We start from the raw sequence: 115,343 nt of genomic DNA on the forward strand, positions 1-115,343 counted from the left end.
TTAATCCTTGAACAAAGTCAGCAGACTGTATATCAATTAACGGGACAACCGTGCTGCCGTCTTCTGGTGAGCCAACCACCAGTTTTTCAATTTCTTCTTTTAAAATCGAAGCAAGCTCGTCCGCAACACTGTCATGAACTAATACACGTTTAATAGCTGTGCAACGTTGACCGGAATAAGAAAACGCACCGCTGATAATATGTTTCGCCGCCTCGTGTAAATCAGCGTCTTCACGCACAATACCAGGGTCTTTCCCGCCAAGCTCAAGTACAAGTGGAATCATTCCTGCTTTTTTCGCTAAACTAATGCCAGTATTTGTCCCGCCTGTAAAGGAGATCATATTAATACCTTTATGCTCAACTAAGTAATCACCAATGACAGAACCACGACCTGTCACGATATTGACAAGACCTTTTGGAAAGTTTGCTTTGTGAAGAGCCTCAATCATTTTAATACCACTAATAGCTCCTTGTGTAGCTGGTTTAAAGATAACTGCATTACCTGAAATGAGTGCCGGTGCTAATTTAGCAGCAGCTAAATTTACGGGATAGTTAAACGGAGGGATTGCTAGTATTACTCCTAGTGGAACACGTTCAACAATAGCAATCTTAGATTTAGATCCGCCTGGGAAGCTATCTCCCTTCATACTTTCACCATGCATATGCATTGCTTCTTCGACCGTATAACGAATGAAATCCGCAGTACGTACGACTTCATTCTTTGCATCTTTCAAACTTTTTCCTACTTCTTTCATAATGATTTCAGCAATTTCATCTTGCATGTTCACTAATTCATCTGCCCATTTATACAAAAACTTTGCTCGTTTTTGAAGGGAAGTTTCTGCCCAAATTTTTTGTGCCTCATGAGCAAAATTAATTGCCTTATCTATCTCTTCTATCGTAACCGCCTGTACTTTTCCAATAACTTCATAAAGATAAGGTGAAGTGATTTTAATAGTTTCACCAGACTTACTTTCTCTCCACTCCCCATTTATATAAAAATTGTAAGCTTTTAAAGATAATACGTTTATCGACATAATAAATCCTCCTTTAAGTTTTTAATATATTTTGAATAAATTGTAACATAATGGATTGGGACTTAATTTGTCCCGTGTAGACATAAAATGTCCCGATTGGTGTAAAAAAAATTCTTCTTGTTACTTTTTTATTCTTGCAAGATCAGTCATTCCTTCATTGGGACCACTTTAGATTATATTTTTTTAATATTTCAATTTTTCCATTTCCACAAAAGATTGGAAGTCTACAAAAAATATTATGGATCATATTAAGAAAAATTAAAATAGTTTCTACAAAAAATATCAAAACATTACAAAAATAGACAAAATTCAACCATTATAAATCCTAACTATTCATAGATCCTTAATTCATAAATATTCTTTCCCCTTTATCTCAGATAATTTATCTATGACGAGTTTTTGAATGAAAATTTCACGAATCTAGAACTTAGACCACCTATGTTTTATAGTTGAGATAACGCCTTTTAACGGAATAACATCTGGGCTTCTATCAGTTTAAATTTTTGATTATTAAAGGTAATTCCGCAAAATCATCTACTATTTGATTATCAATAAACTTCTTAACTGATTCGTCCCGATTTAACAAAGTTCCATCTAAATCAAATATCACAGCCTTAATCATTTTGCATCCTCTCCCAAGCAACATAATTCTTTTTTATTTCTTTATCATTAACCTAAATACCTTCTTCAAAAATCTGTCTCAAATACAAAAAAGGCGCTCATTCTAATGAATCGCCCCAATAGCTTAACAACTTATTGACTATTTATTTGTGAAGCCGCCTTCTGAGATTATTCGCTGTTCTGTAATCCAGCCTGCTTCGTCACTCACTAAGAAGGTAATCAGTCTTGCAGCATCCGCTGGCTGCCCTATTCTCACCATTGGGAACATTGGCAGCAAATGGGACTTAACAACATCGTCCATCCAACCACTGTCTGTTGGACCAGGATCAACAGCATTAACAGTTAAAAGTTTTGTCTGCATAATCAAGAATCTCATCAGCAACATTTGGGTCAGCTAAGTCAGCTTCCATGTGGGAAGTTTTTATACCTAATCCTACTAGTTCTTTGCTTAGTTTATTCTCCCAATCTCTATCCTCGTCATAACTTTGAGTTCTGTCGAAAGAACCCCAATGTGTAAAGAGAATATCAGCCCCTTCTAAGGCTAATGCTCTACAAATTGCTGTTCCTATACCACGTTCACGACTAGCACCAGTAACGATTGCAACACGTCCCTTAAGTTTTAAACCCATTAAAATATCAGCCTACTTATCCATCCCAAATATAAATGTTAACGATAAGCGCCCGTTAATTGAGCAGGCTTATTTAAATGAAAAGGACAACGTTGAACGTTGCCTCCTTCTTTACTACCCTTTTTTTATTTTTAACATCGAATTAGCATTTACCTGAAATTCATATGGCACTTTAACTTCTTCGACTCTACATCCATTGCCAACGAGATAGCTTATTAATTTATCTAAATGTTCATATCGTTTTCCTTCCAAATCAACTAAAGGGAAAATACGAATTTCCTCTTTAGTAACCCTCAAAAACTCATTTAGCGTTTTTATATGAAATTGGTAATCTAATCGGTCAGCATACATAAATAGAAAATGTGCAGAAAGAAGAATATCAAATTCTGCATCCTCAAACGGCAAAGAAGGTAAAGTGACGGGAACATATCTTTCACTCGATTCCCTCATATCTTTGGCACAATCTTTTAAGGCACTTAAACGATGTTTTTTAAGGCCTTCTATATCTTTAAAATAATCCCATATATAATTTCCTTGTGCTTTTTGCATATGCTCCATTGCGTGTTCAATATCCTGGAGACCTTTATTTTTAAGGTCTTCAATCGAATGATAATACGCAATATCACAAGCTGTAACATCTAAACCTGATTTATTACTAACAGCAGTAAACGAACAAGCTCCTGCTGGACAATCGAGTATTTTCTTTCCTTCTAGTTCTTCCTTTGAAAGTGAAAACAAATCCAAATACTCTTCAAAGGTTCTTCCAATAAATATAATTCGTTCTAAATCTAATTTTGTACTCTGCTCAACTCTACTCAACTAAACTCACCTCTTACAATAAAATTAGATATATATTATCACAGTCAATTGGTAATGTTAACCTTTTTTCCTTATTAACCTGCACCGTTAATTGATTAATTTAGAACTTCGATTCACTTTCTAATAATTCCTTCTCTTATTCAAGATAATGGCCCTAAAATGAAAATAAGCGCTGATCCTTGTTCAAGAAAAGCGCCCGATTGCTTAATATCACTTTTAAAATACAAAACCACATGTCAGTCCACAAAACCCCCAGCAACCAAAAATGTTGATTGCTAATTTAAACCTAAATAATAGGTAATTATCGTTCGGTATTATTCTTTCTACTTACATTATACCATTATTTACAAATTACTTGTAGACTACTCTTTCTAAAATTAACATACTATAGTTATATATAAATCTAAAAATATGAGGGGTGTATCAGTATGAATGACAAAAAAGATGTCTTAGATAATGGTCCTTTTTTTCATGGTACTAAAGCAGAACTAAAAATTGGGGATTTATTAGAACCACAATACTTATCAAATTACCAAGATAAAAAATCTAACTATATATATTTTACTGCAACATTGAATGCTGCTAAATGGGGTGCTGAATTAGCAAGATCTAAATCAAAAGAAAGAATTTATATTGTAGAACCATTAGGTGATTTTGAAAATGATCCGAACTTAACTGACAAAAGATTTCCTGGAAACCCAACACGTTCTTATAGGTCTAAATCTCCTTTGAAAATAATAGCCGAATTAAGTTCATGGGAAAGACATTCCGACGAAGAAATAAATCATATGCTTACATCTTTAAAAAAGTTAAGTGAACAAGGAAAAAATGTAATATACGATTAATCCTTAAAATCGGGCTTTGGTAAACGGTTTAAAATGCGGAATGGAATCAATCTCATGAACCAATTCAATGAGTAACATGGAACTTATAATCTAGTACATATCGTTAGATGGAGCGCGGAAGCAGGGAAACTTGCACGTTTCGTGTGGAGCTGGGGAAAAGCCGGAGATTACATCAAACGCTTACCTATTACTGACGATAGGCTTGCATGCCTGATGAAACAACGGCTTCAGCCTTTCAAGACCAATCATGCCCACTGAGGCTCCAAGTCAAGCTTTTAAACGCTTATCTACTGTTACATGTAAACAATGATAAAAGATGCACCATATCAATGTTTAGAAACGAATACTGAATATAATGGCCCAATAACAAAAAGACACGCATTCATACATGGGTGTCTTGTTATATATTGAAGTTAATTTATTTAGCCTAAAATATTTACTGTAAAAATCTTGTCTCAACTTTCCACTCAGTTGTGCATATATTTTGGTGGTTTCACTCTTCTCATGGCCAAGCAGGCTTTGGATCACTTCAAGTGGTGCACCGTTGTTCATCATATGTGTAGCATAGCTGTGGCGTAACTGATGTGGATGTATACTCTTTTTTATGCCGGCACGGTTCGATATTCGTTTGATAATATATCGTAAGTTATCAATACTCATCCGCCTTTTTGGCCTTCGTTCCGTAATAAATAAACAAGGCTCTTCATCATCTCGTTCATCTAAATACCTTTTTAACCAAATGGAGCAACGGGTATTAAAGTATACTTCTCTTTCTTTATCACCCTTTCCGTGTACAATGACTGTATTCGACCAAAAATTAATATCATCGCGATTTAATTTTACAACTTCTCCAATACGGCAACCAGTTGAATACATAAACTCAAATAGTGCATTCTCCATTGTTGTATGACATGCTTCTCTAAGATGTTCAATCTCCAGGTCTGAAAGGAATTTTGGAATTCTTTTACCCAATTTTGGCTCTTTTAATTTAACAGCAGGATTCTTTGGAATATATCCTTCTTCATGTGTCCATTTGAATATTGACTTAATGCAACGAACCCTATGCCCTAAACTAGATGGCTTCAAGTGATTTCCTTCCTGTACTAGATATTCTTTTAGTTTCTCAGTAGTCAATTCACTCATATCCATATCACCGAAGAACCGTAATAAAAGATTATATTGAAAACAATATGTTTTTAATGTAAGGGATGAATATCCTTCTATTCTTTTATCTTGTTGATATTTTTTCCACGCTTCGGATAATAACATAATTCTTTCACTCTCCTACTGTATAAATCCATTAATCTAGATTCTATTATGTTCAAGGAGCGTTGATTTTATACTCGAGATATTCAATAATCGCAAGCTTAGATATTTTTTTCAAACCTAAAGAAACTTTTTTATACAAGAAAAGGACCCTTTTCTTTACATAGGAAAAGCGCCCGTTTGTTGAATAAACTTAGTATTTGACATTAAAAACTCAAGTAGATATTATAGATATATTAAATCCACAATAGGAGTAACAATATGAAGTTAACAAAAGCTACGAACTATGCTCTTCACACAATGCTATTATTAGCAGTTAATCCACCCTATGAGCATATTGGTGTGGCAAAATTAGCTGAACGCCAAGAAGTTTCAACGACATATTTATCTAAAATACTAACAAAGTTAGTAAAGTCGGGTATGATTGAATCTGTCTCAGGTGCAAATGGTGGTTATAAATTAAAACCGGGTTGGGAAGAACTTTCATTACTCGATGTTATAAAAGCTATTGAAGGTTTGACGCCTATTTTTGAGTATTGTCTCAGCCATAATCCTGATTGCTTAATTCAGAAAGCGATCGAATCAGCCGAGGAAAAGCTTTTAAATGAATTGAATCAAACACGTATAGTTGACCTGGCTAACAAAATGAATGAGAAATCTATATAAATAATGATTTCTTTTATCTAAATTGTAGATATTAAAACTCTATAATGTATGTTATACAAGGAGGAAAATAATTTTATGAATAAATATGATTGTATTGTAATTGGTGCAGGACCTGCCGGATTAAGTGCAACCTTAACTTTAGGGAGAGCGCGTAGAAAGATTGCCATATTTGATAATGGAACAAATCGAAATCGTGTAACGCAAGAGTCACATGGGTTTTTAACAAGAGATGGAATTAAACCACAAGAATTTAAAAATATAGCCATTAAAGAATTAGAATCTTATCCTTCTGTTGCCATTTTGAATGAGACAGTTATTAAGGTATATAAAGATGTTCAAAAGGATTTATTTTTAGCCAATACATCGAACAATACATCTTATATAACAGAAAAAATACTTCTAGCTACCGGTATACAAGAAGAATTTCCCTTATCACAGATTAGACAATATTATGGTAAAAGTTTATTCAGCTGTCCATATTGTGATGGTTGGGAGCTGAGAGACAAGCCGTTAGCTATAATTGCAGAAAATAATGAACACATTATTCATATGACTAAATTGGTTTTTAATTGGTCGAAGGATTTAATCGTTTTTACTAATGGTCATCAACTATCCAATAAAGTGCGTAATGATTTTGAAAGTAAAAAGATTAAGGTTTATACAGAAGTTATTAAAAACTTACATGGAGATAATGGCAACTTAGAAAGTATTGAATTAGAATCAGGTGAAAAAATTCTAAGAAGTGGTGGCTTCGTAGTTCCAAGTTTTTATCGCCCAAATAAATTTGCTGAACAATTAAATTGTCAGGTTGATGAAAACGGAGGAATTATCACAGACGGTGCTGGGCGAACAACAGCAAATGGGATATATATTGCAGGCGAAACTGAAAAGGCAGGACCCTCTTCTTTGATGATTGCTGCAGCCGACGGCAATAAGGCTGCTTCAAGCATAAACATAGATATAACATTAGATAGATTTTAAAATGTAAGCTGATGAGTTATAAATGCAAACTCATCAGCTTTTTTATTATGAGGTCTAAAAACTTAAAAGACTTACTCCATTAAATGACCCGTTTGTGGAATAAAAAGTGCAATTGAACCTGGCTCCTTTTTGTTGAAAATGTATAGCTTAAAATTCCTCAATCCTAAAACCCTAACATCACCCCGATGAAGCATGGGATTTCATTCGAATTTCGTAGGTGCTGAAGACTTTTCCATATAAATAAGCAAAACTAAATTGTAAACCGGAAGCTATGTAAAAAGGCAGGGCCAGTGAACCCAATCCAAAAAGATAGCCGGTGAAATACGGTCCAATCGATATGGGTAGCCTTATTGAAAAGATATTGATGCTTGATGCGAAACCACGGCGCATGTCACGAGTCAAACTCACACTCAACGCTTGCTGTGCCCCTTGTGTACCTCTGTTTAAAGCCGTCCGAATGATATACAAGACAGAAACAAGTGCATAGGACGATAGTAAGGGCATCAAAATCAAAAGCAGGCTTGCAATGAAACGAACCAGCACAATGGACCATATTGTCCCGTGTTTGTGTGATAATCTTGCTTGTAAAACCGAGGTAACACCTGTCGCAAAAAACGTGGCAGCCAATGTGCCTCCAATCTGGATACTGCTTACCCCGAATTTAGCCGAAAACCAATAAGACATCATCGGTCCCGTAAGCCCAATGGCAATCCCGTTAAGGATGTTAATCGCAGCCAGCTTTAAGACCGCAGAATTTTCTTCGCGCAGGATTCTCTTTTCCTGATTCCCTGACTCCTCTTTTATATATCTTGGTTGTTTATCAATTTTTCCTTCCCGAATGGTTAAAATGATTGACGCGGTAAAAAGCGATAAAACGAAGATAAAGAAGAATATAGGACGATAGGAAGAGACTCCCGGAAGGTTATGATTCCATAAGGCCGTGATCCCTGCCAGCACGGCACCAACCGCCATTCCGAAAAAGCTAAGAGCATTATTCAGACTGTATACCTTTCCACGCTCTATTTTTGGGATAAAGGCCGCCAGCCAAGCCTGCTCCGCCGGGGCACACAGACTGGGAGAACCTGCGTCCGCTTTCCCAAAACCTGAAAGTGTGATTGCAATAAATAACAAAATAGTATCTGTAGATAATATCCCAGTCAACGCACATCCGGCTGTTAATAGTTCAGAAAAAAGGATAAAGGGTTTTCTCCCCAATCGATCGCTATAAATACCTATGAGTGGGGCTAGTCCTACACCGAGCAAACCTCCGGCAGCAAGCACACTTCCAATCGCCGCCGTGCTCCAACCCAGTGCAGCGAGGTATAGAGACAAATCAACAACCAGCATGCCTTGTCCAATACTTCGTATGGCATTGACCAGCATTAGTTTTCTAGCCGCCGGATGAATTTGTCCAGCTCCTATATCATCTTTCTTACCAAACACAAACTTCAACTTTATCACTTCTTTTCTATTTTTCTTACATGCAATTTTAATAAATATGGGGTGATATCGATAAACCGTGGGTTATTGTTACTCTACTTAAAAGAGTTCCAAATCATCCTGTCATTTATGCACAGCCATTACGGTTTACCTATAAAGGAAACATCACAATGTGTGTGCATAATGTCTTTAGAAAACACAAATAGCGGATACAGCATAAGATGTTTAAAATGGTGGTGTTGGAAGCAAAATAATGCGAAAGGAGATTGATTAAAAACGAGGATAGTTTATTAGAGAGGGAAGGAAACGACATGGTTAAGCAACCAAACAAATGGAAGGAATTATACAAAATCTAAAACAAAAAATCTATATCCTGTATCTGGCATACCGTCATCCGAAAACACCATGGTATGCTAAAGCATTTTCACTATTAATAGTTGCCTATGCATTAAACCCAATAGATTTTATCCCAGATGTGATTCCCGTATTAGGTTATTTGGACGAAGTAATTCTGCTTCCCTTGGGGATTTTAGGAGCATTCACTCTAATACCGAATCATATCATGTATTGCAAGAATGTCGGGTGACAGCAAGCCAAGCCCCTAAAAGGCTGCAAAAAAATTGGACTGCAGCGATTATCATCCTTCTCATTTGGATTAGTCTCGCGACATCGATTCTTTTCAAATGGGTTATTTGAAAAGAATCGATAAAAAAGGTGCCAAAGGTTATGTATGGGTCCCCCTATAGCACCAAATTTTCATTGCTTATTTTTTTTCCGCCTTTTTGATACAGGTTTTTCTGTAATATGCCTTCGATAGATCATTGGTGATGATTGTATCATGGGGTTGCTATTGGCCTCTTGTATAGCCTTTTCAATCAGATGATGTTTTGGCGCCCATTGGCAGACTGGATCCGTCGCATATGCATCCCCAGTTAATGCAAAAGCCTGACAACGGCAGCCACCACCGTCCTGGTGTCTTAGTTCACAGGAAAGACAAGGTTCGGGCATCCATGCATCACCGCGGAAACGGCTAAAGGACTCCGATTCATACCAAATATGCCTTAAAGACGCCTCTCGGACATTTTCAAAAAATAATCCTTCAATTATCCCAGCTGTGGGGCAAGGAAGGACAGCCCCGTTAGGTGCTACCGTAAGACCGATTGCGCCCCATCCCCCCATACAATGCTTAGGTGCCGATGCGTAATAATCAGGAATGACCCAAATGATTTCCATTTTTTTCTCAAGCCGAGTTTTAGCAGATTCATAGATTTCACGGGCACGCTCAATCTGATCCCTGCTTGGCAGCAGCCGCTCCTGATTAAGCAAAGCCCAATTATAATACTGCGTGTTCGCCAGCTCCAGACGTTCAGCTCCCATTTCCTCAGCGAGTTGAATGATCTCATTTAAATAATCAAGATTCATCCGGTGTAACACGACATTTAATGACAAATGCAATTCGGCCTTTTTTACCGCATTGGCAGCTTCCCGTTTCTTCTCAAAGGCTTTATACCCGCCGATGAGGTCGGAAAGCTTCGCTTCCCCGGCCTGGAAGCTCACCTGCACATTTTCTATACCAGCCTCTTTGATCCGGGCTGCCTTTTCGGTTGTTAATCCTATGCCACTTGTAATGAGATTGGTGTACATTTCTAATGAATTTGCGTGGCGAATCAGGGCCTCCAAGTCGTCGCGTATGAGTGGTTCCCCACCGGAAAAGTGAACTTCCACCACTCCCAAATCGGCAGCCTCCGACAAGACACGGTACCAGTCCTCGGTTGAAAGTTCCATTGCCTTCGAAGCCATTTCTATCGGATTTGAACAATATGGACAATGTAAAGGACAGCGATGAGTTAACTCTGCAAGCAGCGAGTATGGGGGTTCAACCCCATTATTGCTCATTGTTATCAACTGTGTCATGCTTATGGATCACCACCCATCCTTGATCCTCCATCTCCCGAAGAAACTCAGAAATGTCTGCCTCCATCATTTTCAAATCGGGCAACGAACCTGTACTCATTGCTTCTGTGCCTGCCTGCAGTGAAGTCCTTATCTTTTCGGTGATGGTGTGAACCGTTCGGCTCCCATCACATAGAGTAAGGATAGATGCGGCGGTTTCGTTTAAGACCAAAACCTTTTCCGGTAACAATAGGAGATGCTTCTCTCTTACCTTATCAAATTTTAGTCGCGCTTTTACTGCAAGGTTTGGAACGCTGCTAGCTAAAATTGGCTCCACCACCAATCATTTTATTCTCCTGGCTAAAGCCAAAACTATCAATCACTCTTTAGGGGGAAAAGCTTTTTCAATGGCATCAAGCTGCACCCATAACACATCACACTTGAATCGTAAAGCTTCGACAGCCCGCCGTTGGTCTTCCGGCGTTTGACAATAGGTCAAAACAAGCTTAAGGGCAGTATCCGAGTCACGCGGTGCTTGCGTCAAGCGATTTTGAAAATAGTCCATGCCTGCACTGTCTATCCACGGATACAGCCGCTCAAGTACCTTAATCCGCTTTGAAATTAGATCGGGTGAAAACAATTCGGTTAACGAGGAGGCAACAGCTTCAATCCACGGTTTTGTCCGCGCGAAGTGAACATAGGCATCTACGGAAAAACGAACGCCCGGCGCGACTCTGTCTTCCCGTACTATTTCTTCCCGGGACAAGCCCACAGCTTCTCCCAATTGCAGCCAGGCTTCAATCCCTCCATCTTCCCCCTGTGTACCGTCATGGTCAATGATTCGCCCAATCCATTCACGCCGAAGCTCCCTTGACGGAAGGTTCGACAAGATGGCTGCATCTTTAATCGGAACCGATTTCTGATAGTAGTATCGGTTGGCCACCCAGCCGCGGATTTGTTCTCGGCTTAATTTCCCCTGGTGCATCGCCGTATGAAAAGGATGTTTATCATGATAGAAAGAATGCCCGACTTCCTTTAATCGCTTTGTGAATTCTTCCTTCGTCCAAAGCCTTTCACCTTTTATATACAGTATCTTTTCTTGGCTTACTGCCCCACCTTGTTCCAGCATGATCACACCTCCACTTCCATACCGTCATAGGCAATCTCAAAACCAAGTCGTTCCAATGTATCCCTTTCTATAGAGCCCTTCCTTAGAATAGGGTTGCTGTTATTAATGTGGATCAGGATTTTTCGCTCAGCTGGGTATAATGCTAATTTTTCCGCGATCCCTGATTGGCCACTAATTGGTAAATGTCCCATACTTCTTGCGCTTCGTTCCGTTGCCCCCATTTCGACCAATTCATCTTCCGACCAAAATGTTCCGTCGACCATCAAAATATCAGCTTTCTTCAAGCAGGCTTCTATAGCTTGAGAAATACTTTCTAATGTAGGAAAGTAAGCTAGACATCTGCCGGAACTTTCATTATGAAGAACCAGCCCGACCTCCCAAAAATCCTCTGGGGAATCATCCTCCTTGTTCGCTTGTGTATAAAGCGGCGGTTTTCTTGAAACTGGGACCGTCTCTACGATTATTGCCTCTTCACCTAAATGTCCTACCCGCTGCCTGAAATCAGGGCTAAGAGGCTGCCATTCCCATGAGCAATAGTTTTTTAGCATCGGTAACACCGGAAAAGATGATTGCATACACTTTTTTACAATTTCGGTTCCATAGATAGTTAAACAAGAGCCCTCCCGCAGTGATAATAACCCAATCGTATGGTCGAGCTCGGCATCGGTTAAAATTACTCCGGCTAGAGGTGTTTCTCTTATTCCAGGACCCGGATGCAGCGAGGCAAATGATTCAATCTGTTTCGGAACATCCGGGCCCGCATTGATGAGGTACCAATCCTTTTCATTGGCACTTATCGCAAGAGAGGATTGTAACAATGGCCTTAGTGCCTTGTTTCCTTTCCGAACATCATGACAGTTTGGACAAGCGCAATTCCACTGTGGGAATCCCCCTCCTGCCGCTGTTCCTAAGACTCTAATTCGAATTTGGCTTCAGTCCTTTCACCGGAGATTTGAACATCGTTGTTACCATTATCCCGCCGTTTTCCAAAGAATTTTCCAACCTGCCACCCAATTGCAATATTGGTCAGAGCCATGAGGGGATAAAGCAGATAGTCTCCAATCGGTTCAGGGGTTAGGAGATCAACGACCAACCATCCTCCAGCAGCTGCACACCCAATAATCGCGCCTTTCAATGATTTTAAGTAACGGTTCATTCTCATTTGCACATCCTTCGTGGATTTGGTAAACCGTTTAAAGCATGCACAAGAGGCAAGTAGTGTCTGTGCTACTTACCGACGTAGGAATACATCGTCACCTCACAAGATGTATTGATCACTTTGTACTCAGGCTTCACCCACATGTTGTCTGCCCCCTTTCATGACACTAACAATTATGATCATCTTTCGTGGAGTGATTAATTATCCCTTTCAAATTTATCTTATGTCGGTGGAAACCTCAAAATAACTAGAACTTCGACTTGAAGTTGTCCTAAATTGTTACGAAGTTTTGCAATATATAGCAAATAGGGACAAGAATTATGGAGGCATACGCTAAGAAAAGCGCAAGCGCCTTGTTCAGCCCCGACAAGCGCTGGAGGACCTGACGGTGAAGTCGTTCTTTGACTTCAACGGCAGGTATGAAGCGACCTCGAGGGGCTAGGCGCTGGAGCTGGACAATTCTCAAAGTCGAAAACTTTATACTTTCTTTTTAAAAAAACCTGAGTCCAAATGTTGTTGGACTCAGGTTTTTTATATTTATATTACTTTCATTAAAAGGTTGTCTATTGGACTAGGAAATGTTACTTCTTTTGAGCCAGCCATTTTGCTAATGCTTTCGCTTTATCATTATTAACAAGACCACCAGGCATACGTCCGCCTCTGTTAATGAATTGATTTACTATATCCTGTTCAGACATGGATGAACCGACATGCTGGAGATTCGGACCGGCTCCCCCCCCTCAAGATTTTATATACGGGATGCTTTTAGGGTTTCAACACACATATTCTAGTAATCAGCATTATTAAGGATAAATCGAATGGTCCATTGGCCCTTTTGATTCAATATCCCATGAGTTTTAAATGTCATATGAGGATTTTCAGGTCTGTATTGATGTAGTTGTGCTTCTATCGTTCCTTTATATAAGTTGTTACCTACTTTTTTAAACGTATCGGAATTTTCACGAACTAACGTGTGTTCAATCCAAATATGCGGACTTGCCATAAGGCTTTTGGCATACGGATCTACTTGAATATTCGAATTGGAATGTATTGTATAATTCAGCCTAATGGTATGACCATGGTTTACGATGGAATAGCCATTGAGTGTTAGCTTGATTCCGTTATCTTCAGCTGAACCTAAGCCCTGATTTAGGGATTCGGCACTGGTCAAAGCAGGGGAGACAAAGCCAATGAGCAAGCAAATTAATAAGGCGACACCACTGAATCGCACGGTATATATCGATAGGTTCCTCATTTTACCACCATCCTTATTTTACGTTTATAGGTTTCGCCACTTTATATAGTTTAATTTTTTATAATGAAACAATCTGAGTCCGAATGAAGAGATCGGACTCGGACTGCTTCGAGAAAAAGGGCTTCTGTTGTGGAAAACTGCTTCCTCACAATACATATTATTTCTTTTTGGACAGCCATTCCGCTAGTGCTTCAGCTTCTGCACCTTTAGCTAAGCCTCCCGGCATGCGGTCGCCGCCGTTTAAGATTTGATTCAAGATGTCTTCTTTGGACATAGATTTACCTATGTGTTGAAGATTTGGAGCAGTTGCGCCCTGAAGATTATCTCCGTGACAAGAAACACAACTTTTTTTGTAAACCTTTTCCGGGTCGATAACGACGTCGGCTTGCCCTTGTAATTTAGCATTTTTATTAGGGGAAGCGATCTTTTCCTTACCGCCGAGTCCATAAACCACAACCCTCGTTCCACCAGTAATCACCCCAATATATTGTTTGCCGTCAACCATATAAATGGAAGGGGCCATTTTAATTTGTTTTCCTCCACTTTTCATGCTCCATAATACTTTTCCTTTTTTAATATCGAGAGCATTCACCGTTCCGTCCAATTCCCCGTAAAAGGCAAGACCGGAAGCAGTACTTGTGAATCCTCCATACATCGGGTCGTCGGTTTTGATTTGATAAACTTTTTTACCTGTATTCACGTCAATAGCTGTAATGTTACCAGTAGGATCAACATCTTCTGGTAAAGGAAGTATCTTCGTACCAGGGAAGGTATTGTTATCTTTTGCAATCTCTTTTCGATCTTTTGCTGCTAACATTAAATTCGGGTTATTAATACCTGGAATCAGCACATAGTTGGTATCGGGATCATACGTCTCTGGGGCATAGCTTTCTCCACCTGGCGTACCCGGCCATTGAAGTTTCACTTTACTCTGATCGCTTGGTGGTGTTGAATGTTGAATTTTGACAAATGGTACACCATCATAAATGGTTTTTCCGGTTTTGGCATCCCATGCATACCATTTCCCATTCTTTCCGCCTTCCACCACAATCTTCTGTTTTTTCCCGCCGACCTTGGTATTGAGAACCATCGGTGTCGCGGCAGCGTCATAATCCCATACATCGTGATCAACCTCGGAGGAGGCCCACTTAAATTTCCCCGTATTACTGTCCAAAGCAACGATGGAATCCGTATATGGATTTTTCCCTTTTCGATCTTCATCGTAAAAGTCAGGGGCTGGATTCCCTACTGCAAAATACATCATATCGGTATCTGGATCGAACGACATCGGTGTCCATACGGAGCCTCCGCCCGTATATTTACCCTTCACCCAGCCCTTTCCTCTTTCAGGAATGGTCCAAAACGGTTCTTTCCAGAGTGGTTCAAGGCTATCTGCTTTAAATGCCATAACGAAGCCCCGTGTGCCATTATCACCGCCGCTGCTTCCAACGTAAATGTTGCCATCATAATACATGGGAGCCGAAGATTCATAGTATCGGTTTTCTAATTTAATGGAGGGAACATGATCCCAAAAGTTGACCATTTTTTCCAGTTTTCCAGTTTTCGCATCAAGTTTGGCCAGCCGATTGTCTATCATCAAGACATATACCTTTCCATTGGCCACAGCGACACCCCTACTTGCCACATTGGATTGCCATGGCAAACTATCAAGATGGTCAAGTACCTTCTTTGGAGGTGTCCATGCCCAAAGTTTCTTTCCGCTTGCGGCATCGATTGCAAATACATGATTTTTTGCACTAGTCACATACATGACCCCGTTTTGCACGACAGGGAAATCCTCTTGTAAATTAGGAACATCCTGATTCCATTCTAAGATATCCTGCTGCCAGACAATCCCCAATTTTTTTACATTATCTTTTGTAATCTCTTTATAGGGCACATGTCGGGTATGTTGAAGGTCATAACCCCAATTTGGGAATCCTGTCTCCTTTACCTGATTTGCCTGTTTGGATTCCTTGGTTTCTTCCTTGTTATTTGCATTGTTCTGCTTATTATTCGTTTGACAGCCAACAATGACCATACTGGCCAACAAAACCGAACCTGTTGCCTTTAAAAAACGCCTCACGAAAATACCCTCCTTATACTGCGAAATATTAATATGTAGTGAATTCTGATGATGAACTGTTCCACTTTGTGCTTTATTCCCTCCTGAAGACAATCTTATTTTAATAAGAGCAATGGTATAATTACCTAAAACCTCTTAAATTATACAAATTGTGAACAATCCACCCTTCCCTTTTGTTTGAAATGTGAGAGAGACGTTTTTTTACATCGTCCAATCTGCCTCATGATCGATGACTAATACCCTTAAAGAGCAAACCGTTTCTAATTTCAAAAGTTTTATAGTGCTGTGATGCGTGGACAAAAGCATTTTTTAAGCATAAAAAAGCCCTCCAGCCAAAATGGAGGCCGCTGAAAAACTGCGTTTTTTCTTAGGAATTAGCCAGCCTCATAAAAAAAGACGACTCTCATTCAGATTTTTGAATGTGGAGTCGTCTTTTTTTCAATTTTACCTGGGAATATCCCCAGTTTGAATAGGCTCTTTCAAGTGGTTACTTATATAACCTAAATATAATTTTTGGGTGTATTTTCCGTTTAATTTAATCCAAATTCTTTTATTTTGTTATATAATGTCCCTCTTGAAATCCCTAAAAGGTTAGCCGCTGCACTTTTATTTCCAATAGACAACATGAAGCGAGTCCTTGAATAACGTGTTCTGTCAGTGTTTCTGTATTGCCATATGGACGGGTTCTCCCATATATAACTGCTATTGTCACCTCTTCTTGCTCCTTTTCTTATCCATTAAATTATGTTCAGCTAAAGTACTTATAGCTCTTTTTAATTATATCATCAACCATTATGTACGAATCTCCTTGATCCTTTACAATACTGTTCAAAAACCTATACGATATCCTTACATGAAAAAATCTTCTCAATGAGAAGGGCTTACTCTTTCTCCGTAATAAACCACCCTTCAGGTTTTTTTTCTATAGTAAAAATATCTTCATCGAATTTTTTTCGAAGTGCCTTATATTCCTCATTTTCAATTTTAATCTCTGAAACTCTGATTTGTTTTAGTGTAATTTCGGGCTTTTTGACTTCAAATATCAAATCTTTAAAAATAAAAAAGGTTCTTTGTCGTTTCATTCTCTCCACTTCCTTCCTTTAATATTTCTTACATATAGAATTAGGCAAAAATGAATGAAACCCAATAAAATTCTTAGTAAATTTATTGTAACAAAAGAATCCCTACTCATTCAATAATGGCATATAAAGCTGGACTAAGGAGGATTTCTCAATATTAAAAATTCATGGAGAAAGTAAAACCAATTATTAATTATTCCGTAATTTTTTGAGCAACTGGAAAATCTGACCTCTATGATGTGATTCATGTTCAATCAAATGATACACAACCCACTCAGGTGTGACGTCATATTGTTCAAGTACCCTGGGTTTACGCCACTCTGTTACGTCCATTGAACGAAAGTGGGAAAGAAATACTTCACGAACCTTATGAAGTCGGTGAAAATGTTCTTCTAAACTTTGTCCCTCCATGTGGGCTAAAGAGCCATCTTCGGACCTGTGTTCTAACGGGAACATCGAGAGTATTTCGGAATCCCATTCGGTAACAAGTACCTCTTCATATAACCAATCTGCCTCGATTAAGGCAATGTGATACAATAACGAGCCAATCGTTTGTCTTTCATCCATTTTGGTATCGAGTATCGATTGGCTGATACCAGTTAATTCTGTTAAAAGAGTACGTCGAACATCCTCTAAACACCATAGCCATCGGCCAATTTCTTCATTAAATCCTGGTAATGGAGATACCAGTAAAGTTCTTCTATACAATGAGATCATCCCCTTCTTAATTATAGTAGTTTCATTCTATTAAAAATGGTTGTTTCCTTCTTTTAAATCGCATGTTTTGGTAAATAATGTTGTAAAAACTTAAGGAGAATCATATTTTGTGTAAAATTTACTTTCTAATTTTTTGATATTTATGATTTATTTATCGACTTTTCCCTTCAATCGGCGAATTTGTGAGTTTTATGAGCGAATTTTGGGCTTAAATGAGCGAATTATTTGCTTAAATGGGAGAATTCAGTGTTTTAATGAGCGAACTTGAAAAACAACAATCTATTGACTCCTATCTTTGATAATTAACTCCATAAAAAAAGATGCTTTTCATGGCATCTTTCTTATAATTCCAATATGTCTTACTTGAAATTACTTTTCATATAGATAGTAATCCTGAGAATGGTAACTTCTAAATCCACATGATTCATACAGTCTTAAGGCATGGGCATTTTTGGCCTCTACCTCTAGAAAAATTGGCAGCCCTTTTTGATGCTCCATTCGTACCACTTTAGATAATGCTTTTCTCCCAATCCCTTTTCCCTGAAGTTCGGGAAAAACGGCAAAACCATAAATCCACGCTTCTCCATTCGATTCGGATACACGCATTTTCCCAGCTACTCCTCCATTGGATTCGATGATAAGATGGTGATCACTGCTGTTTTCCCTAATCAGTTGATTAAACTCCCGTGCTTCATTTTCTTCAAATCCAAATCCCAAGACCTCGAGTTGTATTTCTGCTTCCATATCTTCTTTTGAAACAGACTCCCTTAAGGTAACAGTAGAATCTTCGATCAATTCGGTTTCCTGCCATTTCATTTGATATTCAGCAACCTCAAAGGTACATGGAATATTCTTTAAAAACTGCTTGGCTGATTGGGATTCAGTAGGAGCATTTAACAAAATAGTAGAATATCGGTTTTGGACCTCTTCAAGTCCCATTTCCAGTAACTTAGAAAATATCCCTTTTCTACGGTAATCCGGGTGCACTATTCCACAAAGCTCCACTTTATTTCCAAACCCATAGCATCCAAGAAAACCGACCAGCCTGCCATCTTCATAATGGAAGAAGTCTTCCTTTTTATTCCCTAAGCGATTTTCAAGCATATCAAAATTCAACTTCAGATGAAAGCCTCCCTCATCCTCGCAAACCTTCTGAAGTGTTTTTATCTCTAACAATTGTTCTTTTGTTAACATCCAGTTCACCTCTATTCATCGTCACCTATTCCTATTCTTAACAGTGCGTTATCATTCCTTCTTTTCCAAAAACAAATTTTTCAAATAAGAAAAGCCGCCATGATGGCAGCTAATACGTTTAATTTGGTATGGGGATTTCTAATGTATTTATTTTTGAACCATCCTTTGCTGAGTAAACAAATAATTCCAATGTAAAAGGATTGGTTGTAACTGACGCTTTATCAAACATAATTTCAAAATCTCCCCAAGCAGGTACACCTGCTGTTTGGTAATTACTTTCTTTCACCACTTTGTCTCCATCATAAAGAGCATATTGAAACACCCCTTCAAAGACTTGGGCTTTCCCGGTTACAATGATGGTATCTGCGGTTTCCTTGACGACGACATCTTTAAATACTTCATTTTGATATACTTTTTCCTCAGGTTCAACGGGCACTGGCTCATCGGGTTTAGAGGGATGTTCTTCGATTGGTTTTGCTACAGGTGGTTTTTCTTTCACCACTTCTTGTTGCTGATTACAAGCGGCTAAACACATAGTAGCGACTAAGAGGGCCAACAAATAAGCAATTTTTTTCATCATTTGATCCCGACTATTTTTCGTTTCATTTATTATATTGTATTTCTTTTTTAATAAAACGTGTTTTGAAAAAGTAAATCCAAAAAAAATTTGATCGAGAAAGATACCCAATGATAAAGAAAGAACGGATCTTGTTCTTCCTCCAAGGAAGCGCAAGACCCGTCCTTATTTTTAGCTATGTTCAGCTTCGTTTAGGTTTAAAGGTTTTACAACAGGTTTCAGTGTTGAACAAGAAGGAGTTCGCCCGCAGAAGGAACATGTCCCTTAAAGCTCTAGAGTATTTCCGATTCTAATCGGAATCCTTCCACCACTACATCTTCATCAATCTCTAATAATAAGCATCGTTTACCTTGATACATAATATATTTTATGTTTTTTAGGTCTTTCGGGTCGATGACTAAATTTGCCACATTGGTATTGATTTTTATCGTTTTAGGAACTAAATTGCTTGCTTTGAATTCATGGGTTTCGTCTGCTATGACATCCTTTAAGGCATGTTCCACTTTGGCGGTATCGACATTTTCGACTCCGCTCACCTCTAGGATGCGTCCGATGTCCCGATAATCCAACATGGGGGGTTCACTTTCTTCGTTCTCTTCATTCTCATGCACGATTTTATCAATTTCCTCATAGACATTGGAAATAATCTTGGTATCCACTTCATCTCCGATTACTTTTTTTAAGATTAGATCGAAGATGCTCTTATCTTCCTCGGCCGTGATGATTTCTTCACAATGGAGAACATTTTCAATAAATGTAAAATCCGGTTGATTCACTTTACCAGCACAATAAAGAATATGGTTCACATCGGCAGCATTGTCATTAAAAGCCGGGAACAAAAATCCTGACAATGGAGAGGCTAAATTAATAATAGGATCAAAGACGGTGTTCGGTTTAAATTCCTTCTCGATATAATCAAACAGCAAAGCTTTTTTCGGCTGATCAATTTTATTGAGACTGCAAAGGATAAACTCATTAGAATAGACTTCGTCATTACCGCCTTTTTCGGATTCCGTATCTCGTTTCCGAGTCGGTTTTCGATATTCACCCCGGATAAACGTCACCATTGTATCAAATTCATAAACCGTATGAGCAAACATTTTTTCGACGATTTGCAACATATTCTCAGCCCAATCTTCGCTTAAATCTGCTTGTAAAGCATCGAAGAGGATGGTTTGTGTGCTGTCTTCGATATCACGTTGGAATTTCAGTTCAAACAGTTTGGCATCTAGTTGCCCAGTCAATACCTTTTTAAAATTTACTAAAAACAATTCTTGTGCTTCCTGTTCTAACATTTGAAACGGTTGATAAACTTCATGATAAATCTCACCTGATTCTTTCTTTACATAGACATTGTAAATTTCCCGAATGGTCATGAGATCATTATCTAATTTGAATTGCTTCCGAATATTACCGATATCGTTTTTATTCATCTCTCTCAACTCCCATCCCTGATTATACTGTTCAGATTTGAAAATAGGAATACTTTAGCATTTAATCATTAGTTAACACTGCTCATATTGAAAATAAGGAAAAGGCGATGCCTTCAAAAAGCATCGCCCCTTTTATGATATATTATCCCTTATTATGATACTTTAGGTTGGACACCTCTTGATTTTCGTTTGTTCCCTAAGATTCGCTTTTCCAAATAATAAACGGGAATGATGATGGCTGCCCAAATTGCAAAATAGTTAAGAACGACGAGAAATGGGTTGCTGCTTCCACCATGTCCATTTTTTCCATCTTTACCTTCAAATTTTCCTCCACGAAAATCTTCGCTAGGCGGTACTTGATTGGTATCAGTCGTAATGCTTGTGCTTCCATTATTAATTGACTGGCTACTCTGTTCTTGCTTGAAATCACCTATGATTGGAGATGCTGTGGAAGAAAACCATTGGATTCCACCTGCCAAAATGGCAAGGGACAGAACAACGGATGCGATGACACCCTTCATAAGTTTTCCTTCCTTTGATTTAAACGCTCTTTTACAGATATTCATAACCCATTGCCAATGTACCGCAATATGAAGACCAACTAACGCAAGCGTAGCATCAGCCGATAAACCATGGATACCACGAATCGAGTGCCCCCCTTGAATGGCGAGACTTGGAAGAACAACCCTCGAAATTAAGAAACCAGTAATAATGACCGTAGTCATCGAAATTAATAGCAAGATATTTAAAAGATAACTAAATCGTGTTTTTTTCGGAAGTTTGGGGTCAACAATCTTTTTGGTTGTATTTACTACCCAGCGATAGTTCAATCCGATGTGGACGAGAATAGCTACTCCTATGATTAGACCAGCAATTTCATGAAACGGTAAACCGTCTAATACTCTTGGATTCATTAACAACACAAAAATGATGGCCATCAGCAAATCGAGCACAATTTTTGTATAATTTTTTTTCATTTTCTTATCCTCCACATTCAACTATGAACATTAACTGTTTCTCATTTTATTGGGCGAACCTTAAGAAAACCTTAAGTTCTAAAAAATTCAAGTGAAGATGCTAATCAAAGACAAAAAGAAAAAGCCGTCTCAATGACAGCTTAACTCTTGACCCCTATGGTTTAATAAAATGAACGGAATAAAGTCATCCAGATTTAATATATTATCGAAAAACTATCTAGGCACACTCTATAAACGTACTGCTGGACGAAAAGGAAAGAAAAAAGCAGCTATCGTTGTTGCACATGCGATGTTGAGGATCGCATATTATATTCTCACTCGAAAACATTCAACAGTTCAGTACCCATTTCCATATTCATTAATCTTTTTGTATACATATCAATATATCGAACACTTTCAATATCAGCTATTCTGCCCCGTTATTAACCCAACTGAATAAATAATTAATAATGCTTTTATTACCTTAAATGGAAGTGCTCTTAATACTCGATTAATTATCTCAAATTTCAAATAAAGGAATAGTAAAGATTCAAAAAAAAACACACCAAAGTTGGTGTGTTTTCCGTTTAATTTAATCCAAATTCTTTTATTTTGTTATATAATGTCCCTCTTGAAATCCCTAAAAGGTTGGCCGCTGCACTTTTATTTCCATACGTTTTTCGTAATGCTTCCTCAATCTCTAACACTTCAGAATTTATTACAACATCTTCCTGTTGATCGCTTTCCACTATTGGGCTGTTAGTTTGTTTCGCAATCAACTTAGTCTTAATATTTTCAGGCAAATGTTCATCTGTAATAACTGATTTATCATTAAGGAGAACCAACCGTTCAATCGTATTTCTAAGCTCACGGATGTTTCCTGGCCAATCATAGTTCACTAACTGGTTCATCGTTTCAGAAGAGATCTCCGGGACAGGCTTTTTATACTTAGAACTGAATTCTTGAATATAATTCTGGGCATGGGCAACGATATCCTCTTTTCTGGTTCTTAATGGCGGGATATCGATGGTAATAACGGATAAATGAAAATAAAGCTGCTCGTTAAAATTTCCTTGTTTCACGAGAACCTCAATCGATTCTGAAGTGGAAGAAATAATTCGTGTTGGTGAGGTAATTTTCTCTACCCCACCCACCCGGTAAAAACTATGATCGACCATATAATTTAATAGTTTCCCTTGGACCGAAAGCGGCATTTTATCAATATCTTCTATGAATAACGTACCTTCTAAAGCTTGCTCGATCCTGCCAATTTGTAAAGTTTGCTGTTCCGCGGTAAAGGTTTCCTTTTGAAATCCGAAAAGTTCCATTTCCAACAGTGCAGGAGGGATGACCGAACAGTTTAAGGTGATAAAAGGACCTTCAGCTTTTGTGCCTCCATAATGAATCGCTTGTGCCAGCATTTCCTTTCCAGACCCAGGCTCTCCTGTTAAATGGATGGGAATATCCGCATGGGCGACCTTTTGCGCAATCTTTAAGACTTCCTGAAATTTAGGACTCCCGCTCACCAGAGTTGAAAAAGGATTGGACTTTTGAACAAGCAAGGTTGAGTTTGAATCCAATTCTTCGTTAAGCCGGATTATATTCGTGATATTATGTTCGGTCGCGACGCCGCCAATAATCTTATTTTCGATCATGATGGGTGAAGCGTTAATTAGAACATGTGTATCCTTATCAGGCCGATGATATTGTCCTCTTACCGGGCGTCCTTCATTTAAAATCCGGTGAAGGATTATCGATTCATCACGAAAGTGTTCCCCTATTTTTTTTCCGAGGATGTACTCTTTTTTAATCTTGTAGGTTTCTTCCGCTGTTGTATTCCAATAGACAACATTTCCAGCTTGATCGACCGCTGTAACCGAGTCATTAATCGTCTCTGCTAATGTCTGAAAATAAGCAGAAATTTGGCGGTTTTCATCTTCTAGCATTTCCATACGCTTTTCAACTGGAAGAACACCGATAATTCCTTTTTCGTTTTTAACAAGAACTGGTCTGCGCCAATCAACAGCGGAATCGACTCCATTGACATCAGAAATGACGGTTGATTTCAGCCAATTGAGCTGTTCGAGCCAATCAATAATCGGTATGGAATCGTCGCCTAAGGCCATCAGGCTGTTTTCATAATTAGTAATGATAAAGTATGTTCCACCTGACACAATAACAAAATGGTACTCGTTAAGTTTCTTTTTTATTTCTAGTAATGGTATATGATTATTTACAATTGTAAAGGAGTAATCCAGTATAAATGGTGCACTTTTGAACATACTAAAATCCTTTCTTGCTTTTTTATCACTGTAACATAAATTGAACGGCTATTCTAGCAAACCAGCCCTTTTAGGTGCGATATAGTAGGAATATTCCTGTAATAGGATTCTCCCTATAGGAATAAACATGAATGAAAAAAGCTGAACCCGTAAGTTTATACGAGTATCAGCTTTTTCACAAACATATTCTATAAACCTATCCCCATCTTTTTAATGTAGAGAATTCAACCACCTGTTTTTTAGGGTCACCGGGACTAACTGGTTAAGCCGAGTGTTTATACTGGTCAAATTCTCTTTGTAATTGCTCACTTGGTTCTGGAGTCATCAAGCTGACAATCCAGATGGCAGCCATGCCTACCAAGAATCCTGGGATGATTTCGTATAAGCTATTTTTCAATACAGGTATACTGGCCCAAATGATGACCGTTACGGCACCGCCAATCATTCCGGCAAGAGCGCCCCATCTGTTCATCCGTTTCCAGTAAAGGCTCATCAGAATGACTGGACCAAAAGCGGCTCCAAAGCCAGCCCAAGCGTATCCGACCAGCGATAAAATGGTTCCATTTTTATCAAAGGCAATCACAACGGAAATAATGGCAACGACTAACACCGATAGTCTGCTGATAAACAGTAGTTCTTTATCTGTTGCTGACCGGCGGAAGAACGTCTTATACACATCTTCGGTCAGCGAGCTTGCTGTCACAAGAAGCTGGGAAGAAATAGTACTCATCACCGCCGCTAATAAGGCTGCCAGTAAAAATCCAGTAATCAATGGATGAAATAAAATTCTACTTAGTTCAATAAAGACGGTCTCAGGATCCGATAGTGTGAGTCCCTGTTTAGAGTAAAAGGCCAAGCCGATGAAACCAGTAAACATCGCACCACAAACAGAAAATATCATCCAACCCATACCAATTTGCCTTGCTTTTTTAATTTCTTTAACCGACGAAATAGCCATAAAGCGGACAATGATATGCGGCTGGCCAAAGTAACCTAAGCCCCATGCCATTAAGGAAACAATTCCTAACACAGTGGTTCCTTTAAAAATATCAAATAACTTGGGATCGATACCCTTTATTTCATGAAATGCGGGACCAATTCCGCCTACTTCCATGATTGTCACAACTGGGACTAAAATAAGAGCAGATACCATAATTAAACCTTGTACAAAATCGGTCCAGCTCACCGCTAAAAATCCGCCAAATAAAGTATAGGCAATCACAACAGCAGCGATAATCCAAAGTCCTGCCTGGTAATGCAGATTAAAGGTGGTTTCAAAAAGAACCCCGCCTGAAACCATTCCCGACGATACATAGAAAGTAAAAAAGACAATAATAATGAGTCCAGAGGTCAAGCGCAGCATAGACGAACGATCACCAAAACGGTTCTCTAGGAAAGCAGGAATGGTCATCGAATTGTTGGCGTTTTCTGTATAAGTTCTTAACTGTGGTGCTACATAAAGCCAGTTTAAATAGGCCCCTATGGTTAATCCAATAGCAATCCATGATGCACTTATACCTTGAGAAAACATCGCCCCGGGAAGACCCATGAGCAGCCAGCCGCTCATATCAGATGCCCCAGCACTTAGTGCTGTGACAGCAGGCCCCAGCCCTCTTCCGCCTAACATATAATCTTCTAGATTAGACGTTCGCTTGTAAGCAAAATAACCAATGATCAGCATACCCACCATATAAATACCGATAGAAATAAGAATCTGTGTATTCAAAAGCCCATCCCCCATTCTATTTTTGACTCCAAAAATCACATGAAGCGCTTACAATTAAAGTTTAAACACGGTTGTTTTTTGGGGAATCCCCCCTGTAGAGGGGGTTCCCCGATTAGGATGTGATTAAAGTTTTCTAGATTTCAGTTTCGCTTGCGTAAACAACAGCAGGTAATCGTATCCGCCAGCTTTTGAATCGGTGCCTGACATATTGAATCCGCCAAATGGATGGGCACCCACTAATGCACCCGTACACTTTTTATTAATATAAAGATTTCCGCAAAACATGTTTTCAAGGGCATACTGAATGCGTTCTTCATCCTGGGAATGATAAGCGCCCGTCAATCCATAGTCCGTATCATTATAGATTTCAATCGCTTCCTGCCAGTCAGCTGCTTTCGCTAGGGCAAGGACAGGACCAAAGATTTCCTCCTGCATGATCCGGGCTTTTGGTTGAACATCCGCAATCACGGTTGGTTCAATGTAGAAGCCGTTCCCATCTGCTCTTGAGCCGCCTGTAAGCAATCGGCCTTCTGTTTTGCCAATTTCGATATAGCCGATGATTTTATCCACTGATTTTTGGTCGATTACCGGTCCAATCGCATAGTTCTCTTCAGGAAGACCCACGGTTAAATTTTTCGTTAACTCCGTTACTTTCTCAACCACTTCATCATAAACCGATTCCACAATAATCGCTCTCGAGCCCGCGGAACATTTTTGTCCTTGGAAGCCAAAAGCCGAAGCGACAATCGCCGCTGCTGCTGCATCTAAGTCGGCTGTTTCATCGACAACAACCCCGTCCTTGCCGCCCATCTCAGCAATGACACGCTTTAACCACAATTGGCCTGGCTGAACCTTTGATGCTCTTTCATAAATACGGCATCCTACCGCACGTGAGCCTGTAAAAGAGATAAACCGAGTGCTTGGATGCTCGACCAAATACTCACCCACATCGATTCCATCCCCTGGCATATAGTTGAGGACGCCTGAAGGAAGACCGACCTCTTCCATTAATTCCACAAATTTGGCTGCAACCACAGGAGTAGCATCCGCTGGTTTCAAAATAACCGTATTCCCTGAGACAATCGCTGCGACCGTTGTTCCAGCCATGATCGCTAGTGGGAAGTTAAACGGAGAAATGATAATCCCTACACCAAGAGGAATATAAGAAATTTGATTTTCTTCCCCTTCAATTTTTACAAGCGGCTGATGTATGCTTGTCTCACTAAGGCGAATCATTTCTCTCGCATAGAATTCCATAAAATCGATGGCTTCTGCTGTATCAGCGTCAGCTTCAGCCCAGTTTTTCCCTGATTCATAGACAAGGTAAGAAGAAAACTCGTGCTTGCGCTGTCTCATTAAATCTGCTGCTTTGAATAGATATTCCGCACGCTCAGCTGGAGCAACCTTTTTCCAGGTCTCAAAGGTTTTCAACGCTTCCTGCATCGCTTGTTCAGCGAATTCCTTGTTCCCTTTACTAACAGACCCAATGACTTCATCTACATTTCCAGGATTAATAGAAATGGTTTGTTCCTCGGTGAATAGCTTTTCATTGCCGATCACGAGCGGGTACTTCCTGCCTAGCTCCGTTTTCACTTTTGCAAGAGCCGCAGTCATCGATTGCTTATTTTCTTCCAGAGAAAAATTGGTAAAAGGCTCATTTTTGTAAGGTGCTTGTTGTGTTGTAGTTGTCATAATTTTCCGACTCCTTTTTATATAAAATTGCTATTTTAATAGATTTTTAAGAACAAACCATACATTGGCGGGTCTCTCAGCCAACCGTCTCATAAAATAACCAAACCAGTCTACCCCGTAAGGCACATACACACGGACATTAAACCCTTCTTTTACTAGTTTTGCTTGAATATCCTCACAAATTCCATAGAGCATTTGAAACTCAAATTGTTCTTTTGCTATTCGGTGTTCACTGACTATCGTTTTTGTATATTCAATCATCGCTTCATCATGAGTGGCTACCGCTGTATAGTTGCCGTTTAATAGATGCTGCTTAATAATCTTTTTAAAATTTTCATCGACATCTTTTTTCTCCGGAAAAGCAACGGTTGGAGACTCTTTGTATGCCCCTTTTACGAGACGCAGGTTTGCATTCAGTTGATTTAAGTCGGCAATATCCTGTTCTGTTCTAAAAAGGTAGGCTTGAATAACGAGTCCTACATTGTCATATTCCTTCCGAAGCTCTTTATAAATATCCAACGATACTTGACAGTGGTCATAATCTTCCATATCGATTCTGACAAAATTCTGATGGAGTTTAGCCCGGTTAAGAATCTTACGCATATTCTTCATACATAACTCTCTGCTAATATCTAGGCCAAGCGATGTCATTTTAAGAGAAAGATTGGAGTTGACCCCTGCTTCGGCAATAGCATCGAGGGTTTGAACGCACATGGCCGTTGATTCCTGTGCTTCTTCTTCTGTATAAACAAACTCCCCCAGGTGGTCTAAGGTGACCATTTTCCCATCACGATTCAACTTTTTCACGGAATCAATCGCTGTTTGGATGGATTCCCCCGCCACAAATCGCCCTGCGCCAAAACGCAAGCCGTATTTTTTTGCTAGTTTGTTAGCTGAGGTATTCTTCCCAAGCGATTGAAACATATTTCTCATTAATAATTCCATTGCCTTCAAACCTCCTTCATAGAATGAACATTATTGTTTATTATGTAATGCCTTTACCCAATCTTATAACAGATTATACATAAGTGTCTATATATTTTTAAAATTTAAACACATTTGTTAACTTGTTAATCTGAATATACTCCTTGTTCAGTGAATTTTGAACAATATTGTAAGGAAATCGTACATAGTTTTTTATTAATTGTTTAAACTTCAAAACACCTTAAAGACAAACTAAGGGTACAAAAAAAGGCCCTGCGAGAGGACCTTTACTTAAAGAAAATTATTTTCTTTCTTTACAAGTAAATAGTCTAATTCCTTCAACTAAACCCATGATCTATTTTAACCTCACCCTTTTTATTTCCAATCCTTTGTAAAACACCCATTATGTTTTTAACACCAAATATTTAGCTTAAGAGCACTGCTGAATTACAAAAAAGTGCTTATGGCACTTCAAAGTGCGTACTTCTCAAGTGTGGTTACTTGATGCAAAATAACAGTGAACGAAGCACAGTACAGAAGGAGCTGCACACTATGAATAATGAATCTAAAACAATACGCAAAGTCGCCTTGGTCGTAGGTGCAAATGGTGTCATCGGTCGCAACCTCATTGATCACCTCATTACCCTCCCTGATTGGGAGGTGATCGGCGTATCGCGTCGAGGCGGAGAGTCTGTCGGTCGCGTCCGGTATGTGGCTGTGGATCTGCTCAATATAGACGACACCCGCAAGAAGCTAAAGAGTTTAACTGAGGTAACACACATCTTCTATGCCGCCTATCAGGACCGTCCGACTTGGGCCGAACTTGTTCCGCCTAACCTTGCCATGCTAGTGAACACCGTAGAGGCGATCGAACCCATCGCATTGGGCTTAAAACATGTCAGTTTGATGCAGGGATACAAGGTATACGGCGCACATCTCGGCCCGTTCAAAACGCCTGCTCGTGAGACAGACGCGAACCATATGCCGCCCGAGTTCAATGTTGATCAGCAAGATTTCTTAGAACAAAGGCAAAAAGGTAAGGCTTGGACTTGGTCGGCGCTCCGCCCTTCTGTAGTCTGCGGCTTCTCACTTGGAAATCCGATGAACCTCGCCATGGTTATTGCGATCTACGCCTCAATTTCGAAGGAGCTTGGACTTCCGCTTCGGTTTCCGGGCAAGCCGGGTGCTTACGACAGCCTCTTGGAGATGACAGATGCCGGGCTTCTCGCGAAGGCAACAGTATGGGCGGCGACTGAAGAGCGTTGTGCCAATCAGGCATTCAACATCACGAACGGCGATCTGTTCCGCTGGAATGAATTATGGCCGAAGATCGCTCACTACTTCGGCTTGGAGACGGCTCCTCCGCTGCAGATGTCACTGGACGTTGTCATGGCGGACAAGGAGCAGCTTTGGAACAAAATGGTCGAGAATCATGGGCTTGCTCGGCATTCCTATAAAGACGTATCCTCCTGGCGATTCGGTGATTTCGTGTTCTCTTGGGATTACGATTTCTTCGCCGACGGAACTAAGGCCCGTCGCTTAGGTTTTCACGAATACATCGATACCGAAGCGATGTTTATGAACATCTTCGACGACTTTCGCAAACGCAAAGTTATCCCATAAACGAAAAGCCGACCTTGTATTAGGCCGGCTTCTTATTTATTATGTACTTCATCAAGCTGTGGGTTTGCTAGAACGGTAGCCCTTCCCCCGAACTTTTTCTCTATATGCGAATCCCCCCACCTACACATCAGATGCAGGATCTCCTTTAGACTCCAGCCGTAGTCTGTCAATTCATACTCCACCTTCGGTGGAACCTGGTTGTAAGAAATGCGTAAGATCACGCCTTCCTCTTCAAGCTCCCGAAGATGCTGTGTTAACATTTTTTGAGTAATTGCGGGTATCAAGCTTTTCAATTCATTGTTACGTTTCTTGCCAAAGGTTAGATGAAAAAGAATTACGGGTTTCCATTTCCCTCCAATTACTTCCAAAGTTGCCTCCACCGCTGTGTTGTAAATCTTATCAGGATCCTTCATTACATACCTCGCCTCCCTTTTTTTGAATATTCCGACACAGATACACTCTAAACAAACACAGGTTTTTGCAAAACGAATTTTCCTCTTTTTAACTGCTTCAAGACTCAAGTAGTAATAAACAACCTTTTTATATTAATTCCTGAAAAATTATCTATAATTGATATTGGTTTAATCTCACTTTGAGATATATAATAAAAACAAGAAAACGCTTACACAACGTATCCACTTCGCTACTTCTCATATATAAGGAGGATTTAAGATGAGCCAAATAGAAAAAGATTCCAAAGTAAAGCAATTACTAGAAAAACAAAAATTCAATGAGAAAGAAATTGCCAAGATGACAGATCCACAGATTGAATATTATCACTGGCTCTATTTTGAAGATTCTATTTATGATTATATGTAAGTTCAAAAATAAATGATAATAAATGAGCTTTTGTACCCCGTACAAAAGCTTTTTTGTCTGACAAGACAATCCTAAATTTCAAAAGATTTTTAGTTATTTTAATCGGGAAAAACTTAATTAAAAAGACCTCTACATACTCGTTGAAATCTTGATATTACTGTCAAGAAAAGCAAATGCCTTTGATAATGCATGTATAGAAAGCTTTTTCTCCTTTCTAAAAGCAGAACGTAAAGAGCTAAAAATAGTAAAGGTTATAGACGAAGCTAAGAGGATTATTCATGAGTATATAGTCTATTATAATCATCAACGAATTCAAGGTGTTTTAGATTACAAAACACCTAAACAATATGCAGCGGCCTGTTAGGAGACAGACCACAAGGCTAGTGTTTTTCCTTCGCATCTTACCTCGCCCACAGAGAAATGTGGATCAATTTGTGTGCCTTCATCAAAGCCATTTCCTAGATTAATGCTTTAGTTCGACGACAATAAACATTATTATATAAAATATTTCCTCTCCAACATTCGTTTCTAGAACCTTTTTTCTCTCTAGTTCTTTATCCACCAATCTTTTTACTGATAAAACATCTGTTCCATTTAGTAGAACATCTTCTTTTGAATTAAAATGTTTATGGGCGACAAGTTTCATACCATAGGAATTATATAGTAAAGTGTATCCAGTCATGTTAACTGATGTTGTTAGAGTATGTAGAATGAGAAGCGGATAAAAAACGGTCGTAATCGGAAAATTCGAATATATTAATCTTTAAATATTCATAGTTTTCGTATAAAATAACTTTTATGGCAAACACTCTGACAAAACCCTTGCCAAATTTAGTTTGAAAGCCTGAGGAAAAAGGTTATGAATCCTGAAAAAAGTTTGGAGAAAAGCTGGAGTAATCAACTAATTATAGGTTTAACAGCATATTTAAAGAAAATGAAGGGAGAAGCTACAAAAGAAGACAGAATTGATTATATTGATTCCCTTATTTCAGCTACAGGTGGACTCATTGCTATAATCATCATTGGTTTAGTAGCGGTTAATTTAGGATATCCCATGGCCTTAGGTCCTCTTGGTGCAAGTTGTCTGCTTGTATTTTGTGCTCATAAAGGTCAACTGTCTCAACCTCGCCACGTTTTTGGAGGACATTTATTTTCTACCACTTTAGCACTTATCACTTGGAGTATATTAGGTAAGAGTCTATTCACTATTGGCCTAGTATTAGCTATCGTACTAATTTTAATGATCCTTACCAAAACGCTTCACCCTCCCGCAGCTGCTAGTGCTTTTGTTGCTGTTAACTCCCAAGCAGGATGGGGATTCCTTATTACGGTTGTAATGGGTACTTTCCTATTAATTATAATATCAATCATCTATAATAACTTGTTTCAAACAAGACAATACCCACAGCGCTGGTTGTAAAACTAAGAAACTATAGAAGCTAACAAAACTAATCAAACGCCTTATATCGCTTATAAGGCGTTTTTATATATTCATAAATCCACCCCTTATCCTCGCGTGAAAATACTTAAATTATACCTGAGTCCAATTATAACAGATATAGTTTGAGACCGTTGATATTCTAAATACCGAAGTATTGATCGAATTCCGAATAAAAAACTGGATCGCAATTTAATCGATCCAGCACGTATTATTTTTATGAAGTTTTTCTTATAATTCTCCTTCATCCTTGATTTTCCACATGATTTAACGAACTATGTTAAGTATCTTACTACAAGGACCATCTACATCTGTCCCTAGTATCGGCCCCACCTACGCCAGATACGCTGACGGCCACGCATGCCATCCAACCCATTATTCATTATAATAGAAAACGCTTACATTTCCAAATTTTAATTGAATTTTCAGAAAAAATTCTTATAGTTATATATTGCTGTTTCTTTATGGAAATAAACCCTTAATCGATCTGGTAAAACCATTATTGGTCAAAAACTCAGTTCATTTTAAATAGGGTATATATGACGTTTACTTTCACGTCATGCACAATCAAAATTTTGGTAGAGAAGGAAAAAGTAATTCAAATTTATCAAGATTTATTTGGGGAAAAAAGCATTCCTTCTTTGGCGGAAATCACAATCCTGAAATCAAGTTTCTAAAGAATACACTCAGCCTTAGGGCTTCCTTGGCTGACAATAACAGAATAAGGATTAGAAGAATACCTAAAAACCAATATTTTATAACCACTAGTTTCAAAAACAAAACAGAAGAAAATTTTTTAAGTGTATCTTTATAATTTAATAACAGGGGAAATTCCTTCAATACAAAAAAATCCTTCTTATTTGGAGAACCGTTTTTTGCATGGTTAGGTTTTAACATATTGTTCCTGCCAACAGCAATAATGAAAACACCATCAATAAGTCATACTATGGGAAAGTTTGTAACACACAGGAGGTTTCATTTTCATGAGATCATTCATTATATTTGTTTTTCTTCTTATACTGAGTATAGGTTTTGCTGTTGCAATGGACTTGTTTTTAGGTCAGACAATTTCTCAATGTTGGCAGAACTTAAATAACCCGTTTTGGTTGATGGATTCAACGGAAATATCCTCCTCTTTAATTTTAATCTCAATATGGTTTTTAAAGCCTATGATTATGTTTGTGAAAAAGAAAATTCATTAAATATCTCGTAATCGTTGACTAAATTTTTTTCGAATCACAGCTATAAGAAGAAGGAATGCGGGTATGATTTCTCCAAAAAGAGGAAATATGGTTTTGAGTGAGAAATTTCCCTCCTCCAGATGTCCTGAAAAATCAAATGCGATCATACTAGAAGAATAGAGAATGATGATTCCGATAGGAGCTACCATTTTCCTATAATCTTGAAGGTTAAATAAAGCTGTTGCCCCCATAACAGCTGCATAATAAAAAACAGCAATCTTGAAAAAGTTGCAAATAATTAACGTTAAAATAACAATTAAATCTAGATGTTGTATAAATTCCCCAATGTTTATTTTACTAATCATTGTTAACAATGGAAATGATGAGCGACCTGCAATGTCAGAACCGAGTACAGCTGTATCAAGTGCGATTGTATAGCTTAATGTCAAACCACTAAAAACCACTGCCCAAAATCCCATTTTTACCCCTTGTTTGTCGCTTTGCAGCAATGGAAATAGCATCGCAAAGCAAATCATTTCTCCAAAGGGGAAAGATAATGTTTGACTATAAAATGTTGTGAAAACAGGCTTCCATCCGTCACGAAGTATGGGTAATAAGTTATTTATATCTATAACTCCAGAATATATGAGAAGAAGGTTGCTTATTAGCCCTAAACATATAACCAGTACCAAATAGAATTGAGCTGTTCTGACTAATACTTCAATTCCCTTATAAAGAACATACGCGATTGTTATAATGATCGAGAGGTTAATAATCAGCAATGGTGTTTGATCTAATATGGCGCTCGTGAGAATTTCCCCCCCATCTCTCACATCTCTAGCTGCACCATAGATAAAAAAAAGGATATACAGTAAACTTAACGGCCATCCTATATATTTCCCTAAAATAGTTTGAATATAGCTGATAAGCGGTTGCTGCGGATATATTCGAAAGAGAGAACGGTATATAAAAAAAAGGATGATCCCACCTGCTGCTCCAAAAAAAATGGCCAGCCAAGCATCCTTCTTAGCCTGTAGTCCTAAACTAACGACAAGAGCCGTACCAAAGTTAAACAAAACAATGAGAGAAAAAAACTCCCCGGCACTAATTTTTGCTTTTTCCATCGTTTACATTTCTCCATTCCGCTTTTATCTATTCCGTTTCACTGAAAAGATATGGGATTGATCTCATCCCAGGACGTCTGATTCTCGTTTCGACATGAACTTCTACTTTGGATTTTGCAAAGATGTTACTCCAGTTCTTTTCTATTTTTTTCCATTCTTGTTTATTTGTTCGTTCTAATGCTTCTCCAAAACCAAAAATATCCGTGTGATTTCTTTGTGCTTGGGATATTGCGTTCTCTACTTCTTTTTTCGTTTCTTTCGCCCATTTTTTTTCTAACTTTCTAATTTCTTTAGACTTTTTTAAGTCAATGGCACACAATATATGTCCAATACTGCCCTCTTGTTTAACAAATAGCTGAATGGTAGGAATACGATCTCGACTGCTGGCTTTAATTTTAGTTTTGGAACCTCGAACTTCAATACTAAGCCCCCTTTTTTTCTGTTTACAGCCGATACTGACAGCAGATCCTCTCAGCTTATTATTAATCACTGCAGCGCCTCGTGCTGTTTCACCATTCAACCATCCAACTAGCTTACCGTGTTTAAACATAGCTAGACCGCTAATTTTTATAATTGTGGCTGGTGTGGTTCTTTTTATATCGGATTCCTTTAATCCTGATTCGGCATGTTTAATCAGTTGAACTCCACTAATAGCAGGCCCGCCACCTTTTCTTAATGCTCCCCGTATCACCTCATCCACTTCAATATCGTAGCCTTTAGACAATTTTTTGACCATTGTGTCGAGCTTCCCTTTTATTGCAAATGCTGGGACTTTTTCTATAGGTGTAAGTGTTTTAAGGACTTCTTCCGCTTTAGCATCTTTAGCTATGAGTAAATTTGACGTTAAACGACCTTCATCATCTCTTTCAAAAAAATCTAATATACCGTGTATACCTTCTTTTGCTAAGTCTTCTCCGATTACAATAATGTTTATATGGGAAATCATTAGCTGTCGAGGTGTTTCTTCTGCCGCATTGCGAAGTGCTTCGAATACCGTAGAACCAGAACTACTGTAAACTGTAACAGGTGTAGTTCTTCCTGTCCCTGTTTTTCCCGAAATTTCTGTTGGATTCACAACTTCATACGAGACGCGATATTCCTCTTTTCCTTTTGTTTTATCTAACCCTATGGCCATTACAAGAGCTATTTTATTTAACTCACGCTCATCCCAACAACCCGTAAGGAATATTGTACATACAAATAATAAGCAAAAAAGACTGAAAACCCTACGCTTCATCTGCATTCCCCTTTGCTTTATTTCCTCGATTCACTAGCCGACGATTTGAGTTTATCAGTTTTTGTATTCACTGCATTTGTTTGATTAATCAAACGAGAGTGCGCTACGTAAGACTTGAAAGGAGCACGAATCACGGTATCCTTTTGACCTTTCCAAGAAAAAGGCGTGAAAGGGGCCAGATATGGAATACCAAACGAACGTAAACTATTCATATGAGCGACTAATAAAATCATCGTTAACGTCAGTCCGTAAAAACCAAGCAGCGCTGCTATGATCATTAAAGGAAAACGAATCATTCTCGCGGCAATGGTCAAATTGTATGCGGGTATCGCGAAACTCGAAATCCCTGTTATAGCTACGACGATTACCATTAGTCCTGTGACAATTCCTGCTTCCACAGCGGCTTGTCCTAATACAATCGCTCCTACAATCGAAACAGCTTGTCCGACTGCCCGAGGCATACGAATGCCAGCCTCACGTAATATTTCAAATGTAGCTTCCATAATCACAGCCTCGATCAAGGCAGGGAAAGGAACTCCTTCTCGTTGAGCCATAATATTAATGAGAAGAGAGGTTGGAAGCATTTCCGGATGATAGGTAGTAACTGCAATGTAAAAGGATGGTCCCAGTAATAAAATAAAAAAGCTTGTATATCTAATTAATCTCATTACTAAGGCAATATCATATCGCTGATAATAATCTTCCGATGATTGAAAGAACTGCGAAAAAACAGTTGGTAAGATGAGAATAAACGGAGTACCATCTACGAATACGGCTATTCTTCCTTCCAATAAGTTACCAGAAACTACATCCGGCCGTTCTGTATTATATATAGTTGGAAAGGGAGTAAAGGTTCGATCTTGAATAAGTTCTTCAAGGTATCCTGATTCAAGAACAGCATCAATCTGGATATCTGTCAGCCTCTGTCGAACCTCCTGTACAAGCTCATCACTAACAATTCCCTTCATATACATAATTACTACATTAGTCTGTGAAACCTTTCCGATTCTCATCGTTTCTAATCGTAGCTGTGGACTTTTAAGATGTCTCCGGATAAGAGCAATATTAGTTGTAATGGATTCGTTAAAACTGTCCTTAGGTCCTCGGATATTAACTTGCGAAGTCGATTCTGTAATTGCCCTCCACTGACCACCTTTTGTACTGCCCGATATAGCTTCAGCATAGCCATCTATCAAAATGATTGTATCGCCTGACAAAATGGAAAAAATGAGTTCATTCCAATCTTTTAGAATATTTACATTCCCAATTGTTAAAGCATTATTTAAGATAAGATCGAATACATGATTAGAATCTATTTCTAATTTACTGTCTGCCGTATCTACCATTAACGATCGTATAACATATTCGTTAACAGATTGCTCATCCGTTAACCCGCTTATATAAACAACCCCAACTGGAATGCTTGGAATGTTCCCAATCTGAAACGAGCGAATAACGAGATCAGGGCTATCACCAATTTCTTGTTTAATTTTATGCAGCATAGTTTCTAAATTAGGCTCGAGTGAGTATCCTTCTGTATCAGATTTCAGTTTATTTCTTTGCTCTGCCTTAGAATGTTTATTTTTATTTCGCAGGAATTTCATACCATTTGAATACTCCTATTCATCATATTCATATAACCTATTATCAGTTTTACATATTTAGGTTATTCATTAAATATTTTCTATATATTTTCATACTGGTATGAGTAAATTGGAAACACACAAGAGATACAGTTATTGGCTTTTACATAAAACTATCATGACCCAACCCACGCATAGCAAGGAAGGATAGATTACCTTGATTCAAATTAAGCTTATCTGTCATGAACTTAAACGATTGACAGACGATTATTACAAATGCGAAAATCCTGAAATCAAAGAACTAATACATGACGATTTGAAACTTTTGAGTGAAGCCCTGTTTCTTAGTGATCTTCCAGATGAAATAGTCACTAGCTTAGGTTTCCACTTTACTTAAAGTAATCAAATTAAGTAAACTATTTGTTAGATAAGGAAAAAGGAGTTATTAACATGATCAATGTCTTATTTGTCTGCTTAGGAAACATTTGCCGTTCTCCGATGGCTGAAGCTTTGTTTCGCGACTTACTAAAAAAAGAAAATTTGACCAATAAAGTAGCCTGCGATTCCGCTGCTACAAGTGCATGGCATATTGGATCTCCTCCACATAAAGGAACCCTAGCCATTTTAAAAACTTACAACATCTCATCAGATGGTCTGGTCGGACGCCAATTAACAAGGGAAGACTTTGAAAAATTCGATTACATCATCGGCATGGATGAAAGTAACACAAAGAATATTTCTGAGATAACCGGCAAGCCTAATCATCCAAAAATCATTCGTCTGCTTGATTTATCTGAACAGAATAAAGATGTCCCCGATCCTTATTACACAGGTGATTTTCAGGAAACCTATGATCTTATTTCACAGGGTTGCCAAGCATTACTCGAGAAAATACGCATCGAACAGACCTTATAATACGATATCCCGCTAATATTTTGATTGGCGGGTTTTCTTTTAATGTTAATCAACTCAAATGTGATAGGAATAAAGTCTAAAGGAAAATAGATGGATTTACTTTCTACTATCATTTCTTAAAAATAAGAGTAGTAGATTTTGAAAGGTAGCGATCGATAAAATGCTTTATATAAGAGATATTGAGGAAATAATTGAAAATACTTTGCAAGAACACCAATTAACTATTGATTATGAAATGAACAATAAACTACTTGCACCTATGAGCTTTAATGTAACGACGAATACGATTAAGTTTAACTATTTACAAATTAATGGATATATTGCAAATATTAACTTTAAAATTAAAGAGACAGATGTAGATTGTGTTAAAATTATTCTATATCGTCAACTCGGTTATTATTTAGAATTTAAGAATAACAAACATGATTTAAGGGTTTTAAAATATTTCGAGGATGAAGAAAAAGCACAGCTTCTAGCTAAAATAGAAACGAATGCTTGGGATTCTGGCAGAACATTGGTACCTGAAAAATTAGTAAATTCCTATGATAAAGTCCGTGAATTAGATAAAATGCTATTAAAAAACTATTAAATATGATCTGGTAGACAAGGAGAAATGAAATGACCTGGTTAATTATTTCCACAGTACTAGCTGCATCTGTCGCTTGGCTTATTTTTATCGTAAAAAAGGAAAAGGCGAAACAAAAAGAAATGAGAAGCAACCATTTCCAAGAGGTAACAGCCATTAAAGAATGGCAAAAGGCTTCGATGGAAACGGCAGCAACTAAATTCGATGAGAAGGTCATGCTTTTGAACGAATCATTCCAACGTGAAATAGAAAAACTGTTGATCGAAAATGAAGTGATTCGGAAAAATTATCGAAATGGTGAGGAAATCATTACCCATCAATTACTAGAAAATTTTAAATCAGATTTAGTGAGAAAAACACTTATTTCACCAGATGAAATGATTATTATGCCGAACATTTTTATTCCAGAGAAAAACGGTACTACGCGGCAGATCGATCACATCGTCCTTTTATCAACCGGTATTTATGTAATAGAAACAAAACACTGGAAAGGCCACATCGTTTTGGGATTAAAAAGAATGGGCAGCCACAAGTTTTCGTTCTTAACAGAGATAATAGACAGTGAAAAAGAGGAAACGCTCGTATTTGATAAGGATGAGTCGGGAGCATTAACTGTGAAGACTTATGAAAATCCAATTAGTCAGGTTCAGGAGACAGCCGTCATCCTGTCCAATTATTTACAAGATCAAGATATTACAACATGGATCAACACATTGGTATTCTTTAATTACGATGAAAATGAAAAAGAGGTTCACGATTGGTCGGATAACAGCATCGTAAAACGGATTACGAATAAAGAGCAGTTACAACAATTTTTTATCCATGAGCTTACCTCCAAAGATAGAATATATGGAGCTTTTCAGCTTAATAATATAAAGCATCTGATCGAACACGCGAATTATATTTGAGTTTGCAAGAATCTTAGTTTTAACAGGCTAATAAACACCACTTTTGGTACAGTAACACGCCCAGGGCATATAAAGCTCTGAGCGTGTTGATATATTTCTGCTTATCTAATTTCTAATCTTTTTGCCAACCTAAATATATTAAATAATCATTTATAAATGACTAAGTAACAATCTCTAATAACAATCTCATCAATAATAACCATGGATTTAAATTTAATATCAAGTATCTTCACAACCTTAGATTCTATTAACCAATTATTTAATTCTTCTGAATCCTCAAATACTTCCACATGAATTCCTGAAGCAATCTCATTACATAAACTCATCAAAATCCTCCAAATAGTTATTTAACAAAACTTCCAAATCCATTGCTTATGGAAAGTGGAAGAATCTTGGTAATCAGCATTATTGTTAGTGATTATCTTCGAAACTCAATGAGTCAATATATGTTAGGTGGTTACACCAGGCAAATTCCATACATTTTCTTATTAAAGGTTAAACCACCCAAAAAGCCCTCATTTAACTTTACCTTTCCAAGCAGTAATAAGTATGGAAGTTAGCTAAAAAAACCCCTGATGAAATATTTTCATCTTGGGGTGTGAGTCAGCGAATTATGTGAGTTTCTTATTATAGTGAAAAATGAAAATGCTTTAAATTCTATTTGCACTAACGAGCACTTTTACGGGTTCTTCAAGGTGATTAACCAGAATTTTATGGTTGTCTTTTGCGATCTTCACAAATTCATTAGTAACTTTTTGCAAGCCTCTGCGGCTTTCGCGTGAGTAGTGAATATTGGTTTCACAACTTTCTTCGACGTTCTTTTCTAAACGTTCGATTACGTCAACCGCTAATTTGATCGGCGTTACAGCCAATTCCTCTAATCGTTCAGAAAATTCTTCCACTCGCTTTACAGGCTGATCCGATTCTTGTTTCAATACGTCATTTTTTTCAAATTTGCTGGATACACCTTTGAAGATTTCCCTGTTGAACTTCCATGATTCTTTATAAAAATTAGCGATTGATTTTCTATATTCTTTATTGAACATAATCACTTCTTTTACATTCTTAAGATAAGCTTCTTCACTACTATCGTGGAACTTTCTTGCTTGATCCACTATTTGCTCGTATTGGTTCCAAAGCGTTTCTACATATGTATTTGACAGAACTACTTCTTCTTGAGCTTCAGCTTTCATTTCTGTGTTTGTATCTACTAATGGATTAGATACAATTACTTCTCCTTGATGTTCAGCTATCATTTGAGTTTTTACTACCTGACCTTTTTTACTTTTCTTTGTCGTGGATGAATTCATTTTCGTTCCTCCTCATAATTTACATTCGTTTCTCTATGGAATCCTTCTTTTGAAATGAAGGGATTAAGAGCTCAAATATGCTAGAACTTCTTCTTTTGAATATATATGTATTTTACATCTATAGGTCGAATATTGTCAATTATCGAATCCTTTTGACTAATTGAAATTTTTTTGGGTGCTACAGAATTTAAGAATTATCGACATTATGTGTGCGAGATTTTTCATTACCCAAATAATATAGTATGGAATAGATCAACAGAATTCGTAGGTCATATTCTTTATTTTGGGGCTGATGATGATATTCAAGATAAGGAATGTGGGCTCGGAAATAACTTTCCCAATCTGTTTCCTCGGTTTTATCAAACAGCCGCTCTAGGATAGCAATTTGACTTAATCAGCACTTGTCCCATTCAGTTTTTATTCTAAGTACTATTACTACCACCAAACAAAATGATTTACCTCCTCCAAGCGTTTGCATGTATTGCAGACGCTTTATTATTTTTAAAAATTGTTTAAGCAAATCGCTCATTTTGTCTTAGCACTTTGACAATTTCACCCTAATTTCTGTAAGCAATTATAGATTGTGAAATTTTGTACTTAAAGTAACAACTGTTTAGTTGAAGAAAAATTCATATTAATTTCATTCTTTCTGTGAGTTTTGGTTGCTACCTTTATAAAAAACTATGTCGAAATAAGTGAAAGCGTTCACAAATAAATGTGGTAATCGCTTTCAAAATCGTGTATAATTATATTAAAATTATAACTTGAGAGGTGAAACAGCATGAAAGAATATATTTTTCTTCTAGAAGAACCGGTAGGTACTAGAGAAATTAAGATTTTAGCATCAGGAATGATGGATGCCTTCAAAAAGGCAAAGGAATTTCGAAAAAATATTGTCCAAGGTACTAAATTAAAGGTCAATATGATCTTAAAAGGTGTTAGATATACGGATTAACCTTTGATAAAAATATATTGAAAGGAAAAATCCTAAACTATATGTTCTTATTAAGATTAATAGTAGATCAATAAAGGAGAACACATTCGCTGGTTAACGAAATGTGTTCTCCTTTCATTTTATATTTTTAGATACTGGGTTTCTTTACTGAGCACTGGTCATTGGATAGTTGTATCCCAAGCGTTGCTTTTCGTACCAATACAAAATAGGATAGGAAAGCCAGTAAACTTGAGCAAAAGATGATGACGCCCATAGGAACGCCTGAATACGCCCCTGCTACTCCCACAAGCGGAGCCGTTAATGACCCAAGTACAAATGGCAATAAACCTAATAATGCAGAGGCACTACCCGCAATATGTCCTTGGTTTTCAATCGCTAAAGTAAAAGACGTGGTTCCAATAATACTGATGGAAGATACAAAAAAGAAAATCGGAATCGCAACTGCGAGAAGTGGTGCGTTTAATAGTAGTGCGATGAGTAAACCGGCACCCGCTATATTAGCGATGGCTAAACCTATTTTTAAGAAAGTCCGCTCCGAAATAGTGTCTGCAAAGCGGCCGACCAACTGACTTCCAATAATTAAAGCTAATCCATTGGTCCCAAATAATAAACTAAATTGCTGCGGTGTGACTTCGTAAATATTCTGATAGACAAATGGAATCCCAGATACATAGGCAAAGATTCCTGCAACAGTAAATCCTTGAGTCAGTGCGTACCCCATGAACGTTCGATCTCTGAATAAAGAACCAAAGTTGTTCATGATTTGTGGTAAATTGCTTGGAACACGGTTTTCTGTTGGCAGCGTTTCTTCTAATTTTAAAGCAACCGTGAAGAGCAAGACGGCACCTACACAAGCCAATGCAATAAAAACCCCATGCCAATTGGTAAAAGCAAGAATCCCCCCTCCAGCAATCGGTGCAACGATCGGCCCGAGGTTCCCCACTAACACCATCATCGTAAAGAACTTGGTCAGTTCCCTCCCACTAAAGAGGTCTCGAACAATCGCTCTAGAGATCACAAGTCCGCCGGCAGCAGCAAAGCCCTGGACTAATCGAGCGATGATAAGGAAATAGATATTGGGCGCCAACGCACATGTTATAGAAGCAAGTAAGTACAAGGTGATAAAGATTAACAAGGGTTGTCGGCGGCCTTTCACATCACTTAAAGGACCAATAACCAATTGTCCTAATCCCAGGCCTAATAAACAGGAGGTTAAACTAATTTGTACAAGTGAAGCCGTTGTATGAAAATCTTTTACAATCGTTGGAAAAGACGGTAAATACGTATCGATTGTAAAGGGTCCTAACAATCCAAGTGATCCAAGAAGTATTGCAAGCTGTATTCGTTTTTTTCCACTAGGTTTATTCAATGTCCATCGCCTTTCTATAAAAGAAGTATTTTTTGCTCGTTGCATTTATTTCGAAATCCAAAATAATAAATTTTATTATAACCTGAGCCCTGCTCAGGGGTAAACAATTAAATTATATGGAAACGATTTCAATTTTCGAGCATAGGTGAAAAAGAAACAGAGGGATGGTTTTTCTGCTCCGTCCCCCCTTTTTTGTATAAAATAAAAAATCCTGTTTCCAACACTATTGTGCATGATTATAAACAATCGAGAATCTTTTTTCACCCATCCATTTTTCTCCGTTGTCATCTATTTTAATGGTAGCCGTATAATCCCCTTCCATTTCAAATGTAGCTTGTCCAACATATACACCATTTTCTGTTTCCTGCATTTTCATAGAAATATCTCCATGACTCATCCCTTGCATATCCAAATCTGCGCTAACCTTCGCACCTTTTACTGGTTTACCTTCTCGATCTAATATCTTAATTTGTATGGGAGTAGATTGATCTGGTGTAAATGATTTGGGAGTAATTAGCTTGATCTCAAAATTATTTGAACTGCAGCCTGTTATCAAAATTAAAATGAGGCTAATAATAAAACTCGTACATTTGTTCATTACACCCCATCCTTTCTTTAGTTAAATATTGATAAAATAAAATGAGGCACTCACCCTTTAAGATTATCATCCAAAACCATGACAGATACAAATATTTCATTTGGACGGAAGGGGTATATTTTTTATTGTGGAAAAGAAAAAACCAGATATGCTTCGGCATATCTGGCTTTTTGTTGCCCTTCTCGCCCGTATCCTCTTAGATTGGCATCTCCTTGCCGATATGCGGCTCCTCAAAGCCAAAAAATTCCGTGTACGCCTGGCTCAACTTCTCGATATCGTGGACCAGAATTCCGATATGCGTAATGACATTATTGCTCAGCAGTTCTGCCATCTTTATCATCCTTTCGACTAAAAGAATTTTCTTTGAATATCGAGGGGTGAGCGTGTTAAAGCCTGCATAGCCGCAGGGGTACTGCCTGTCGTGGACGCGTACCAATCTGCTTTCGTTGAGCAAACGTTATGGGACAACAAAGCTCTTGGACTTGGAAAAATGCAAATCGAAACGACTGACTTTACGGCACCGGCTATTCCCTAACGGATGCTGCTGCTCTTTCAAGCGCTAGAATCACCTTATCGCACCACATATCGAATTCCTTGTCTTCTTTCTGAAACTCGGGATGCTCCAATACGTACTTCAACGTTTGCTTAATCCCTTGGTCAAAGCGGGTCGTTGCGACAAAATTGGGAACCAGCCTCTTCAGCTTGGAGTTATCGAATACAATGGAATTCGCCTTATCCCCTATCAAGGCGCCTCTATAATCCTCTGTACTGCACGCAGCCAAAAACTCCGATGAAACATGAACCGCACGGAGTTCGACCCCGAGCGCATCGGCTATCGCCGCGTAGATTTGATTCCAGGTCAAAGTTTCGTCGGATGTAATATTGACGGATTCCCCGATGGCATGAATATTGCCCATTAACCCGATGAAACCCTTGGCAAAATCGCTGTTGTGCGTCATCGTCCAAAGGGATGTTCCGTCTCCGTGAATGATGACGGGTTTGTTGTCCAACATGCGTCTGACAACCTGCCAAGTTCCATTCTTTCCGTGAACACCCAGCGGTATGGAACGATCGTCATAAGTGTGGCTTGGTCTCACGATCGTAATGGGAAAGCCGTTGTTCCGGTATTGCTTCATCAAATATTCTTCACAAGCGATCTTGTTTCTCGAATATTCCCAATAGGGATTGGATAACGGCGTGCTTTCGGTAATCTGATAGTCAGCTAGAGGCTTCTGGTAGGCGGAAGCGGAGCTGATAAACATAAACTGCTTTGTTTTTCCTTGAAACAAGCGGTAGTCTCTTTCCAGCTGTGCAGGATGAAAAGCAATGAAATCCGCAACGACATCGAAGTTCAGATTTTGGATCAGTTGCGATACATGCTCCTCATCGTTAATATCCGCTTGAAGAATGTTTACGTATGCCGGCAAGCCCTCATTACGGGTGCCCCTATTCAGGAGATACAGCTCGCAACCTTGTTCCAACAACAACCTCGTGATAGCAGAGCTAATCGTTCCAGTTCCTCCAATAAATAACGCCTTCATATTTCGTCCGCCTCCTCAAAAATTTTACGGTTTGATCTCTGACATTCATGAGACCCAGCCCTTAAACATTTTCAAAAATAACTTCCTTGTCTTTTTCTCTCCTTCCATTTATGTAAGAATCACTTCGTTCATTAGTCTTCAAAAGGATATTTAAGCCCCCATTGACGTCGTAATTCATCACACTGCCTAATAATGGATAAGCTTTGTTTCCATGTCATGATTGGCGATTCTTTCAGATTCTTCCTTATACATTCATTCACATGTGCAATCTCATACTGAAATCCATCATCATTAATGCCTTCGACCCTTTGAGGTATATTTTCTTCATAGGTAGTGATCTTACCTTCCTTCATCACATTAATTAAGTAGGTTTCCAAAAGGATGGTACTTCAATATAGCCTTGAGTACCATAGATCATGGCAACATCAAGCATATCCGTTCTCACACCGCTACTCATGACGACAAGCTCACCTTTGTCATACTTGGCAATGTAACTTGCTTGCTCATCGACTTGAATATGGTATTCATCAGAATCAATAGTTGCGTATCCTGTAAATGCAACTGGATATTTCCCTAATATTTCTTCGGCAAAATGAAGATTATATACACCTGCATCGAGAAGACCGCCACCAGCAAGCTCCGGATTCATCCATCGTTGATCACGGAGTTCAACCGGTAATCTGAAAGAAAATGCCATATTCATGGCTCTTACTTCACCGATGCCCTCATCATTTAAGAATGACTTTATCTTATTCATAATCGGAAAAAATCTTGTCCACATGCCCTCCATGAAGAATACATTGTTCTTCTTAGCACATTCCAACACTTCAATCAGTTCGTTTTCATTGACACATGCCGGTTTTTCTACCAATACTGATTTTCCATGCTCCATTGCCATGATTGCCAATTCTTTGTGTGCTGTATGTGGTACTGGAATGTAGACGACATCAATATCCGTTCTCTTTACCAAAGCTTCATACTCTAATGCCACGGAAATATTGTGCTTTTGGGCCATCTTCTGCGCACTTTCTATTGTTCTAGAGGATATAGCCACAATTTCCATATCATTCAACTGTTTTGCACCACAAATCCATTTGTCTACAATGCTCCCTGACCCCATTATTCCCCACTTTATTTTACTTTCCATTGTTATATCCATTCCTTTCGCTTCGCTCAAGACATAAAATGGAATGAAATCCGTAAGCCTTGAGCTGTTTTTTGTATTCTGAATATACGACCCAAATTGGCCTACAGACAGGGAAATCGATCAGCGACATTCATACGGGCTTTCGTGTTTTTTTGTTTTGTTTGCGCTTTCATCCTATCAAAATCCCAGAATCAGAGAATTAGAGAATATTAAACGATTTAATTGGACATTATTGAATCGATTGTTCGGCCGAATTGCGCTTAACACCCTCCAAACCTTTCTTTATGGGGTCCTGATGCATGTCCATCTACCTGCCTCGTTAGCGATTTTCTTGTTTCACAAAAAGAAAGTGCCTAAAATAACTTTTAGGGCACCCTCTTATAAACGGTTGTTTTTATTTTAAACCTACAGTTAGGAAGAAACTCTCTTTAAATTACTAGAAAATGTAGATACTTTTTCTTTTGTAATATCTTTTTTATAACTCAAATACATTGCTAGTCCAGTAAAGATAAATCCACTTGCTAAGTTGCCAACTAATACAGGAATTTGGTTCCAAAACCACCAATCTGCTAAACTAACATCCGCACCAAACATCATACCAGCTGGGATGACAAACATATTAACAACAGCATGCTCAAACCCTTGACCAAAGAAGGTTGTAATCGGTAACCACATGGCGATAATTTTTCCAAGCGTACTTGTCGTAGTCATAGCCATAATTGCCCCCATTGTTACCATCCAGTTACAAAGCATCGCCTTTACAAAGACAACCAGTATTCCATTAGATCCCATAGCTTCATATGCTATTGTTTTAGCTTCAGCTACTTTGATAATCTTTTGCACTAACGGATGTTCAAACGTTTGACCATCATTTGTGAACGCAACATAACACAAGGCTGCATAGACAATTCCTCCAATTAGATGCCCAACAATTACCCAAAACCAGTTATAAAGCATTTCTCGGACGGTAGCTTTTTTCACTAAGACTGCTACAGGTATAAGGGCAAAATTCCCAGTGACCAGCTCAAAACCTAACAGAATGATCATAACAAAGCCGACAGGAAATATAATAGCTCCCAACATCCCAATGTTTGTTTGAAGTTCGAATAAAAAGGCTAAAGTTGTAGCAAAACCTAACAATGCTGCTCCTAAAAATCCACGCATTAGTAATTGTGAAATAGATAACTTTGCTTTCTTTGCACCCGCATCAATCATACTTTCTAAAACTTTACTTGGAATAACATAATCCATTACTACCACTTCCTTCAGTAGGATTCAGCTTTCATAGCTTTTTGAATAGACAACAAGTTATTCCGCTACTATTAAATAGACCATTTCATTTTCCACTAATGTTTGATAGGTTTTGACACATCCATGGTCTGGTGCTTGCACCTGACCGTCCTCCAAACAAATTTTCCAATCATGCATGGGGCAAAAAACATGCTCCCCACTTACAATCCCTTCACTTAAGACCCCAGCTTTATGAGGGCATTTATTTTCAACAGCCTTTATCTTTCCGCTCGATAGCTTAAATACCGCAACTTCTGTACCCTCATCCAACCGAACCGTTTTTCCCACGCGCTCCGGTAATTCTGAGATTAGACCAACACATACCTTTATTTTTGTCTTCTGCATATCCATTTCCTCCTCAACGAAATATTTTGGCATTTAAAAAAATTAAGACATTCCCACGGTTTCAAACAGTTCCTTCGTTGTCTTTTCATTCTCAATAATCTCTTTCCAAGGATCTCTATATACAGACAATGTTTCATCCATACGTGAGTTTAACTCCTTGCGCTTGTTTTCATCATCAAGTACTTCTTTGACATGTTTTAAGTCTACTCGTTCAATCCAAGCGGATGTACGTTCTAAATAATTTGCCGTTTCACGATAATATTGAAGATAAGCACCTGTAATTTCCATTGCTTCATCATCTGTTTTTACTTTGTAAAGTAAATCTCCTCCACGTACGTGAGTACCGCCGTTTCCGCCAACATAGATTTCCCAGCCGCCATCAATACCGATAAAACCAATATCTTTAAAACCAGATTCAGCACAGCTTCTAGGGCATGCTGAGACAGCCATTTTTACTTTATGAGGAGTTTGCAATCCTTCAAATTTCTTTTCAAGGCGAATGCCTAATCCCATGGAATCCTGTGTTCCAAAGCGGCAGAATTGCTCACCAACACATGTTTTAACGGTACGAAGTGATTTACCATAGGCATATCCTGAATTCATATCTAAATCTTCCCATACCTTCGGCAAATCATCTTTTTTCACACCAAAAAGGTCGATACGCTGTCCGCCTGTTACTTTTACTAATGGAATCTCATATTTATCAACGACATCAGCAATCCGGCGCAGATCGTTTGCATTTGTCACTCCACCATACATTCTAGGTACAACGGAATACGTTCCATCCTTTTGAATATTGGCATGCATACGCTCATTGACAAAACGTGATTCTCTTTCATCTTGATATTCTGTTGGATGGACCATCCCTAAATAGTAGTTAAGGGCAGGGCGGCATTTTGAACAGCCTTCTTCCGTTTCCCATTCAAGAACATTCATCACTTCTTTAACATGTGTTAAGCCTTTTACTTTAATGGCTTCGACTACTTCGTCTCTTGATAAGGTTGTACAGCCACAAATCGCTTCTTTTTGTGCAGATGCATTAAATTCGGATCCCAGAGTAAGCTGAAGGACATCCGCAACCAATGGTTTACATCCTCCACAAGAGCGAGATGCACTTGTACAAGCCTTTATCCCATCTACGGTCGTACAGCCTTGTTCTAAAATGGCCTGAACAATGGTCCCTTTTGAGACGCCATTACATCCACAAATGATTTCATCTGCAGACATACTGGCGACTAAACTTTCTCCAGCCTGTTGACCCACAGGCTGCAGAATCGATATTTTAGCTGTATCCGAAATGTCTGCCTGTTTATTAATCATCGAAAACAGCCGGTTCCCTTCGCTGCTGTCACCGAATAATACAGCTCCAACAATTTGATTGCCGCGAAGGACGATTTTCTTATAGATCCCATCCTGTTCATCAAAGACCTTTAATGCTTTTTTATCTTCGCCTTCTATAAAATCGCCTGCTGAAAATACTTCGACACCTGACACCTTCAATTGAGTGGACAAAATCGAACCTTTATAAGGCTCTGTATCTACACCGCAAATATGTTTAGCCAACACTTTTCCTTGTTCATACAATGGGGCGACAAGCCCGTATGGAATACCGTTATGTTCAGCACACTCCCCCACTGCATAAATATGAGGAATATCCGTTTGTAAATAATCATTGACTACAATTCCTCTATTAACGGTAACACCCATTTCTTTTGCAAGAGCAATGTTTGGCTTAATTCCTACTGACATGACGACTAAATCTGCCTCAATTTGTGTACCATCTTTAAAGGTAACACCCTCTACGCGCTCTCCACCAATGATCGCTTCCGTATTCTTATCTAATAAAAATTTCATCCCTTGATTCTCTAATTCCTCTTTCAATAGATTAGCGGCGGTTGGATCCAGCTGACGCTCCATTAAGTAGGATGGGAGATGAATAACAGACACATCCATCCCTAAATTCAATAATCCTCTTGCTGCTTCTAATCCTAGCAATCCTCCGCCAATGACGGCAGCCTTTTTGTATTTTTTTGAAGCTTCAACCATTTCGTCCGTATCTTTAATATCCCGGAAAGTTGTCACTCCTTTTTTATCTGCTCCTGGTATAGGAAGGATAAATGGCAAGGACCCGGTAGCTAATATTATTTCATCATATGGCTCGGTTCGGCCTGAATCAGTGGTTACTATTTTTTGAAGGGGATCTACCTTTATAACTGTTTCTCCCGTATATAAAGTAATCGAATTTTCTTTATACCAATCCCAATCATTTAAGGTAATGTCCCTTACCTCCGTGTCTCCTTGCAATACCTTTGATAAAAGAATTCGATTGTAGTTCGGATAAGGTTCTTTTCCGATAATAGTAATTTCAAAATGCTCTTTTGAGATTTTCAAGATCTCCTCAATTGTTTTTACACCTGCCATTCCATTACCAACGAGCACCAACTTCTTTTTCTTCATGTAAAATCCCCCTCAAAGTTTCGGTAAAATGAAAAATCAGTGAACTTCATTGAAAGTTACTGAAATAATCAATTTTTGAATTGCGCAAAAATAATAAAAAATTCTATTTTTTCAACCTGTGTCAGATTTTATCACATGAAAATGTTAAATAAAATACTTAATTTCTAAATTTTTTTACTGCTCTCACATTACAAACATGTTGCAACCGCTTTATCAATTGATTTAAAAAGGTTTTAAAAAAATAAAAAAATTTTAAAAAATAAATTGATTTATCTCTTCCTGATCCAAGAAAAGAAACCTTTAGCCAAGTTCCCTTAAAGTCTTGCAGGAGGGTCTACTGCCCGTGAATACGGGATAAATTAAGAAATTATCACTCAAAAAGCCTAAATCATAAGAATTTAGGCTTCCGCTTTATTAATTTTCAAATAATAGAATTTAAAACTTTAGAAGGTCTTTGTTTATCTCAGATTACTCGGAACATTAATAATGTCATATTATATAACATGTAAAATACCATGTTAGAATTCCTTACATAAAACACGAAATAATGTTTGTGTAGTGTTATTATCAAAATAGAAAAACAAACGGGCGTTGCAAAATAAGGAGGAAGCATTATGAAAAAGCATAAAAATATGAATCTATTTTCTTTCTTAATTCTGATTGGGAGAGTAATGTTTTCGAAAAAATTCAATATCGGTTGGTCGTAGTTTAACCTTTAAGTAAAAAGAACAATGATTAAACTGTAAACATACATAGATGTTTACTTTAGAACGAAAAGGATTGAGCCCTGTACAATACAGAGTTCAATCCTCAGTAGTTGCTTAAAATAAATGTTATTGTTTATTACCCTTCCGTGGCTACTGTTATCAGACATTTTATTCCTAATTTGATGGATTGTTCTAAGGTAAATTAGTTTCACCCATTAAATATCTGTCACATTCCCTTGCAGCCTCTCTACCTTCATTTATGGCCCAGACAATTAGACTTTGGCCTCGACGCATATCACCCGCTGCATAAACTCCTTCGATATTTGTTTTATATTTTCCATACTCAGCCTTTACATTGGTTCGTTCATCTGTTTCGACATGCATTTTTTGAAGGAAGCTTGGCTCTGGACCACTAAATCCGATCGCCAGTAAGACTAACTGAGCAGGCCAGATTTTTTCTGAACCTGGAATTTCTTTTCGAATTCGCTGACCATTTTCATCGGTTGTCGTTTCAACGTTAATGGTGTGAACCTCTTTGACATGACCGTTTTCATCACCTACAAACTTTTTCGTCATCACGGCATAGGCGCGGGGATCCTCTCCAAAGACAGCTGCTGCTTCTTTTTGACCATATTCAACCCGATGAATGACCGGCCATTGCGGCCATGGATTATCATCAACCCGAACTTCACCCTTTTTCTGATAAATATCAAACTGTGTTAAGCTTTTGCATTTATGTCTGAGAGCAGTAGCCAAACAATCTACACCTGTATCCCCGCCGCCAATGACAACCACATCTTTATCTTTTGCGGATATATAATGACCGTTCTCAAGGTTAGAATCTAATAAACTTTTTGTATTTGCATGAAGAAAATCCATAGCGTAATGGATTCCTTTTAACTCTCTCCCTTCTACGTTTATATCTCGTTGCTTTGTTGCACCACCACAAAGAACGATCGCATCAAATTCTGATTGTAAAGCAGCGATTGAGTAATCCCTGCCCACTTCTGTATTTGTCATAAACGTAATACCCTCTGCTTTAAGCAGATTGACTCTTCTCTCCACAACAGAATAAGGAAGCTTCATTTCAGGTATCCCATACGTTAAAAGGCCCCCAATACGATCATGACGTTCAAAAATAGTAACATGGTGCCCTGCTTTATTAAGTTGGGCAGCACAAGCCAAACCTGCTGGACCAGAGCCAACAACTGCCACCTTTTTATCCGTTCGGGTTTCTGGTGGCTCCGGTTTCACCCACCCTTCCTTAAAGCCTTTACTAACAATTTCTAACTCGATTGACCGGATGGCAACCGGTGGTTCATTAATTCCAAGTACGCAAGCTCCTTCGCACGGAGCCGGGCAAGCCAATCCTGTAAATTCAGGAAAGTTATTCATTTTATGTTCTCGTTTTAGGGCTTCTTCCCATTGGCCTTGAAGAACTAAATCATTCCACTCCGGGATTAAGTGATGGACGGGACAACCAGAAGTCATCCCGTTTATGATCGTGCCTGTATGACAAGTGGGAATCCCACAATCCATGCAACGAGCACCTTGTTGTTTTAATTCATTTTCTTCAAGAGGTAACGTATAAATGTCCCAATCATCCGTTCGTGTTACAGGGTCACGTTCGGGCCTTGATTGACGTTCGTAATCCATAAAACCAGTTGGTTTTCCCATCGTTCACCCTCCATCTTTCATCGAATTCACAGCTTTTTTGCTTTCTTCAAATGCCAGGAGTGCTGCTTGAGGTTCACTCAACCCGCCTTCTCGCAAGGTTCTAATTCGCTCTTGCATCTCTAAATAATCTTTCGGAATAACTCGTACAAATTTCTTACTCATATCTTCCCAGCTATTTAACACTCTCTTACCATATGGACTATGTGTATAATGAACATGGTTTTCGATTAATTGATAGACTGTTTGGAGTTCTGTCTCATCTTGGATCGAATCAAGATACACTTGTTCTTGATTACATTTCACTCGGAAATCCTTTGTTACATCTAATACATAGGCAACTCCACCTGACATACCAGCTGCGAAGTTTTTTCCGGTGGTTCCTAATACAATGACTTTTCCACCTGTCATGTATTCACAACCATGGTCACCAACACCTTCTACAACCACATTTGCACCACTGTTCCTCACACAAAAGCGCTCTCCAGCAATTCCACTAATATAGGCTTCGCCTGCAGTTGCCCCGTAAAATGAAACGTTTCCGACGATGATATTGTTTTCCCAGATAAAAGTAGCCTTTCGTGAAGGGCGAACAATAATTTTTCCCCCTGATAATCCCTTTCCGATAAAATCATTGGCATCTCCAACTAGTCTCATGGTTAATCCAGGTGGAATAAATGCACCAAAGCTTTGACCGGCAGAGCCTGTAAAAGTTAGGCGAATGGTATCCTCAGGCAACCCCTTGGCACCATACCGTTTCGTAATTTCACTGCCTAACATGGTTCCTGCAACTCGGTTAATGTTCCGAATCGATAAAGTCGCCTCTATTGGTTCTTGTTTTTCAAGCGCTTCTTTACATAACGGGATTAATTCTTGCTTATCTAATGTTTTATCGAGTCCGTGAACCTGTTCAACCGTTGCATAACGACTAACATGTTTAGGTACTTCAGGCTGATAGAGAAGGGCCGATAAGTCAATCCCTTTGGTTTTCCAATGGGTAATGGCTTTATTCGTCTCTAAAACATCTGTCCTTCCGATCATTTCATTTATGGTCCGGAACCCAAGTTCTGCCATGAGTTCCCTCACTTCCATAGCAATGAATCTCATAAAATTAGCAACATGCTCAGGTTCACCAGTAAACTTTTTTCGTAACTCCGGGTTTTGAGTGGCAACCCCTACTGGACATGTATCAAGATGACAAACACGCATTAAAATACATCCAAGTACGACTAACGGTGCGGTTGAAAATCCATATTCCTCCGCACCAAGTAAGGAAGCAATCACAACATCCCGGCCTGTCATCATTTTCCCATCTGTTTCCACAACGATCCGGTCACGCAAACGATTTAAGAGCAATGTTTGATGTGTCTCTGCCAGCCCAATTTCCCATGGTAACCCAGCATGTTTCAAGCTTGTCCTTGGTGCCGCTCCAGTTCCGCCGTCATATCCGCTAATAAGAACAAGATCTGCTCTCCCTTTAGCAACACCAGCAGCAATGGTTCCTACACCAACTTCTGATACAAGCTTGACACTCACTCTTGCAGAAGGATTTGCATTTTTTAAGTTATGGATTAATTCAGCTAAATCTTCTATGGAATAAATATCATGGTGCGGCGGTGGTGAAATCAAATCTACACCTGGTGTAGAACCTCTAACCTCTGCAATCCATGGATAAACTTTTTTCCCCGGAAGATGCCCCCCTTCTCCTGGTTTAGCACCTTGGGCCACTTTAATTTGGATCTCATCGGCGTTTACTAGATAATGACTATTCACTCCGAAGCGACCAGAAGCAACTTGTTTAATCGCACTACGACGCAAATCGCCATTTGGATCAGGTGTAAATCTGTTAGGGTCTTCTCCCCCTTCTCCAGAGTTACTTTTGGCACCAATTTTGTTCATTGCAATGGCAAGCGCTTCGTGGGCTTCACTACTTATCGAGCCGTATGACATCGCTCCCGTTTTAAACCGTTTACAAATTTCTTCAATGGACTCCACTTCTTCAATCGGTATCGCTTCTCGTTTTTTAAACGATAGCATGCCTCGAATCGATTGAAGATTATGCTTCGGATCTGTCAGTAAGGATGAATATTCTTTAAATAGCTTGTAATTATTTGTTCGGCAAGCTTGTTGTAACAGGTGAATCGTCCGAGGATTGTATTGATGATCTTCCCCGTCGTGGCGCCACTGAAAATCATCACCTGTTTCCAATGTCCTCTCCTCACCTCTTGACTCATCAAAGGCTCTTTTATGCCTCATCATCACTTCTTCGGCAATAATATCTAACCCTATACCGCCTATTCGCGTGGCAGTTCGAGTAAAGTATTTATCAATAACGTCCTTGTCAATTCCGATTGCCTCAAAGATTTGTGCACCACGATAACTTTGAATGGTCGAAATCCCCATTTTCGATAGCACTTTAACGATTCCATCTGTCGATGCCTTTATGTAAACATCAATAGCATCCTCAACCTGCATTTCACGTATATCATCCATTTCAATCAAACCTCGCAGTGACTCAAATGCTAAATACGGATTAATGGCTTCTGCCCCAAAGCCAAGTAATGCTGCGAAATGATGGACCTCTCTAGGTTCTGCTGATTCAATGATGATACTTACCTTAGAACGTGTCCCTTTTCGGATCAGGTGATGATGCAAGCCAGAAACGGCGAGTAAGGCCGGTAAAGCTGCATATTCGGCATTGACTCCGCGATCAGATAAAACGAGTAAGGAAGCCCCATTGTCAATAGCATTGTCAGCCTTTGAAAATAAATCGTCTAAAATCTGTTCAAAATTAGGAGCTTTAACAGAAAAATTTATAGATAGCGTTTCGCACTTAAAACTAGATTTATACAGCTTGCCTAGCTGACTATTCGTCAAAATCGGGGTTTGAATTTGAATTTGTTTACAGCTCTCAGGCTCAGGTTTGATAAGGTTTCTTTCTGGTCCAATTGTTGTGACAACTGAAGTAATAATTTCCTCTCGAATCGCATCAATTGGTGGATTTGTTACTTGCGCAAACAGCTGTTTGAAATAGTTATAAAGCAGCTGTGGTTTTTTAGATAAGACCGCAAGCGGCGAATCATACCCCATAGAACCAACAGGATCTTTCCCGTCCGTTACCATAGGCTTCAATACTTTATTTAACTCTTCGTTTGTATACCCAAAGGCAAGTTGTTGTTTCATTCGGTCATCCATAGTAAAAACTTTTTTATGATTGCTCGTTTCAGGCAGGTCATCTATACGAACTAGATGCTTAGCTAACCAATCTTTATATGGTTGTTCAGACGTGATTTCCGCTTTTATTTCTTCATCTGGAATAATTTTGCCCTTTTCTAAATCAACAAGAAGCATTTTTCCAGGGTGAAGTCTGCCTTTATATTCAATATCATCAACAAAAATATCTAAGGCACCTACTTCAGACCCCAAAACAATCATCCCGTCTTTTGTTACATAATACCGGGCAGGCCGCAGCCCATTTCGGTCAAGACATGCTCCTATTTGTTTCCCATCTGTAAATACAATGGCCGCAGGCCCATCCCATGGTTCCATTAAACAGCTATGAAATTCATAGAATGCTTTCTTTTCATCATCCATGGTGACGTCATTTGCCCATGGCTCAGGAATCATCATCATGGCCGTATGAGCTAGTGAACGTCCAGAAAGATGGAGAAATTCAAAACAATTATCAAACATCGATGAATCGCTGCCATCTGTATCAATGACCGGAAATAGCTTTTGATAATCGTTATCACGAAACAATTCAGATTCACAGAGGGCTTCTCTAGCCTGCATCCATTTAACGTTTCCTTTAATGGTATTAAATTCTCCATTATGGATGGTAAATCGATTTGGATGGGACCTTTCCCAACTTGGAAATGTATTGGTACTAAATCGCGAATGAACAAGGGCTAATGCCGACTTAAAGTCTCGGTGATTCAAATCAATATAAAAGGAATCGAGTTGTTCTGGAATTAGCATGCCTTTATACACAATGGTTCTTGATGATAAACTACAAACGTATAAACCTTCTTGATGTTCAAGATCAGAAGGGGAAACTTCGTTTTCTAATCGTTTTCGGATCACATATAATTTTCTTTCGAAATCACTTCTATCTTTAAGGTCGCCAGAAGGAGCTATAAACATTTGACGAATAAACGGTTTTGATTTTTTGGCAAGGTCACCGACATAAGAATCATTAACTGGTACGGTCCTCCAGCCTAGAAAAGTCTGTCCTTCCTCTTCAATGACTTTTTTAACTAATTTTTGGACCCTTTTTCTAATCTCTGGGTCTTGCGGTAAAAAGACCATACCAATCCCATACCTCCCTGCTTCAGGGAGTTCAATATTTTCTTTTTCACATTGTTTCTCAAAAAAAGAATGTGGAATTTGGGTCAGAATACCAGCGCCATCTCCAGTGCTAATGTCTGCAGATTGTCCGCCCCTGTGTTCTAAATTACATAAAATCGTTATCGCATGTTCCACGATGTCGTGTGACTTTTTTCCATTTATATTAGCGACCATTCCGATTCCACAAGCTTCATGTTCATATTCAGGCAGATATAAACCTTGTGCACTCGGATACCCAAGCTTTTTCATGACAACATCCCTTCTAAAAAAAATAGACCTATGATATCTTCTGAAGCCAGTGCAACTACTTCCATTCAAATAATGTACTTAGATATCCCCATCAATATTGAAATAATGATGGTAACGTTAATACCTTTCACATAAAAATAGTGTATACTTTTCATTTCCATTTAATTCTATCTCCAATAAAATTCGTGCCTGTCAAAACCCAAGTTATTCGTAATTCGTATTCAATGTGCTCTTTAGGATTCAAAAAAAAACCCTCGCAGATTAAATTTACGAAGGTTTTGAGATACACCGTAATATTCTGATAGACAAAAGAATACCGGATACGTAAGCAATGATTCTAGCAATGATAAAATATATATTGGGTGCAAACGCGCATTTTACAGAAGCTATTAAGTACAAGCTAAGAAAGATAATAGTTCCGCTGCACAATGAAATCTTTATGTTCACATAGTACATATAAATTAGTATTAATAAGTAGGTTCGACAAAATCCCTTGTTTTTTCTCCCAACGATTCTTGAAGGAAAGTTGTTAAGTAATCGACATTGGTAATTTTCTTGTTACATTCTGTGCTATCAAAGCAAATATAGTTTCCTATCGCTTTATAGTAATCAGGATTTTTAGGCTTTTTTGCTTTAGTAACAGTGGAGATATAGGCAACCTGGCCAAATCGATTACAGAAGGAACAGATATTATGCTTACTAAGCAATGTATATTTGCATTCAATCCCAACCATCTTCTCATCTAATTCAAACACAATTAACTTCTTATTTGTGCTGATATCCACCCAGCTTAAATACGTAAGTTGATGTAGATTCATTTTGTCTAAATCAGGAAGCTTAAATTTTTTATTTTTGGGAAACATCTTTTTCATTTGTGCTTCAGAGATTTTTGGAAATGGTAACAGATACTCCTGAAGCTGCTTAATGTATTTGTCATATTCTTGGTCGGTTTTAAGTGCAGAAAGATCTAACATTTCCTTTTGCTCATTCGTTGAATTAGGAAATAGTTCTATTATTTTCATGTTCGCTAGATCCTTTACGGCCTGGATTACATTTGGGGCAGCATTCTTTTTGTAGCTATCTTTAATCAGTGCTACCTGTTTAAGAATAAAATTAAAGTCAGCGTTCTTTATGTACTTTTCGGTCATACGTTCACCCTCCTTACATTTATTTTAAATAATAACGCTGGATGGGAAAATGTAAAATTTAACTTAGAAATGTTCAATACATAAAAAAGCACGGACGAATCATCCGTGCTTTGAATACACTATTTTTTTGATTGTTTCTATTGAAAGGAAATATTCATCCGCTAAATCCTGAATACTTGTACCGCTAATAAAGGCGCTTTTTATATTGGAATTGCGCTGATCAAGGAGCTTTCTTCCACCGCTAAGGGTACCCCATTTTCGATAAGTCATTTCCGGCTTAGGGATATAAATAGTTTCCCCCTGTACATATTTTTGTATTTCTCTAATAAGATTCTCAGGTAAAATGTTGCTTGCATTTACATATTTCATGACTGCCAGCCCCTTATTATTAATTGATTAAATAAGGTGCAAAGCCAAGAGATGAAATAGGCGATAAGTATTTAATTTAGTTTTGCCCCATGCAAAGTATCGCCTTTTCCATATTAGGCTTTGCATGAGTGGCAGAAGTACCAGACAATCTCGAAGGATTCTCCAACGTTAAGCACCCCCTTCTTGACACCATTATAACAAATTCCATCTGGGTGATGAATATTACTTTTATTAATTAATTGTTAGACCTGCCTCGGATTGGAGTAACTTAATGCCCATAAATGAACATATTCACTTATTTAGTATGATTAAGATTTAACTTGCTCTTTTGCCAATACAAATGAATTGCTTAATGTCCCAATCTCTTTAATTTTACATTCAATTGTATCTCCAGCACCGACAAACTCTGCTCCAACCGGACTGCCAGTCAGGATGACATCCCCCGGCTGAAGTGTCATCACTTTTGTCAGATAGGATACCATTCTTCGGATAGGAATAATCATTAGCTCGGTTGCACTATTTTGCTTCTCCACACCATTCAGTCTTGCTTCCACCTTCACAGCAAATGGATTTAATTCTGTCTCAATAACTGGCCCTAGTGGTGTGAAGGTATCAAAGGACTTACCAATGGTCCAATGCCCGTCCTGATGAAAAAATTGAGGAGCTGTTACATCGTTTCCAACCGTGTATCCGAACACGTAATCCAACACTTCTGATTCAGGAACATTTTTAGCTTCCTTACCAATGACAATGGCTAACTCTGATTCGAACTTCACCTTTTCGATCCCTTCCGGAATGACGATATCTTCCTCAGGCCCAATAACGGAGGATATTGGTTTAAAGAAGAATACCGGAATTTTTGGAAGCTCTGAAGGTCGGTCTTCAAATTTAGAAACATAGTTTGCTCCAATTCCAATAATTTGGTTTGGCTTTATAGGCGCCAGCAGTGTCACATCAGTTACAGAAAATATTTGTCCTGTATACTCCCAATTATCGCCAAAAATATCTCCATTAATTTCTTGTATCGTGTTTTCAGACATCACACCTGTGTAAACGGACGAACCTTTAGTAAATCTAGTAAATTTCATTGCGATACTCCCTCTCAAACAGTGTATTCTAGTTCAATCTTCTTTCGAGCCACTTCCGTTTTGATGGCAGCTTCACCGGTTCCGTCAAGGAACCCGGTGTTAATGTTTTAAAAAAATAGCATGATTATTCAATTGATTTCATTAATTTTATAAAAATGGCGTGCCTAAACTGATATTAGTTTAGGAACGCCATTTTTTTACTAAAAGTTATTTCTAATAAATAAAAATCTTTTATGTCACGATGAGGCAAAACTCTTTCCGTTCAGATAATAAGCGGACTCCTGAAATGTGCTGAAAGCGACTTCTACTTCTGGAAATTCGAGTGCTTGAATATGTTTGGTTACAATGCTGGCAAATTGATCTTGAATTTCCTGACCGCGATTGAACCATTTTACTTCAATTAATGGGTAACCCGGCACTTCATTGCCATCAAATACATAGGTAGAATGGACAATTTCTAAGGTAAAATTGTCCGTTCCACATGCACATAAATCCGCCAAATCTTGTACTAATGAAGTACTAACCGTTTTTACCTGATCCACTGAAACTCCTCTAATGATTAAATGTGGCATACAAATCTCTCCTATAAGGGTTTGCTGAATTTTTATTATATAAATTATGACACTAATTTATCTAAGGGCCAAATCAAATCTGCTGATGGAATAGCGATCAATTGGGATTGAAGTTTCCCCATCCAGAATTAACTCTGTCATAAGAGTCCCTATTAGCGGCGATAGAGTTACCCCGCTATGCGTAGCTGCCACATAAAGGTTTTCAATACCCGGGATATTCCCCAGAATGGGAAAACCATCTTCCGGCATGGCTCGAATTCCTGAAAAAGCGCGAACAACCTTTGCTTTTTTTAATTGCGGAACATAGTGAACAGCCATATTAGCCGTTTCTTGAATGACATCCAATGTGGTTGCTCTGTTAAATCCTTCTTCTTCCATTGAATAACCGATTAATACCTCGCCATTAAAGGCCTGTCTTAACCCGCTGATGGTATAATGTAAAAATGGTTTTAGGGGTTCGGTAACAAGAATCTGTCCTCTTAACTGGTTGACCGGAATGTTGATATCTACTAATTTTCCTAATTCTCTTGACCAGGTGCCGCCAGCAAGAATAAGATTCTTACAAACGAACGTTCCCTTTTGTGAGACAACAATGAATTTCCCAGGAAGCTTTTGAATTTCCGTTACTTTATTATAAGTAGAGTATTGAACTCCATTTTTCTGGGCCGCCCTCATATACATATCGACTAACCGAAAAGGATTTACGTTGCCATCAATGGAACTATACGTAGCGCCTGCAACCTCCGGATTGAGCGATGGTTCCTTTTCTAAGGCCTCCTCACGGGATAAAACCTTAATTTTGATGCCAATTTTTTTGTAGGCCTCCGCAAGCCGTAACGCTTTTTTACGATCGTCTTCATTAAAAAATGGGGAAAGTCCGCCAGTCCGTTTATATTCTACATCCCCAATTTTTTTTGATAAATAAGGATAAAGTTCGGCACTGTACATATTAAACTCTGCATACCAAGACGGTGTTTTATTATGAACCCATACCCACGCTTGTGTGGAACCTGAAGTTCCCGACAAAGGGAATTTTTGATCCAGTACCAGAATTCCTTCCTTTTTTCGTTCCGAAAGGTGATAAGCGATGCTGCTTCCGACGACCCCTCCCCCGATAATGATCGTTTCATAACTAGTTTCCATTTATCTCACCTTCCCATCCTCTAGCTCCACCTCATCTAAAACAGATTTCACCGTAGAAAATGAGGTACTATTCGTTGCTAGGGTTTCAAGCTTAATTGGACTTAACGGCATCCTCATACGCGGCAGTGGAATCTCATGGATAGATATGCCTGTTTTCTCATGAATTATAGTGGCCACCAGGCTATTGCATATTTTTGACTGGCATGGTCCCATGCCGCAGCGTGTCATTCTTTTAATATCATCAAATCTCTTGGCGCCATTCGAAATGACTTCCTCGATTTCTTCGTAACTGATTTCTTCACATCGACAAATAATCGTGGTTTTATCCAATTTATTCACCTTCTAGTCTCTTAATCTCTTCGATCTAAGAGATAAATTGGTCCTTAAGGACGGGATGTTCAAAGTTTTCAACATGCTGCATTCTTGCTTTCCATGCATCTGGATGAAGCTTCGTCTCAAGAATTTCGAGTTCTCTCCATAGAGACATGGTCTCGATATCGGCCTCTTGCTTACTGATAGCTCCCAGGGATTCAGAAACATTAACCCCGGCGATCATACCTGTTGTTAGTAAAACTCCCTGAGAACTGACCCCGGCAGCGTTCCCCGCTAAAAAAACATCTTCCCGGTCTGTTTGTAAAGATTTGTTGTATTGCGGGATCCAGCCTCCTAGTTCTATTTGATAACTGAATGAACAGCCAAGCTGGTAAAAAACATCGAGAATAGGCGACCGGCCGCCATCTATACATACGACATCAACACTTACGGTAAGAATCTGTTCTCCGTGCTCGATATCAATTTCCTCTACCTTACCAATTCCCCTGGCTTCCTTGATGGAGGAATTTACATAAACTGGAATACCTTTTTTTCGAACCTCTTCCCCTTTTTCTGCATCCCGTGCCGTTAAGCTTGGAGTTTTTTCAATTATCCCCTTAATCTGTACACCTAGCTCAGAAAGCTGGAGCGCAACATCCATCGCAAAGTCACTGGATCCTAAAATAACGGCATGTTTACCAGGTATCACAAAATCCCGATTTATTAGGGTTTGGACTGCACCTATGGTCATGACTCCCGGAAGCGTCCATTTCGGAAAAGCAAGGGCATTTTCAGCCGCACCCGTAGCCACGATGATTTTTTTCGCTTTAAGAGGAAATACATTGACCTCATCCGAAAGACCAACACTTCCATCCTTGTAAAAGCCAATCACACGATGACCTAGCAAACAACGAATTGAGTTGTCTTCTAATTGTTTCGTTAAAAGTCCAGCCAGCTCAAACCCGCGCATAGGCTGATAGGAAGAAGGCAGCGAATGAAGGACCTGGGTCTGTTGAATCAATTGTCCGCCCATTGAAAGAGATTCTTCTACTATGGTTACATCTAAGCCTCTTGATGCTGTTTCCAAAGCAGCGGTAAGACCTGCGGGACCAGCACCAATAATTAGAACATCAGTCTCCACGGCATTCACTCCTTACTTCTGGATCTCCATCATTCGGATAAATCTTCATGCCTTCTTCGACCTTCGTCATGCAGGTTCGTACATGATCCTCTCCATTTACGGTCATATAGCAGCTGCAGCATCTGCCCCGCGAGCAAAACAAGCCTCTTGGCTGGATTAAATTCCTGCTCTGCCCTAATTTTTTTATATCATTGGCTAACAATGCTGCAGCGACGGATTGGTGTTCATAAGCTTTATACGGTTCATCATTAAAGTAGATTGTTACTTGTTTTTGAAGCTGTTCCCCTAATACGGGATGATGTTTAATGTGCATAAAAACACCTTCTTATGAATTTTTCGACTCAAATACTTTTCCTACGCCTAATACTCTTTCGATAACGACCATTAATACGACTGTTAAAAGAATCATGATACTAGAAACAGATGTGATGATAGGATCATACTGATATTGCATATAGGTATAAATTCGCACTGGCAGCGTAACCACATCGGTACTGACAATAAATAGGGCAACGGTTAAGTCGTCGAAAGAGGTAATGAAGGCAAAAATAGTTCCTGCTATTACACCCGATTTAATGATAGGAAGAGTAATTTGAAAAAATACCCTGAGGCTTCCCGCCCCTAGATTCATGGCCGCTTGTTCAATCATGCGGTCGAAGCCTACTAAACTGGCAATAACCAGGCGCATGACAAAGGGGATGGTTAAGATTATATGACCAATAATTAAAGCTGCCGGGCTCGCGGCCAAACCAATCCAGGAATAAAACTGCAAAAGAGCCACCCCAAATACAACGGAAGGGATCAAGAGAGGTGAACCAACTAATTGCATGATGGCTGTTTTTCCTCTAAATTGGTATCTGACAACAGCAATAGAAGCCATCGTTCCGATAATCGTTGAAAGGATTGCCGTACCAAATGCTACGCTAATACTGAGCATGAAGGACTGCATAAATTCAGGATGATTGATTAATTCGACATACCACCTTAATGTGATCCCTTTGGGAGGAAACACGATAAACTCGGTAGTTGTCAAGGAAGACAATAAAACAACGACAATCGGGGCAGCCAAAAAGATGTAGACGAGCAGACAAAAGAAATTTAAGCCGAATTTTGGTAATGCCTTCCTCATTGAATGGCCACCCCTTTTTTGGAACTAGTTAGCAATTTGCTATAAATAATGATGGTAATAGTGGCAATAAAGATTAATAGGAACCCAATAGCCGACCCATAAGGCCAATTCAGCATGATACCAACCTGTTCATATGTAAGGAATGACATCACTTTTACCTGAGGCCCCCCTAGAATCGCAGGAGTAACAAAGGAACTCACGCCTAAACTAAAAACCATAACGGAACCAGCAAATATTCCAGGCAGCGTTAAAGGCAAGATGATGGAAAAGAAGGTTCGAATCGAGCTGGCACCTAAATTTTGTGAAGCTCGGATTACAGAAGGGTCGATTCTATCAAGCGAACCCATAATACTTAACACCATATAAGGAAATAACACGTGCACCATTCCTATGACCACGCTAAACTCCGTATAGAGCAAGGTTAATGGTTTATCAATCAACCCAAAATTCATTAACGTATGATTGACCACTCCATTATTGGACAACAAAATGACCCAGCCATAACAACGGATTACCATGCTGATTAACAGGGGTGACAGAACTAAAAGGGTTAAATAATTCTTAATCCTTCCCTTTGCTTTTGTAATTTGATAGGCTACTGGGAACGAAATAACAATCGCAGCCAGTGTAGTAATCAGCGCTATTTTGACCGTCCGCCATACAACCCCAAGATAGAATTTATCTGTAATAAATTTAATATAATTCTGTAGCGTCCAGTCATTGCCAATCCCGCTTGCTGCGTCAAAAGTCTTAAAGCTTGTGATAAAAAGGAAGAACAACGGAAGCAAAAAGAAGAAAATAAAAATACCGAGGGTCGGAAGTAATAAAAGCAAATAATCAAGCTTTTTTTCGTTAAATGCTTTTTTTTCTCCCTGAATAGCAGTTCCTGTTCCTGATACGCTGTTTCAGCCTGCATTGGATAGAGTCACCTCACTTTTTGGTAGCTAATAAATCCTCTGGATTCCATTTAATACATACATGTTTCCCCTCTTGAACCAGATCAGGATTTAACGCAACATTGGAAATATCAGCAATGAATTGTTTCTCCTTGTTTACTAAAATGTACCGGGTTTTCGCACCCAAAAACATTTTCCTTTCCACGCTAACCTGAAGACCATCACTATTTTCTATCGAAATTTGTATTTTTTCAGGCCTAATATAAAAGTCAATCACAGAATCCTTCGGCTGGTGAACCGATAGAACCTGCTCATAGCCGTCCAAAGACACTACACATTGATTATCACTTAGTGCCTCGAGCACCTGACCTTGAATCTGGTTTACTTCGCCAATAAACCTAGAGACGAAATCAGTCTGAGGGTGGTTGTAAATGGCCACTGGAGTATCGACCTGTTCAATTCTGCCTTCATACATAACCGCTATTCTGTCTGAAATCGCAAGTGCCTCTTCCTGATCATGGGTTACAAAAATGGTGGTAATCCCAACCTTTTTTTGAATTTCCACGATTTCTTCACGCATTTCTTGACGGAGTTTGGCATCCAGATTGCTTAATGGTTCATCAAGAAGCAAAACTTTCGGCTTGATCACGAGTGCTCTTGCTAGTGAAACACGCTGCTGCTGACCACCGGACAGCTCCTTTGGATAGCGTTTTTCATAGCCTGCCAGCCGGACCATCTCAAGCGCTTCTGTAACACGGGTATGAATCTCGCTTTTACTAACCTTGCGAAGCTTTAAACCATAGGCAACATTATCAAATACGGTCATGTGGGGAAAGAGAGCATAGTTTTGAAAAACCATGCCCATTTCTCTTTTATTAGGAGGAAGCAGGTGAACAGGCTTCCCATCCACCACGATTCTTCCGCCGTCTACATCTAGAAACCCAGCAATCATATTTAAGGTAGTTGTTTTTCCGCAGCCTGATGGCCCAAGGAAAGAAACAAGCTCTCCCTGCTTGATTTCAAGGTTCATCTTTTTTACAACTTCTGTTTTATTAAAGGTTTTTACTACGTTTTCAAGGCATAAATAGCTCATCATTTCACCCCTTCATTAGTGGGTCACTTCAATTTCTTTATTTGCTCTCTCTGTCCATTCAGCTCTCTTTGTATTGACATACTCCCAATCTACTTTAACAAGCTTTGCAATTTCATCTTCACCGTAAACGATCTTCTTGGTAATATCCCCATCTAGTTTCACGTTTTTATTGACAGGACCGTCAAATAAAGCGTTTGCAAATTCCACTTGGGTATCTTCACTTAACATAAAATTAACAAACTTTTGGGCCAGCTCTTCATTTGGAGCGCCTTTTACCACACTAACCGTTGCCATAAGTGCAGGGGCACCCTCCTCTGGAATCACATACTCAATTGGGAATCCTGTATCTTGCAGAGTGTACACGCGGCTGCTTCCCCACGCACTTGCAACTGTTTGACCTTGTAAGAAGTAGTTAGAAACATCAGCGGTTTTATCAAATGTCACTGCGTTTTTAGCAATTTCCTTCATTTTTTCAAATCCAGGTTCAATATCCTGCGCGCTTCCGCCGTTTGCTATAGCTGACATGAGAAGCATATGCACTCCGTACGTATTGGCAATGGATGGCAGAACTAATTTTTCTTTAAACTTAGGATCTGCTAAGTCATTCCAGGATTTAACCGGCTCCCAGCCATTTTGTTTAAAGGTATCTTTGTTATAAGCTAATCCCGTCGTAATAATCCCAAAACCAACTCCGATCTTGTCCTTATCTTTGGCAATATCATAGACATCTTTCAGGTTTGTCACAATACTCTCATCTAATGGTGCTAGTAAACCAAAAGCTTTTGCCTGAGCCTGCGGTCCATCATCCATGAAAGCGACATCGATTTGCGGCTTATCCTTTTGTGCCTGAAGTTTTGACAGTGTATCAACAGAACTTCCGGTAATATACTTCACTTTCACACCGTATTCCCTTTCAAACTTTGGAATAAGTGTCTCTTTCATCTTTTTTTCATAGCTTCCACCGTAGGCAGCAAATACTAATGTTTTTCCGCCTTCACCTGCTGATTTTTCAGACGAATTGCCCGTTTGGCTGCTGCACGCAGAAATAATACCCAGAACAAGAATAATTAATAGAGCTAACGACACTTTTCTTTTTTTCATCATTACTCCTCCTCAAATATAGATATCTATCATATGCGGCAATACTTTAGCTACTCGACTTTCCTCCCTTTCCTTTTAAATTATTTTAGTAATCATTGATGTAATTTTTTAAATTTTCAGATAAGCGCTTTCAAAAAATATAATATTATAATCTATTAAGTTATAATATTATACATTTATTCTTATCTAAAAATGAATCTCAGTATAATAGGTAACTTGATCATGGCGTACATAAAATTTCGAGTATTCAATTACCTTTTCCTGCTTGGTATACGTAAACCTCTCCCATTCAAACACAGGCGTACCTGGTTCAACCTGAAGCCATTCTGCCATTTCACCTAAAGCAATATACGGCTTAATTAATAGCCTAGCCCTTCCTAACAAAATATGAAACTTATTTCTCAGAATATTGTAGATAAGTTCATTATTTATATCATTTGGCGTCAGGCCAGGACATTGAACATAGGGCAGATACGAGTACTCAAGTGCAACTGGAACATCATTCTCAATTTTTAAACGCTTGATCTTAATGATTTTTGCTTCAGGCTGCAATTCTAGTTTTTCTGCCACCTCGTTTTCCGCATTTTCAATCGAAAAACCGAGTAATTCATGCGGATGTTCCTCTTCTTCTGTTGTTAAGGAGAAGAACGCATTAATATCTTGTTCATTAGTGGAACCCGCTACAAAAGTACCTTTCCCTCTTTGCCGGTAAAGATACCCTTTGTTTACCAATTCAATGACCGCCCGTTTGACCGTAATGGTACTCACATCAAACAGATCAGCTAATTCCTGTTCAGTTGGCAGCTGATAACCTATATCCCACTGCTTGGATTTAATTTTTTCCTCTAATACCAGTTCCACTTGACGATAGAGAGGAACATGATTATGTTTATCTATTTTCATAAAATCACACCTAATTTATAATATTATAACTTTATAACCTTACACTATATTTACTATTAATACATAATTTACCGTGATTTCCCTCCGTTGTCAATATTTTTTGAATATTTTGTACATTAAAATTTTAATTATGAATGGTTTCCCCGCTCATTATTTTACGAACTTCTGACATCGCGGTGTTTTATTTTTAGGAGATGACAAATGGCCTCCATCGTTTGATGATTAGCAGAGAGGTAAATCTCGTGTTTGCTTGATTGCGGCTTAATTTTGCGCATCTGATCTCCTCTTTTAACAAACCCAAATATTTTAAGATGATTTTGAAAATACTTGGATCAGTTAAGTTTCCCCTGAAATTGGTCATATTTTTTCATCTCATCGATTGTCTCTTCTATTTCCCTGATAAAATGATCAAATAGTTGAGGATTCTCTGATTCATTAAAGTTTTGTTTATCGATGGAATTAAGTAAAGCAATTATCCCTTTAAACTTTAAATCATCAAAAAATGGGATTCGGCTTTCCCCGATAATTTCCCCTTTCACTTCAAGCTTCCCTTTGCCATTCTCCAACTTAAATGTGACTTTTTGCGTATTTTCAATATCCAATTATGGTCACTCCAATAAAATATAAGTTTATTTCCTATTTATAAATATTATAGTGCCATAAAGATATTAACTGGATTCAAAAATAGGAACAATAAAAATCTAGGATAGTCAAACTTTGTACTTTTTCTCTCTTCGAAGAAATTAGTTGCCTTCACGATGACCAGCTCTGGAACTTCTAACAATTTTCACACATCGACTTCCGTTTTTTCCTTGGATATGATTCAATTAAAATATATGCCATTATTTTCATCTCCTTGGTCGGAAATAGTATTTAGAGGTTTTGTGATAGTTACGATATTTTTACGATTTATGATGAAAAAGGTGGCCTTTTTTAAATTTGACCTTTTTGAGTGTACTAAAATACCCGTATTTTTGGAGCCTCACGGTTTAATGCTTTGATGAGGGGTTGGTGAGAACATTGAATACTTTCAAAAAATTACCCAGCGAAAAACAACTTCATATTTTAGACTCCGCGGCCGAATGCTTCGCCGAGAAAGGATATTATGGAGCCAGTATTAAAGATATTTGTCAAAAAGCCAATATTTCCAATGGCGCTTTATATAAATACTTTTCCAATAAAGAGGAAGTATTTTTAGCGGTATTGAATCAATGCCAAAATATTTTAGTTGAGCATTTATATCAGAAGTATACACATATTCATCACTCACTTCTTACTTCAGTTCGGGAGTATTTAGAGGAGATTGAAAACCTCCATTCCAAATACCCTAACTACATAAAAGTTTATGCGAATCTCGGCTCGAACAATATGGAAAAGTTCTCTCAAGAGTTACATGATGCTTTTATGGAGTCAGGCGCTTATATACTTAACATGGTTTCAGAAGCAAAAGCTAGAGGAGAAATTCATTCTTCAGTTGATGAAAAAGTGTTATCTTTTTTATTGGATAATCAATTTATCCTTTTCCTTTATTCATTGGTTTCAGATTACCACGAAAAGAGATTCCGGTCTTTTCTAAGAAAAGAAAAAAATGAAACGCTAACTAATCAAGAGAAAATCGACTTTATTTTGAACTCAGTCCAACTTTTCTTTAAAAACTCCTAATAAAAGGAAATGTTTTTATGGGTCATAGATTCATTTTTTATAATAACGATTAAAAAGCTTGTCGATCTCTTATAATTGAGAGATCGACAAGCTTTTTTCAATTATCCAGCTTTTTTACAGACTGGATTTTTCTTTTAAAAATCTGGCTGGGTCCATAAAATCGATATCATAATGAGTTTCACCTGTCAGGACGAGTTCAGACGCAATCCTGCCCATTAGAGGCGCAAACTTAAACCCATGCCCTGAAAATCCGCCCATTACGATGATATTTTCATTTCCTGGCAGAAATCCAACCAGAGGAGCATGATCTGGTGTATAGCCATCCATATACGCGGCCACTCTTACCGATTCAGGAATCAGGTCTGGCAAGCAGCTTTTGACACCTTGAATCAGTTTTTCGATATCTGAAGCGGCACATTCCGGTCCATGGAATTTGGATTTATGACAGGCCCATCACCTCGATCACTAACAGGTGCAATCTTCACCATGCTGCAATCCAATGAAGGCACTCCAAATAAATTAATTTCCTCCGAAAAACGGACAAAGATAGGAAATCGCTCTGGCAGGAATTGATTTATCTTTTCTGATGTAAACCAAGTCAATAAAAGGCGGTTAACTTCAAAATTGTCTTTTAGGGCAGGCAGCAATTTATCTAACCAAGGTCCAGCTGTAACAATCACTTTTTCAAACTCATATGCCCTATCATCGACCATAACGGTTACACCGTTTGAATGAGGAATTATATTTTGGACGGTCGCTTTCCTTAATATAGTGGCCCCTAATTCCTCAGCCCTTCTTGCTGCCGTTAGGACAGAGCGTTCTGGCCGTATAAATCCGGCCTGCTTATCTAGAATCATCACCTCTCCATCGTTTAAAGGATGTTGAGGATAATACACTTTCGCTTGTGCCGGCCCAATGATTTCGTGATCTAAGTCATAGGTACGAACACACTCCAAAATAGTTTTTATCGACTCATGCTGTTCGTTGCCAATCATTAGACCTCCATTCAAGGTAAGGAGATCCGTATTGGTGTCTTGTTCCAATTCGCGCCATTGTTGGCGGGAATCCATGAGGAGCGGAACATACTTGCTTCCTTCCAAATAGGCCGTCCTAAATGCTCTTGATTCTCCTCCTGCTGCAGAGCGATCATGTCCAAGATAAAACTGTTCAAATCCAATGACAGATGTAATTCCTTTTCGTGCCAGTTGCCACATGGCCATACTGCCCATTGTACCAACCCCAATTACCGCTACCCTTGCATCCTTCAGTGGGATTCCTCCCTTCGAAAAGTTATTCAACTTACATTTTTACTTTTAAAAATCGCTCTGGACGTAAGTGTGAAATATTAAAATTTGTATTGCCTGTTTCGATGAGATCTAATCCGATTTTACCCATAACAGGCGCTAACTTAAATCCATGGCCAGAGTATCCTCCCATAATAAACGTCCGCTTAAACCCAGGAACCAATCCGACTACAGCGTGCTCATCCGTTGTATAGCCGTCCATGTGCACACTGATTCTGACTGGATCTGGTCTTAAGTCTGGCATATAGTTGCGGACTGCCTGATTAATGTTGTTCAACTCAGAAAGAGCAACATCACGGTGTAAGTTGTCTGGATCTTCTACATCTCCAAAAGTATCAATGCTCCCTATCTTGACCATGGTTCCCTCTAATGTCGGAATCCCAAAAAAACTAATCTCTTCTGCCCATCTTCCAAATACAGGGAAAGCATTCGGCACATACTGATTCATTTTATCTGTTGGATACCACGTCATGACAATCTTTCGAGGAGTTAAATTCTCTTTTAATTCAGGAAATAGTTTAGTTGTCCAAGGTCCAGCTGTAACAATGACTTGATCAAAATCATATGGCACTCCATTAGCAACAACCCTAACCTTGCCTTCCAACTCTTCAATCTGCTCTACAGCAGCATGGCGGTGAATGACGGCTCCAAGTGCTTCCGCTCTTTCTGCTGCTGCAAAGACAGCCAATTCGGGTCTCATAAAACCAGCTTCTTTATCAAGTACCATAATGTCATCTGGGTTAAGTTTGTGTTGGGGAAATCGCACGTTTGCACTAGCTGCATCTAACACCTCATGACTGATATCAAAATCATGGGTACTTTTGATGACGTTTTTCATTTTGTAGGAATCTTTCGGCCCGATCATAAGTCCGCCGTTTAGAGTCAATAGATTGTATCCAGTTTCAGCCTCTAAATCACCCCATAAAACCCGTGATTCTTTCAGCAATGGAACATATTCAGCCCCCTCCATATACGCTGTCCGGAACATACGAGACTCGCCTCCGGCAGCTGAACGATCATGGGCGATTCCGAATTGTTCAAATCCCACCGCCTCTATACCTTTCTTTGCTAATTGCCAGAGTGTCATACTGCCAATTGATCCTACCCCAATCACTGCTACTCTTTTTGTCATCTAGCCTTTTCCTCCCTCAAGTTCACGTTATACAGTGGTGTTGCCACGTTTGAAGCCTCCACAAGTGAAATATTCCTAGTTTCTGGAGCCCACTTAATTGAAATGAATGCAGCAAGCAATAAAATTCCAGCTAAAATTCCCATTGTTATATTAATACCAAGGACATCTAAACTGATCGGTAAAAGAAAAGTTCCTACAGCTGCCCCAATCCGACTGATCATGGTGGCAAATCCTACTCCCGTTGAACGAATGTGAGTAGGAAAAATCTCACTTGGATAGACGGTTTGCAAATTGCCAGATCCAGAAGCAGCGAATACGTAAATGGCAAAACATCCCACAACGATAAATGAGGATGGATTTGGAATAATGGCAAGCAATGCAATTGAAATAGCGAGGATAAAGAAAGAGTAAATGGCAAAGCTTCTGCGCGAGATTTTATCCATAATCACTACCCCTACCACTGCCCCGGCCAATTGAAAGAGATTGGATATAAGGGTACTGAAAAACCCGTCCTCCATATTAAGGCTCGTGAAAACAATGGGTGTAAAAGTCATCATTCCGAAATAAGGCAAGACATGCAGGCCCCAAAATAAACCAGCAAATGCCGTTCGTGTTCGATAGTTTCTATTAAATAACTCTTTGACATTTGTCTTCTTGTTTTCCTCAAGACGGAGGTCATCAATCCGGACATGTTTGCCAAAAAATTTGTCCACAACTGCTGTTGCTTCGTCAATTCTCCCTTTGCTCACGAGCCATCTAGGAGATTCTGGAGCTCCTAATCTCATGACAAATAAAAGGAAAGCTGGTACAGCACTACTTGCCAGCATCCAACGCCAAACCTCTTCTCCTCCAAACGATAGCATGGCATAACTGATAATGACAGAAAACACAAAGCCCACAGTCCACATAGCATTCAAACACGCTAGAACCGTGCCCCGCTGTTTTTTCGGAAGCAGCTCTGACAGCAGCGTCGCACCTGTCGCATATTCAGCGCTAATCATAATGCCCATCAATAACCGAAGAATGAACAATTGCTCTGGGGATGTAACGAAAAATTGTGGAATGGAAAGCACCACAAACAAAGCAATCGTTACTAGATAGATAGGTTTCCTTCCAATTTTATCCGTCAGCCATCCAAAGAAGAAACTTCCCAAGAATAAACCAATCAGTGCAGAACTTCCGATTAACCCATACCATACAGAGCTTAACTCCATTTGGGGACCTAACAATGTAAGAGCAATACCTATAACACCTAAAATATATCCATCGCAAAATTTTCCACCTGTTGTAAAGATGGCTGTCCTAATATGGGTTTTGCTTAACGGTAGATCGTCCATAGAAATTGTTCTCTCCACAAGAGTTTCCCCCTTTATTCAATTTTTTGGCATCAGGTACTCAGCATGCTACGCTACAGAATATTAAATAAAACTAGATAGAATTCCTTCCCATAGACCCCCTTCCATCAAATATGATTCAATCGACCTAAGGAATAAGAAACCTACTTTTTTCTTTCATTTTTAGAGAGTGAACGTTCACTCTTCTACATAATAATAGCAACATCGTAGTGTTTATTCAATAGTTAATTTTGAATAATCTGAAGATTCATAATAAAAAGTATTTTATTTCCAAAACTTTATTTAAATCTAATTGGGTGTAAGATCCAGTATCATCCTTTACATAATTAATAATATTGGTTTTTAATCGTGGCGTGGGATATAATAGGGATCACGTTTATTAATTTCAGCTTAAACCTTAAAAGGAAGGTATCCTATATCACGAATGATTAAATCGTGTTTTTTAATGGTATCAACATAATAAGACCTACCTTTCTATACGATTCAAGAAAGAGTAGGTCTTTTTTGTATAAATTGGAACTTATTATGGGCATTGGGGGCAGCCCCCCATCACTTTAAAATATTAAACTACTAAAATAACCTCTATTTTTGATTAATCAAAATTCTCGGTACCAGTATGGCCTGTTCGTTTACAAAGTCTTCACTTAATATTCCCATTTCGCGAATATGTGCACGAGTTTTTTCATCACCCAAATAATATAGTAAGGAATAGATCAGCAGAATTCGTAGAACATATTCTTTATTTTGGTGCTGATGATGATATTCAAGATAAGGAATGTGGGCTCGGAAATAACTTTCCCAATCTGTTTCATCGGTTTTATCAAACATCCGTACTAGGACAGCAACTTGACTTTCCGTTGCGTCAATCTTAAAATCCCATTCCACTCCATTAGGTTCACTAAAAATCTCGTGAGATTGAATGTTAATAAAATAGCTGTGTTTTGGTTCATCCATAAGATCATCTCCTATCCTTTTTGGATGTATACCACAAATCTGAAAGTCCAAAACGGTTATGAGTATCAGTATTTCAAATCAACAATTCCATTTGGACTTTTTCTACATGCATTTTTTATTTGACAGGTGAATGTCTTTTCTCAATTGAATGAGATAAAATTGGTACAACAAAGGGATATCCAAGTCTTCATCGACAGTTTAAAACACTTTCGTATGAAAAACCTCCAAAAATATTAATTTTGGAGGTTTTTTGTGTATGTTTAATTTGTTAAGCTTTGTTCAGAATAATTTAAACTGCATCAATTGTGATGGTAATCTCAGTATCAAATTACTGTTGCAGCGGATTTTCCCATCGATTTTCCCTTTTTTAATAATCTTAAAAACTTGTGTTTCCTCAGGAAGATACTCAACCAAATCTAGTGATTGTTCATTTTGGTAGAAATAGCCTTGTTCGGGATATTTATTGAAATCAGAACGGACAAATTGGACAACGGTTCCTACTGGCACAGTATAGTGATTGTTTGCCACATTAATATTGCCATTCGAAGAAATATAAAATTCAATTTGAAGGGCACTGGGAATCTTAGGAACTCTATAAGGAATTAAAACTAAGCGTCCATTCTTAACTGTCCACCTGGAATACCTGTTCGCACTTTTCTGTATAAGTTTACCATCCTCAAAAAATATGTCTCCATTATATACCGAATCATTGCACCTTACCAATTCAACTATTTTTCCTTTAAAGTTACCGATGATTGTATAATGTAAAAAGTCTCCGTTACCCGTCCAGGTGGAAAAAATCAAGACATTTTGTTTAACTAGGCTTAAAAAGCCATAAGTAATCCGATATTCTTTAGGGTGTATTTTCGTTTCCTTATATTTTGTAACCCATTCTCCTGTATTCTCATCCTTACTCTGTAAAAGGATCTCTTGAGGCGTTTGTACCACTCTTTCTGAACTGCTCTCTCCACCAAGGTTTATATAGGTAATACCATCTTCTTGTTTTTCGTCCTTTATAGACTTATTAAATAGGAAACTATCCCAAAATTTTGATTTTTTTTGTCTCTCCAATTCTACTATCCTCCTTAAAGCCAAAATATTGTGAAACAATATATCCTATTCGAGAAAGGGACAATGGGTATCTATAACGTATAAAAAAGTGTATTACTTTGCTACTATTGTAATTGTAATCCCCTTATCTCTATGTGAGTCGGGAATGATCTTCCCTTCAACCTTTCCTTTTTTAACAATCTTAAAGGCTTGTGCCAGGTCAGGAAAATCCTCAATCATCTCAATCGATTGTTCATCTTCGTGAAAGTAACCTTGCCAGGGACTTTCATTTAAATCGGCTCGGATAAATTGAACGATTGTTCCTACTGGAACAATATAATGGTTTTTTTCAACTTTTACACGTCCGTCTGGAAAAAGGTAATATTCAATCTGAAGCGCACCGGAAATCTTTGGAATTTTATAGGGAATCAACATTAATCTGCCATCTTTGATGACCCATTTGGAATACCTATTTGTACTTTTCTCTAGTAATTTGCCATCTTCAAAAAAGATGTCTCCCTTATAAACACCTTCAGTGTCAGCCAATTCAACAATTTTTCCTTTCCTTCTACCGATGATTGTATAATCTAAATACCCACCGCTTCCCATCCAGGTAGAAAGAATCACTACATTTTGCTTAACTAGCTTAAAATAGCCAGAAGAAATTCGATAATCTTTAGGGGCTATTTTCGTTTTCTTATATTCGGTTACCCATTCACCTGTTTGATCATCCTTACTTTGCAAAATGATTTCATGATCGGTTTGCACTACTCTAACTAACGTAGTCTCACTGCCGAGGTTAACATATTTTACTCCATCTTCTTGTTCTTCATTTTTGAGAGACTTGTTAAATAGGAAACTAGTCCAGAAACTTGGTTTTTTCTTATTATCCAAATCTATAAACCTCCTATATTTTATGAACAATATATCCTATTCAGGTATGAAGAAAGGGGAGTCAGTTATATTATGGAAATTAAGAAAAAAGGATCTGCCACGTAGCCAGATCCTTCAATTATTATTTTGAGCTGATGAAACGCTGTTTACAAGCTTGCAGTTTTGAGACTTCATCAAAAAATAGATTAAAATGGAAACACAAAGGGACATCCAAGTCTAAATCGACATCTTAAAACTCGTTAAAGCGCTCTTTTCGATACTCTGTCTCCTCTTCTTTAGTAAGCAATCTGGTTGCTTCTCCAACTGAACCTCCTTGAAGCTCCCAAATTTTATTATGGTCTGAAACCGCTTTACTAAAATCACCCACTTGCCATTTCTCTAAGATGCCTATGTATAGATCACTGTGATCTATACCGTTCTGATCTCGTTTAACCGCATCAAGTAATTGATCAATTCTTTCTTGAGTTGGTTCTAAATCACTCCATTTCTCCGAAGCATATACCTTAGAATGACTCATGGAATGGATCGCGTCTTGAATTTCAGCTTCAGTGATACCTTCTGGAAATTCTGTTTCCACTTGCGTTTCAATTACTTCATCCTCTTCCGAAGCTTCATCAGTAGGGGTCCATGTTTCAATGACGTCCTTTTCTTCGTTTTTTTCAACGTGTTTAACCGCTTCCTTTGATCCTAGCAAACTAGTAGATACATAGTACCCAATGCCCAAGACTAGAGTGGCAATAACGATAACGATGGCACTTCTATATTTCCCCATAATACCCTTCATACCCTTCAATGTAGGTTTGACCTGATAACTGCACCAAATCTTTCCTTAACTTTTGCGTATCCACCATAACGTACACTTGATATTTGGGATTGTTCTTGTTTCTCATGCTTTGGTGAAAATCATTGCCAAGTTTCACTAACATTATTAATCTTGTGAAAAAGGGTGTATTGAAGAAAAAATAGATATGCTTTAATAGTTCATAATGTATTACAAAAGAAAAATTCCCCGATCCACTAAAGGATTCGGGGTTTATTTAGTTCTTGTTATAAAGCTATTTTTATGAATCTAGTTGGTCTTTATAAAATTTCAGCTGCTCTCCTATCCCTTTTCCTTCAAGTGGTATCTCATATTGAATCCCACTATTTTCTAGAAGCGGAATAAGGTATTCTCTATATTTTTTTCCAGCATAAAAGTCTAATTGGAGTGGCTCCAATTTTATTAGTTGATCAAATACTTCTTTTGACCATTCTTTGCGTTGTGACGAATTCATTTTATTTAAAGTTACATCATATGGTTCAATTACTGTTTCTTTATTAAGCAATCCATATTTAGCGGATAAAATAAACCAATTATCGTAATTTTGTTTGCTGATATATGCGATTGCTTTTTTAAATAATTGAGATTCTATGTACATTTCTTGAGCAGAGCAAGGATAATCTCTTTTTAATTTTGTACAGCTAATTAAGGCATATTTAGACATAGAATTCACCTTTCATAAAGAGTGTTCTAATATCACAGTTCCAATAATGTCTTAGTTCACTTGAAAGAGCCTAAGACATGCCATCGGACATGATCCCCATCAACACTTTAAAAACCCCAGTAGGATTCTTCTCTAGATCTTCAAAGGGAACTTCCTTCTTTACATCATTCTTGACAAATACAATGTTTCTCTCTGACTTGTGCATGATTACCTTCATCCCTTTTATCCGGTATTCCATTACGCTAGAGGCATGATCAAGTTCCGAATCATCTAAATCTAGTTTAATCCGATCCGACACCCTTCTCAGTATTCTCCATATAATCATTTCTTCTTTAGATTTCATAAACAATTCAGGAAGCTCTGTTGCTTCCTTTAAGACGCTGAGTGTTGTAAGTACATATTTAGAAATTCCATAATGGACTGGCTTGATAATAGGATTAAGGTTCATCCAATAAGCCACTTTAAACCTTATTAATTCAATTTCACTAGCTCTTGCAGGCTGGACCTCTTGAATTTTCCCATATACCAGAACACCATTTTCTGCATTAACGCCACTTTTAACGTACAAAGCCACATATTTCGCATGCTGCCAACCTCTTTTAAGCTTCTCAACAGGAATTGAATAGTAGCCTTCTTTAATAAAAAGATCATAATCTTCCTTATTTGATACAAGCCCTACTAGAACCGTCTCATCTAGACTTGATTTCCATTCTGCTAGTGTCCCTCGAGGAAGTATTCCTTCCTTCTGAATTTCCTCTGGCCCCGTATCGATCAACCTCTCCACAAATTGTTCCACTAAGGTGGTGGCATTCGGTAGAAATGGTAGTCCACCAATATTAACTTTATTAATACTTTGATAAAAATGATGTTCTTGATAAGATTGTTCATCAAACCACGGAAAGAGAACATACGCTCCAAATGCAGTTCTTTCATAAGGGCCATCAACTTCCGAAGCCACAATCGAATCTCGATAGCGATGCATCGTATTGATATCATCTTCCATCGGGCCAGGTGTTTTGTATCGTTTTTGATAGTAGCTATCAGCTTGGGCATAATCGATTCTGTATTTTGCATCAAATATATAGTTAAAGGTGTAGTCTTTCCCCTTTTTCCGAATGCTTAACATTGTATCAGGTTTCTGTGGAAGAGTCGGTAAGCCACCTTCGTATTTTTGATAGGTCAAGACAATTTCTTCATTCGTAATTGGATGCTTAAAAACACGCTTTGCTATACGGTTTGCTTCAAGATTAACAAATAACCCCTCACGATTTACTTGGACAATGTCTTGACTCACTAGTTTATACTTCCGACCGAGAATTTGCCCGAGCTTAAGGAAAGTCCAATATTCATAAAGTGTTGCTACATCCTTCACAGACATTTGATAAATTTTCCCTTCAAGCACCAACCCCTTTGAAACGGTTAAGTAAATTTGAAAGGCATCTCGATAGCCCGGGGCCATTTGCAACACCAAACTCATCACTGACCGATCTAAGCTTCCAATATTCGACCAAAAAGAATTTTTCACCCTTGCTTGAAGCTGATGGGTCATCTTTTTGATCCTTTCCACCAAATCAGGATCTGGATCCTCTAAGGTCCTTTTATTCAAATTTAGTATGGACTCAAGTAAATCGTTGAGCTTATGAATTAATCTCCCTATCATCCACTTGACGTATCTATTTTCAACTGTATCGTAGGTTAACTCCTTCTTGATTCGTAACCCTTCTAAAGGCATGAGATTCTTTTTTTTAAAGGAAATTCCATTCTCTACTTCAACAAATAAATTCGAACGTTTTCGTAAATAATTCCGACTAGTGGAATCAAGCTTCCTTAACTGATCCCCTCTTGCCTTTTCATATGTCTTTTCTAGCTTATGATGTGGCTGCTGCTCAATTCGAGAAACAGCTTGTAAAAACTTTTGAAAATGCAGACTAATTAGCCGATAAAACTCAGATCTAGAAGGTTTTCCTTCTAGCTTCAATCTTGCGCCTAAATAAGTTTTCCGGATGAAATGATAAGCGAGGTTATAAATCTCATCATTTACTTCTTCAACTAGCTTTTTGTAATCATTTTTATAATCTAGCTTGGAAGGATAGATTTCTAACGTTACTTCCAATATCTTCTGGCTATTGTTTCTGATTTCAAACGTCGTAAATCCGACTTCATTTTGAAATTGAAGATTCCCCATCAACATCGACTGTTGGCCAATTTTCAAAGCTGAAATCGATTTTCTTAAAAGCGGGTGCTCATGATAAAAGGTTAATTCTTGACCGGTCTTCGGCATAACGATAAGCTGATAAATTCCATTTTCAAAAAAGATTGGCCTTAGCTCCATTGGCTGTACAAGCTGTTGTTGATTTATATCATATACCTTGATTTCTTGAATGCCTTCACCGTGCACGGAAAATTTCATGACATCATGATAGTCCATATTTCGATATTGCTTTAATCCTTCATACCGTTCATGATACGGTTTTCCTTTTATGATCAGAGATAAATCATCTGTTTCAATCTGAACTAATTCAACATCCTCACGAGATCCAGAAGGAAGTGAAGCCATCTACTAACCTCCTAATCATTTCGGCAACCTTTGCTGCACTATGAGGATATTTTGCACTCACAAGATCCAATTCGGTCACATCGTGATCTTCTTCATACTGTTTATTAGTGAAAAGTAAATATAGCTCCCTTAACAATTGATCTACCTCTGAATCACTACCTGCAATCCGTGCTAATACCTTTTGTAAAATACAATGGTCCAATGCTTCTTCAAAGGTCATTAATTTTGCCTTTTCGTTATATACCATATAAAAGCAAATCTCATCACGAACACGGTATCCAACATGCGCATTCGTCTTTTTAAGAGACTGGTTCATAGTCACCAACTCTTTCGTTACCCGTTCTACTAAAGAAGTGTTCCCTTGATAAACATCCTTAAGATGAAGATAGTTAGAGGCAAAGGAATCGTGTCCGATAACAAGAGGCTCTACATCATCTAAATCATTTAAGAAAGCGAGATTTCCGAGTTCGACTCGATTAAATTCAATTGTGTTTGCACGGTCCAATACTTTTTTACTAAACGGATGAGTCGTTTCATCCATATTGACGGTCCCGATGATATACAGATTATTCGGAAGCTTGAGATCAGCACTAGCTATTTCCTGTGATAATAAATTCGACGAAACCATCTTTCCGTCTTTCCATTTTCTGCTTTCCATTACACTTAAAATATCACTAAAATAATACTCTACCCTTGCCAAGTTCATTTCATCTAGTAGAACAAAGTAGGGTAAGTTTGGGTGATCTACCGCTCTCTTAATCACCTTCGTCAGTGGCCCCTCTTTAAATTCACCCTTAATATCAACATATCCTAATACATCGGAACCATCATTCCAATCAGGGCGAATCGGTATCAAAGAAAACTGACCATTCTCTTCCGTTGCTCCCACACTCTCAGCAAACCATTGGACCATCTTTGTTTTCCCGGTTCCGGAAATCCCTGAGAGAATCACGAATGGTTTGGTTTTTATCGATAGGAATAAGTTGATCACCTCTTCTCTTTTGTATAAAAAGCCTTTGCTTCTTATGTAGGAGTAAATATGGTCGATGAGCTCTTTATCATTAAGACTCTTTGTTTCTGTTTCACGCACTATGTAATCTTCGGTTTTGATCGACTCTGTCGTTTTGTACCCATTTTTAAGCGAAATATAATGTTCGTAGATGTTGACCATTTCCTGTAGATCAGTCACAAATGTATTTTCATCTGGCAAGTTTTCTATGTAGTATGGGATATAAGCTGCTGTTGATAAAGCATATTGTCTAGCCTTCGAACTGATTCCTAGACTGAAGTTGTCATCCTTTCGTACCTTACTGGTTTCAGGAATGGACTCACGAATCTCATCCTTTATTCGCTCCATTTCATCCTTGGAAGTTTCCGTAACACCTTGGGCGAGTGTAAGATAGACACTTTTCATATCCTCACTAAACAGATAAACAATGTAATACCCTCTCTGCGTAGAAACTGTAATTTTCCGGTTCATAATGGCCACCCAAGGTACAGAGGCCCAATTTCCTTGACCAACTGATCCTATTACTAAATACTCTGCTGAATCAATAAAAGATAGTTGATAAAACTCCGAAGGAATCGTATTTCGAACAAAGGCTCCAAGCGGTTGACTCCCAAAACCTTCACGTTTTGCATCAAGGTATTCATTCATTACTTTTAAAAGACTACTTCTTATATCGCTCACCATTACCTGCTCCTTTAAGCTAATAGTATCAAAGAAATTTTCAGTAGGGATCCAGTCTTGGTCAATTAATTGGGTGTTTTCTAACCACAAAAGCAGATAATTTGTTCTTTCTTTTGCAACTGAATCCACCATTAAATTGTGACCACGAGAATTACGAACAATCAGCATCCCTATCTCTTCAAGAGCAACCTTCTTCTCCTTTTTCGAATAATTTCTAAGGAGATCTAAACAAATAAGTATGGCCCTGAAATAACCAAGATTTAATAGAATTCTTTTTATGTATTGATCTTTATTTTCTACTTCAATATATTCAGCTAACTGGAAATGATTTGCTTCGTTTAATTCATTAATAAAACCAAGCAATCGAGCATCTTGTCTACTTCTTGCCTTTACTCGATATAAGTTGCCGTCAAACTGTTCGTTCAATTGTGTTGGATCATATGCACCTGTAATTACTTCATCCAAAAACCCTTTTACATTTTGGTATTGGACATTGGGTAGTTCATCTGTTTGAAATTCTCGTAAAGATAAAATGGTTGTCCTTCCACTAATGGATGCCTCAACAAATGGGAGGTTAGAAAATAAAGCCATTAAGAATGAAGTTCTTCCCCTCGTCTTCTTAAAATCATTGGCAACACCCTGCCGAGCACTTACAAACTCACGCCAACCTTCCAGTATAAACTCAAATGATATAAACTCATACGGATCCTGTTTTTCACCATTTTGAAATTTACTCCTAGAAGATTCTGTTTCAACATAAATGCCTTTATCGTCAAACTTGATTATTTTATTTACTTTTTCTGTACTTAATGTTTTTACAAGTCTTAACCTTTTAGTAAGTTCAACTACGATATTTTCTATCAAATAAAATCACTCCGGAATTTGAATAAATAAACTTATTAGTTTATTTTACCAAATTTTGATAAACGTACATAATTTATTTAAAGTGCCTAATAATGGAAAAAGAAAAGAGAGCTTTGGCAGCTCTCAGGTCTTGGTAGTATCAAATATGGTGGATTCACTTATTCAAGAATTATTAATCTTCAAAATTCAATTAAGAAAATTTTCTCTTCGAATCCCCTTGTTTTTTCTGCATTCTTTTGTCGTACCTCTTATACCTTTTCAATATTGTAACTATGACATTTAGCTAAAGCATAAATGATTTCTAGCATCTCAGCCTCAGAAAGAATTCTCAAGAATCCTTGATATTATTAGGTTGGCGGGTCTGCGTGGGAATCGAACCCACCAGACCTGGCACGCAGGTCTCAAGCAGTTTTGAAGACTGTGGAGGACACCAGTACCCCATTCAGCCCCTTCTAAATTGCTATATATCAACGTTTCTAAAGTATATCTACACAGTTTTATTATCGTATAGTGATTATCTTTTATCAATCATTTATTTATTTTAATAATATTCTGTTATGTGTGTTTTTTTTTGAAATAAGTAACTCTTTATCTCAAAAAAATTCTTTTTTTGGCTTGATTTGAAAAGTTTTCATAGTAATATTTTAGGTCTTCACAAAGTTTGTATAAATGTTCTCTAAGTTCTCTGTATTTATCATATTTATCACTTTTAAAATGAGGTGCTAAAAAAACAATTCCATCTGCTACATCATTATTATAGAAGAAATTATTATCAATAAAATCTAATACCTTTTCGAATTCACAAATAAAATATAAAAAACTAAATTGAACATCTTCATCTAAAAACGACCGTGATGGTTTTGTTGCCCAACTAATAAATTCATAATAATGTGTTATGTTATCTGAATGTGCAAATTGATTTGATTCTAAAAGACTATTAAAAAGATAAAACTTATCTTCATCAAACTTCTCTATTACTTTTTCAAACAAATTCTCTTCATGAGTTTGTTTAGGTGATGTTAATTCCAGGCGTTATTTTATTTGATTGAGTATATTATTAATCTGATGTTGGAAATATTCATTCCTAATATATGTGTTTTTTTCTTTTATTAATTCCTTTTTATAAAAGTCTTCACCTAAATAATCAATAGAAACTGAATGGTCTCTTTCCATTTCTTCTTTCCATTCAGCGAACCAACTCTCTTCATCTTGAGACATATTCAAATGAACAGGGTCAACTGGCTGTACGTCATAATGGCCGTATACTAAGACTGTTGGAGCGTTTTCCTGATGAAGCCAGTCCCCATAGATTATCGGATGACCTTTTGTCTGGACGATTTCATCATGATCCATTCCAATGCTTTCTAATTTATTGGCAATCCATGAAGCCGCTTTTTGAATGTCCTCTTTATGCTCAGATAAGGAACTGATGCTTGGAATCCGGAGCAACTCTTTTAAATCCTCGACATTTTGATTGTGTTGATTGGATAACAACTCGGATAATTGACTCATGGTCTCACCTTTTCTAGTTTTTTCTATTTTTATTTTATACAAAAAGACATGATTGGCTTCAAGTAATACAACTTGGCCACTACCTGTCACGTCAAATAAAAAATATATAGTTTATCTTTCTTAAAAAATCTATATGTATTCATATGTTAAGGCATCATCTAGTTTTAAGATGATGCCTTCATGATCACTCTTATTGCTAAAAAGGGGTGCCCCTATTTTAAAGGACACCCTAAATAATTAAGAATTAACAATTTTTTTAAAGATATCTCGATTACTTATTCTGCTCCAACAAGGGACCAATCCTGAATTTTATTATGGAATCCGAATATCTTAGGCTCTCCAAATTGTACTTGTTTAGAAATGGCTGCGAAATCATAATCTGAATAAAGTGAAATGATCGGAACATCTTTCTCCCAAATTGCTTGCAGCTGATTATAAATTTCTTTTCTCTTTTCTGGATCAGCTTCTGATTGTCCTTTTAACAGTAGCTCATCTGACTTTGGATTATTATATCTCATAAAGTTATAGGAACCAGCCTTACTATAAAGAGTTGATATTTCTGGATCCAAAGTAAAGGTAAAGCCCATTAATAACAAATCAAATTCTCCGGCTTTTCCTTTTTGCATAATGGTCGGGAAATCGTACGTTGTGACTTTAACCTTTACTCCCACGTCCTTTAGGTTCTGGGTAATAATATCCGCGGACTGCTCACGGACTTTATTACCGATTGGGACTACTAATTGAAGGGACTGGTTAAAGTCCCAGCCAGCTTCCTTCAATAATTGTTTTGCTTTTTCCGGATCGTAGGTGAATTTTTCTAAATCCTTATCAAGGTAAGGGCTGACCGAAGTATACGGCCCATCTACTATTTCCCCTTTTCCTTTTAATAGCTTATCTACGAATTTTTCACGGTCGAGGGCGTAAGCAAGCGCTTGACGTACTTTGGCATCTGTTATTTTTGTTGTATTAAACATCATCGTTTGAAAACCGATCGTTGGCTCCTCTTTCGTTTTTACATTATTAAACTTTTCAACAGTTTCATAGTCTTGAGCCGGAATCTTTCCGATTCCTGCAGCCACGTTCATATGAAGCTCTCCTGTCTGAAGTTGGGCCACGAGGTTTGGAGCAGGCATAATTTTAACAAACAGGCTGTTCGTCTTTGGTTTTCCTAAATAATAGTCTGGATTACTTACAAATTCGACATATTGATCCTTTTTATATTGAACAAACTTATAGGCGCCATTGGTGACCGTTGGTTTGGTGAAGAATGGATCCTTCGATAAATCAGCTGGCGCAATCTTCTCTAAAACATGTTTTGGCAGAATCATAAATTTTGAGCCCAGTTGTTCCTTAATCATATTCGGATCAACAGGTGTTTTCGTTTTAAATTCTACTGTTTGTTGATCGATAACCTTTACCGAAGAAATTTGAGTTTGTCCTTCTTTTAACTTGCCTGTACCATCAAGACCTTCAAAGACGGAGATATAGGTGCCTACAGTGGTTTCAACCTTTGGATTTGCAATTAAGTTAAAGGTAAAAGCGGCATCCTCAGCTGTAACTGGCTTCCCATCAGACCACTTCGCATTCTTATTCAACTTGATTGTAAAGGTTTGGTTATCAGTCGTTTCAAAGGAATCCGCCAATTTTGGGACAAACTCTTGCGGACCTGTCATTTCTAAAAAGGAATCAAACATAAACTTTTCAATAAAACCTGAAGCGATGTCGGAGGAATTAATCGTGCTGAAGTTAATCGGCGGATTAACCATTCCCAGATACATGGTTTTGCTGCCTGATGTTTGACCAGTTGAAGCAGTGGAAGAAGTTTTACTCTGACCTGAGCATGCTGTTAAAGCCAATGATAAGACGATAGCGGATAAGCTTACTGTTCTCTTTAGATAACCCATAATGTCCCCCTAATTGATCTCTTTTTTTAATTAATTATTTTAAATTTTTTGGATCCATGGCATCGCGCAATCCGTCGCCCATAAAATTAATGGATAGAACAGCTAATAAAATCATTAAACCAGGAGGTAACCATAACCAAGGCTGCGTGGCTAATACAGTTAGCGACTGGGCTTCATTTAGCATATTTCCCCAACTGGCCGTTGGCGGCTGTACTCCCATTCCAAGGAAACTTAAGGAGGCTTCTAATATAATCGAAGAGGCGATTCCAAACGTTGCATTGACTAAAATAGGTGCTAAACAGTTTGGCAAAATATGTTGAAAGAGAATCTTCCAGGAAGGTAATCCTAATGCAACCCCCGCTTTCACATAGTCCATCTCTTTAATGATCAGGACGCTGCCTCGAACAATGCGGGCAACCGACGGCCAGCCCAATAATCCGATGACAAGAATAATATTAAGGAGACTTGGTCCCATGATACTGACAAGGACAAGGATGACCATAAGATAAGGAAAGGACATAAACACATCCGTTAGACGCATAATAACCATATCCACCCATTTTCCAAAGTATCCAGCAACAGCGCCGAGGATCGTGCCAATTACGACGTAAATAGCAACCGCTCCGATACCCACAGCGAAGGAGACCCTAGATGCATAAATCAATCTACTTAACAAATCCCGCCCCACTTGGTCTGTCCCCAATAAATGTTCAGCTGAAGGCTGATCAGCAAATTCCCCGTTAACAGCATAAGGACTCTGAGGTGCCAAAAGAGGAGCGCATAATGCCATTAAAACGATTAAACTGAAAACAATTAGTCCAAAAACAGCTAGTTTATGTTTGAAAAACTTTTTTCTAATGACCCTTAAGTAGCTTTCCTCTTTTCCCACCTCTTGTTTTACGTCGAGATTCAGATCATTGACTACCGGAATTCCTGCCATTTTAGTTGCTAGTGACACCTTAACCTCCTCCTTCCGAAAATTAGTTGTACTTAATCCTTGGATCCGCAACGGAATAAAGGATGTCGGTAAGCAGATTTGAGAAAAGAACCATGAAAGCAGCCATCAGGTTAATGGCCATTAACACCGAATAATCCCGTGAACCGATGGATTGAATGGTTAATTGTCCAAGTCCAGGCCATTGAAATATTTGTTCTGTGACCACGGCTCCTCCAATTAAAAGAGGGATATCCAAACCAATGATCGTTATAATCGGGATGAGTGCATTTCTCAGCGCATGTTTATTAGTAACAATAAATTCGCCTAAGCCTTTCGCTCTTGCCGTCCGTAAATAATCCTGTCCCAGTACTTCGATCATACTGGACCTAACATAGCGGACCATACTTCCTGCGATTCCTGTCCCAAGGACGATAGCGGGCATAATCAAATGAGATAACGTATCCGAAAATCCCCCAGTACCGCCAAGTGTATTCATGCCGCCAGTCGGTAAGATCTGCGACATAATCGCAAAGACATAAATCGCACCTAAACCCATAAAGAAGTGTGGAATCGATACGCCAAGAAAAGAAAAAGTAGTCGTCAAGTAATCGATCCATGAATATTGTTTTGTTGCACTTAGAATTCCGATTGGAATGGCAATCAGATACGCAATGATTAAGGCAGACCCCATCAGGATAAGGGTTGGACCCAATCGTTCGAAAATCATATTCGTAACCGGCTCATAGGTGGAGTAAGAGAAACCAAAATCACCTTTAAGCAAATTCCCCAACCAGTGCCAATATTGGATATAGATTGGATCATTTAATCCAAGAGCTTCTTTCTTAATCTCAATGTCTGCAGCCGTTACATCCGGACTTACATACATGTCGACTGGGTTTCCTGGTGCCAGATTAATAATTAAAAAGTTAAAGATCGTTACGCCAAACAAGACAGGGATAGCGATCAAAATTCTTCGGATAATATACTGGACCATAGGATCCCTCCTTCCTCGTTTACATTAATGGAAAGTGACAAGCTGTTTGATGTTGAAGACCGATTAATTCCGGGGTTTGCACACCACAAATGTCTTGAGCAATCGGACATCTTGTATGAAAACTGCACCCTTTAGGAGGGTTGGCCGGACTAGGAACATCCCCTTTCACTAAGACTCGTTCCCTGTTCCGCATATGTGGATTTGGAATGGGATAGGTACTCAGTAAACCTTGTGTATAGGGATGTTTCGGCTTCTTAAAAATATCTTCTGTTTGACCAAGTTCAACAATTTTCCCTAAATACATGACCGCAATCCGATCACTAATATATTTGACAGCACCTAAACCATGTGCGATGAAAAGATAGGTAAGCTGAAACTCTTTTTGTAAATCTTTTAGTAGATTCAATACTTGTGCCTGGATGGAAACGTCTAAGGCGGATACCGGTTCATCACAAATGATCAGCTTTGGATTTAATATAAGCGCTCTGGCAATGCCAATCCGTTGCCTTTGACCTCCGGAAAATTCATGCGGATAACGGCTTCGATGCAGCTTTGTTAATCCTACGATTTCAAGCATTTCATTTACTTTTCGATCCACCTCCTCTTTATCTGCCAGTTTATGGGCGAGCAGTGGTTCCGAAAGAAGATCTCCAATCCTCTTTCTCGGATTTAAGGATGAGTAGGGATCTTGAAAGATCATCTGCATTTTCGTGCGGGTTTTTCTTAGTTCGGATCCACTGATATTCGATAAATCGGTTCCTTCTAAAATGACTTTCCCTTCAGTTGGAGAGTCGAGTTTCACAATGGCCCGGCCCGTGGTCGATTTGCCGCAACCGGATTCTCCTACAAGTGCAAGCGTTTCTCCTGGATAGAGGCTGAAGTTTAAACCATCGACCGCTTTTACATGCCCGACCGTCCGGGGAATAATCCCTTTTTTAATAGGGTAATATTTTTTAAGGTTATGAACCTCTAACAAGGGTACATCAGGCACTGTTTTTACATCTTCAATGTTCGTCTCAACCGTTGTAACACTCATACCTGAACCTCCTCGATCGATTTCGCGTTTGTCAAATGCTCTTCTTCTTCCACTAACCAGCATCTGACTTTATGAACTTTTTCCTTATTAATAGAAGAAAGAGGAGGCTTTTCATGCAGACATTTTTCAGTAGCATATGGGCACCTCGTGTGGAACCTGCACCCCTTAGGCATATGCTGTAAGGTTGGTACCATCCCTGGGATGGAATAAAGCCGTTTATGCTCTTCATATTCAAGGTGAGGAATCGACTCAATTAATCCTTTTGTATAGGGATGCTTCGGTTCATCAAATAACGTAAACACATCCGCTTCTTCCACCACTTGCCCCGCATACATGACAAGGACTTTATCTGCCATCTCAGCGATCACGCCCAAATCATGAGTGATTAACATAATCGCGGTATCGGATTCTTCTCTCAGTTCTTTCATCAATTCTAAAATTTGTGCTTGGATGGTCACATCAAGGGCTGTCGTCGGCTCATCGGCAATGAGCAGCTTAGGTTTACAAGACAGGGCCATCGCAATCATGACCCTTTGTCTCATTCCCCCCGATAATGAGTGTGGGTATTCATTCATCACTTCCTCAGCCCGCGGGATTTTTACTTGCTTCAGCATATCAATTGCATATTCTTTAGCATCCTTTGTACTCTTTTTTAAATGTAGCTTGATCCCTTCAATCATCTGGTTACCAATGGTATAAACAGGGTTCAGGGAAGTCATGGGTTCCTGGAAAATCATCGAGATCTGATTCCCGCGAACCTGTCTCATTTCGGCTTCTGTTAGCTTGTTTAATTCTTTGCCATTCATCTTAACCGAACCATTTTTTATGTAACCATTTTTCCCTAGCAATCTCATAATCGACAAGGATGTAACACTTTTCCCGCAGCCCGATTCACCTACAATCCCAATCGTTTCTCCAGGCTCCAGGTTGAAAGTAACCTCGTCAACCGAAATCAATTCTCCTTTTTCAGCCATAAATGCGGTTTGTAAATTTTCTACTTCGATTATTTTGTTGGACATCTTCCTCACCCCTTGCCCTGCTTAAAATCAGGTAAATTCTTAAACTTCTTCTAACTTGGATTTAATAAGCAGGTTCCTCGAGAATCTGTTCCACGTTCTCTACCGTATATTGATGGACAATGCTTAATAGTGCTTTCCCAGCATAGATCATCGCTTTTTCATCGAAATCAAACTTTGGATGATGATGTGGGTAGGCGGCTCCTATTTCTTCATTTCGTGCACCTGTATGAAAGAACATCCCTGGTTTTTCCTGCAAATAGTAAGCAAAATCTTCAGCACCCATGATTGGGTTCATATCTACAAGCATGCCTTCATCTAATGTATTTTTCACGATATCTTTAAAAACTTCAGTTTCACGCTCATGATTATACAGAGCCGGATAACCGTTGTTATATTCAATTTCATATTCAGCATGGAATGCGGAACATACGCCACTCACCATCGTTCTGAACTCTTCTTCGATTTGAACTCTTACGTCTTTGTCAAACGATCGGATCGTTCCGGTTAACACGGCTGAATCTGCGATGACATTCGATGCATTTCCTGCATGGAAGGAACCGACTGATACAACGGCGGAATGTTGTGGATTGACCCGTCTGCTCACGATGTATTGGAGCTGGTTGATTATTTGTGCGCCGATTGCGATGGCATCAATGGTTTCATGCGGTGAGGATCCATGTCCACCCTTACCCTGGATCTTGATTTTAAAGGCATCTGCTGCAGCCATGGTATAACCGTTTTTGACTAAATAAGTGCCGAGCGGTGCACCCGATGCTAGATGTGTTCCAAACACCGCATCCACTCCATCTAAGCAACCATCCTCGATCATCGCGATCGCTCCGCCCGGTGCTAATTCTTCCGCATGCTGGTGAAGCAGCACGACATTTCCGGATAACTGTTCACGATTCTCGCTTAACACCTTTGCCACCGCGAGTAATGTGGCTGTATGGCCATCATGACCACAGGCATGCATCACACCTGGTACTTTGGATTTATAAGGAACTTCCTTTTCATCCTGAATCGGAAGGGCATCAAAGTCTGCTCTAAGGGCAATGGTTTTCCCCGGCTTCGCCCCTCTAATCAACCCGACTACCCCTCTTCCGCCAACACTAGTTCTTACCTCAATTCCAAAGTCAGATAAAATTTCTGCAATCATTTTAGGTGTGTGCACTTCCTGGAATGACAGTTCTGGATTTTCATGCATATACCGTCTCCACACTACCATCTGCTCGTACATTTCTTCCAATTGAAAATGCCAATCCTTAATCATAAAAATCCCTCCGTTTACCTTTTATGATGTTACTAGATTACATTTGATGTTATTTAATATGACATGTAACCTTTATGTCACTGAGTATAATGAAGAATTTTCCAAGCGTCAATCTATTATTCTGACAATTTAGAATATTAAAATTAAAAAATAAGCGCTTTCTTTCCCTTTCTTTTCATAAAGTAAACGGTTTCTATCTTACTGGAAAATTCTGTGGTAGGTTTTCTTCCATATAATAAAAAGGCAATGTTCTCTCAATGGAGAACATTGCTTTCTTTGAAAACAGGATTATTTTATGCCTTCTAGTTTCTCCTGGGAAGCGTTTAACGACTCAGGGAAGCCTAGAAGCATATAAGCCATATGGACGATTCCGTTTTCAAAATCTTGTAGTTTGATAGATTCATTTGGGGCATGTGCCTTTGATCCAACCCAGCCCACCCCTGTACTAACGATTGGCAGCTGAAGCTGTTTACCGAATTCAAACATCGGACCGGTGCCAGCAGAATTAGGGGCTAAAATCCCTTCCTTTTGGTACACTTCTGTGGCCGTTTCCATGACATGAGAGATAAATGGGTGACTAAAGTCAGACCGGTAGGCCTTCTGCCCATTTACAAGGGTGACCTCGATATCATAAAATCCGTGCTTTTCTAAATGCTTTTGAATACAGCTAAGTATATGATTTGGATCTTGACCAGGTACCAAACGACAATCCACTTTCGCCTTTGCCACTTTAGGAAGAACTGTTTTCGCCCCTTCTCCAGTATATCCACTTATTAATCCACAAATTGTCATGGTTGGATGTAAGACCATTGCGGCCCTTGGGTCTTGTCCTTTTGCTGCTGTAATAAGCGGCCTTTTTAATCCATAAAGGTTCGATACAGCCTCCACGTTGAATGGCAAGGAACGGACAGATTGTTTTACTGCTTCGGAAGGCTCCTCAATGCCATCAAAGAAACCCTCTACTAAAATTTCATTTTGCTGATTTTTCATTGTAGCAAGCGCCTGGACTAATCTCCATGCCGCATTATCTACATACGCTCCAACAGAAGAATGCATATCTATATCGGCACCAGCACAAGTCAGCTCTAAATAAGCCATCCCCTTAATGCCGGCAACCATGCTGATTCTGTCTTGTTCGTCCTTTCCTCCAAATTCCCAAATACAGGCGTCAGCCTTAAAGCGATCACGATATTTTTCAAGGTATGGTGTAAGATTCGGGGAGCCAATTTCCTCTTCCCCTTCAATTAAAAATTTAATGTTGCAGGGCAATCCTCCCTGCGTTTTTTGTAATACCTTAATCGCTGTTAATCTAGCAATCAAATCTCCTTTATTATCGGCAACCCCTCTAGCGAATAATTTCCCCTCCCTAATCGTAGGCTGAAAGGGTTCAGAGATCCATTCATCAAGTGGTTCGGGTGGCTGCACATCATAGTGGTTATAAAAGAGTAAAGTTTTCGTCGAATCACCATTACTTCCTGCTGGAAAAAAACCATAAATGACGGGGTTGCCGCCTAAATCATCAAGAACCTCGGCTTCCCCTTTTGCCTCTTCAATCATTTTCACAACAAAACGGACCGTTTCTGGAATGGCTGTATTTTGTGCAGAAATAGTCGGGAATGTTAAATATTCCTTTAACCATTCAATGGCACTTGAAATAGCATTTTTTGTTTCATTTCTTAAATCGTTTAGATTTTGATTATTCATCATAAATCTCCTTTCGGGAAATAGTTTATTTTTTTATAAAAACAATGGTTCTAAATAGATGGAACTGGTGGGTTAATCCCGTCAGGTAATGGAGACACATAGCCCCCTTTATGTTTTATTTCGTTCCTGAATTCATCTTGTGCCTGGGCGACCAAACTAGGATTCTCTATTAATTCCACAACACTTAGACCAATCACCTTAGCAGCAGTTATCATTCCTTTTTGACCAATAGTGGATCCTACGGCGACAACATTTTGCCAAGAATGTCCGGGCGTCCCAATTGGTGCACAAGCTGTTGTAAATTGCGCTGTCGGGATATTCCATGAAACATCCGCGACATCTGTAGACCCAGACATACATTTTCCTTCATCGTAAGGTTCGATCACCTCATCATGCAAAATTTTGTCTAGCAGATTATTAGGGGCACCCGATGTTTTTACAACTACTTCCTTCATTCCTTGATCAAAGGAATCGGTCAGTTCTTTTGCTAGTTTCATATCGTTTTCATCAAAGGATGGAGCTCCCACTTTTTTCAAGTTATTCAGTAAAACTTGTCCTAGAACTTTATTCGGGAGCATATCATAACATCCTGTAATAAAGTCAATATTATAATCCGTTCCCGTCATTAAGGCGGCGCCTTTGGCAATATTGATTAATTTTTCATAGGTTACTTCCACTTCTGACCGGTGTGGTGCGCGTATGTAATACCAAATCTGAGCCTTGTCGGGAACAACATTAGGTGCACCTCCGCCATTTGTGATTGTTGAATGAATCCGTATTTGATCAATTAAATGCTCGCGTAAAAAATTGACTCCAATATCCATTAATTGAACAGCTTTAAGGGCACTCTTCGCAGCTTCTGGATTGGCAGCAGCATGAGCCGATTTTCCATAGAAATTAAATTTGACCGAATTCATCGCTAAAGAGCTGCTTGCCCATAATGAATTCAACGAATTGGGATGCCAGGTTAAACTAACATCTGCATCGTCAAAAACATGATCCCTTGCCATAAAGACCTTTCCAACAAGGGTTTCTTCTGCAGGACAGCCGTAAAATTTAATGGTCCCATCCATTCCTTCTTTTTCCATCCATTCCTTAGCCGCAATCGCCCCTCCTGCCGCAGCGACTCCATAAATGTTATGTCCACATCCATGACCGCTGGCTTCTGGGATAATCGGCTCTTTTTTTGCCCCTAGTTTTTGAGAAAGACCTGGTAATGCATCATATTCACCTAATATCCCAATGACAGGCTTCCCTTTCCCCCACGTCGCAACAAATGCGGTTGGCATACCTGCGATTCCCATTTCAATGGAAAATCCCTCTTTTTCTAGCTTGTTTGCTAACAATTTCGAGGATTGATATTCTTGGAGCCCAAGTTCGGCGTAATTCCAAATTTTTGTCGACCAATCTATTAAATCCTCTGCATGATCATCCACCCACCCTGTGATAACATTATTCAATTTCATTTTTTCAATGGATTTTGTCATCTTTTCATCTCCTTCATTTTATAGTTCAACTTTCATTTCCGAAGATTCTTCTGATTGGTTAGTAGGCTAATGGTTTGGTAGTTTGAGCTTTTTATCCAATAAGCTCTATTCACCTCCTCTGTATTTATTTTTTAAGAGCTTATTCAAACTTAAATAATTTTAAATATTCTGTAAACTACTTTGTGAAGAAACTTAACACTCTTTTTCCTATTATTACCTTCACCAATGCCAAGGAGTAAATATTCACTAGTTAGTTCATCTATTGTTTAATTAATCTTATGCTTGTCATCAAGGCTTTTAAGTCTCTTGGTTCTGAAACTGCAGCTTGCATGTTATTTAAGAAAGAAAAGTAACTCCATTTAGAGGAATATTTAAAAAACTTTCCTACCGTAATGTAAAATAGAACACTCATCCTTTTGGGTGAGTGTTCTATTTTTTCTGAAAATGATAATCTTTTACCTGTTTGAAATTTCTAATAAATCCTACTTTCAGTCCATTTTTTACATTTCCCCACCCGACATTGCCACTGTCTGCCTGTCAGGACCAAACACCTGACCGTTCCATTTCAATAGGGTTTGTACATATCCCAGATTGTCAGCATTGTACCTGCCGGCTATCCTCTGATACGCTTCGAGCTCATAAATATCATCCCTATTAAAATCAATCGGGTACAAACCAGATAAAGGGTTAACCCACCCATTAATGGGAGCCTTTAAAATACCTTGGGGGCTATAAATTTCCGATAAATATTCCTTCCCCTTATAAGTAAGGTCAAGAATATACTTTTCTTTGAGATGATAACTGATGACCTTTGCTTTGTATTGATTTTCATATGTCACATCGTACTTGTAGGAATCATTGAATACTTCCGAATTAAAAATTTGCCTTAATTGACCGTTAATATAAGAAAATATATACGCATAAATAGTGCCTGCGCTTCCTCCGGTTTCAATGACCACTAAAATATCATCGCCCTTTTTGCCTGTAAAATCTCCTTGGAAAAGGGTGGGGTTGTATCCAGAGTTATTTTTAAAATGGATGGAATCATAGTGATGTGTCCTCCCATTTTGGACAACCAACGTGATATCTTTCCAAAATGGACTATCAGGAGTTTTATATGCAGTTAGAAAGACATTATCCTTTATCCCGTCTCCATCAATATCGCCTCTCTTTATAGTTACAATGGATGGACCATTTGTTTGTACTTGCCTAGAATCAGCTGATTGCAGTCCCGCCCGTATTTCTAAAAGTTTGTGCTTTGAAGGAAAAGGATTTGGAAAGGATAAGGCAAACTCAATCGATTGCAGTGCTTCAGTAGTTAATCCAGCTCTTGCCTGGGTATTAGCCAAACAATACCAATAATAAGGATGATTCGTTTCACGTATTTTTGTGTAATAGTGATGGAGCTCTTTATTGAAATCATTGGTGTCCATTTGCAGCCCACCTGTCTTGTTATTCTCCATATTGGTCTGTTCCGTTCATCGAATTATTAATAATTTTCACAACGCGCGCTCTCCCGCGTGCGTTTGGGATGCACGTCGGCAGGCACCGTCTATTCAACTCTTACATATAGTCCTCATTATCGCCTATATATTGAAAAAAACGCAGATCTATCTTCGGTATCAAAGATAAATCTGCGTTTCCTTAAAATATAATACTTGAACTTATTTCTTTAACCGCAGTTTATAGAAGTCGGAATCACTTGCGTTAGCAGCAACTGTTTTTAATTGCTCTAAATCATCATAAACGGATACGACTCGACCGACATACTCATCTAGTTCCCCTGCCGCCATATAATAGGCATACTGTGGTGCTTGATGCGGCGGTACATCAATGTTTTGCTCGAATAATGACTCGATGCCAGTTAAATACGTTTGACCTACTCCTGTATATCGCTGGTAACGTGTCATGTCTGTATCGTTTAGGCCTGGATCTAATGCAAATACTTTGATCGGAGTTTCCGCTAACTCTTCCACTAGGTTTTCTGTTAATCTGGCAATCGCTGTTTTGGAGGTTCCATAGCCATTACCATATTTAAATGCACCAATCGTTCCGCCGCCCACTAGATTAATAATCCTTCCAAATCCTTGGTTTAACATGACAGGGACCACTGCATGGACACAGTGAAAAGTTCCAAATAAGTTGGTAGAGACATCAGTAATCCAATCTTCTTGATTCACTTCCCAAGTAGGACCAATGGCCATGAATGCACCGGCATTATTAATCCAAACATCAATTCGCCCATATTTTTCCATTACATTTTCTACTACTAGTTGGACCTCCGCTTGCTTTGTGACATCCATAGAAAACATCGAATGATCTGAAGAAAATTTCTCAAGCTCTGTTTGAACTTCTTTTAATTTTTCGGAATCTCTGCCAGTTCCAACCACGGAAAATCCTTTTTTCGCAAAAAATAAAGCAGTGTTACGGCCGATTCCTCTTGTTGCACCTGTTATGACGACTACTTGCTGTTCCATTTAGAGTTCCCTCCTATTAATCTCTGCCGATTACTTCAGGGTCACCGAACTGACGCTTATTCTGATTAAGAGTGCTTATTTGATTTAAATCTTCTTGTGTAAGTTCAAAATCAAAGATATCCGCATTTTCAGCAATACGATGTGGTTTGATTGATTTTGGAATAGACACGACGCCTGTTTGGATATCCCAGCGCAGGATCACTTGAGCAGTAGACTTATTGTACTTGTTTGCAATCTCAACTAAGACTGTGTCGTTAAGAAGTCCGCCTTGCATAAGGGGGGACCATGCTTCAAGCTGGATTTCATTCTTTTTACAAAAATCATGTAATTCCTTTTGATTAAAGACTGGATGGTATTCCACTTGGTTAACCATCGGTTTAATTTCGCAGTTTGCAAGAAGGTCTTCGAGATGGTTAACATTGAAATTACTTACTCCAATGGCGCGGATGCGTCCATCCTTGTAAAGCTTCTCAAGCGCTTTCCATGTCTCAACATATAATCCTTTAGAAGGTACTGGCCAGTGAATTAAATAAAGGTCTAAATAGTCTAAACCTAATTTGTTCAAACTTGTTTCAAAACCCGCCAAGGTAGATTCATAGCCTTGATCGCCGTTCCAGAGCTTAGTTGTTACAAATAACTCTTCACGAGGTACGTTCGATTCAGCTATAGCTTTGCCTACTCCCTCTTCGTTTCGATAAATAGCAGCAGTATCAATGCTTCTATACCCGACCTCAAGGGCAGTCTTTACTGAATTAACTACTTCCTCTCCTTCTTGTACTTTGAAAACACCGAACCCCAGCCAAGGCATTTTTACACCATTATTTAACGTAGTAGTACTTAGTAAATTTTTTGTCAACATATCTCTCTCCTTTTCCATTTTATAGAAAATTATTAATTATAACTCTACATAATTTCTCCACTGATGAACAGGCTTCCAATTTAATAGCTTTTTAGCCTTTTCGTTACTTAACAATGATTGAAATCCTGTCAAATCACTGCGGAAATCTTTCACTTCTGGAAAACATGTTTCCATAAGCTGCATGCTCTCAATATCCATACTCGAATCATCCGCAGCAATACATAGAGGAACTGAACCTAGTCCGTCTGTTTCAACTGCTAAACGATAAGCTGCTGCTGCGTCTCTTGTGTCAATGTAGCTCCAAAGAATCGTTTTTCGTAATTCAGGCTTATGTATAAAACTAGGGAAATTTTTATACATCTCAGGCGAGATTACATTTCCTAACCTCATAGATACAACCTGCATACCCGTTCTTTGGTGAATCATATCAGCAGTTTTCTCATTTACGATTTTCGATAACCCATAACTTTCTTCAGGCAGCTGTGGGTGTTCCTCATCGATTGGTACATATTTCGGTGCTAAATTTTGCTTAGAAAAACAAATACCATAGGACGATTCACTCGAGGAGATAACCGCCTTTTTAATCCCTAAAGTCCCTGCTGCTTCTAAAATATTATAAGTACTCATCACATTATTTTGGAATGTTACTTCGTTTGGATGGGAGTAGGCAACTGGTATAGCTGCCAGATGTACAACCGCATCAGCTCCTGCTAAGACGCCATAAACTTCGCCAAGCTTTGTTAAGTCTGTAATCACTGTTTTACAAAGCGCTTCTTTTGGATGCTTTATATCGGCATTAACCACTTCATACCCATGATTTAAAAATTCTATTATCACATCTCGACCAAGAAGGCCGCTACCACCTGTTACAACTACTTTTGGCATGTTAATTCCTCCCTATTTAAACACAGCTTGTGGATGCTCATCTGATACTAATTCTAAGTCTGCAGCCCGTGCATTTAATTCAACTTGTTCTACATTTTTACATCCTGGGATTACACTCGTAACAGCTGGATGCATTAGGCACCAGGCAAGTGCCCATTGAGCCATATTAACTCCTTCAGGCACTTCATTTCGTTGAATTTCTTCCACTAGTTTAAGCTGTTTTAAAACTTCACTTTGTAAATGGTTATTCCGAACATCGTTTTTATCAAATACGACACCTGGCTTATATTTGCCGCTTAAATAACCGCTTGCTAATGGAACCCGAGCCAGGACCCCAAGATTTTGCCGTTCACAGGAAGGAAAAACATGTTCCTCTGGTTTACGGTCTAACCGATTATACACAACCTGAATCACACTGGCATTTACTTCCGTTGCTAAGTCGGTTTGGTAGATATTCTCGTTGGAACCGATGGAAATTCCGAGATGACGGATTTTCCCTGCCTCGATCTGCTTGTCCAAAACAGTCCATAATTCGTCATTTTGAAATACGTCATCACTGCCAGAATGAAATTGATATATGTCTACATAGTCTGTTTGAAGAGCTCTTAAAGAATCGTCTAACTGCTTAACTACTTCCCCAGCGGACCAATGATTTGTACGGGTAAAGGATTCATGGAAATGATGGCCGAATTTTATTGCGATTAGCCAATCCTCCCTTTTTTGATTTTTTAAGTAGCTGCCGATAAATTTTTCAGAAAGGTGATCACCGTAACATTCGGCTGTATCAATCAAATTAATTCCCATTTCCTTGGCCTTGTCTAAGATTTCATCTACTTCTTTTTGTGTGAAATCTTTTCCCCATTCGCCGCCATATTGCCAAGTTCCGATTCCAACAACGGAAACATTTAAATCTGTTTTTCCAAGCTTACGGTATTTCATTGGTCTCATCTCCCACTCTTTCAATATGTATGATTAAAACCCTTACACAAAAAAAGTATACGTTTTCTTTATTTAAACAACAACCACTGAAATATTTTTGCTATACTAACCTATATATTAATTACTATTAAATTTATAGTTTCTATAAATTAGAAAGAGGTAGTCTATGAGCGAAGTAAAAGAAACGAAACCTTTAGTGATTGAATGTTCCATTGAAAAAGCACTTAGTGTAATTGGGGGAAAGTGGTCTTTTCTTGTATTAAGAGAGTTATTCGAAGGGACAAAACGGTTTGGAGAATTACAAAAAGCTATTTCAAAAATAAGTCCAAAGGCCTTAACCGATACGGTAAGACATTTAGAATCCAATGGTGTTTTAATTCGGACTGTTCACGCTACAGTTCCCGTAACTGTTGAATATTCACTTACTGAAAAAGGACAATCCTTACATACCATATTAAAAGAAATGAAATACTGGGGTTCTTACTGGGCATAGCATTACTCTATCAGGGGACTCCCTGCGAGAATCTCTCCTTAACTGAATAGGTTGAAGTAGACTACCAAAATAGTGGGATAATGCCGAAAAGGCAATTAAGACATTCCGTAATAATTTAGATTTCTTAAAATGGGCCACAGGGACGGTTTCCACGGTTTCTTATGAAGTTTATGTCATAAAAATGCCGGCAATACCGTCCCCATGCTCCCCCGCCGTGTTCCAGTTAATTCCCCAACGCCATATCCCCAAGCAAAAGCGCCCCAGTGATCCCTGCATTATCACCCAAACCCGGAGCTACAATATAATCCTTCAGATCTGGTAGAGAAACATAGCTATTCATAAATTCCGGCAGATTTTTATATATAGAAGAAAATACTCGCTGCTGGTGCATAACCCCGCCGCCCATAACTATCTTTTGCGGTGAAAGAATTAAAATATAGGACATGAGAGCTTGAGCTAGGTAATATCCCTCTAAATCCCACACCTCCGCACGTTCAACAAGGTTGATGCCCTTGCTCCCCCACCGTTCTTCAATCGCGGGTCCCGCCGCGAGACCCTCAAGACAAGCTTGATGGTAAGGGCATTTTCCCTGATAGGAATCACGTGGATGACGATTCACAAGAATATGACCCATCTCCGGATGAGAAAGCCCTTGAAGGATCCTCCCATGAACAACAGCCCCGGCCCCAATTCCGGTTCCAACCGTGATATACAAACAACTCTCCAGCCCCTTTGCCGCTCCCAATCGTACCTCCGCCAATGCCGCAGCATTCACATCTGTATTAAAGCCAATCGGAACATCGAACGACTCTCTCAAGGCTTGGACAAATGGAAAATCACGCCATCCCGTTTTAGGAGTGGAGGTAATATAACCATACGTTGAACTATCTTGATTTACATCAATCGGCCCAAACGACCCAATCCCAATCGAATCCAGCTCAAATTGTTTAAAAAACTCAACCACCTTCGGGATGGTCTCCTCCGGCACAGTTGTCGGTATCTCCATCCGTTCTCTAATCCCGCCATTATTATCGCCTACAGCACAAACAAACTTGGTTCCCCCAGCTTCAATTGCACCTATCATCGCTATTCCCCCAATATGTAAAAATAACAAGAGGAGCCCAGCACGCGGCGAGCTCCAAACAGAAGCACGAGAACCGTCCCCGTGCTCCCACACTGTTATTTTAACTTTACAATAAAAGTCTTAATTTCGTAAGGTTTGATTTCAAATGTAAAGGGCTGATTTTCTTTAACTTCGGAGGTACCTCTTTCCATTAAGTCGCATTCCTGCCATGATTCAATGCGGAATTCGCTTGATACATCCACTGTTCCTCTTGCACCAGCAAATTCATGCATGCGAATAATCAGATGATCATTGCTTTCTCCTTTTTTAACGGCATCGACCATGACATTCCGAGCCGCAACATGAAACAATGAAACACTTTGTGTATGGCCCTCGGCATAGGTCAATGGATTATTAAGCTCCCAAGCCTGCCGGACAGTATTTCCTTCATACCAGCTTCCAGAATGAGGAAGGATCGAATAAGTAAACAAATGTTCACCTTGGTCAGCTTCAACATCAGGGTAAGTTGCCGACTTTAACAATGTAAGGCGGATGACATTATCTTTGATATCATGTCCGTATTTGCAATCGTTGAGTAAGCTGACACCGTAATCTCTTTCAGAAAGGTCTGCCCACTGATGGCCAACAGATTCAAATCGTGCGTAATCCCAGCTCGTGTTCCAATGAGTTGGACGTTTTACATTTCCATACTGAATATCATAAGTTGCCTCAGTTGCCCGAATGTCAACAGGAAAAGCGACCTTCAATAATTGGTCTTGATCATGCCAATCAATCTTCGTTTCAAAATCGATTCGTGGACTTGCAGCATACAGGACCATTTTCTGATTGATCACTGAGTTTGAGTAAACCCATGTAAACTCAACAACACAACGGACCGGACCATTTTCAATGACGTTTACTTCTTGTAAAGCCGAAATCTCTTTCATCTTTTCTTGGTAATAAAGATCAATATCCCATGCATCAAATCGCATTGGTTTATCTTCAAAGACTTGGAACACATTACCACGCGCATTAGGTGCTAAAATATTTCTTTGATTTTTCTTGTCATAGATTTTTACCAGCTGACCATTTTCATTCCATGAAATCTCATAAAAGTTGGACGAAATACCATTTCCAGATACCGTAAACGACGAAGTGATCTCATTCGTTCCCGTTTCATAAAAAATAGAGCTTTTTCCGAGAGATGGTACCTCATCTACTTTGACAAGCCATGCCCCATCAGAGGTTTGCTGAGCATCGAGCACTTCCCCTGTCTTGTTCTTCCACAATAAATCTCCGGTCGTATTGGTGTTAATTGTAACCGTATCATTTCGCTGCCACGAAGAGGAATTATAAATGGAGAACGATTGTTGCCCATCATTTATCCCTAAAGACTGGGAAGCTTCCTTCCAGGCATTAACTGCAAGCTCATAGGCTTGTGCGTATTCCAGTTTACTGTCTTCATAAACCTCGTGAATGGATGAACCAGGAATGATATCATGGAATTGATTCCGCAGGACAATTTTCCAGCTTTCCTCCAAATCTTGGACAGGATATGCTGACCATGAACCCGAAAGGATACTGCTCAAGGTATTGAGCCATTCTGTTTCACGAAGAATCAGCTCCATTTTACGGTTCATCCGTTTATTATAGGCCTGAGAGGTATATGTACCGCGGTGATACTCAAGATAGAGCTCTCCATCCCATGTATGAACATATTGATCTGTATTGTCTACAGTCTCATGAAGGCGTTTGAAAAACTCATCGGCTCTTCCTGTCTTAACAGCCGGCAAGCCTGGCATTTTGTCTAATCTTCTTCTCATTTCCAGCATTTCACGATTAACACCGCCTCCACCGTCCCCATAACCATAGGAAATTAACAGCTCCTGATTCACAGCTTTATCACGATACGCTTCCCAAACCCCTTTTACAGAACGGGGGGTAATCTGTCCGTTGTATGTATAGAACCAGCGGTCATCTTCAGGTGTCGTGATAAAATGAGTTAAGATCTCCGTTCCATCGATCCCCCTCCATTTAAACGTATCATGCGGCATCCGATTATACTGACTCCAGCTAATTTTCGTTGTCATAAAAGTCTTAATGCCGGATTTCACTAAAATTTGCGGTAGGGCCCAGCTGTACCCGAACACATCCGGAAGCCACAAATATTCGCACTCCTTCCCAAATTGTTCCCGAAAAAACTTCGTACCCAACAGTAATTGACGAACAAGCGATTCGCCTGACGTTAAATTGCAGTCCGCTTCCAGCCACATTCCGCCTTCTGTTTCCCAGCGTCCTTCCTGAACCCGTTTTTCAATTTGCTTATAAATCTCAGGATAATCTTTTTTAATATAATCATATAATTGCGGCTGTGTTTGTAAAAAAACGTAATCCGGGTATTTCTCCATTAAACGGAGTACCGTTGAAAACGAGCGGGCCGCTTTTTCCCTAGTATGTTTCAGCCTCCAGAGCCAAGCCACATCGATGTGGGTGTGTCCAATCGCCGTGACGGTTACAGGGTAGTTATTCGGAATTTGCTCAATTTCTTCATTTAAAACGGCTTGCGCTTCAGAAAGGGAATGATAGAAACCTTCAGAACCAGGCGCAGACCAATCAATTAAAAGGAATGCCCTGTCTAAGGCTTTTAATAAAGATTGCCTTTCCGGCTGATTTTCCTGTAGATACTCTATGGTGGCGAGTGCCGCCCTTGCGGTGTAATAAAGATCATCAACCTTTTCATCCAGGCAGGCGATAAAAGCCGTTTTCAACTGATGTTCCTGCAGGGTCGGTTTACCTCCGCCTTCGAGCCCTGACCAAAGTCGGAAACACATTTCAATGGTGGTACCTGCAGTACTTCCATCCAAAAATACTTCCTGATGGTTCATGTCGACTCCTTGATACGGCTCTCCATTTACGTAGAGCAGGGACTCAAACCCTGAATTATTACCACCGCCTGTTTTTCCGAAATCAAACACGCCAACAATGGTTTCAGTACCCCATTGTTCAGGAATCGGCAGGAGCGTTTTGAGCCAAATGTATTGATCTCGTCCTTCCCATCGATCCCCTACATTCATCGTCCTCCATGGCCCATCCTCACGAGGTTTTTCGGCAATTTTTCCTTCCACATCATCTTGGGCTTGAAACGCTGCCACTGGCAGAATATTTCTATAACGATAGGAATCTAGTTCTTGTATCCTTCTCTCTAGCTTTTCCATTGTCCAAAACATATCAAACACTCCTTTAAATAGTGATTATCCTTTGGAAGCTCCACCTAGACTGAAACCTTGGGACATAAATCGTTGCGAAAACATATATAAAATGACAGAAGGCATTGTATAAAGCATCGAGAAAGCGGCAAGCTTTCCGTATTCAATCATTCCAAAATTACCAAAGAACTGAAAAATTGTGACTGAGGCCGGAAATTTATCTGGTGATTGGATTAAAATGTACGGAACGAAAAAGTTTCCCCAACTTCCGGAAAAGGTAAAGATCGCGACCGTGCAAATTCCAGGAATCATCAAGGGTGCAACCACTTTTCTTAAACCTGCCCAAACGGATGCACCATCGATCCACGCGGATTCTTCTAATTCCAATGGCACAGAATCCATAAAGTTTTTCATCATCCAAATCGCATATGGCAACCCGGATGCCGTTAAAAACAAAATCGTCCCGATAAGAGAATCCTGTATATTGAGATAAAGAAAGAGCTGATAGACAGGCACCATGACTGCCGTAATCGGCAAAGCTGTCATGAACAAAATGGAATACATGAATGGCTTTTTAAATTTCAAAGCATACCGTGATAGTGGATAGGCTGCCATGATGGCCACAACGACAATCAGCACGGATTGTCCAAATGAGATAAATAACCCGATTCCAAACGAACGAAGGTTGGCTGGATTCGTTAAGATGGAAGTGAAATTCTTCACCGTAAAGGAACTGGGCATTTTCAATGCTTGCTGAGCATTAGGATCAAAAGAGGCAAACAGTACCCATAAAAGCGGGATGAGAAACAAAATACCAATAATCGTTAAAATGATGTATGGCACAACTTTTTCAGTTTTGTAACGGTTCACTTCTAACTCCCCCCTTAAACATCGACCTTCATGGACCGGATATAAAACAAGCTCGCACAAATACCAATGAGGAGCAGAATTAATGATATGGCCGTTCCATAGCCAAGTTGGTAATTTACAAATGCCTGGTTATACATATAAATAGGAAGAGTTTGTGTCGATGTTCCAGGACCGCCGCCTGTCATAGCAAAAATTAACGTAAACACCCCTAACGTTTGCAAGGTTACTAGAATCATATTAGTAACAATGGATCCCTTCACCATCGGCAGAACGATACGGAACAAGACTTGAAAACGGGAAGCTCCATCTACCATCGCTGCTTCTTCCACACTTTTCGGAACATCATCCAAGGCTGCCTGGAAAACCAGCATCGAAAAAGCAGTTCCGTGCCAGATATTAGCGACTACCACACTGACCATCGGAAAGGTATAAAGCCATGTAACTTGTTTTAAACCAATATGCTGAAGGAGCATATTTAATGTTCCGTTATCACTTAAAAATGCCACCCAACAAAAAGCAACCACGATTTCAGGAGTTACCCAGCCGGCAATGACAATAATGCCAATGATCCGGCGAAATGTTGTGTTTTTCTCCTTCATTAGGACAGCCAGAATAAACCCCAAAACCTGCTGGCCAATGACGGCAGAAAAAAGCAAGAACACAATCGTTTTTACCACACTAATCCGGAAATTCGGATCTTGAAACATCGTTATAAAGTTTTGAAAACCGATAAACTGAACACTCTTAGCCGCTGTACCTGTTAAAGTAAGATTCGTAAACGCAAAATAAAAAGTCAGTAAAATAGGACCAACAAAAAAGACAAGCAATAGGATCCATGCCGGAAACAAAAAGAGAACCGATTTCAGCAGCGTATGATTCTTTTTCGTTTTCTGCTTGATAGTGACTGTTGGTGAGACAACCGTATTTGTATTCATTTCACACCCCGTCCTATTATTTATGTTAAAGGCTACCTTTTTAGGGTATTACAAGGTAGCCTTGCATACCTATACGACTATTTTTCGATTACATTATCTGAACCGACAATTTTTGTGACATTGATCTGATACTGCTTTGCAGCCTGATTTGGTGTTATTCTTTCTGATACAACGTCTTCGACAAGGGTTTGTATTTGAGTCGATACAGTTGGATATTTATCAACTGCTGGGCGGAAATGCGTAAATTTCAAAAAGTCAGTGGCTTCTTTAAACATTGGGATTTCTTGATACTTTTGTTCTTGTGCAACATCAGTACGCGGAGTCAAATTCCTTTCTTTCGATAGGAGCCCAAGATTGTTTTCTTTACTTGAAGCAAATTTAATAAACTCCCATGCTACATCTTTATCATGTGAATTTTTTGGAATAGCAAGAGCCCATCCACCGGACATGGATGTGGTTCCAGGAGCCTGTCCATGTTCAGTCGGCATTGGTGCAAACCCTAACGTCTTGAAGGCTTCAGGCCAAGGTGCAGCACCCGTTTCCCCCCAAGTGCCTGCCTGCCAGAATCCATCCAATCCGATGGCAAGCTTTCCTTGAGGCATTAATTGCTGGTATGCCATGGAACCTCCCTGCCCATTTAGTACCTGGGAAAGATTCGGCCCCAGCTTCTCCTTATAGACCGTATGAATAAAGTTGAATGAATCCGTTAGCCCTTGGCTTTTTACAATCCACTTTTTCGAATCGGTATCATATAGAGGTGTTTCCGTACCATATAGCAGCATTTCAAAAGTTTGCATCGACGTTGCTTCCCCTGTGGCTTTACCTGAGTTCATCCATAATGGTGTGACACCAGGCACCTTTTCTTTTATAGTTCGAGCCGCTTGAAGGATATCATCCCAGTCTTTAGGTTCCCATGGAACTGGAAGACCCGCTTTTTGGAATAGATCCTTGTTATACCAAAGTCCCCGGGAATCGGTGTTATATGGCACCCCATAAATTTTTCCGTCCTGAGCAATTACACCCTTTTTAACGCTGTCATTAAAGTTGCTCCAATCACTCCAGTCCTTGATCTTATTATCAAGAGGCTCTAAATAGCCTGCACTCGCATCTGAATTGACCATAAAGGTATCCTCTGTGACGATGTCAGGTGCCGTATTTGGGGATTTCAGCATTAAGGCAATTTTGGCAAAATAATCACCCTCTGAAACATTAAGCGGTGCAAGCTGAACATCTACCTTTGGGTGGTCCTTTTCAAATTGCGGTATGATCTCTTTATTAAGCCAATCAGTTAACCCTTTGTTTGTTCCTCCTCCTGATCGGTAGGTAATTTTGATTTCTTGCTTATCACTGCTGTTGGAGGATGTGCTTTGATTTGAACACGCTGAACTTACTAAAACACTGCCGGTGATAATCGAAACAGCCGCAATCTTCTTCAACATCTTCTTTTTCATAAATCTCTCCCCTTTTACGCTTATTTTCATTAAAGAAAACGGTTACAATTTTGATTTAAAAAAATGGATGATTACTCTCACCTGGTACTTAATCCCTCCCTTAACATAATTTACTAACTTAATATATCAATATCTTAATTGATATATTAAGTACATGTCAATATATCATTTGAATTTTCTTTCTATTCACACAAAAACAATCCAAAAGTACTATAAAATGTAAATAGATAGCATTTTCGTATTACTATTCAAGCTCTAGTTGATTGTTTTTTTATTGAATGCATTAAATATGTCTATTTCTTTAAGAAAAATAGGGATACCAATGTAAAAATATGAAACTACATTGAAATAATTTGTACTATATGATATATTAAATATACCAACTTATTAGGGATGAGATATATGGAAACTCCATTGTATGAAAAAATTTACCTTAACTTGCTAAACCAGATTGAGACTGGTCAATTGAAACCAAGGGATCAGGTTCCCACTGAGAAAGAATTGGCCGACCAATATCAGGTCAGTCGAATAACTTCTAAAAAAGCGCTTGAGAAATTAGTGCAAATTGGGGCTATTGAGCGCATCCGCGGCAAAGGCTCCTTTGTATCTAATACACTTCCGGATTTTGGAGCCATTAGTCCTAAGACTAATTCGGAACAAAGGGATCATCTAATTCAAGAAATGAATGAGTTAATAGGACTAATCATTCCCGAATTCTTTAGGGATTGCTTTGGCAGGCAAATACTGAGTATTATTGAGAAACGTTGCTCGGAATTGAAGTTTAACTTATTAGTTAAGGTGACATATGGAAGCCAGGAAGAGGAGGAAGATGCCATCAATACAATGGTCCAGCAGCAGGTGAAAGGGATCATTATTTTTCCTGTCCATGGGCATCATTACACAACAAGCTTACTGCGATTGGTTCTGGAGGGATTTCCACTCGTCTTAATCGACAGATATTTAAAAGGAATACCAGCCTGCGCCGTTTATACTGATAATCATACCGCGGCTCAAAGTCTAACAGAATTTCTGTTTACTCGCGGACATGAGCATATTGCTTTTGTTTCACCTCCAGAGGAATATACCTCCTCAATCGAAGAGAGAATCCAAGGGTTTAAAACAGCTTATTTACAAAAGGGGATTGCCGTAAATCCGAGCTATATCTTAGCCGATATGTTCAGTACATTGCCGACTTTTGATCGATCAGCTGAGTTTTTCGAGGATCAGATCAAGCTGCGGAATTTCATTCAGGAAAATTCTCATGTAACGGCATTTATTGCTTGTGAGTATGAAATCGCCTGTGTACTTGCACAAGTACTGAAATCCCTCGGAAAATCGATTCCGGATGATTACGCCATTGCTTGCTTCGACCATCCCGGATGGTTGTATAATGATATGATTTTCACTCATATCAAACAGGATGAAGATGTCATCGGATCAAAGGCAGTAGAATTACTGTTAAAACAAATTCAAGGAGAAACGGTCCCAGTACAAAATATGGTAGATTACAAGTTGATTGAAGGAAATACCATATAATGTGGAACTTCTCGTAATTAAATATAACTTGTTTAATGTCTTTTTATGGTTTGGCCGGATTCTCATGAATCTGGTCTTTTTTTTAGTGTCTGTGACAATTCTCCTGTTTTAAAATCATACTTTTAGGTGAAGGGAGTAAAAAGAAGCAAGAGAACCGTCCCCATGCTTCCACAAACTAACTTGGAGGAATATGTATGAGTATTGTCCTGTTTATCGTTGTTTTCATTTCGTCTGTTGCTTATATATTGGGTGGCATGATTGTTTTAATCAAGAAAAACTGGTCTCAAACTAGTGTTCTCGCTATAGCTGCCATGAGTGCCGGCTTGTTGTTGTCTATAGCAATCCTTGATTTAATTCCAGAAACTCAAGCTGAACTAAAAAATAGCAGTCTTTTTATCATGCTGGGTCTTATTTTCATGTACCTTGTTTCCTATTTGTCAAAGGCATCAAAAAAAGGGAAAGGGAACAACGAATTCGATGACGGTTCCATGCTAGGAATCTCATTGGGTATGTCTCTTCATAATTTCCTTGAGGGTTTATCCATCGGCGTTAGTTATTCTATTAGTGTCAATTTAGGAATAATGGTTTCCTTTGCATTGGTTCTACATAAAATCCCTGAAGGAATCACCTATGCCGCATCGGTGTTAGCCATAACTCAAAATCATAAAAAAACCGTTATTAATCTGTTATATCAAGGCCTATTTATGTGGTTAGGTGTTGGAATGTCCATTTTGTTATCTTATTTCATAGAGATAAACGAAAAGGCTCTAGCCATTCCAATTGCCATAATCGCAGGCATATTCCTCTACCTCGGCGGAACCGCCTTACTACCAATGACCAATAAAATCACCAACAGAAACATTCCCATCTCTTTTGTGAGTGGAGTAATCATCTATATTATATTTCATAGCATTTCTGAGTTTTTAGGATAGGGAGCAGGGGGACGGTTCTCATGCTTCGCAAAAATGGAAAAATGGGGTCAGTCCCCCGGCGCGTTAAAGCTTTAGTTTACCGGGGGACTGTCACTAGAATTCTGGCACGCAGGTCTCAAGCAGTTTTGAAGGCTGCTTGAGACCCCAAATTTTCTTATCTATATTACAAAAAAGTTCCCCTGCAAAATTTAAGCTGGGGAACTTTTTATGGCTTATTTAGTATGGTTTGGATGGATTATATCTGAAACAATTGACTCCTTTATGAACAAATCTACCAAAACGTTATACCTCCTAATTCCCTCAGATTGTTCCACCGGTGCATTTTGGATGGAGGATAGACTATTTTTAAAATGGGCACTTGATTGGTTAATAGTAGCCATTTCATTCCTTTTCGTTCCAGTTCATCCCGTTCCGCAGGTAATATTTTCATAAGTTGAATCACCTGTTTATTCAAAGATTTCTATTCATTTTTCCCTATATTCTATTTTCAATCATTTTCAAAATAAATCCTGCTAATCGTTTAGAGATTTGAAAAGATGATAGGTTAGATTCAAATATGTATGGCGTGACTGCGTGGGAATCGAACCGCCCACAGGTCTTGTGGTCGGCACTATCCTCTTAATTACTTTGTGAAACTCCTCGATGAAGCTCATAAATCAATTATCAAATCATTAAAATTGAGATGTTACAGGCTCAGGAACTTTACTACTTTGTTGTTTTTCCTTTAATTGATCAAATAACTTTTGCACAGTCCCGATTCCTACATTTGAATACTTAGCCAAAATAACAAGCTCCTTTGGCAGCTGTCCAACTGTTTCAATTTGATCTTCATTAAGCTGCCTCAAAAGGCTCGGTATTCCTGTGAACTCAGCAGCGGTAAGGGGTATTTGTGATAATTCTTCCGTTACGATTATGTAATCAGCTTTATAGAAGTAGAAGAGTTCCCCTGTCCGTTCCAGTGAAAGTTGTCTCCGTATTTTCTCCTCCTCAAAAAATACTTTTAGTTCTTGAAAGAAGGTTTCATCATTTTTTTCATTATATCGTTTTACATGTTTATGCAATCCTTCTAGATTGTTTGGTAATTCACTCATAATTCGCGCTTGCTGCTCTGCCCCAAGTCTAATGAGAAAGGTCTCAGAAATGGCAAATCGCTGAGGCAATAGAAATGCATCTCGTAAGAAGTATGGAACTTCAAGTTCTTTTCCTTTATAGATAAGTGTACGAATAGGTGTAAAACCCGGCTGTTCTGATTTAGGTGAAAAACCTTCTGTAGACTTTCCTGCATCCCCTTCTCCTTGCTTACCTTGTTGTTTTTCAGTTGATGCAATAAGAAGTTTTTCCAACGATTTGAGCCGCTCTTGTATTTCTACTATGTCAAACGATTGTTTCACCTGTGGTGATGGGTCTTGATAACTTGGAACCGTAAAATCTAATGAACCATATACCTCTACGTACCATTTAACGATTTTATAGATAGATTCCCAAGATAATAACGCTTCTGAAAAACGAAACGTCCGAGTATCATGTGCTGCTTGGTTACCGATTTGTCGAACATAATGAAGTGCATCTCGAATATCGGGTTTTATATAACCGTTTACATTTAGTATATCGATACGGTCTTTTATATTTGACCATTGCTCATCCGGCAATTTTTCTGCTCGAATGACCTGTTTTAAAATATTTTCTACAAATATCCTTGCATGGGTAAGCATTGTCCGCGGGCTACTGAAAATACTATTTTCAAGTTCATTTGCAACTAAGGCTAGCTCTTTTGACATCGGTTCAAGAAATTGATAAAAATAGGATGGTTGTTTCTCCATTTGTTATTTCCCCCGGTTATATTAATCTAACTATAGTATTATTTTACCATATGATTTATGATTTCGTTTCAGATTATATCAGTAATGTATTACAAAAATTGAATTTCAGGCACAGAAAAAGTCCAAGATTAACCGATATAAAAGTTAATTTTGGACTTCTTTCTTCAACTTTTTTGTTTTCTACTATTTAGGGACCAATTATTACATTAGAATACAAAAGAGTGCACTTACCAAAAATTGTTGAATGGTTACTGAATTCTTTTTATTTTCGACAAAATACTACTAAACTCAGGCGGTGACACCGCTATTTGGGAGAAATGGATTCAGTCCCCGTTGGAGAGTTAAAAAAAGTGCCAAGCACTCTATTTACTTACAATTTAAAAGAACCTTGGATAGAAAAGCAGCTTTTATCCCAATATCTAATGTTAGAGTTTTAAACTGCTTTCTGATAACTTTTAAAAAATAACTTGTATCTACAATGGGGTTATTGTTGAAGTTCGCTAACCCCAAAAATGTGACAAAAAGTCTGTCCCCTTTTTAATTTTTATCAAAAAGATGACGAATGTAATTATTATTCATTTTATGAAGATGTTATATTAAAAGAAAAATCCGCCTAAGAATGGTGATATAAGTGAAAATTATTTGTTTTGGCGATAGTCTAACACGTGGGGTCTCCGTAGTAAAAGGGAGATTGCGAATCCTGAAGGAAAACTATCCTGCTTTCTTACAAGAGTTATTTAATCAGCAGGAAGAAAATGATGTTACCGTTATTAACAAAGGAGTTTTTAATGATAACTCTGATTTAATGTTGTCAAGACTAGAAAAGGATGTACTTAATGAACATCCCGATTATACGATTATTGAAGTTGGCGGAAACGACTGCAATTTTAACTGGAATGAAATTATCGAAAAACCCAAGGAGGAACACCAAGCAATCGTTTCTCTCCAACGGTATTTAGCGAATATCAGTGAAATTGTTAAAAAAATGCGAGAAGGTGGTATTATACCAATCATAGCAACCTTACCCCCATTAGACCCAGTCAGATATTATCAGACCATTTCCACCCAATATAGCCCTTCTATTGGGAACTGGATCGGTAAATTGGGGGGCATTCAACACTGGCATGGAATGTATAACTACCATTTAAATAAATTGGCAGATGAGTTAAAGGTACCCAAAATTGATGTTAGAACGGCAATTAAAAAAGCAGGTGATTCGATTAATTTAATCAGCGATGACGGCATCCATTTAACTGCAGAAGGCTATACTGCTTTTAGTATGGCGGTCTTTAATTATTTAATTAAGTGGTCGGATAATCAGATTCTAACATCAAATAGATAGGGTTTTAACTGCTTCTGAATTAATAGACATTAAATGGACACTGTGCTCTTTTGGGTTATAGTTAATTTATGGGAAAATTATATAAAATGAATGAAGCGGGAATAGGAAAAAGCTAAACTTATGTCAGTTTAGCTTAAAAACCATCGTTATGTACTAGCCCACACAATTTCACTAGTTATGGCTGCTGCGCTCCCGCCCTGACCCGTTCTCAGTGTGATTGTTGGACTGAGTTCCCTAAAGAACTGGTACAAACAATATATCATCCCTACCATTTGGAAACTACCTGTAAATTTTGGATATAGCAAGTACTGTTTTCCATTAAACTGGGAATAAAAACCAATTAGCTGCTATTCTGGTCGTTCATCCAGGTTGTGATACCAAACAAGCGGACCAAGGTGACCGAACTCCCCGACCGCCTCCTCCATCAACCGGTGTGCCTCTTCATATGCGCAGGCAGGTAAAATATCCAATTCATGATACCCCATATTTCCATAGTTATAGACAAGCAAAAACCTATCTGTCTCCCAAAGCTCAAGTCGAAACACATGCCAATGGTTCGTCACTTTCAATTGAATCCCTGAGAAGAATGTTTTCTCCCCCAGCCGTTGATAAGCAAACTCCGCTGTCCCTCCTTTATAGGACCTACCCTCCTCAAATACAAGTGGGTAACCTTTCGTATATAGGTGTTCCATACCTTCCAAGGTTTCGAGACTGGTCTCCCTTTTTGTCGCCACAATCACAGGAGACAGCCTATCTACTCCTATTTCATGGTATTCGATGGTACCACTGTCATCCCATTGAATATGGAAACCAGCATCCTGAAGCACATTCGCCCACCTTCCGAGATCTGCGGAATTTTTCAATTGTTCACAAGAGAGATACAATCCATCCTCCGTTAACAAACGATGGACTATTTCTAAATAACGACTGTCACCATAGGTTGGATTCTCCTTCACGTACTCTAGAAGTGACCAATAGTTTGAAATCATGATAGGCCCCATGATCTCATGAAAGGTCCGTGAT

The 115,343-nt window shown here is 38.7% G+C and carries 105 protein-coding genes, 1 tRNA gene and 4 pseudogenes (1 of these 110 running past the window's edge); 21 read left to right on the forward strand and 89 right to left on the reverse strand.

Annotation, left to right across the window (positions count from 1 at the left end; all coding sequences use genetic code 11):
• The 4 genes and pseudogenes from J7E77_RS00085 to J7E77_RS00100 form a co-directional block, all read right to left on the reverse strand.
• The coding region (locus J7E77_RS00085) for an aldehyde dehydrogenase family protein (RefSeq protein WP_214711492.1) at positions 1-1,036 on the reverse strand (1,036 nt) is incomplete at its 3' end.
• Between the two features lie 541 nt (positions 1,037-1,577).
• A pseudogene (locus J7E77_RS00090) lies at positions 1,578-1,658 on the reverse strand (HAD family hydrolase); the annotation flags it as partial.
• A gap of 138 nt (positions 1,659-1,796) precedes the next feature.
• Positions 1,797-2,286, reverse strand: a pseudogene (locus J7E77_RS00095) (SDR family oxidoreductase).
• 114 nt (positions 2,287-2,400) lie between these two features.
• Positions 2,401-3,105, reverse strand: a complete 705-nt coding sequence (locus J7E77_RS00100) for a class I SAM-dependent methyltransferase (RefSeq protein ID WP_214711494.1) — start codon at positions 3,103-3,105, stop codon at positions 2,401-2,403.
• Between the two features lie 428 nt (positions 3,106-3,533).
• On the opposite strand from J7E77_RS00100, the gene arr reads away from it, so the two are divergent.
• Complete coding sequence (gene arr, locus J7E77_RS00105; protein WP_214711496.1) at positions 3,534-3,950, forward strand: NAD(+)--rifampin ADP-ribosyltransferase; 417 nt, start codon at positions 3,534-3,536, stop codon at positions 3,948-3,950.
• 333 nt (positions 3,951-4,283) lie between these two features.
• Here arr and xerA read toward each other — a convergent pair whose 3' ends face one another.
• On the reverse strand, positions 4,284-5,219 hold the full coding sequence (xerA, locus tag J7E77_RS00110) for a site-specific tyrosine recombinase/integron integrase (protein ID WP_214711497.1): 936 nt from the start codon (positions 5,217-5,219) through the stop codon (positions 4,284-4,286).
• A gap of 258 nt (positions 5,220-5,477) precedes the next feature.
• On the opposite strand from xerA, the gene J7E77_RS00115 reads away from it, so the two are divergent.
• Positions 5,478-5,882 (forward strand): Rrf2 family transcriptional regulator, encoded by a 405-nt coding sequence (locus J7E77_RS00115; RefSeq protein WP_214711499.1) that lies wholly within the window; start codon positions 5,478-5,480, stop codon positions 5,880-5,882.
• Positions 5,883-5,957: 75 nt separating this feature from the next.
• On the forward strand, positions 5,958-6,863 hold the full coding sequence (locus J7E77_RS00120) for an NAD(P)/FAD-dependent oxidoreductase (RefSeq protein WP_214711501.1): 906 nt from the start codon (positions 5,958-5,960) through the stop codon (positions 6,861-6,863).
• Positions 6,864-7,040: 177 nt separating this feature from the next.
• Here the strand turns inward: J7E77_RS00120 and J7E77_RS00125 are convergent, their stop codons facing one another.
• Complete coding sequence (locus J7E77_RS00125; RefSeq protein WP_308160328.1) at positions 7,041-8,306, reverse strand: MFS transporter; 1,266 nt, start codon at positions 8,304-8,306, stop codon at positions 7,041-7,043.
• A gap of 328 nt (positions 8,307-8,634) precedes the next feature.
• Here J7E77_RS00125 and J7E77_RS00130 point away from each other — a divergent pair, with 328 nt between their 5' ends.
• The gene (locus tag J7E77_RS00130; RefSeq protein ID WP_251026556.1) at positions 8,635-8,889 is read left to right on the forward strand and encodes a YkvA family protein; all 255 of its coding nucleotides are present in this window, start codon (positions 8,635-8,637) and stop codon (positions 8,887-8,889) included.
• A 170-nt stretch (positions 8,890-9,059) separates the two neighbouring features.
• Here the strand turns inward: J7E77_RS00130 and pqqE are convergent, their stop codons facing one another.
• The 14 genes and pseudogenes from pqqE to J7E77_RS00200 all read right to left on the reverse strand — a co-directional run bounded on the left by pqqE (position 9,060) and on the right by J7E77_RS00200 (position 21,802).
• Positions 9,060-10,217, reverse strand: a complete 1,158-nt coding sequence (pqqE, locus tag J7E77_RS00135) for a pyrroloquinoline quinone biosynthesis protein PqqE (protein WP_251026555.1) — start codon at positions 10,215-10,217, stop codon at positions 9,060-9,062.
• Positions 10,189-10,536: a pyrroloquinoline quinone biosynthesis peptide chaperone PqqD gene (gene pqqD / locus J7E77_RS00140; protein WP_308160329.1), complete on the reverse strand. Its 348-nt coding sequence runs from the start codon at positions 10,534-10,536 to the stop codon at positions 10,189-10,191. The genes pqqE and pqqD overlap by 29 nt, the downstream gene beginning before the upstream one ends.
• A 39-nt stretch (positions 10,537-10,575) precedes the next feature.
• Positions 10,576-11,325, reverse strand: coding sequence for a pyrroloquinoline-quinone synthase PqqC (gene pqqC / locus J7E77_RS00145; RefSeq protein WP_214711506.1), 750 nt, complete (start codon positions 11,323-11,325; stop codon positions 10,576-10,578).
• Positions 11,326-11,327: 2 nt separating this feature from the next.
• Positions 11,328-12,251 carry a pyrroloquinoline quinone biosynthesis protein PqqB gene (gene pqqB, locus J7E77_RS00150; RefSeq protein ID WP_214711791.1) on the reverse strand — a complete coding sequence of 308 codons (924 nt, stop codon included), beginning with the start codon at positions 12,249-12,251 and terminating at the stop codon, positions 11,328-11,330.
• Positions 12,233-12,487: a hypothetical protein gene (locus J7E77_RS00155; protein WP_214711509.1), complete on the reverse strand. Its 255-nt coding sequence runs from the start codon at positions 12,485-12,487 to the stop codon at positions 12,233-12,235. The genes pqqB and J7E77_RS00155 overlap by 19 nt, the downstream gene beginning before the upstream one ends.
• 784 nt (positions 12,488-13,271) lie before the next feature.
• Positions 13,272-13,739 carry a hypothetical protein gene (locus tag J7E77_RS00160; RefSeq protein WP_214711512.1) on the reverse strand — a complete coding sequence of 156 codons (468 nt, stop codon included), beginning with the start codon at positions 13,737-13,739 and terminating at the stop codon, positions 13,272-13,274.
• 157 nt (positions 13,740-13,896) lie between these two features.
• Positions 13,897-15,825 (reverse strand): outer membrane protein assembly factor BamB family protein, encoded by a 1,929-nt coding sequence (locus tag J7E77_RS00165; RefSeq protein WP_214711514.1) that lies wholly within the window; start codon positions 15,823-15,825, stop codon positions 13,897-13,899.
• A gap of 530 nt (positions 15,826-16,355) precedes the next feature.
• Positions 16,356-16,439: pseudogene (locus tag J7E77_RS00170) on the reverse strand (helix-turn-helix domain-containing protein); the annotation flags it as partial.
• A gap of 267 nt (positions 16,440-16,706) precedes the next feature.
• Positions 16,707-16,907 (reverse strand): hypothetical protein, encoded by a 201-nt coding sequence (locus tag J7E77_RS00175; RefSeq protein ID WP_214711516.1) that lies wholly within the window; start codon positions 16,905-16,907, stop codon positions 16,707-16,709.
• A gap of 186 nt (positions 16,908-17,093) precedes the next feature.
• Complete coding sequence (locus J7E77_RS00180; RefSeq protein WP_214711518.1) at positions 17,094-17,612, reverse strand: DinB family protein; 519 nt, start codon at positions 17,610-17,612, stop codon at positions 17,094-17,096.
• A gap of 378 nt (positions 17,613-17,990) precedes the next feature.
• The gene (locus J7E77_RS00185; RefSeq protein WP_214711520.1) at positions 17,991-18,815 is read right to left on the reverse strand and encodes a GNAT family N-acetyltransferase; all 825 of its coding nucleotides are present in this window, start codon (positions 18,813-18,815) and stop codon (positions 17,991-17,993) included.
• Between the two features lie 118 nt (positions 18,816-18,933).
• Positions 18,934-19,392, reverse strand: a complete 459-nt coding sequence (locus J7E77_RS00190; RefSeq protein ID WP_214711522.1) for a Gmad2 immunoglobulin-like domain-containing protein — start codon at positions 19,390-19,392, stop codon at positions 18,934-18,936.
• Between the two features lie 272 nt (positions 19,393-19,664).
• On the reverse strand, positions 19,665-20,825 hold the full coding sequence (locus J7E77_RS00195; protein WP_214711524.1) for a DUF4317 domain-containing protein: 1,161 nt from the start codon (positions 20,823-20,825) through the stop codon (positions 19,665-19,667).
• 152 nt (positions 20,826-20,977) lie between these two features.
• Complete coding sequence (locus tag J7E77_RS00200) at positions 20,978-21,802, reverse strand: DUF4405 domain-containing protein (RefSeq protein ID WP_214711526.1); 825 nt, start codon at positions 21,800-21,802, stop codon at positions 20,978-20,980.
• Between the two features lie 169 nt (positions 21,803-21,971).
• Here J7E77_RS00200 and J7E77_RS00205 point away from each other — a divergent pair, with 169 nt between their 5' ends.
• The gene (locus J7E77_RS00205; protein WP_214711528.1) at positions 21,972-22,241 is read left to right on the forward strand and encodes a hypothetical protein; all 270 of its coding nucleotides are present in this window, start codon (positions 21,972-21,974) and stop codon (positions 22,239-22,241) included.
• Positions 22,242-22,368: 127 nt separating this feature from the next.
• On the opposite strand, the gene J7E77_RS00210 is transcribed toward J7E77_RS00205, so the two are convergent.
• The 4 genes from J7E77_RS00210 to J7E77_RS00225 form a co-directional block, all read right to left on the reverse strand.
• Positions 22,369-24,063 (reverse strand): sigma-54 interaction domain-containing protein, encoded by a 1,695-nt coding sequence (locus tag J7E77_RS00210; RefSeq protein WP_214711530.1) that lies wholly within the window; start codon positions 24,061-24,063, stop codon positions 22,369-22,371.
• 262 nt (positions 24,064-24,325) lie between these two features.
• Positions 24,326-25,804, reverse strand: coding sequence for a sodium/proline symporter PutP (putP, locus tag J7E77_RS00215; protein WP_285291915.1), 1,479 nt, complete (start codon positions 25,802-25,804; stop codon positions 24,326-24,328).
• Between the two features lie 108 nt (positions 25,805-25,912).
• Entirely contained in the window at positions 25,913-27,481 is a 1,569-nt protein-coding gene (pruA, locus tag J7E77_RS00220) for an L-glutamate gamma-semialdehyde dehydrogenase (RefSeq protein WP_214711534.1), read from the reverse strand.
• Positions 27,482-27,511: 30 nt separating this feature from the next.
• A complete protein-coding gene (locus J7E77_RS00225; protein WP_214711536.1) occupies positions 27,512-28,426 on the reverse strand; it encodes a proline dehydrogenase family protein in 915 nt (304 codons plus the stop codon).
• Between the two features lie 531 nt (positions 28,427-28,957).
• Here J7E77_RS00225 and J7E77_RS00230 point away from each other — a divergent pair.
• Positions 28,958-30,028, forward strand: coding sequence for an SDR family oxidoreductase (locus J7E77_RS00230; RefSeq protein WP_214711538.1), 1,071 nt, complete (start codon positions 28,958-28,960; stop codon positions 30,026-30,028).
• Positions 30,029-30,060: 32 nt separating this feature from the next.
• On the opposite strand, the gene J7E77_RS00235 is transcribed toward J7E77_RS00230, so the two are convergent.
• Positions 30,061-30,441 carry a winged helix-turn-helix transcriptional regulator gene (locus J7E77_RS00235; RefSeq protein ID WP_214711540.1) on the reverse strand — a complete coding sequence of 127 codons (381 nt, stop codon included), beginning with the start codon at positions 30,439-30,441 and terminating at the stop codon, positions 30,061-30,063.
• 259 nt (positions 30,442-30,700) lie between these two features.
• Between J7E77_RS00235 and J7E77_RS00240 the strand changes: the two genes are divergently transcribed.
• On the forward strand, positions 30,701-30,847 hold the full coding sequence (locus J7E77_RS00240) for a BH0509 family protein (RefSeq protein ID WP_214711542.1): 147 nt from the start codon (positions 30,701-30,703) through the stop codon (positions 30,845-30,847).
• A 148-nt stretch (positions 30,848-30,995) separates the two neighbouring features.
• Positions 30,996-31,211 carry an IS3 family transposase gene (locus J7E77_RS31565; RefSeq protein WP_214711544.1) on the forward strand — a complete coding sequence of 72 codons (216 nt, stop codon included), beginning with the start codon at positions 30,996-30,998 and terminating at the stop codon, positions 31,209-31,211.
• A 99-nt stretch (positions 31,212-31,310) separates the two neighbouring features.
• On the opposite strand, the pseudogene J7E77_RS00250 reads toward J7E77_RS31565, so the two are convergent.
• Positions 31,311-31,526 (reverse strand): annotated as a pseudogene (locus J7E77_RS00250) (fructose-bisphosphatase class III); the annotation flags it as partial.
• Between the two features lie 180 nt (positions 31,527-31,706).
• Between J7E77_RS00250 and J7E77_RS00255 the strand changes: the two are divergent.
• The gene (locus J7E77_RS00255) at positions 31,707-32,267 is read left to right on the forward strand and encodes an HPP family protein (RefSeq protein ID WP_214711546.1); all 561 of its coding nucleotides are present in this window, start codon (positions 31,707-31,709) and stop codon (positions 32,265-32,267) included.
• A gap of 1,001 nt (positions 32,268-33,268) precedes the next feature.
• Positions 33,269-33,487 (forward strand): YczF family membrane protein, encoded by a 219-nt coding sequence (locus J7E77_RS31910; RefSeq protein WP_483861466.1) that lies wholly within the window; start codon positions 33,269-33,271, stop codon positions 33,485-33,487.
• On the opposite strand, the gene J7E77_RS00260 is transcribed toward J7E77_RS31910, so the two are convergent.
• From J7E77_RS00260 to J7E77_RS00270, 3 genes are read right to left on the reverse strand one after another with little or no spacing between them, the layout of a single operon-like run.
• Complete coding sequence (locus J7E77_RS00260) at positions 33,484-34,590, reverse strand: GerAB/ArcD/ProY family transporter (RefSeq protein ID WP_214711548.1); 1,107 nt, start codon at positions 34,588-34,590, stop codon at positions 33,484-33,486. The genes J7E77_RS31910 and J7E77_RS00260 overlap by 4 nt on opposite strands.
• Positions 34,591-34,618: 28 nt before the next feature.
• Complete coding sequence (locus tag J7E77_RS00265; protein WP_214711551.1) at positions 34,619-35,827, reverse strand: Ger(x)C family spore germination protein; 1,209 nt, start codon at positions 35,825-35,827, stop codon at positions 34,619-34,621.
• 17 nt (positions 35,828-35,844) lie between these two features.
• The gene (locus tag J7E77_RS00270) at positions 35,845-37,431 is read right to left on the reverse strand and encodes a spore germination protein (RefSeq protein WP_251026553.1); all 1,587 of its coding nucleotides are present in this window, start codon (positions 37,429-37,431) and stop codon (positions 35,845-35,847) included.
• Between the two features lie 429 nt (positions 37,432-37,860).
• On the opposite strand from J7E77_RS00270, the gene J7E77_RS00275 reads away from it, so the two are divergent.
• The 3 genes from J7E77_RS00275 (at position 37,861) to J7E77_RS00285 (ending at position 39,819) form a co-directional block, all read left to right on the forward strand.
• Complete coding sequence (locus J7E77_RS00275) at positions 37,861-38,325, forward strand: low molecular weight protein-tyrosine-phosphatase (RefSeq protein WP_214711553.1); 465 nt, start codon at positions 37,861-37,863, stop codon at positions 38,323-38,325.
• A gap of 160 nt (positions 38,326-38,485) precedes the next feature.
• The gene (locus J7E77_RS00280; protein WP_214711556.1) at positions 38,486-38,914 is read left to right on the forward strand and encodes a hypothetical protein; all 429 of its coding nucleotides are present in this window, start codon (positions 38,486-38,488) and stop codon (positions 38,912-38,914) included.
• Positions 38,915-38,943: 29 nt separating this feature from the next.
• Positions 38,944-39,819 carry a nuclease-related domain-containing protein gene (locus J7E77_RS00285; RefSeq protein WP_214711558.1) on the forward strand — a complete coding sequence of 292 codons (876 nt, stop codon included), beginning with the start codon at positions 38,944-38,946 and terminating at the stop codon, positions 39,817-39,819.
• 146 nt (positions 39,820-39,965) lie between these two features.
• On the opposite strand, the gene J7E77_RS00290 is transcribed toward J7E77_RS00285, so the two are convergent.
• The gene (locus J7E77_RS00290) at positions 39,966-40,145 is read right to left on the reverse strand and encodes a hypothetical protein (RefSeq protein ID WP_214711560.1); all 180 of its coding nucleotides are present in this window, start codon (positions 40,143-40,145) and stop codon (positions 39,966-39,968) included.
• A gap of 324 nt (positions 40,146-40,469) precedes the next feature.
• Entirely contained in the window at positions 40,470-41,129 is a 660-nt protein-coding gene (locus J7E77_RS00295; protein WP_214711562.1) for a hypothetical protein, read from the reverse strand.
• Between the two features lie 781 nt (positions 41,130-41,910).
• Here J7E77_RS00295 and J7E77_RS00300 point away from each other — a divergent pair.
• Positions 41,911-42,084, forward strand: a complete 174-nt coding sequence (locus J7E77_RS00300; protein ID WP_214711564.1) for a hypothetical protein — start codon at positions 41,911-41,913, stop codon at positions 42,082-42,084.
• Between the two features lie 127 nt (positions 42,085-42,211).
• On the opposite strand, the gene J7E77_RS00305 is transcribed toward J7E77_RS00300, so the two are convergent.
• Positions 42,212-43,453 carry a Bcr/CflA family multidrug efflux MFS transporter gene (locus tag J7E77_RS00305; protein WP_251027945.1) on the reverse strand — a complete coding sequence of 414 codons (1,242 nt, stop codon included), beginning with the start codon at positions 43,451-43,453 and terminating at the stop codon, positions 42,212-42,214.
• Positions 43,454-43,676: 223 nt separating this feature from the next.
• Positions 43,677-44,051, reverse strand: a complete 375-nt coding sequence (locus J7E77_RS00310; protein ID WP_214711571.1) for a FixH family protein — start codon at positions 44,049-44,051, stop codon at positions 43,677-43,679.
• A 127-nt stretch (positions 44,052-44,178) separates the two neighbouring features.
• Here J7E77_RS00310 and J7E77_RS00315 point away from each other — a divergent pair, with 127 nt between their 5' ends.
• Entirely contained in the window at positions 44,179-44,403 is a 225-nt protein-coding gene (locus J7E77_RS00315; protein ID WP_214711574.1) for a hypothetical protein, read from the forward strand.
• 172 nt (positions 44,404-44,575) lie between these two features.
• On the opposite strand, the gene J7E77_RS00320 is transcribed toward J7E77_RS00315, so the two are convergent.
• From J7E77_RS00320 to J7E77_RS00425, 22 genes are all read right to left on the reverse strand, one after another.
• Positions 44,576-45,592 carry an SDR family oxidoreductase gene (locus tag J7E77_RS00320; RefSeq protein WP_214711577.1) on the reverse strand — a complete coding sequence of 339 codons (1,017 nt, stop codon included), beginning with the start codon at positions 45,590-45,592 and terminating at the stop codon, positions 44,576-44,578.
• Positions 45,593-45,723: 131 nt separating this feature from the next.
• Entirely contained in the window at positions 45,724-45,969 is a 246-nt protein-coding gene (locus J7E77_RS00325; RefSeq protein WP_214711579.1) for a hypothetical protein, read from the reverse strand.
• On the reverse strand, positions 45,954-46,739 hold the full coding sequence (locus J7E77_RS00330) for a Gfo/Idh/MocA family protein (protein WP_214711581.1): 786 nt from the start codon (positions 46,737-46,739) through the stop codon (positions 45,954-45,956). Before J7E77_RS00330 ends, J7E77_RS00325 begins: the two co-directional genes overlap by 16 nt.
• A 411-nt stretch (positions 46,740-47,150) precedes the next feature.
• Positions 47,151-47,990 (reverse strand): formate/nitrite transporter family protein, encoded by an 840-nt coding sequence (locus J7E77_RS00335; RefSeq protein ID WP_214711583.1) that lies wholly within the window; start codon positions 47,988-47,990, stop codon positions 47,151-47,153.
• A gap of 57 nt (positions 47,991-48,047) precedes the next feature.
• A complete protein-coding gene (gene nirD, locus J7E77_RS00340; protein WP_214711585.1) occupies positions 48,048-48,380 on the reverse strand; it encodes a nitrite reductase small subunit NirD in 333 nt (110 codons plus the stop codon).
• Between the two features lie 36 nt (positions 48,381-48,416).
• On the reverse strand, positions 48,417-50,831 hold the full coding sequence (gene nirB / locus J7E77_RS00345; protein WP_214711587.1) for a nitrite reductase large subunit NirB: 2,415 nt from the start codon (positions 50,829-50,831) through the stop codon (positions 48,417-48,419).
• 899 nt (positions 50,832-51,730) lie between these two features.
• A complete protein-coding gene (locus J7E77_RS00350) occupies positions 51,731-53,215 on the reverse strand; it encodes a glutamate synthase subunit beta (RefSeq protein WP_214711589.1) in 1,485 nt (494 codons plus the stop codon).
• Positions 53,216-53,218: 3 nt separating this feature from the next.
• Positions 53,219-57,808, reverse strand: coding sequence for a glutamate synthase large subunit (gene gltB, locus J7E77_RS00355; RefSeq protein WP_214711591.1), 4,590 nt, complete (start codon positions 57,806-57,808; stop codon positions 53,219-53,221).
• Between the two features lie 467 nt (positions 57,809-58,275).
• A complete protein-coding gene (locus J7E77_RS00360) occupies positions 58,276-58,956 on the reverse strand; it encodes a FusB/FusC family EF-G-binding protein (protein WP_214711593.1) in 681 nt (226 codons plus the stop codon).
• A gap of 99 nt (positions 58,957-59,055) precedes the next feature.
• On the reverse strand, positions 59,056-59,325 hold the full coding sequence (locus J7E77_RS00365; protein ID WP_214711595.1) for a CD3324 family protein: 270 nt from the start codon (positions 59,323-59,325) through the stop codon (positions 59,056-59,058).
• 308 nt (positions 59,326-59,633) lie between these two features.
• Positions 59,634-60,413, reverse strand: a complete 780-nt coding sequence (locus J7E77_RS00370) for a fumarylacetoacetate hydrolase family protein (RefSeq protein ID WP_214711597.1) — start codon at positions 60,411-60,413, stop codon at positions 59,634-59,636.
• 236 nt (positions 60,414-60,649) lie between these two features.
• Positions 60,650-60,985, reverse strand: coding sequence for a DUF1904 family protein (locus J7E77_RS00375; protein ID WP_214711600.1), 336 nt, complete (start codon positions 60,983-60,985; stop codon positions 60,650-60,652).
• Positions 60,986-61,042: 57 nt separating this feature from the next.
• Positions 61,043-62,128 carry an NAD(P)/FAD-dependent oxidoreductase gene (locus tag J7E77_RS00380; protein ID WP_214711602.1) on the reverse strand — a complete coding sequence of 362 codons (1,086 nt, stop codon included), beginning with the start codon at positions 62,126-62,128 and terminating at the stop codon, positions 61,043-61,045.
• Positions 62,129-62,458 carry a (2Fe-2S)-binding protein gene (locus tag J7E77_RS00385; RefSeq protein WP_214711604.1) on the reverse strand — a complete coding sequence of 110 codons (330 nt, stop codon included), beginning with the start codon at positions 62,456-62,458 and terminating at the stop codon, positions 62,129-62,131. It lies immediately after the preceding gene.
• 34 nt (positions 62,459-62,492) lie between these two features.
• Positions 62,493-63,581 carry an NAD(P)/FAD-dependent oxidoreductase gene (locus tag J7E77_RS00390; protein ID WP_214711606.1) on the reverse strand — a complete coding sequence of 363 codons (1,089 nt, stop codon included), beginning with the start codon at positions 63,579-63,581 and terminating at the stop codon, positions 62,493-62,495.
• Positions 63,571-63,894 (reverse strand): (2Fe-2S)-binding protein, encoded by a 324-nt coding sequence (locus J7E77_RS00395; protein ID WP_168243807.1) that lies wholly within the window; start codon positions 63,892-63,894, stop codon positions 63,571-63,573. The genes J7E77_RS00390 and J7E77_RS00395 overlap by 11 nt, the downstream gene beginning before the upstream one ends.
• Positions 63,895-63,906: 12 nt before the next feature.
• Complete coding sequence (locus J7E77_RS00400) at positions 63,907-64,710, reverse strand: ABC transporter permease (RefSeq protein ID WP_214711608.1); 804 nt, start codon at positions 64,708-64,710, stop codon at positions 63,907-63,909.
• A complete protein-coding gene (locus tag J7E77_RS00405) occupies positions 64,707-65,543 on the reverse strand; it encodes an ABC transporter permease (RefSeq protein ID WP_251027946.1) in 837 nt (278 codons plus the stop codon). Before J7E77_RS00405 ends, J7E77_RS00400 begins: the two co-directional genes overlap by 4 nt.
• Before the next feature lie 97 nt (positions 65,544-65,640).
• Positions 65,641-66,699, reverse strand: coding sequence for an ABC transporter ATP-binding protein (locus tag J7E77_RS00410; RefSeq protein ID WP_214711610.1), 1,059 nt, complete (start codon positions 66,697-66,699; stop codon positions 65,641-65,643).
• Positions 66,700-66,714: 15 nt separating this feature from the next.
• Positions 66,715-67,800 (reverse strand): ABC transporter substrate-binding protein, encoded by a 1,086-nt coding sequence (locus J7E77_RS00415; RefSeq protein WP_251026552.1) that lies wholly within the window; start codon positions 67,798-67,800, stop codon positions 66,715-66,717.
• A 186-nt stretch (positions 67,801-67,986) separates the two neighbouring features.
• Positions 67,987-68,703 carry a GntR family transcriptional regulator gene (locus J7E77_RS00420; RefSeq protein WP_214711614.1) on the reverse strand — a complete coding sequence of 239 codons (717 nt, stop codon included), beginning with the start codon at positions 68,701-68,703 and terminating at the stop codon, positions 67,987-67,989.
• A 332-nt stretch (positions 68,704-69,035) separates the two neighbouring features.
• Positions 69,036-69,305 (reverse strand): hypothetical protein, encoded by a 270-nt coding sequence (locus tag J7E77_RS00425; protein WP_214711616.1) that lies wholly within the window; start codon positions 69,303-69,305, stop codon positions 69,036-69,038.
• Between the two features lie 418 nt (positions 69,306-69,723).
• Here J7E77_RS00425 and J7E77_RS00430 point away from each other — a divergent pair, with 418 nt between their 5' ends.
• Complete coding sequence (locus J7E77_RS00430; RefSeq protein WP_214711618.1) at positions 69,724-70,365, forward strand: TetR/AcrR family transcriptional regulator; 642 nt, start codon at positions 69,724-69,726, stop codon at positions 70,363-70,365.
• Positions 70,366-70,479: 114 nt separating this feature from the next.
• Here the strand turns inward: J7E77_RS00430 and J7E77_RS00435 are convergent, their stop codons facing one another.
• The 27 genes from J7E77_RS00435 to J7E77_RS00565 all read right to left on the reverse strand — a co-directional run bounded on the left by J7E77_RS00435 (position 70,480) and on the right by J7E77_RS00565 (position 100,672).
• Positions 70,480-70,767 (reverse strand): NAD(P)/FAD-dependent oxidoreductase, encoded by a 288-nt coding sequence (locus J7E77_RS00435; RefSeq protein WP_214711793.1) that lies wholly within the window; start codon positions 70,765-70,767, stop codon positions 70,480-70,482.
• Positions 70,755-71,663 (reverse strand): FAD-dependent oxidoreductase, encoded by a 909-nt coding sequence (locus J7E77_RS00440; RefSeq protein ID WP_214711620.1) that lies wholly within the window; start codon positions 71,661-71,663, stop codon positions 70,755-70,757. Before J7E77_RS00440 ends, J7E77_RS00435 begins: the two co-directional genes overlap by 13 nt.
• Position 71,664: 1 nt before the next feature.
• The gene (gene solA, locus J7E77_RS00445; protein ID WP_214711622.1) at positions 71,665-72,801 is read right to left on the reverse strand and encodes an N-methyl-L-tryptophan oxidase; all 1,137 of its coding nucleotides are present in this window, start codon (positions 72,799-72,801) and stop codon (positions 71,665-71,667) included.
• Positions 72,798-74,156: an MFS transporter gene (locus J7E77_RS00450; protein ID WP_214711624.1), complete on the reverse strand. Its 1,359-nt coding sequence runs from the start codon at positions 74,154-74,156 to the stop codon at positions 72,798-72,800. The genes solA and J7E77_RS00450 overlap by 4 nt, the downstream gene beginning before the upstream one ends.
• 582 nt (positions 74,157-74,738) lie before the next feature.
• Positions 74,739-75,110, reverse strand: a complete 372-nt coding sequence (locus J7E77_RS00455; RefSeq protein WP_214711626.1) for a hydrolase — start codon at positions 75,108-75,110, stop codon at positions 74,739-74,741.
• Between the two features lie 279 nt (positions 75,111-75,389).
• Positions 75,390-76,181, reverse strand: a complete 792-nt coding sequence (locus J7E77_RS00460; protein WP_214711627.1) for a hypothetical protein — start codon at positions 76,179-76,181, stop codon at positions 75,390-75,392.
• 93 nt (positions 76,182-76,274) lie between these two features.
• Entirely contained in the window at positions 76,275-77,054 is a 780-nt protein-coding gene (locus tag J7E77_RS00465; protein ID WP_214711628.1) for a hypothetical protein, read from the reverse strand.
• 229 nt (positions 77,055-77,283) lie between these two features.
• Positions 77,284-77,826, reverse strand: coding sequence for a DUF6241 domain-containing protein (locus J7E77_RS00470; protein ID WP_214711629.1), 543 nt, complete (start codon positions 77,824-77,826; stop codon positions 77,284-77,286).
• 289 nt (positions 77,827-78,115) lie between these two features.
• Positions 78,116-78,538, reverse strand: coding sequence for a DUF6884 domain-containing protein (locus J7E77_RS00475; RefSeq protein ID WP_214711630.1), 423 nt, complete (start codon positions 78,536-78,538; stop codon positions 78,116-78,118).
• A gap of 70 nt (positions 78,539-78,608) precedes the next feature.
• Positions 78,609-81,095, reverse strand: a complete 2,487-nt coding sequence (locus tag J7E77_RS00480; protein ID WP_214711631.1) for a restriction endonuclease-like protein — start codon at positions 81,093-81,095, stop codon at positions 78,609-78,611.
• On the reverse strand, positions 81,067-83,649 hold the full coding sequence (locus J7E77_RS00485) for an MrcB family domain-containing protein (protein ID WP_214711632.1): 2,583 nt from the start codon (positions 83,647-83,649) through the stop codon (positions 81,067-81,069). The genes J7E77_RS00480 and J7E77_RS00485 overlap by 29 nt, the downstream gene beginning before the upstream one ends.
• Positions 83,650-84,002: 353 nt before the next feature.
• Positions 84,003-84,099, reverse strand: a tRNA-Sec gene (locus J7E77_RS00490).
• Positions 84,100-84,237: 138 nt separating this feature from the next.
• Positions 84,238-84,639 carry a hypothetical protein gene (locus J7E77_RS00495; protein WP_214711633.1) on the reverse strand — a complete coding sequence of 134 codons (402 nt, stop codon included), beginning with the start codon at positions 84,637-84,639 and terminating at the stop codon, positions 84,238-84,240.
• 42 nt (positions 84,640-84,681) lie between these two features.
• Positions 84,682-85,161 (reverse strand): hypothetical protein, encoded by a 480-nt coding sequence (locus tag J7E77_RS31355; RefSeq protein WP_214711634.1) that lies wholly within the window; start codon positions 85,159-85,161, stop codon positions 84,682-84,684.
• 275 nt (positions 85,162-85,436) lie between these two features.
• The gene (locus tag J7E77_RS00505) at positions 85,437-87,065 is read right to left on the reverse strand and encodes an ABC transporter substrate-binding protein (protein WP_214711635.1); all 1,629 of its coding nucleotides are present in this window, start codon (positions 87,063-87,065) and stop codon (positions 85,437-85,439) included.
• 34 nt (positions 87,066-87,099) lie between these two features.
• Complete coding sequence (opp4C, locus tag J7E77_RS00510; protein WP_214711794.1) at positions 87,100-88,005, reverse strand: oligopeptide ABC transporter permease; 906 nt, start codon at positions 88,003-88,005, stop codon at positions 87,100-87,102.
• 40 nt (positions 88,006-88,045) lie between these two features.
• Entirely contained in the window at positions 88,046-88,996 is a 951-nt protein-coding gene (locus J7E77_RS00515) for an ABC transporter permease (RefSeq protein WP_214711636.1), read from the reverse strand.
• A gap of 19 nt (positions 88,997-89,015) precedes the next feature.
• Positions 89,016-90,032, reverse strand: coding sequence for an ABC transporter ATP-binding protein (locus tag J7E77_RS00520; RefSeq protein WP_214711637.1), 1,017 nt, complete (start codon positions 90,030-90,032; stop codon positions 89,016-89,018).
• The gene (locus J7E77_RS00525; RefSeq protein WP_214711638.1) at positions 90,029-91,051 is read right to left on the reverse strand and encodes an ABC transporter ATP-binding protein; all 1,023 of its coding nucleotides are present in this window, start codon (positions 91,049-91,051) and stop codon (positions 90,029-90,031) included. The genes J7E77_RS00520 and J7E77_RS00525 overlap by 4 nt, the downstream gene beginning before the upstream one ends.
• Positions 91,052-91,112: 61 nt before the next feature.
• Positions 91,113-92,321, reverse strand: coding sequence for a M20 family metallopeptidase (locus J7E77_RS00530; protein ID WP_214711639.1), 1,209 nt, complete (start codon positions 92,319-92,321; stop codon positions 91,113-91,115).
• Positions 92,322-92,609: 288 nt separating this feature from the next.
• On the reverse strand, positions 92,610-94,025 hold the full coding sequence (locus J7E77_RS00535; protein WP_214711640.1) for a M20/M25/M40 family metallo-hydrolase: 1,416 nt from the start codon (positions 94,023-94,025) through the stop codon (positions 92,610-92,612).
• Positions 94,026-94,075: 50 nt separating this feature from the next.
• Entirely contained in the window at positions 94,076-95,512 is a 1,437-nt protein-coding gene (locus J7E77_RS00540; RefSeq protein ID WP_214711641.1) for an amidohydrolase, read from the reverse strand.
• Positions 95,513-96,012: 500 nt separating this feature from the next.
• Positions 96,013-96,945 carry a VCBS repeat-containing protein gene (locus J7E77_RS00545; protein ID WP_214711642.1) on the reverse strand — a complete coding sequence of 311 codons (933 nt, stop codon included), beginning with the start codon at positions 96,943-96,945 and terminating at the stop codon, positions 96,013-96,015.
• 231 nt (positions 96,946-97,176) lie between these two features.
• The gene (locus J7E77_RS00550; RefSeq protein WP_214711643.1) at positions 97,177-97,989 is read right to left on the reverse strand and encodes an SDR family oxidoreductase; all 813 of its coding nucleotides are present in this window, start codon (positions 97,987-97,989) and stop codon (positions 97,177-97,179) included.
• Between the two features lie 16 nt (positions 97,990-98,005).
• On the reverse strand, positions 98,006-98,848 hold the full coding sequence (locus tag J7E77_RS00555) for an aldo/keto reductase (protein ID WP_214711645.1): 843 nt from the start codon (positions 98,846-98,848) through the stop codon (positions 98,006-98,008).
• A gap of 36 nt (positions 98,849-98,884) precedes the next feature.
• Complete coding sequence (locus J7E77_RS00560; RefSeq protein ID WP_214711647.1) at positions 98,885-99,733, reverse strand: NAD-dependent epimerase/dehydratase family protein; 849 nt, start codon at positions 99,731-99,733, stop codon at positions 98,885-98,887.
• Positions 99,734-99,745: 12 nt separating this feature from the next.
• Positions 99,746-100,672, reverse strand: coding sequence for an aldo/keto reductase (locus tag J7E77_RS00565; RefSeq protein ID WP_214711649.1), 927 nt, complete (start codon positions 100,670-100,672; stop codon positions 99,746-99,748).
• A 166-nt stretch (positions 100,673-100,838) separates the two neighbouring features.
• On the opposite strand from J7E77_RS00565, the gene J7E77_RS00570 reads away from it, so the two are divergent.
• Positions 100,839-101,165: a winged helix-turn-helix transcriptional regulator gene (locus J7E77_RS00570; RefSeq protein WP_214711651.1), complete on the forward strand. Its 327-nt coding sequence runs from the start codon at positions 100,839-100,841 to the stop codon at positions 101,163-101,165.
• Positions 101,166-101,388: 223 nt separating this feature from the next.
• Here the strand turns inward: J7E77_RS00570 and J7E77_RS00575 are convergent, their stop codons facing one another.
• The 5 genes from J7E77_RS00575 to J7E77_RS00595 form a co-directional block, all read right to left on the reverse strand.
• On the reverse strand, positions 101,389-102,249 hold the full coding sequence (locus J7E77_RS00575; protein ID WP_214711653.1) for an ROK family protein: 861 nt from the start codon (positions 102,247-102,249) through the stop codon (positions 101,389-101,391).
• A gap of 95 nt (positions 102,250-102,344) precedes the next feature.
• Positions 102,345-105,455, reverse strand: coding sequence for an alpha-mannosidase (locus tag J7E77_RS00580; RefSeq protein ID WP_214711655.1), 3,111 nt, complete (start codon positions 105,453-105,455; stop codon positions 102,345-102,347).
• Between the two features lie 24 nt (positions 105,456-105,479).
• Positions 105,480-106,304 (reverse strand): carbohydrate ABC transporter permease, encoded by an 825-nt coding sequence (locus J7E77_RS00585; protein WP_214711657.1) that lies wholly within the window; start codon positions 106,302-106,304, stop codon positions 105,480-105,482.
• Between the two features lie 14 nt (positions 106,305-106,318).
• Positions 106,319-107,239: a carbohydrate ABC transporter permease gene (locus J7E77_RS00590; protein ID WP_214711659.1), complete on the reverse strand. Its 921-nt coding sequence runs from the start codon at positions 107,237-107,239 to the stop codon at positions 106,319-106,321.
• Positions 107,240-107,316: 77 nt separating this feature from the next.
• Positions 107,317-108,690, reverse strand: coding sequence for an extracellular solute-binding protein (locus J7E77_RS00595; protein ID WP_251026551.1), 1,374 nt, complete (start codon positions 108,688-108,690; stop codon positions 107,317-107,319).
• 402 nt (positions 108,691-109,092) lie between these two features.
• On the opposite strand from J7E77_RS00595, the gene J7E77_RS00600 reads away from it, so the two are divergent.
• From J7E77_RS00600 to J7E77_RS00610, 3 genes are all read left to right on the forward strand, one after another.
• Positions 109,093-110,226, forward strand: a complete 1,134-nt coding sequence (locus J7E77_RS00600) for a GntR family transcriptional regulator (RefSeq protein WP_214711661.1) — start codon at positions 109,093-109,095, stop codon at positions 110,224-110,226.
• A gap of 194 nt (positions 110,227-110,420) precedes the next feature.
• Entirely contained in the window at positions 110,421-111,158 is a 738-nt protein-coding gene (locus J7E77_RS00605; RefSeq protein WP_214711663.1) for a ZIP family metal transporter, read from the forward strand.
• 207 nt (positions 111,159-111,365) lie between these two features.
• Complete coding sequence (locus J7E77_RS00610) at positions 111,366-111,590, forward strand: hypothetical protein (RefSeq protein ID WP_214711665.1); 225 nt, start codon at positions 111,366-111,368, stop codon at positions 111,588-111,590.
• 239 nt (positions 111,591-111,829) lie between these two features.
• Here the strand turns inward: J7E77_RS00610 and J7E77_RS00615 are convergent, their stop codons facing one another.
• Positions 111,830-112,978 (reverse strand): DUF4145 domain-containing protein, encoded by a 1,149-nt coding sequence (locus tag J7E77_RS00615; RefSeq protein WP_214711667.1) that lies wholly within the window; start codon positions 112,976-112,978, stop codon positions 111,830-111,832.
• Between the two features lie 631 nt (positions 112,979-113,609).
• Here J7E77_RS00615 and J7E77_RS00620 point away from each other — a divergent pair.
• Positions 113,610-114,320: an SGNH/GDSL hydrolase family protein gene (locus J7E77_RS00620; protein WP_214711669.1), complete on the forward strand. Its 711-nt coding sequence runs from the start codon at positions 113,610-113,612 to the stop codon at positions 114,318-114,320.
• A gap of 347 nt (positions 114,321-114,667) precedes the next feature.
• On the opposite strand, the gene J7E77_RS00625 is transcribed toward J7E77_RS00620, so the two are convergent.
• Positions 114,668-115,343: the 3' portion of a class I SAM-dependent methyltransferase gene (locus J7E77_RS00625; protein ID WP_214711671.1), read on the reverse strand. 506 nt of this gene lie beyond the right edge of the window; 676 of the gene's 1,182 nt are visible here — the last part of the coding sequence; its start codon lies off the right edge, out of view; its stop codon occupies positions 114,668-114,670.

The sequence above is a fragment of the Bacillus sp. ISL-77 genome (genome assembly GCF_018613105.1).

Coding starts and splice junctions, on each gene's coding strand:
- J7E77_RS00555 (WP_214711645.1), bottom strand. CDS start 98,848: ATGTTGACAAAAAATTTACTAAGTACTACTACGTTAAATAATGGTGTA.
- J7E77_RS00335 (WP_214711583.1), bottom strand. CDS start 47,990: ATGGATTATGTTATTCCAAGTAAAGTTTTAGAAAGTATGATTGATGCG.
- J7E77_RS00270 (WP_251026553.1), bottom strand. CDS start 37,431: ATGAAATTCCTGCGAAATAAAAATAAACATTCTAAGGCAGAGCAAAGA.
- J7E77_RS00265 (WP_214711551.1), bottom strand. CDS start 35,827: ATGAAGCGTAGGGTTTTCAGTCTTTTTTGCTTATTATTTGTATGTACA.
- opp4C (WP_214711794.1), bottom strand. CDS start 88,005: ATGGCAGGAATTCCGGTAGTCAATGATCTGAATCTCGACGTAAAACAA.
- J7E77_RS31910 (WP_483861466.1), top strand. CDS start 33,269: ATGAGATCATTCATTATATTTGTTTTTCTTCTTATACTGAGTATAGGT.
- J7E77_RS00285 (WP_214711558.1), top strand. CDS start 38,944: ATGACCTGGTTAATTATTTCCACAGTACTAGCTGCATCTGTCGCTTGG.
- J7E77_RS00120 (WP_214711501.1), top strand. CDS start 5,958: ATGAATAAATATGATTGTATTGTAATTGGTGCAGGACCTGCCGGATTA.
- J7E77_RS00480 (WP_214711631.1), bottom strand. CDS start 81,095: ATGGCTTCACTTCCTTCTGGATCTCGTGAGGATGTTGAATTAGTTCAG.
- nirB (WP_214711587.1), bottom strand. CDS start 50,831: ATGAAGAAAAAGAAGTTGGTGCTCGTTGGTAATGGAATGGCAGGTGTA.
- J7E77_RS00175 (WP_214711516.1), bottom strand. CDS start 16,907: ATGAAACGACAAAGAACCTTTTTTATTTTTAAAGATTTGATATTTGAA.
- J7E77_RS00545 (WP_214711642.1), bottom strand. CDS start 96,945: ATGGACACCAATGATTTCAATAAAGAGCTCCATCACTATTACACAAAA.
- J7E77_RS00200 (WP_214711526.1), bottom strand. CDS start 21,802: ATGAAAAAAAATTATACAAAAATTGTGCTCGATTTGCTGATGGCCATC.
- solA (WP_214711622.1), bottom strand. CDS start 72,801: ATGACAAAAAGAGTAGCAGTGATTGGGGTAGGATCAATTGGCAGTATG.
- J7E77_RS00185 (WP_214711520.1), bottom strand. CDS start 18,815: ATGTTAACAAAAGAACAATTGTTAGAGATAAAAACACTTCAGAAGGTT.
- J7E77_RS00205 (WP_214711528.1), top strand. CDS start 21,972: ATGAACGGAATAAAGTCATCCAGATTTAATATATTATCGAAAAACTAT.
- J7E77_RS00275 (WP_214711553.1), top strand. CDS start 37,861: ATGATCAATGTCTTATTTGTCTGCTTAGGAAACATTTGCCGTTCTCCG.
- J7E77_RS00255 (WP_214711546.1), top strand. CDS start 31,707: ATGAATCCTGAAAAAAGTTTGGAGAAAAGCTGGAGTAATCAACTAATT.
- putP (WP_285291915.1), bottom strand. CDS start 25,804: ATGGGGGATGGGCTTTTGAATACACAGATTCTTATTTCTATCGGTATT.
- J7E77_RS00225 (WP_214711536.1), bottom strand. CDS start 28,426: ATGGAATTATTAATGAGAAATATGTTTCAATCGCTTGGGAAGAATACC.
- J7E77_RS00410 (WP_214711610.1), bottom strand. CDS start 66,699: ATGAGCTATTTATGCCTTGAAAACGTAGTAAAAACCTTTAATAAAACA.
- J7E77_RS00565 (WP_214711649.1), bottom strand. CDS start 100,672: ATGAAATACCGTAAGCTTGGAAAAACAGATTTAAATGTTTCCGTTGTT.
- J7E77_RS00280 (WP_214711556.1), top strand. CDS start 38,486: ATGCTTTATATAAGAGATATTGAGGAAATAATTGAAAATACTTTGCAA.
- J7E77_RS00240 (WP_214711542.1), top strand. CDS start 30,701: ATGAGCCAAATAGAAAAAGATTCCAAAGTAAAGCAATTACTAGAAAAA.
- gltB (WP_214711591.1), bottom strand. CDS start 57,808: ATGAAAAAGCTTGGGTATCCGAGTGCACAAGGTTTATATCTGCCTGAA.
- J7E77_RS00320 (WP_214711577.1), bottom strand. CDS start 45,592: ATGAAGGCGTTATTTATTGGAGGAACTGGAACGATTAGCTCTGCTATC.
- J7E77_RS00155 (WP_214711509.1), bottom strand. CDS start 12,487: ATGAGAATGAACCGTTACTTAAAATCATTGAAAGGCGCGATTATTGGG.
- J7E77_RS00400 (WP_214711608.1), bottom strand. CDS start 64,710: ATGAGGAAGGCATTACCAAAATTCGGCTTAAATTTCTTTTGTCTGCTC.
- J7E77_RS00550 (WP_214711643.1), bottom strand. CDS start 97,989: ATGGAACAGCAAGTAGTCGTCATAACAGGTGCAACAAGAGGAATCGGC.
- J7E77_RS00570 (WP_214711651.1), top strand. CDS start 100,839: ATGAGCGAAGTAAAAGAAACGAAACCTTTAGTGATTGAATGTTCCATT.
- J7E77_RS00370 (WP_214711597.1), bottom strand. CDS start 60,413: ATGAAATTTACTAGATTTACTAAAGGTTCGTCCGTTTACACAGGTGTG.
- J7E77_RS00575 (WP_214711653.1), bottom strand. CDS start 102,249: ATGATAGGTGCAATTGAAGCTGGGGGAACCAAGTTTGTTTGTGCTGTA.
- J7E77_RS00605 (WP_214711663.1), top strand. CDS start 110,421: ATGAGTATTGTCCTGTTTATCGTTGTTTTCATTTCGTCTGTTGCTTAT.
- J7E77_RS00195 (WP_214711524.1), bottom strand. CDS start 20,825: ATGAATAAAAACGATATCGGTAATATTCGGAAGCAATTCAAATTAGAT.
- xerA (WP_214711497.1), bottom strand. CDS start 5,219: ATGTTATTATCCGAAGCGTGGAAAAAATATCAACAAGATAAAAGAATA.
- J7E77_RS00300 (WP_214711564.1), top strand. CDS start 41,911: ATGAAAGAATATATTTTTCTTCTAGAAGAACCGGTAGGTACTAGAGAA.
- J7E77_RS00615 (WP_214711667.1), bottom strand. CDS start 112,978: ATGGAGAAACAACCATCCTATTTTTATCAATTTCTTGAACCGATGTCA.
- J7E77_RS00395 (WP_168243807.1), bottom strand. CDS start 63,894: ATGCACATTAAACATCATCCCGTATTAGGGGAACAGCTTCAAAAACAA.
- J7E77_RS00610 (WP_214711665.1), top strand. CDS start 111,366: ATGGCTTATTTAGTATGGTTTGGATGGATTATATCTGAAACAATTGAC.
- J7E77_RS00475 (WP_214711630.1), bottom strand. CDS start 78,538: ATGTCTAAATATGCCTTAATTAGCTGTACAAAATTAAAAAGAGATTAT.
- J7E77_RS00330 (WP_214711581.1), bottom strand. CDS start 46,739: ATGGAAAGTAAAATAAAGTGGGGAATAATGGGGTCAGGGAGCATTGTA.
- J7E77_RS00160 (WP_214711512.1), bottom strand. CDS start 13,739: ATGAGGAACCTATCGATATATACCGTGCGATTCAGTGGTGTCGCCTTA.
- J7E77_RS00455 (WP_214711626.1), bottom strand. CDS start 75,110: ATGGATGAACCAAAACACAGCTATTTTATTAACATTCAATCTCACGAG.
- J7E77_RS00350 (WP_214711589.1), bottom strand. CDS start 53,215: ATGGGAAAACCAACTGGTTTTATGGATTACGAACGTCAATCAAGGCCC.
- J7E77_RS00525 (WP_214711638.1), bottom strand. CDS start 91,051: ATGTCCAACAAAATAATCGAAGTAGAAAATTTACAAACCGCATTTATG.
- J7E77_RS00520 (WP_214711637.1), bottom strand. CDS start 90,032: ATGAGTGTTACAACGGTTGAGACGAACATTGAAGATGTAAAAACAGTG.
- J7E77_RS00130 (WP_251026556.1), top strand. CDS start 8,635: ATGGAAGGAATTATACAAAATCTAAAACAAAAAATCTATATCCTGTAT.
- J7E77_RS00260 (WP_214711548.1), bottom strand. CDS start 34,590: ATGGAAAAAGCAAAAATTAGTGCCGGGGAGTTTTTTTCTCTCATTGTT.
- pqqE (WP_251026555.1), bottom strand. CDS start 10,217: ATGACACAGTTGATAACAATGAGCAATAATGGGGTTGAACCCCCATAC.
- J7E77_RS31355 (WP_214711634.1), bottom strand. CDS start 85,161: ATGAGTCAATTATCCGAGTTGTTATCCAATCAACACAATCAAAATGTC.
- J7E77_RS00420 (WP_214711614.1), bottom strand. CDS start 68,703: ATGAAAATAGATAAACATAATCATGTTCCTCTCTATCGTCAAGTGGAA.
- J7E77_RS00515 (WP_214711636.1), bottom strand. CDS start 88,996: ATGGTCCAGTATATTATCCGAAGAATTTTGATCGCTATCCCTGTCTTG.
- J7E77_RS00210 (WP_214711530.1), bottom strand. CDS start 24,063: ATGTTCAAAAGTGCACCATTTATACTGGATTACTCCTTTACAATTGTA.
- J7E77_RS00365 (WP_214711595.1), bottom strand. CDS start 59,325: ATGAAATATGTAAATGCAAGCAACATTTTACCTGAGAATCTTATTAGA.
- J7E77_RS00535 (WP_214711640.1), bottom strand. CDS start 94,025: ATGAATAATCAAAATCTAAACGATTTAAGAAATGAAACAAAAAATGCT.
- J7E77_RS00230 (WP_214711538.1), top strand. CDS start 28,958: ATGAATAATGAATCTAAAACAATACGCAAAGTCGCCTTGGTCGTAGGT.
- pruA (WP_214711534.1), bottom strand. CDS start 27,481: ATGACAACTACAACACAACAAGCACCTTACAAAAATGAGCCTTTTACC.
- J7E77_RS00375 (WP_214711600.1), bottom strand. CDS start 60,985: ATGCCACATTTAATCATTAGAGGAGTTTCAGTGGATCAGGTAAAAACG.
- pqqC (WP_214711506.1), bottom strand. CDS start 11,325: ATGCTGGAACAAGGTGGGGCAGTAAGCCAAGAAAAGATACTGTATATA.
- J7E77_RS00540 (WP_214711641.1), bottom strand. CDS start 95,512: ATGACAAAATCCATTGAAAAAATGAAATTGAATAATGTTATCACAGGG.
- J7E77_RS00235 (WP_214711540.1), bottom strand. CDS start 30,441: ATGAAGGATCCTGATAAGATTTACAACACAGCGGTGGAGGCAACTTTG.
- arr (WP_214711496.1), top strand. CDS start 3,534: ATGAATGACAAAAAAGATGTCTTAGATAATGGTCCTTTTTTTCATGGT.
- J7E77_RS00190 (WP_214711522.1), bottom strand. CDS start 19,392: ATGAAAAAAATTGCTTATTTGTTGGCCCTCTTAGTCGCTACTATGTGT.
- J7E77_RS00505 (WP_214711635.1), bottom strand. CDS start 87,065: ATGGGTTATCTAAAGAGAACAGTAAGCTTATCCGCTATCGTCTTATCA.
- J7E77_RS00560 (WP_214711647.1), bottom strand. CDS start 99,733: ATGCCAAAAGTAGTTGTAACAGGTGGTAGCGGCCTTCTTGGTCGAGAT.
- J7E77_RS00380 (WP_214711602.1), bottom strand. CDS start 62,128: ATGGAAACTAGTTATGAAACGATCATTATCGGGGGAGGGGTCGTCGGA.
- J7E77_RS00415 (WP_251026552.1), bottom strand. CDS start 67,800: ATGAAAAAAAGAAAAGTGTCGTTAGCTCTATTAATTATTCTTGTTCTG.
- J7E77_RS00360 (WP_214711593.1), bottom strand. CDS start 58,956: ATGACCGAAAAGTACATAAAGAACGCTGACTTTAATTTTATTCTTAAA.
- J7E77_RS00530 (WP_214711639.1), bottom strand. CDS start 92,321: ATGATTAAGGATTGGCATTTTCAATTGGAAGAAATGTACGAGCAGATG.
- J7E77_RS00580 (WP_214711655.1), bottom strand. CDS start 105,455: ATGTTTTGGACAATGGAAAAGCTAGAGAGAAGGATACAAGAACTAGAT.
- J7E77_RS00590 (WP_214711659.1), bottom strand. CDS start 107,239: ATGAATACAAATACGGTTGTCTCACCAACAGTCACTATCAAGCAGAAA.
- J7E77_RS00295 (WP_214711562.1), bottom strand. CDS start 41,129: ATGAATTCATCCACGACAAAGAAAAGTAAAAAAGGTCAGGTAGTAAAA.
- J7E77_RS00600 (WP_214711661.1), top strand. CDS start 109,093: ATGGAAACTCCATTGTATGAAAAAATTTACCTTAACTTGCTAAACCAG.
- nirD (WP_214711585.1), bottom strand. CDS start 48,380: ATGGATATGCAGAAGACAAAAATAAAGGTATGTGTTGGTCTAATCTCA.
- J7E77_RS00470 (WP_214711629.1), bottom strand. CDS start 77,826: ATGGGGAAATATAGAAGTGCCATCGTTATCGTTATTGCCACTCTAGTC.
- J7E77_RS00595 (WP_251026551.1), bottom strand. CDS start 108,690: ATGAAAAAGAAGATGTTGAAGAAGATTGCGGCTGTTTCGATTATCACC.
- J7E77_RS00310 (WP_214711571.1), bottom strand. CDS start 44,051: ATGAACAAATGTACGAGTTTTATTATTAGCCTCATTTTAATTTTGATA.
- J7E77_RS00115 (WP_214711499.1), top strand. CDS start 5,478: ATGAAGTTAACAAAAGCTACGAACTATGCTCTTCACACAATGCTATTA.
- J7E77_RS00290 (WP_214711560.1), bottom strand. CDS start 40,145: ATGAGTTTATGTAATGAGATTGCTTCAGGAATTCATGTGGAAGTATTT.